Annotated in this window: 103 protein-coding genes and 4 tRNA genes (2 of these 107 running past the window's edge); 61 read left to right on the top strand and 46 right to left on the bottom strand. The window is 70.0% G+C overall.

From position 1 onward, the window contains the following. The 3 genes from D9599_RS06480 to D9599_RS31890 all read right to left on the bottom strand — a co-directional run. Positions 1-1,089 carry the 5' portion of a calcium-binding protein gene (locus D9599_RS06480; RefSeq protein ID WP_198380386.1) on the bottom strand. It extends 357 nt beyond the left edge of the window, so 1,089 of the gene's 1,446 nt are visible here — the first part of the coding sequence; it begins with the start codon at positions 1,087-1,089; its stop codon lies off the left edge, out of view. An 849-nt stretch (positions 1,090-1,938) separates the two neighbouring features. After that, the gene (locus D9599_RS06475; protein WP_198380385.1) at positions 1,939-2,448 is read right to left on the bottom strand and encodes a DUF305 domain-containing protein; all 510 of its coding nucleotides are present in this window, start codon (positions 2,446-2,448) and stop codon (positions 1,939-1,941) included. 124 nt (positions 2,449-2,572) lie between these two features. After that, positions 2,573-2,941: a DUF305 domain-containing protein gene (locus D9599_RS31890; protein WP_198380384.1), complete on the bottom strand. Its 369-nt coding sequence runs from the start codon at positions 2,939-2,941 to the stop codon at positions 2,573-2,575. Between the two features lie 467 nt (positions 2,942-3,408). Here D9599_RS31890 and D9599_RS06465 point away from each other — a divergent pair, with 467 nt between their 5' ends. Then, complete coding sequence (locus D9599_RS06465) at positions 3,409-3,666, top strand: DUF2933 domain-containing protein (protein WP_198380383.1); 258 nt, start codon at positions 3,409-3,411, stop codon at positions 3,664-3,666. A 13-nt stretch (positions 3,667-3,679) separates the two neighbouring features. On the opposite strand, the gene D9599_RS06460 is transcribed toward D9599_RS06465, so the two are convergent. Further along, positions 3,680-4,999, bottom strand: coding sequence for a type II restriction endonuclease (locus D9599_RS06460; RefSeq protein WP_198380382.1), 1,320 nt, complete (start codon positions 4,997-4,999; stop codon positions 3,680-3,682). A 462-nt stretch (positions 5,000-5,461) separates the two neighbouring features. On the opposite strand from D9599_RS06460, the gene D9599_RS06455 reads away from it, so the two are divergent. From D9599_RS06455 to D9599_RS06440, 4 genes are all read left to right on the top strand, one after another. After that, positions 5,462-6,541, top strand: coding sequence for an SAVED domain-containing protein (locus tag D9599_RS06455; protein WP_198380381.1), 1,080 nt, complete (start codon positions 5,462-5,464; stop codon positions 6,539-6,541). Between the two features lie 17 nt (positions 6,542-6,558). After that, positions 6,559-7,896, top strand: coding sequence for a nucleotide-binding domain-containing protein (locus tag D9599_RS06450; protein WP_198380380.1), 1,338 nt, complete (start codon positions 6,559-6,561; stop codon positions 7,894-7,896). Positions 7,897-8,481: 585 nt separating this feature from the next. Then, positions 8,482-9,546, top strand: coding sequence for a ribonucleotide-diphosphate reductase subunit beta (locus tag D9599_RS06445; RefSeq protein WP_198380379.1), 1,065 nt, complete (start codon positions 8,482-8,484; stop codon positions 9,544-9,546). A 173-nt stretch (positions 9,547-9,719) separates the two neighbouring features. Further along, positions 9,720-9,989, top strand: coding sequence for a hypothetical protein (locus D9599_RS06440; protein WP_198380378.1), 270 nt, complete (start codon positions 9,720-9,722; stop codon positions 9,987-9,989). Positions 9,990-10,008: 19 nt separating this feature from the next. Here the strand turns inward: D9599_RS06440 and D9599_RS06435 are convergent, their stop codons facing one another. Beyond that, a complete protein-coding gene (locus D9599_RS06435) occupies positions 10,009-10,761 on the bottom strand; it encodes a methyltransferase (protein ID WP_309228557.1) in 753 nt (250 codons plus the stop codon). Further along, a complete protein-coding gene (locus D9599_RS06430; protein WP_232480195.1) occupies positions 10,746-10,964 on the bottom strand; it encodes a putative signal transducing protein in 219 nt (72 codons plus the stop codon). Before D9599_RS06430 ends, D9599_RS06435 begins: the two co-directional genes overlap by 16 nt. A gap of 137 nt (positions 10,965-11,101) precedes the next feature. Here D9599_RS06430 and D9599_RS06425 point away from each other — a divergent pair, with 137 nt between their 5' ends. Continuing rightward, entirely contained in the window at positions 11,102-12,100 is a 999-nt protein-coding gene (locus tag D9599_RS06425; RefSeq protein ID WP_198380377.1) for a polyprenyl synthetase family protein, read from the top strand. A gap of 302 nt (positions 12,101-12,402) precedes the next feature. On the opposite strand, the gene D9599_RS06420 is transcribed toward D9599_RS06425, so the two are convergent. Then, positions 12,403-13,143 (bottom strand): SDR family oxidoreductase, encoded by a 741-nt coding sequence (locus D9599_RS06420; protein ID WP_198380376.1) that lies wholly within the window; start codon positions 13,141-13,143, stop codon positions 12,403-12,405. Positions 13,144-13,262: 119 nt separating this feature from the next. Here D9599_RS06420 and D9599_RS06415 point away from each other — a divergent pair, with 119 nt between their 5' ends. The 3 genes from D9599_RS06415 (at position 13,263) to D9599_RS06405 (ending at position 16,461) form a co-directional block, all read left to right on the top strand. After that, positions 13,263-13,538 carry a hypothetical protein gene (locus D9599_RS06415; protein ID WP_198380427.1) on the top strand — a complete coding sequence of 92 codons (276 nt, stop codon included), beginning with the start codon at positions 13,263-13,265 and terminating at the stop codon, positions 13,536-13,538. Positions 13,539-13,634: 96 nt separating this feature from the next. Continuing rightward, a complete protein-coding gene (locus D9599_RS06410) occupies positions 13,635-14,048 on the top strand; it encodes a DUF3775 domain-containing protein (protein ID WP_198380375.1) in 414 nt (137 codons plus the stop codon). A gap of 73 nt (positions 14,049-14,121) precedes the next feature. Next, entirely contained in the window at positions 14,122-16,461 is a 2,340-nt protein-coding gene (locus tag D9599_RS06405) for a xanthine dehydrogenase family protein molybdopterin-binding subunit (protein WP_198380374.1), read from the top strand. On the opposite strand, the gene D9599_RS06400 is transcribed toward D9599_RS06405, so the two are convergent. Beyond that, positions 16,427-17,860, bottom strand: a complete 1,434-nt coding sequence (locus D9599_RS06400) for a dihydroorotase family protein (RefSeq protein ID WP_232480194.1) — start codon at positions 17,858-17,860, stop codon at positions 16,427-16,429. The genes D9599_RS06405 and D9599_RS06400 overlap by 35 nt on opposite strands. A 96-nt stretch (positions 17,861-17,956) precedes the next feature. On the opposite strand from D9599_RS06400, the gene D9599_RS06395 reads away from it, so the two are divergent. Continuing rightward, complete coding sequence (locus tag D9599_RS06395) at positions 17,957-18,337, top strand: YkvA family protein (RefSeq protein ID WP_198380373.1); 381 nt, start codon at positions 17,957-17,959, stop codon at positions 18,335-18,337. Here D9599_RS06395 and D9599_RS06390 read toward each other — a convergent pair. Together D9599_RS06390 and D9599_RS06385 are read right to left on the bottom strand one after the other, a co-directional pair. Beyond that, on the bottom strand, positions 18,334-19,113 hold the full coding sequence (locus D9599_RS06390; protein ID WP_198380372.1) for an SDR family NAD(P)-dependent oxidoreductase: 780 nt from the start codon (positions 19,111-19,113) through the stop codon (positions 18,334-18,336). The genes D9599_RS06395 and D9599_RS06390 overlap by 4 nt on opposite strands. 14 nt (positions 19,114-19,127) lie before the next feature. Next, the gene (locus tag D9599_RS06385) at positions 19,128-20,609 is read right to left on the bottom strand and encodes an amidohydrolase family protein (protein WP_198380371.1); all 1,482 of its coding nucleotides are present in this window, start codon (positions 20,607-20,609) and stop codon (positions 19,128-19,130) included. Positions 20,610-20,801: 192 nt separating this feature from the next. On the opposite strand from D9599_RS06385, the gene D9599_RS06380 reads away from it, so the two are divergent. The 3 genes from D9599_RS06380 to D9599_RS06370 all read left to right on the top strand — a co-directional run bounded on the left by D9599_RS06380 (position 20,802) and on the right by D9599_RS06370 (position 24,523). Beyond that, positions 20,802-22,448, top strand: a complete 1,647-nt coding sequence (locus tag D9599_RS06380) for an AAA family ATPase (protein ID WP_198380370.1) — start codon at positions 20,802-20,804, stop codon at positions 22,446-22,448. Next, positions 22,445-22,960, top strand: coding sequence for a hypothetical protein (locus tag D9599_RS06375; RefSeq protein ID WP_198380369.1), 516 nt, complete (start codon positions 22,445-22,447; stop codon positions 22,958-22,960). Before D9599_RS06380 ends, D9599_RS06375 begins: the two co-directional genes overlap by 4 nt. Before the next feature lie 93 nt (positions 22,961-23,053). Beyond that, positions 23,054-24,523 (top strand): ATP-binding protein, encoded by a 1,470-nt coding sequence (locus D9599_RS06370; protein ID WP_198380368.1) that lies wholly within the window; start codon positions 23,054-23,056, stop codon positions 24,521-24,523. Between the two features lies 1 nt (position 24,524). Here D9599_RS06370 and D9599_RS06365 read toward each other — a convergent pair whose 3' ends face one another. Together D9599_RS06365 and D9599_RS06360 are read right to left on the bottom strand one after the other, a co-directional pair. After that, positions 24,525-26,036 carry a YifB family Mg chelatase-like AAA ATPase gene (locus D9599_RS06365; RefSeq protein ID WP_198380367.1) on the bottom strand — a complete coding sequence of 504 codons (1,512 nt, stop codon included), beginning with the start codon at positions 26,034-26,036 and terminating at the stop codon, positions 24,525-24,527. Continuing rightward, positions 26,033-27,064 carry a histone deacetylase family protein gene (locus tag D9599_RS06360; protein WP_198380366.1) on the bottom strand — a complete coding sequence of 344 codons (1,032 nt, stop codon included), beginning with the start codon at positions 27,062-27,064 and terminating at the stop codon, positions 26,033-26,035. The genes D9599_RS06365 and D9599_RS06360 overlap by 4 nt, the downstream gene beginning before the upstream one ends. A 118-nt stretch (positions 27,065-27,182) precedes the next feature. Here D9599_RS06360 and D9599_RS06355 point away from each other — a divergent pair, with 118 nt between their 5' ends. The 5 genes from D9599_RS06355 to D9599_RS06335 are packed head-to-tail and all read left to right on the top strand — an operon-like array spanning position 27,183 to position 32,043. Continuing rightward, positions 27,183-28,475, top strand: coding sequence for an ArgE/DapE family deacylase (locus D9599_RS06355; RefSeq protein ID WP_198380365.1), 1,293 nt, complete (start codon positions 27,183-27,185; stop codon positions 28,473-28,475). Continuing rightward, on the top strand, positions 28,472-29,713 hold the full coding sequence (locus D9599_RS06350) for a Zn-dependent hydrolase (protein WP_198380364.1): 1,242 nt from the start codon (positions 28,472-28,474) through the stop codon (positions 29,711-29,713). The genes D9599_RS06355 and D9599_RS06350 overlap by 4 nt, the downstream gene beginning before the upstream one ends. Before the next feature lie 2 nt (positions 29,714-29,715). Next, positions 29,716-31,209 (top strand): M81 family metallopeptidase, encoded by a 1,494-nt coding sequence (locus tag D9599_RS06345; protein WP_198380363.1) that lies wholly within the window; start codon positions 29,716-29,718, stop codon positions 31,207-31,209. Positions 31,210-31,213: 4 nt separating this feature from the next. Beyond that, a complete protein-coding gene (locus tag D9599_RS06340; protein WP_198380362.1) occupies positions 31,214-31,603 on the top strand; it encodes a VOC family protein in 390 nt (129 codons plus the stop codon). Between the two features lie 17 nt (positions 31,604-31,620). After that, a complete protein-coding gene (locus tag D9599_RS06335) occupies positions 31,621-32,043 on the top strand; it encodes a GNAT family N-acetyltransferase (RefSeq protein WP_198380361.1) in 423 nt (140 codons plus the stop codon). A gap of 16 nt (positions 32,044-32,059) precedes the next feature. Here D9599_RS06335 and D9599_RS06330 read toward each other — a convergent pair whose 3' ends face one another. After that, entirely contained in the window at positions 32,060-32,317 is a 258-nt protein-coding gene (locus tag D9599_RS06330; RefSeq protein ID WP_198380360.1) for a hypothetical protein, read from the bottom strand. A 155-nt stretch (positions 32,318-32,472) separates the two neighbouring features. After that, positions 32,473-35,301: a glycosyltransferase gene (locus D9599_RS06325; RefSeq protein WP_232480192.1), complete on the bottom strand. Its 2,829-nt coding sequence runs from the start codon at positions 35,299-35,301 to the stop codon at positions 32,473-32,475. A 285-nt stretch (positions 35,302-35,586) separates the two neighbouring features. Here D9599_RS06325 and D9599_RS06320 point away from each other — a divergent pair, with 285 nt between their 5' ends. Continuing rightward, entirely contained in the window at positions 35,587-36,891 is a 1,305-nt protein-coding gene (locus D9599_RS06320; protein ID WP_198380359.1) for a hemolysin family protein, read from the top strand. A gap of 6 nt (positions 36,892-36,897) precedes the next feature. On the opposite strand, the gene D9599_RS06315 is transcribed toward D9599_RS06320, so the two are convergent. From D9599_RS06315 to D9599_RS06305, 3 genes are read right to left on the bottom strand one after another with little or no spacing between them, the layout of a single operon-like run. Then, a complete protein-coding gene (locus D9599_RS06315; protein WP_198380358.1) occupies positions 36,898-37,734 on the bottom strand; it encodes a PhzF family phenazine biosynthesis protein in 837 nt (278 codons plus the stop codon). A gap of 8 nt (positions 37,735-37,742) precedes the next feature. Continuing rightward, positions 37,743-38,237 (bottom strand): xanthine phosphoribosyltransferase, encoded by a 495-nt coding sequence (gene gpt / locus D9599_RS06310; protein WP_043836469.1) that lies wholly within the window; start codon positions 38,235-38,237, stop codon positions 37,743-37,745. A 52-nt stretch (positions 38,238-38,289) separates the two neighbouring features. After that, positions 38,290-38,640 carry a tRNA-binding protein gene (locus D9599_RS06305; protein ID WP_198380357.1) on the bottom strand — a complete coding sequence of 117 codons (351 nt, stop codon included), beginning with the start codon at positions 38,638-38,640 and terminating at the stop codon, positions 38,290-38,292. 136 nt (positions 38,641-38,776) lie between these two features. Between D9599_RS06305 and D9599_RS06300 the strand changes: the two genes are divergently transcribed. The 5 genes from D9599_RS06300 (at position 38,777) to D9599_RS06280 (ending at position 46,581) form a co-directional block, all read left to right on the top strand. Further along, complete coding sequence (locus D9599_RS06300; RefSeq protein ID WP_198380356.1) at positions 38,777-40,684, top strand: bifunctional sugar phosphate isomerase/epimerase/4-hydroxyphenylpyruvate dioxygenase family protein; 1,908 nt, start codon at positions 38,777-38,779, stop codon at positions 40,682-40,684. Between the two features lie 161 nt (positions 40,685-40,845). Further along, entirely contained in the window at positions 40,846-42,456 is a 1,611-nt protein-coding gene (locus D9599_RS06295) for a gamma-glutamyltransferase family protein (RefSeq protein WP_198380420.1), read from the top strand. Positions 42,457-42,520: 64 nt separating this feature from the next. After that, a complete protein-coding gene (locus tag D9599_RS06290; protein ID WP_198380355.1) occupies positions 42,521-44,020 on the top strand; it encodes an amidase in 1,500 nt (499 codons plus the stop codon). Positions 44,021-44,032: 12 nt separating this feature from the next. Continuing rightward, positions 44,033-45,640, top strand: coding sequence for an ABC transporter substrate-binding protein (locus D9599_RS06285; protein WP_198380354.1), 1,608 nt, complete (start codon positions 44,033-44,035; stop codon positions 45,638-45,640). Between the two features lie 44 nt (positions 45,641-45,684). Then, complete coding sequence (locus D9599_RS06280; protein WP_198380353.1) at positions 45,685-46,581, top strand: alpha/beta hydrolase; 897 nt, start codon at positions 45,685-45,687, stop codon at positions 46,579-46,581. Positions 46,582-46,618: 37 nt separating this feature from the next. Here D9599_RS06280 and D9599_RS06275 read toward each other — a convergent pair whose 3' ends face one another. From D9599_RS06275 to D9599_RS06265, 3 genes are all read right to left on the bottom strand, one after another. Beyond that, entirely contained in the window at positions 46,619-46,855 is a 237-nt protein-coding gene (locus tag D9599_RS06275) for a hypothetical protein (RefSeq protein WP_052402320.1), read from the bottom strand. Continuing rightward, the gene (locus tag D9599_RS06270) at positions 46,855-47,124 is read right to left on the bottom strand and encodes a hypothetical protein (RefSeq protein WP_198380352.1); all 270 of its coding nucleotides are present in this window, start codon (positions 47,122-47,124) and stop codon (positions 46,855-46,857) included. Before D9599_RS06270 ends, D9599_RS06275 begins: the two co-directional genes overlap by 1 nt. Positions 47,125-47,242: 118 nt before the next feature. Beyond that, the gene (locus D9599_RS06265) at positions 47,243-47,497 is read right to left on the bottom strand and encodes an Lrp/AsnC family transcriptional regulator (protein ID WP_043836461.1); all 255 of its coding nucleotides are present in this window, start codon (positions 47,495-47,497) and stop codon (positions 47,243-47,245) included. Positions 47,498-47,770: 273 nt separating this feature from the next. Here D9599_RS06265 and D9599_RS06260 point away from each other — a divergent pair, with 273 nt between their 5' ends. From D9599_RS06260 to D9599_RS06245, 4 genes are all read left to right on the top strand, one after another. Then, a complete protein-coding gene (locus tag D9599_RS06260) occupies positions 47,771-48,814 on the top strand; it encodes an ABC transporter substrate-binding protein (RefSeq protein ID WP_198380351.1) in 1,044 nt (347 codons plus the stop codon). An 11-nt stretch (positions 48,815-48,825) separates the two neighbouring features. Continuing rightward, positions 48,826-49,299, top strand: coding sequence for a nucleoside deaminase (locus D9599_RS06255; RefSeq protein WP_198380350.1), 474 nt, complete (start codon positions 48,826-48,828; stop codon positions 49,297-49,299). Between the two features lie 81 nt (positions 49,300-49,380). Then, positions 49,381-51,075 carry a thiamine pyrophosphate-dependent enzyme gene (locus D9599_RS06250; protein WP_198380349.1) on the top strand — a complete coding sequence of 565 codons (1,695 nt, stop codon included), beginning with the start codon at positions 49,381-49,383 and terminating at the stop codon, positions 51,073-51,075. A 298-nt stretch (positions 51,076-51,373) separates the two neighbouring features. Further along, entirely contained in the window at positions 51,374-52,039 is a 666-nt protein-coding gene (locus D9599_RS06245; RefSeq protein ID WP_198380348.1) for a hypothetical protein, read from the top strand. Between the two features lie 76 nt (positions 52,040-52,115). Here the strand turns inward: D9599_RS06245 and D9599_RS06240 are convergent, their stop codons facing one another. The 7 genes from D9599_RS06240 to D9599_RS06210 all read right to left on the bottom strand — a co-directional run bounded on the left by D9599_RS06240 (position 52,116) and on the right by D9599_RS06210 (position 57,459). Further along, positions 52,116-52,904 (bottom strand): CoA ester lyase, encoded by a 789-nt coding sequence (locus D9599_RS06240; protein ID WP_198380347.1) that lies wholly within the window; start codon positions 52,902-52,904, stop codon positions 52,116-52,118. Then, entirely contained in the window at positions 52,901-54,031 is a 1,131-nt protein-coding gene (locus tag D9599_RS06235; RefSeq protein ID WP_198380346.1) for a CaiB/BaiF CoA-transferase family protein, read from the bottom strand. Before D9599_RS06235 ends, D9599_RS06240 begins: the two co-directional genes overlap by 4 nt. After that, positions 54,031-55,191 (bottom strand): acyl-CoA dehydrogenase family protein, encoded by a 1,161-nt coding sequence (locus D9599_RS06230; RefSeq protein WP_198380345.1) that lies wholly within the window; start codon positions 55,189-55,191, stop codon positions 54,031-54,033. Before D9599_RS06230 ends, D9599_RS06235 begins: the two co-directional genes overlap by 1 nt. 89 nt (positions 55,192-55,280) lie before the next feature. Continuing rightward, positions 55,281-55,973 carry a DUF1045 domain-containing protein gene (locus tag D9599_RS06225; RefSeq protein ID WP_232480191.1) on the bottom strand — a complete coding sequence of 231 codons (693 nt, stop codon included), beginning with the start codon at positions 55,971-55,973 and terminating at the stop codon, positions 55,281-55,283. Next, positions 55,970-57,109 carry an alpha-D-ribose 1-methylphosphonate 5-triphosphate diphosphatase gene (locus tag D9599_RS06220; protein WP_198380344.1) on the bottom strand — a complete coding sequence of 380 codons (1,140 nt, stop codon included), beginning with the start codon at positions 57,107-57,109 and terminating at the stop codon, positions 55,970-55,972. Before D9599_RS06220 ends, D9599_RS06225 begins: the two co-directional genes overlap by 4 nt. Before the next feature lie 123 nt (positions 57,110-57,232). Then, positions 57,233-57,308, bottom strand: a tRNA-Asn gene (locus D9599_RS06215). Positions 57,309-57,385: 77 nt separating this feature from the next. Further along, positions 57,386-57,459 (bottom strand) — tRNA-Cys (locus D9599_RS06210). 159 nt (positions 57,460-57,618) lie between these two features. On the opposite strand from D9599_RS06210, the gene D9599_RS06205 reads away from it, so the two are divergent. The 7 genes from D9599_RS06205 to D9599_RS06175 all read left to right on the top strand — a co-directional run bounded on the left by D9599_RS06205 (position 57,619) and on the right by D9599_RS06175 (position 65,560). Next, positions 57,619-58,281: a protein-L-isoaspartate O-methyltransferase gene (locus D9599_RS06205; RefSeq protein ID WP_198380343.1), complete on the top strand. Its 663-nt coding sequence runs from the start codon at positions 57,619-57,621 to the stop codon at positions 58,279-58,281. Positions 58,282-58,468: 187 nt separating this feature from the next. Further along, entirely contained in the window at positions 58,469-59,938 is a 1,470-nt protein-coding gene (locus D9599_RS06200; protein WP_232480190.1) for a TolC family outer membrane protein, read from the top strand. Positions 59,939-59,979: 41 nt separating this feature from the next. Then, entirely contained in the window at positions 59,980-60,585 is a 606-nt protein-coding gene (locus D9599_RS06195) for a DUF2497 domain-containing protein (RefSeq protein WP_232480189.1), read from the top strand. A gap of 83 nt (positions 60,586-60,668) precedes the next feature. Then, positions 60,669-63,365, top strand: a complete 2,697-nt coding sequence (locus D9599_RS06190; protein WP_198380342.1) for a valine--tRNA ligase — start codon at positions 60,669-60,671, stop codon at positions 63,363-63,365. 2 nt (positions 63,366-63,367) lie between these two features. Then, on the top strand, positions 63,368-63,553 hold the full coding sequence (locus tag D9599_RS06185) for a hypothetical protein (protein ID WP_198380341.1): 186 nt from the start codon (positions 63,368-63,370) through the stop codon (positions 63,551-63,553). 97 nt (positions 63,554-63,650) lie between these two features. Then, positions 63,651-64,994: an MFS family transporter gene (locus tag D9599_RS06180; protein ID WP_198380340.1), complete on the top strand. Its 1,344-nt coding sequence runs from the start codon at positions 63,651-63,653 to the stop codon at positions 64,992-64,994. After that, entirely contained in the window at positions 64,991-65,560 is a 570-nt protein-coding gene (locus D9599_RS06175; protein WP_198380339.1) for a transcriptional regulator, read from the top strand. Before D9599_RS06180 ends, D9599_RS06175 begins: the two co-directional genes overlap by 4 nt. Positions 65,561-65,633: 73 nt before the next feature. On the opposite strand, the gene D9599_RS06170 is transcribed toward D9599_RS06175, so the two are convergent. Further along, positions 65,634-66,278, bottom strand: coding sequence for a histidine phosphatase family protein (locus D9599_RS06170; protein ID WP_198380338.1), 645 nt, complete (start codon positions 66,276-66,278; stop codon positions 65,634-65,636). Positions 66,279-66,472: 194 nt separating this feature from the next. On the opposite strand from D9599_RS06170, the gene ilvD reads away from it, so the two are divergent. The 4 genes from ilvD to D9599_RS06150 all read left to right on the top strand — a co-directional run bounded on the left by ilvD (position 66,473) and on the right by D9599_RS06150 (position 70,719). Continuing rightward, positions 66,473-68,197, top strand: coding sequence for a dihydroxy-acid dehydratase (gene ilvD, locus D9599_RS06165; protein WP_198380337.1), 1,725 nt, complete (start codon positions 66,473-66,475; stop codon positions 68,195-68,197). Positions 68,198-68,264: 67 nt separating this feature from the next. After that, positions 68,265-69,281: a 4-hydroxythreonine-4-phosphate dehydrogenase PdxA gene (gene pdxA, locus D9599_RS06160; RefSeq protein WP_198380336.1), complete on the top strand. Its 1,017-nt coding sequence runs from the start codon at positions 68,265-68,267 to the stop codon at positions 69,279-69,281. Beyond that, entirely contained in the window at positions 69,278-70,012 is a 735-nt protein-coding gene (locus D9599_RS06155; protein WP_198380335.1) for a pyridoxine 5'-phosphate synthase, read from the top strand. Before pdxA ends, D9599_RS06155 begins: the two co-directional genes overlap by 4 nt. After that, entirely contained in the window at positions 70,009-70,719 is a 711-nt protein-coding gene (locus tag D9599_RS06150; RefSeq protein WP_198380334.1) for a 2OG-Fe dioxygenase family protein, read from the top strand. Before D9599_RS06155 ends, D9599_RS06150 begins: the two co-directional genes overlap by 4 nt. A 28-nt stretch (positions 70,720-70,747) precedes the next feature. On the opposite strand, the gene D9599_RS06145 is transcribed toward D9599_RS06150, so the two are convergent. Then, positions 70,748-71,518 (bottom strand): exodeoxyribonuclease III, encoded by a 771-nt coding sequence (locus D9599_RS06145; RefSeq protein ID WP_198380333.1) that lies wholly within the window; start codon positions 71,516-71,518, stop codon positions 70,748-70,750. A gap of 5 nt (positions 71,519-71,523) precedes the next feature. Beyond that, positions 71,524-71,868: an iron-sulfur cluster assembly accessory protein gene (locus D9599_RS06140; RefSeq protein WP_198380332.1), complete on the bottom strand. Its 345-nt coding sequence runs from the start codon at positions 71,866-71,868 to the stop codon at positions 71,524-71,526. Between the two features lie 138 nt (positions 71,869-72,006). Here D9599_RS06140 and D9599_RS06135 point away from each other — a divergent pair, with 138 nt between their 5' ends. The 13 genes from D9599_RS06135 (at position 72,007) to D9599_RS06075 (ending at position 82,501) form a co-directional block, all read left to right on the top strand. Beyond that, on the top strand, positions 72,007-73,221 hold the full coding sequence (locus D9599_RS06135; RefSeq protein WP_198380331.1) for a deoxyguanosinetriphosphate triphosphohydrolase: 1,215 nt from the start codon (positions 72,007-72,009) through the stop codon (positions 73,219-73,221). Positions 73,222-73,231: 10 nt separating this feature from the next. After that, positions 73,232-75,001: an arginine--tRNA ligase gene (gene argS, locus D9599_RS06130; protein WP_198380330.1), complete on the top strand. Its 1,770-nt coding sequence runs from the start codon at positions 73,232-73,234 to the stop codon at positions 74,999-75,001. After that, positions 74,998-75,930: an SPOR domain-containing protein gene (locus D9599_RS32220; protein ID WP_198380329.1), complete on the top strand. Its 933-nt coding sequence runs from the start codon at positions 74,998-75,000 to the stop codon at positions 75,928-75,930. Before argS ends, D9599_RS32220 begins: the two co-directional genes overlap by 4 nt. Further along, the gene (gene nagZ, locus D9599_RS06120) at positions 75,927-76,940 is read left to right on the top strand and encodes a beta-N-acetylhexosaminidase (protein WP_198380328.1); all 1,014 of its coding nucleotides are present in this window, start codon (positions 75,927-75,929) and stop codon (positions 76,938-76,940) included. The genes D9599_RS32220 and nagZ overlap by 4 nt, the downstream gene beginning before the upstream one ends. Positions 76,941-76,947: 7 nt before the next feature. Beyond that, positions 76,948-77,637: a site-2 protease family protein gene (locus D9599_RS06115; RefSeq protein ID WP_198380327.1), complete on the top strand. Its 690-nt coding sequence runs from the start codon at positions 76,948-76,950 to the stop codon at positions 77,635-77,637. After that, positions 77,634-78,413, top strand: coding sequence for a ScpA family protein (locus D9599_RS06110; protein ID WP_198380326.1), 780 nt, complete (start codon positions 77,634-77,636; stop codon positions 78,411-78,413). The genes D9599_RS06115 and D9599_RS06110 overlap by 4 nt, the downstream gene beginning before the upstream one ends. Further along, positions 78,397-79,107 carry an SMC-Scp complex subunit ScpB gene (gene scpB / locus D9599_RS06105; protein WP_375373037.1) on the top strand — a complete coding sequence of 237 codons (711 nt, stop codon included), beginning with the start codon at positions 78,397-78,399 and terminating at the stop codon, positions 79,105-79,107. The genes D9599_RS06110 and scpB overlap by 17 nt, the downstream gene beginning before the upstream one ends. 150 nt (positions 79,108-79,257) lie before the next feature. Further along, entirely contained in the window at positions 79,258-79,851 is a 594-nt protein-coding gene (tatB, locus tag D9599_RS06100) for a Sec-independent protein translocase protein TatB (RefSeq protein WP_198380325.1), read from the top strand. 19 nt (positions 79,852-79,870) lie between these two features. Then, positions 79,871-80,659: a twin-arginine translocase subunit TatC gene (tatC, locus tag D9599_RS06095; RefSeq protein ID WP_043836416.1), complete on the top strand. Its 789-nt coding sequence runs from the start codon at positions 79,871-79,873 to the stop codon at positions 80,657-80,659. A 9-nt stretch (positions 80,660-80,668) separates the two neighbouring features. Continuing rightward, positions 80,669-81,943 carry a serine--tRNA ligase gene (gene serS, locus D9599_RS06090; RefSeq protein WP_198380324.1) on the top strand — a complete coding sequence of 425 codons (1,275 nt, stop codon included), beginning with the start codon at positions 80,669-80,671 and terminating at the stop codon, positions 81,941-81,943. A 55-nt stretch (positions 81,944-81,998) separates the two neighbouring features. After that, a tRNA-Pro gene (locus D9599_RS06085) sits at positions 81,999-82,072 on the top strand. Between the two features lie 28 nt (positions 82,073-82,100). After that, a complete protein-coding gene (locus tag D9599_RS06080) occupies positions 82,101-82,412 on the top strand; it encodes an ETC complex I subunit (RefSeq protein WP_043836412.1) in 312 nt (103 codons plus the stop codon). Between the two features lie 12 nt (positions 82,413-82,424). Continuing rightward, positions 82,425-82,501: transfer RNA gene (locus D9599_RS06075), tRNA-Arg, on the top strand. A 61-nt stretch (positions 82,502-82,562) separates the two neighbouring features. On the opposite strand, the gene D9599_RS06070 is transcribed toward D9599_RS06075, so the two are convergent. Further along, a complete protein-coding gene (locus tag D9599_RS06070; protein ID WP_198380323.1) occupies positions 82,563-82,973 on the bottom strand; it encodes a PaaI family thioesterase in 411 nt (136 codons plus the stop codon). Between the two features lie 76 nt (positions 82,974-83,049). Here D9599_RS06070 and D9599_RS06065 point away from each other — a divergent pair, with 76 nt between their 5' ends. Continuing rightward, positions 83,050-84,168: an S-(hydroxymethyl)glutathione dehydrogenase/class III alcohol dehydrogenase gene (locus D9599_RS06065; protein ID WP_198380322.1), complete on the top strand. Its 1,119-nt coding sequence runs from the start codon at positions 83,050-83,052 to the stop codon at positions 84,166-84,168. Between the two features lie 4 nt (positions 84,169-84,172). On the opposite strand, the gene D9599_RS06060 is transcribed toward D9599_RS06065, so the two are convergent. Continuing rightward, the gene (locus tag D9599_RS06060; RefSeq protein WP_198380321.1) at positions 84,173-85,066 is read right to left on the bottom strand and encodes a polysaccharide deacetylase family protein; all 894 of its coding nucleotides are present in this window, start codon (positions 85,064-85,066) and stop codon (positions 84,173-84,175) included. 115 nt (positions 85,067-85,181) lie between these two features. On the opposite strand from D9599_RS06060, the gene cydD reads away from it, so the two are divergent. The 5 genes from cydD (at position 85,182) to bfr (ending at position 91,411) form a co-directional block, all read left to right on the top strand. Next, positions 85,182-86,852, top strand: coding sequence for a thiol reductant ABC exporter subunit CydD (cydD, locus tag D9599_RS06055; RefSeq protein WP_198380320.1), 1,671 nt, complete (start codon positions 85,182-85,184; stop codon positions 86,850-86,852). Then, the gene (cydC, locus tag D9599_RS06050) at positions 86,849-88,501 is read left to right on the top strand and encodes a thiol reductant ABC exporter subunit CydC (RefSeq protein ID WP_198380319.1); all 1,653 of its coding nucleotides are present in this window, start codon (positions 86,849-86,851) and stop codon (positions 88,499-88,501) included. Before cydD ends, cydC begins: the two co-directional genes overlap by 4 nt. A gap of 139 nt (positions 88,502-88,640) precedes the next feature. After that, positions 88,641-90,464, top strand: a complete 1,824-nt coding sequence (gene recQ / locus D9599_RS06045) for a DNA helicase RecQ (protein WP_198380318.1) — start codon at positions 88,641-88,643, stop codon at positions 90,462-90,464. 195 nt (positions 90,465-90,659) lie between these two features. Further along, positions 90,660-90,848, top strand: a complete 189-nt coding sequence (locus D9599_RS06040) for a bacterioferritin-associated ferredoxin (RefSeq protein WP_198380317.1) — start codon at positions 90,660-90,662, stop codon at positions 90,846-90,848. 74 nt (positions 90,849-90,922) lie between these two features. Further along, positions 90,923-91,411 (top strand): bacterioferritin, encoded by a 489-nt coding sequence (gene bfr, locus D9599_RS06035; protein WP_198380316.1) that lies wholly within the window; start codon positions 90,923-90,925, stop codon positions 91,409-91,411. Between the two features lie 243 nt (positions 91,412-91,654). Here the strand turns inward: bfr and D9599_RS06030 are convergent, their stop codons facing one another. The 6 genes from D9599_RS06030 to D9599_RS06005 form a co-directional block, all read right to left on the bottom strand. Beyond that, on the bottom strand, positions 91,655-93,388 hold the full coding sequence (locus tag D9599_RS06030) for an ABC transporter ATP-binding protein/permease (protein WP_198380315.1): 1,734 nt from the start codon (positions 93,386-93,388) through the stop codon (positions 91,655-91,657). A 79-nt stretch (positions 93,389-93,467) separates the two neighbouring features. After that, positions 93,468-93,749 carry a DUF3253 domain-containing protein gene (locus D9599_RS06025; protein ID WP_198380314.1) on the bottom strand — a complete coding sequence of 94 codons (282 nt, stop codon included), beginning with the start codon at positions 93,747-93,749 and terminating at the stop codon, positions 93,468-93,470. Positions 93,750-93,892: 143 nt separating this feature from the next. Beyond that, positions 93,893-95,017: an OmpA family protein gene (locus D9599_RS06020; protein ID WP_198380313.1), complete on the bottom strand. Its 1,125-nt coding sequence runs from the start codon at positions 95,015-95,017 to the stop codon at positions 93,893-93,895. A 223-nt stretch (positions 95,018-95,240) separates the two neighbouring features. After that, entirely contained in the window at positions 95,241-96,371 is a 1,131-nt protein-coding gene (locus D9599_RS06015) for an OmpA family protein (protein WP_198380312.1), read from the bottom strand. Between the two features lie 407 nt (positions 96,372-96,778). Further along, positions 96,779-99,700 (bottom strand): FAD-binding and (Fe-S)-binding domain-containing protein, encoded by a 2,922-nt coding sequence (locus tag D9599_RS06010; protein WP_198380311.1) that lies wholly within the window; start codon positions 99,698-99,700, stop codon positions 96,779-96,781. Positions 99,701-99,786: 86 nt separating this feature from the next. After that, entirely contained in the window at positions 99,787-100,941 is a 1,155-nt protein-coding gene (locus D9599_RS06005) for a ring-opening amidohydrolase (protein ID WP_198380310.1), read from the bottom strand. 83 nt (positions 100,942-101,024) lie between these two features. Here D9599_RS06005 and D9599_RS06000 point away from each other — a divergent pair, with 83 nt between their 5' ends. The 3 genes from D9599_RS06000 to D9599_RS05990 all read left to right on the top strand — a co-directional run bounded on the left by D9599_RS06000 (position 101,025) and on the right by D9599_RS05990 (position 104,533). After that, a complete protein-coding gene (locus D9599_RS06000) occupies positions 101,025-102,209 on the top strand; it encodes an alanine--glyoxylate aminotransferase family protein (protein ID WP_198380309.1) in 1,185 nt (394 codons plus the stop codon). Between the two features lie 14 nt (positions 102,210-102,223). Continuing rightward, complete coding sequence (locus tag D9599_RS05995) at positions 102,224-102,865, top strand: VOC family protein (protein WP_198380308.1); 642 nt, start codon at positions 102,224-102,226, stop codon at positions 102,863-102,865. Positions 102,866-103,162: 297 nt separating this feature from the next. Continuing rightward, on the top strand, positions 103,163-104,533 hold the full coding sequence (locus tag D9599_RS05990) for a PleD family two-component system response regulator (protein ID WP_198380307.1): 1,371 nt from the start codon (positions 103,163-103,165) through the stop codon (positions 104,531-104,533). A 196-nt stretch (positions 104,534-104,729) separates the two neighbouring features. Here D9599_RS05990 and D9599_RS05985 read toward each other — a convergent pair whose 3' ends face one another. The 8 genes from D9599_RS05985 to D9599_RS05950 all read right to left on the bottom strand — a co-directional run. Beyond that, positions 104,730-105,404: a CHAP domain-containing protein gene (locus D9599_RS05985; RefSeq protein ID WP_232480187.1), complete on the bottom strand. Its 675-nt coding sequence runs from the start codon at positions 105,402-105,404 to the stop codon at positions 104,730-104,732. A gap of 442 nt (positions 105,405-105,846) precedes the next feature. Further along, positions 105,847-106,197: a RidA family protein gene (locus D9599_RS05980; RefSeq protein WP_043835755.1), complete on the bottom strand. Its 351-nt coding sequence runs from the start codon at positions 106,195-106,197 to the stop codon at positions 105,847-105,849. A gap of 99 nt (positions 106,198-106,296) precedes the next feature. Continuing rightward, on the bottom strand, positions 106,297-107,274 hold the full coding sequence (locus D9599_RS05975; RefSeq protein ID WP_198380306.1) for a Gfo/Idh/MocA family protein: 978 nt from the start codon (positions 107,272-107,274) through the stop codon (positions 106,297-106,299). After that, entirely contained in the window at positions 107,274-108,539 is a 1,266-nt protein-coding gene (locus D9599_RS05970; RefSeq protein ID WP_232480186.1) for an MFS transporter, read from the bottom strand. The genes D9599_RS05975 and D9599_RS05970 overlap by 1 nt, the downstream gene beginning before the upstream one ends. Positions 108,540-108,545: 6 nt before the next feature. Beyond that, positions 108,546-108,902 carry a hypothetical protein gene (locus tag D9599_RS05965; RefSeq protein WP_198380305.1) on the bottom strand — a complete coding sequence of 119 codons (357 nt, stop codon included), beginning with the start codon at positions 108,900-108,902 and terminating at the stop codon, positions 108,546-108,548. After that, positions 108,899-109,504 carry a hypothetical protein gene (locus D9599_RS05960; protein WP_309228556.1) on the bottom strand — a complete coding sequence of 202 codons (606 nt, stop codon included), beginning with the start codon at positions 109,502-109,504 and terminating at the stop codon, positions 108,899-108,901. Before D9599_RS05960 ends, D9599_RS05965 begins: the two co-directional genes overlap by 4 nt. Positions 109,505-109,659: 155 nt before the next feature. After that, on the bottom strand, positions 109,660-111,282 hold the full coding sequence (locus tag D9599_RS05955; protein ID WP_198380304.1) for an NTP transferase domain-containing protein: 1,623 nt from the start codon (positions 111,280-111,282) through the stop codon (positions 109,660-109,662). Continuing rightward, on the bottom strand, positions 111,279-111,647 hold the 3' portion of the coding sequence (locus D9599_RS05950; RefSeq protein ID WP_198380303.1) for an XdhC family protein. Its footprint extends 315 nt past the window's final position; 369 of the gene's 684 nt are visible here — the last part of the coding sequence; the start codon falls outside the window, past its right edge; it ends in the stop codon at positions 111,279-111,281. The genes D9599_RS05955 and D9599_RS05950 overlap by 4 nt, the downstream gene beginning before the upstream one ends.

Below are 111,647 nucleotides of genomic sequence, written 5' to 3'. Positions count from 1 at the left end.
GGCGCCGTCACCACCGTTCAGGACATCATCGCCGCGCCCGCCCTCGATCATGTCGTGACCAACACCCGCATAGAGGGTGTCATTGCCGTCCTCACCCATGAGGCTATCGGCCTGATCCCCACCGAAGAGCTGGTCCGCCCCAGCCCCGCCGACGAGGTGATCCTGGCCAGTGCCGCCGTCCAGAGTGTCATTTCCGGCATCCCCGGTCAGGTTGTCGTCACCGCCTGCACCTGGAAAGCGGTCATCCCCTTCCAGGCCAAAATAGAAGTCACGGGCCCCCGTGCCGATGAAGGCATCCGCCTGGGCGGTGCCGACCTGGAGGTTGAATTCATCAAAGGAGACCGAAATGGCTTGCGTGGTGCTGCTGCCGATGTCTGGCGCAGAGAGGTTGAATCCCTCATCCACCGCAAAGCTGACCGCGGAGACATGGTCGGCGTCAAGGCTTGTCGGCTGAAGCAGCATCCGGTTGTCGGCAAACATGAAGTCGTCCTGGGCGAGATCCGCCTTGTGGACGCCAGCCAGCAGCACCGAAGCATTGCCGTCGTTCCAGCTGATCCTCACGCCAGCGACTGTCTCCTGGAAGGAGAGTTCCTCGGGCATGATGTCGCGAAAGGCGATGTGGTCGAGGATGCCTGGCCCTGCCTGGAAGTCGCCGACGATATCATGCCCACTGGTACGATCGACGATGAACGCATCGCCTCCGAGCCCACCGAAGAGCAGGTCGTTGCCCGTCCCACCCTCGAGATCACCGTGACCCGTGCCCTCGCTCAGGACATCACGCCCGCCTGATCCCCGAAGCTGGTCGGCGGAGTCGCCACCTACCAGGAGGTCGTTGCCCTCGCCCCCATCGAGGTGATTCATGCCCGCACCACCGGCGACGATGTCGTTCCCCACGCCTCCAAGGAGGTCGTCATTCTGGGCCTCTCCGATCAGAACATCCGAGTTCGCGCGGCCGAACTGGATGTCCATGACGCCTGCCCCGGCCAGAAAGTTCAGCCCTGAGTCGCCGATCTGCAGGTGGTAGTCGCCAAACGTCCGCTCCAAGCTAGCGCTATTGCCTAGGTCAGAATGCTGTGGGTTGTGCGCCATGACGGCTTCCTTCTGTGCGGCGGGTGCACCGACCTCCGAAGCGGAATTCAGGTCCGCACCAGGGCAGCAGGCCAATGAAAACGGCTCTGGAGGTGCAGGGATTGCTGTGTAATAAAACGATGTAATGTGAGGTTCCGTGCCAAGCAGACGCCATCTGCGATATGATATCTCTCACGGATCGTAGGTTAACTTATGGCAGTCCTTCGCACTGAACGGAACCGGTTTGCGTCAATATTGCGCAGGCCGAGCAAGGGTACTCATGGGACATCGCCTCGGTAGGGCAAGTGATGACAGCACCGTGTTGCAGTGGTCGTCCGGTTTCTTGGATTGACGCCACCCGGAAGCTGTTTGGATACCTCTGGCCCACCCTCGTTGGAGGCCAGAGCCAGAGGTCCCAGGCAGTCCGCCCAGGATGAGTTAGCGACCAACCGCTCAATCAGGGCGGCCCGCGTAGTCAGCCGTTGGCGGCTGAACGGCAGCCCGGGGGCTCCCACGGTCAGGCCAGGCGACGACAGCTGCCGGAGCGTGCTGCAGCCGCCGGACCTCAGGGCGCGGTCACCAAGCTGGGCCCCCGAGTTATGCGGCGTGGACGGCGCTGCGCCATGCAGCGGAGGCACCGGGAAGCAGGTCCGCCCTGTCACTGGAGCGGCTCCGGGCTCACTGGATGGCGTTCACAGCAGAGTGGAACGCGTCCCCCCATGAATGCCCAGCCTCACCCACAGCACGCCAACTAAGCCGCCAGTCGCCCGGCACGCGGGGTGAGGCACCAGTCGCGGTGGCATGGGGCTGCCCGCCAGACGCCTATCCCCGCGGTGCACCCGATGCTCCTTCGGTGCCCCGTCGGCGCACTCACCGTCCCTGGGCCTCGGCGCTCGCGATACGCGGCGCGAGATCCGGCGCATCGGGGGCTGGCGGGTTACGTTCGAGGTCCAAGATCAACTGCTTCATCTCGGCAATCTCTCTGACCTGGGCCTCGATGATCTGGTCGGCGAGCTTGCGCACGCGTGGGTCGCGGATGTGGGCCCGCTCGCTTGTCATGATCGCGATGGAGTGGTGCGGGATCATCGCCTTCATGTATGCGACATCGCCCACGGTTGCCTGACTGCGCACCAGGTAGAGGGAGGCCGCGAACACCACGATGCTCCCGGCAATGATTGCCAGGTTTCCGCGCATATTCTCATACATCTTCAGCATGAAGAGCATCATGATGACGGCCATGGTGGCGCCCATCATGAGGGCCATCCAGGTTCGTGTTTGACTGTAGAACACATGCTCAAAGGCGTAGGTGTTCAGGTACATCAAGCCGAACATGATGACCGTCGACACCAGGATCATCGCACCGAAACGGGCGTAGCTCATCGCGACTTCCTCAAACAAGTGGGCCAGGCCGCTGGCACCTTGTTGTCCCTGCCGGGTACGGCAGGGGCGCCGTCGGGATGCCTCAGAACGACTGGAGCTTGGTGATGCTGGTTACCGAGCGCAGCTACCGGGAGGGATGCCGGGACATCCAGGTCCTCAGCTCGGTGATCTCCTGTTGCTGCTTCTGGATCACTTCCTGGGCCATCCTCCGCATCTCCGGGTCACGTCCATGCTCGAGCTCGACCCTCGCCATGTCGATGGCCGCCTGATGGTGCTTCTCCATCATGCTAGCGAAGTCATGGTCTGCGTTGCCGGTGGTGGGTTCAGCCGCCATGTCGCGGTTCATCTTCTCCATGGCTGTGTGATACCCAGCCGCGGCCCCTTGATGCCCGGTCTGCTGACCGGCGGCCTGGGCCAAGGAGGGAACACCGTATAGGAGCGGGAGCGCGCACGTCGCGGCAGCGGCGGTTTGGATGATGCGGCCTCGTTTCATCACTGAATGCCTACCTCTTGTCATCAACCCGGGGGCCCTGTGCGGCAGGTCCGGCAGAGCCTCTCGCCGGGAACGGACCGCAGCAGGCGCTCAGACGCCCTTTCCAGACTGCCTGCCCGTAACGCTCTGAAGCGACGGCACGGCGAGCGTCGGATTACATCATTTTGTTTCGCTGACTAGCGACTGGGGCGATCTGGCGCGGCCGGAGAACCTCGCGGGCTAAGATCGTCCTCTGACCCGGCGAACTCTCGACTGGGGAGGGGCCCTTCAAATCTCGGCCGCTGATGTGCGCCGCTTGGGTGGCGAGCGCCCCGGGCCATGGGGCTGCCGGCGACTGATATTGGGCTCGGCACTGAGCGCCAGGGGCGAGCGGTGCCAACCCCGATGGTCGTTTCGGCCTGAGCTAGATCAAAGCGCTTCTGGCAGCCACCAGAGACTATGTGGGGAAGCAGATTGAAGGAACTGAGATGCGCGACCATTCTGCGGCATCCTGGTGGAGCAGCAGGGGCGACATTGTGTTGGCCGACTTCGGCTTGGTCGGCGCCTTCTATGTCCTGCGTGAGCATTACGCGCACGCTCTTGGCATTCTGCCGTACCTCCTTCTCCTCGCCTGTCCGTTCATGCACCTGTTCATGCACCACGGCCACGGCAGCCGTCACAGAGGCGATGGACGCCAAGACGGGGGCGCCGTGCAGGATGAGCCGCCGCCGCATGCAGGGCGCTAGCCTAGGTGTTCCCTCAGACGAGTTCCCGCGCGATGGCCCTGATCGGCTTCATGCCTTGACCAAAGCGGGCAATGGTCTCCCGGCTCGCCTTGAGTTCCCCGTAAGGCAGGTAGTGCACCTTGAGGTCGGCAACCCGGGAGAAGGCAGGACGGGCCAGTTGCGCCCGCACCTCCCCCTCACGGCCATCGGGAGCGACAAGGAACATGCCCTCCAGGGCGTGGGCCTCAGGGCCCAGTGCGAGGTCCAGCATCCGCACGATGCCGGAGTAGATCGAGGTCGTGTGCTCCACCTCGTAGGCGGCGACGATGCGCCCCGTCTCCTTCGACAGCCAGAGAACGTCGATAAGCCGGATGGCGTCCGCACCCGGTGCCTGCCCGATGGCAGCCGGAAGCCCGGCGAGGCAACCGTCGCCGAGCTTGCCTCCGTCCAGTGGACGGCTTCGGTCGTTTGCGGCGATCCAAACATCGTAACCCAGAGCCTTGCCGAGATCGCGCAGCCAGCCCTGGACGGCTGTGTGGGTCTCGTCCTCCTTCTGAGCCTCGGCCAGGGCCTTTGCCGCCCTCGCACCCTCCTCGCGGACGCTGGCAAGGTCCGCTTCCCAGGTGGCCCGGGCGCCGGCGTCGTCATCGAGCGGCGGGGCCGGGTAGCGGCCGCTTCCAAGGTCGAACAGGAGTCCGCCGACGGCACCCAGGTCATTCGACAGCAGCCCGCGGTGCTTGGCGTTCAGCGCGAGGACGCCTTGCCGCATGGCCAGGTACTCGTCCCACCGCCCAAGCTTCACCTTGGCGCCTGTGAGAGCGTTGTAGCCGTTGACGATGGCCGTGTTGAAGGGTGGCACAATGGTGGGATGCAGGAAGTAAAGGAGGTTTGCGACCGCTGGACCAAGGCCTTTGATTGCCTTGCTGTCGATCCCTCGGATGGCGGCAATGACCTGCTGCTCCGTGGTGCAGCAGACACAGGTATCGAGCAGGCGGCCAAAGGCACGCTGGTTCTCCGCGCTCTCGTAGATGTCCGGAATGCGGAGCTTCGGCTTCCAAAGGAAAGCGTGGTCCGCGCCCTTAAAGATCTGCCGCTGCTCCGCGATCGAATGGACCACTGTCTCCAGAGACGAACCACGGTAGGCAACCCCAAAGGTCCCGCCCTTGATCTCGGCGACGACCTGCTGGATGCCACGACGGATGGAGCGGAAGTTCTTGACCCTTTCCTCCCAAAGAAACCAGCTCCGGTAGGTGGAGCCCGGATCACCTCGCCAGCGGGTAAGCAGGGCGTTGAGGAGTTCGGGCGAAGTCGCCCCGGGGCCTCCGGGATGCTGGAGGGCTGCCGAGAATTGCATTGCGTGGTCCCAGGGCCGCCCAACCGGCAGCGTGCTTGCGGAGGACGATGAGGCAGAGCCGGAGTGTCTGCAAGAGGAGGAGGCAACCAGCTACTGGCCCAGGGGAGGACAGGCACCGCCTCCAGGGTACGACCGAGGCGCAGCTGTCAGCACGACCCATGTGCGGTCGGTAGCTAACTCTACTTTGAGCGGCATGCCGGGGGAGGGGGGTGCGCCCCGCCCAACATCGGCGTTCAAACGGCCTGCACCAGCACGCGCAGTGCGGCTGGTCTCTCGCGAGCAACTCTGACCGGTCCGGGTCTCAACCCATCCCGCCTGGTGGAGCGCCTGCTGCGGGTCCCTGACCAAGCCGGGGAGCATGGGGGCGCCGGGCGGCCCATTGCCGTAATCTATATGTAGACCTGTATTGAACGCGCGTCACTACATGTAGTAGTGCATTCCCATTGATCGTCGGGTGGCGTCGTGCTGAGCAGTTACAAACATTTCGCGGGGCGGCCGCTTACCTGGATCGGATCCCTCCTGGTTGTCAGCTCCCTCGGAAGCATCTTCGGCACCTATTCGGACCTTATACAGGGCGTCGTGCGGAAGGTGGCTGGCCTACCAGACCAGGAAACATCTCAAGCCCTGAGCGTCGGCATCCTCGTCGTCGGAGTCGTCCTCGTCATCATTGACCAGTGCTGGCTACGTACATGGAACCGAATCCGTAATCGTCTGCTTGCCGTGCGCCATGCCTCATTCAACTCGACCGCCGTTCCGCTTCTCAGGGAAGCGGATCTTCCAGAACACGGCGGGCCTTGGCATCTTGAGCTGCTGGACTGCGATCTGACACGACATCTGGCGGGCGGTAACCTTCAGGTCAGCCGGGCAGTCCTCGATCAGGAGCACGTCTGGAACAATCTGGAGGCACAACTCAGAGCGCCAAGCCCACCGCAGATTGCTTACTATGGCGTGGCACACATCCCGCTGCAGATCTGGGCGGGCCGCCAGATGGCTCACGCGACGCCGCTGCTGTTTGAACTGGAGCGGAAGGACAGCTCCTGGCGTGAACTTCGTCGTGGCGCTGCTCCCAATTTGCACATCAGAACTCAAAGGACGCCATCGGCGATGCGCCCGAGCTCGCTCGTGGTACGCGTGGCGGTGAGCTACCCGGTGGAACTACAGGATGTTTGTGAGATAGTCGCTGAGCCCTTTGACGATGTGCTGGTCACGGTCAGCAAGCCGGCGCCGGATCTGATCACCCACTATGCACATGCTGAGGCATTAGCTGCAGCTGTGAGACGGGCGATCGACACGGGTATGGCACGCATCCCTACCGGGGGAACGGTCCACCTATTCTTCGCCGGCCCCATGAGCGTTGGGTTCAGCATCGGGCGCCTCATCTCGCCGTCGGTGCACCCTGCTGTCATTGCGTACAATTATACGTCCCAAACGAGCCCCAAATATCTTTGGGGGCTTCGCGTAAACTCAAATCATGCCTCCGAGCTGGTGGTCGAGCCGGCGCCAATCGGCTCACTCGCGCCGCCTATGAAAGTGACCCGCTGATGTTCTGGATGTACGACATGTCCGCTGAGCTTCAGCAGTTCTATGATCAGCACGTCAGGCTCGGCGCTGAGTTGCGCAAGAACCTCGCGGCTAAGCGCGATCTCAACCTCAGCCGCCTTACCTTGGGGTTGGCCGATCTGGAGAAGCCAAACTTCAGGACAACGCAGAACCAGGGTGGCTACGCGATGCATACCCTGAACCAGGACCATCCTAATGGCGACACGGGGTACGATATCGACGTCGCGATACTGTTTGCCAAAGCTGATCTCCCGGAATCGCCATTGGCCGCACGCCACCGCGTTCGGGATGCTCTGCTGAAGCGGTGTGGTCTCTTTGCTGATGTTCCCGAGGCACGGACGAATGCCGTGACGATCTGGTACGCTGAGGGTTACCACATCGACTTCGCGGTTTACCGCACTTGGGTTAACCAATGGGGGCAGACCGTCATTGAGCACGCCAGCGCCGAATGGAAGGCGCGAGACCCGTCGGCCGTCACGAGCTGGTTCGAAGGTCGCGTCGACGCGCTGAGCCCGAAGCCGAATCCGGGCCTCGGCTACTACCCGAAGGTAAAGGTTGGGCAATTCCGCCGGATTGTGCGGTTCGTGAAGTGGTATTGCCGGTCCCGTTCAGGCTGGTCCCTACCTGGAGGGATGATCCTCTCCGCGCTACTGGCCGACGGCATATACCGACCCAATGCGGATCGTGATGATCGTGCTCTCTACGATACCCTAGTCGCTCTTCGAGATCGCCTTGCATTCAGTAGAAAAGTCCAGAACCCAATCGATGGGTCAGACCTTACCGGCAAATTGGAGATGCAGAACCAGGTTAAGCGCCTGCACGAGTACCTCACGCGCCACCTGCCGCGGCTTGACGTACTCTTCAGTCAGCGTGATTGCACTCGAGAGAAGGCGCGGTCTGCGTGGGACTGGATTTTTAACCACTCCTTCTGGGGCGAGAGCGAACAACTCAAGAGGGCAGTGGTCGAGGACAGGGCCCTGGCTAGCCCCTACCGTCTCGACATTCGCTGCGATCTTTCGAGGGGACCGGGCGAGAAGCCCTTTGGTCAGTACAAGAGCGGGTCAAGCCTTCTCAGGAAAGGCATGGGTTTGAAATTCACTGTCGTGAGCACTGATGTCCCGCCCCCGTATGAGACCGAGTGGATTATCAGAAACGAAGGTGACGAAGCGCTCGAGGCCGGTTGTGAGACCGTGACGGAGGTGGGCTCCGTAAAGGAGACCAGTACCGCTTACAAGGGACGCCACGAAATGATTTGCCGCTTGAAGAAAGGCGGCATGACCGTCGTGCAGACGGTCCACGTGGTTCGGGTAGCTGGCGGATGGTTCGGTCACCGATGAGCGATCCAAGGCACGCGCCGCTCTCAATTGGCAGCTTTGCTCGCTATTTCGCCGTAGTGCGGAGAAGTAGTGTAAAGCGGAGCAGCATTCATGGCTCGGCTGAAAACACAACCAGCGCGGCCCTCTCCTTTCCGCAGCAATCAAGGCGTCCTGTTCGAAAGGGCCTGCCCGCGACACCCACCTGTTCGAGGACGGCGGATGATCACTACAATGTTTGCGTGGCGCGGCTGCATCGGTTGAGACACTTGCGCCTTAGCCAGCCGACGATTGCTGGCTGGCGCTGGTCGCCAGTGCTACCTTCGGATGTGAGACTCGAAGATCCTGCTGGAGGGACGATGCGCTACCGCATGCCGCGAAAGACCGAAATTCGAGTCTCAGTTGCTCGCATGGGAGCTAGCCGCAAACTGCAGCGTTTCCACGAGTACATACATACTGAGACTGGCAACCCTGCCTATAAGGCGTGCCAGTGACGGCGCCCCGCCGCCACCGGCCCGTGTGACGGGGGAGCCAGTGGGCATGTCGCCTGCCGGCGCCCCTTTCACCCCGCACCATCACCCATCGGCCACTTGTCCGAGGAAGCATCCCATGCCCGACGGCGCCATCTCGCGAGACGAACTACCGGTCCACTTCGACCTGCTGACCGCCAACCCCGTCTACAAGCCCTTCCGCTACCCCTGGGCCTATGATGCGTGGCTGACGCAGCAGCGCGTCCATTGGCTGCCGGAAGAGGTTCCGATGGCCGACGACGTGAAGGACTGGCAGAAGAACCTCACCGCCGGCGAGAAGAATCTGCTGACGCAGATCTTCCGCTTCTTCACTCAGGCGGATGTCGAGGTGAACAACTGCTACATGAAGCACTATTCCCAGGTCTTCAAGCCGACGGAAGTGCTGATGATGCTGTCCGCCTTCAGCAACATCGAGACGATCCACATCGCCGCCTACAGCCACCTTCTCGACACCATCGGGATGCCGGAGCTGGAGTACTCAGCCTTCCTCAAGTACAAGGAGATGAAGGACAAGTACGACTACATGCAGAACTTCTCGGTCGAGAATAAGACCGAGATCGCGAAGACACTCGCTGCCTTCGGTGCCTTCACCGAGGGGCTGCAGCTTTTCGCCTCCTTCGCCATCCTCATGAACTTCCCGCGCCACAACAAGATGAAGGGGATGGGCCAGATCGTCTCCTGGTCCGTCCGCGACGAGACGCTGCACTGCCTCTCCGTCATCCGCCTCTTCCGCACCTTCGTGCAGGAGAACCCGGAGATCTGGACCGAGGAGCTACGGCGCGACCTCTACCTCATCTGCGCGACCATCGTGGACCACGAGGACGCCTTCATCGATCTCGCCTTCTCGATGGGCGGCGTGGAAGGCCTCGATGCGGCCCAGACGAAGGAGTACATCCGCTTCATCGCCGACCGCCGCCTGCAGCAGCTCGGCCTTGAACCGCTCTACCATATCGAGAAGAACCCGCTTCCCTGGCTCGACGAGATGCTGAACGCGGTGGAGCACACCAACTTCTTTGAGAACCGCTCGACGGAGTACTCCCGCGCCTCCACAGAGGGTACCTGGGAAGAGGCTTTCGCCGACCACACCTTCGGCTCGCCCCAGCCTGAGGGGGCGATCCTCGGCACCGAGGCTGCCCGGCACTAGCTGAGGGCGTCTCATAATTGCAACGGAACCCGTAATAATGACACGTGGGTGCCGTTCGCGGTCGGGGGCAGCGTTCACGCCCCCGTCTGGTGCCGTTATCCTGTCACCACAACCCAGGTTGGAGCAGGAGGTGCCTCCCGCGCTCCATGTGGGCGTGAGGGAAGGTCGCAGACATGATGTCTGAACAGTTTCTGGATGAAGAACGACCAGGTTCCGCGACGAATTTCGTCCCGCGCCAGACCCGACGCCTTACGGACAAGATCCTGCTCGCCTTTCACCAGGCCTGCGACCAGCGCGATCTTGAGGTGGCCGAAGAACTTCTCCGGGTGCTCGAGATGATGGTCAGCCGCCGGGAAGTTGCGCCCGGCCAGAACCGGCGCAAGTCCCTTGAAAGCCTTGTCGCCGCCCATGAGCGGCTCTGGTACCTCCGCCATCCGGACTAGGGCTACGGGCGCGTGGCCCTCAGCTCCCTATCCATTCCAGCGCCTGTCCCCGCAGCACCGCGTCCGCTGCCGCGGTCCAGCCATCCTCGTCGTGCAGCACGAGTCCGGGGAGCAGGGCATTACGCGCCCGTGGTGCGCGGCGGGCCCGCAGCAGCACCCGCTTGGCGGCCCGTCCGGCGCGCGGCCAAAGGGGCATAACCTCCGTGCCGCCCAGCCCGGCGGACCGCAACGCGCCCAGCCCTTCCTCAAGGCGCGCCGCCGGCAGCACCAGGGCAGCCCGGCCCCCGCGCCCCAGCGCACCCGCCAGCAGCCGCGCCCAGGCGTCGAGCCCCACCTCCGCGCCATGGGTGGCACCGGCGCGGATCGCCCGCGGCGGTGCGGAGCCATCGGACCAGAAGGGCGGGTTGCTGACCGTCATCTCGCAGGCAGGAAGCCGGGCGCGCAGTGCGGGGTCAGCCACGTCGCCCTCCACCACCTCGACGCGGTCGGCCCAGCCATTCAGCGCCGCGTTCTCCCGCGCCAGAGCCGCTAGCAGAGGGTCCCGCTCCACGGCCACAGCCCGCAACGCCGGCAGCCGGGCCAGGGCACAGAGGAAGACCGCGCCGGCCCCGCAGCCGGCATCCAGCATCAAACCGCCTGCCGGCGCGGCTACCGAGGCCGCCAGCATCACCGCGTCGAGTCCCGCGCCCAGCCCCTCCGCCGGCTGGCGGAGCCGCACACGCCCGCCGAGCAGCGACTGGACCGGCCCCGCCGCAGTCAGCGCGCTACCCACTCCCCGGCCTCGCGCAGCAGGGCCTCGGCGGCGGCAGCCTGCTCCTCGGGCACGGCCAAGCGCTGTGGAAAGGCGCCGATCCGGCCCTCCACCGCGCTCACATGGCTGTCCAGCAGCAGCGGCCTCAGCCCGCCGTCGCGCAGCAGGGCCTGGAGGAAACCCAGGCGGACTGGATCCCCCTCCGAGAGCAGCACGCGGATCATCCGGTTCCTCCTGGCGGGGGCCGGTTGCTGCCTGCCCACCCCGTGGCTATGGTGCCGGCCCCCATGGACAGGTCAATGCCCGCGTGAGCGCCACCACCGCGCCTGATCCAGCCGCGCCCCTCGTTCGAGCCCTAAGCATGCACCCCGCGCCCGATCCTGAACACGCGCTGGAGGTCCTCACCGATCTCGTCCGCACCGACCTCGAAGCCTGCAACCGCCTCATCGTGGAGCGGATGCAGAGCCCGGTCGCCCTTATTCCTCAGCTCGCCGCCCACCTTGTGGCGGCCGGGGGCAAGCGGATCCGTCCGCTGCTGACCCTCGCGGCCGCCCGCCTCTGCGGGCATCGCGGCCAGCGTCACGTCGCGCTCGCAGCCTGCGTGGAGTTCATCCACACCGCGACCCTCCTGCACGACGATGTCGTAGACGAGAGCGCGCTCCGCCGCGGCGCCCCCAGCGCCAATGCCGTCTTCGGCAACAAGCCGAGCGTGCTGGTGGGCGACTTCCTCTTCGCCCGCGCCTTCCAGGTGATGGTGGCGGACGGATCGCTCCGGGTTCTAGACATCCTCGCCACCGCGTCGGCCACCATCGCCGAGGGCGAGGTCCTCCAGCTCGTTACCCAGAACGATACCGCCACAACCGAGCAGCAATACCTCGAGGTGATCGAGGGCAAGACTGCCGCCCTTTTCGCCGCAGCGACGGAGATCGGCGCCGTCGTCGCGGACCGTCCTCAGAACGAGGCGGAAGCCCTACGCGAGTACGGCCACTGTCTCGGCGTCGCCTTCCAGCTCGTGGACGACGCGCTCGACTACTCCGCCAGCCAGGCGGCGCTCGGCAAGACGGTTGGCGACGACTTCCGCGAGGGCAAGATAACCCTCCCGGTCCTCCTCGCCTTTGGGGCCGCCGACGAGGCCGAGCGCGGCTTCTGGCGCCGCGTGCTTGAGGATCGCGACCAGGCCGAAGGCGATCTCGACCGCGCCATCGCCCTTATGCAGTCCCGCGGCACCCTGGCCGCCACCATCCAGCGCGCCCGCGACTACGGCGCCCGCGCCTTGGATTCCCTCTCGATCTTCCCAGACTGCCCGGAGCGCCGGGCCCTCGCGGGGATCGTCGAGTTCTGCATCGCGCGAGCCCGATAGAGGGAGCTCGCGGGTGAGTCCGGGAACCGGAAGAAGAAATTCTTCCTCTCCCCGGCCCTCTCACCATTACCTTTTTCTTGGATTTGAAGAACCTTCAGGGCCAGTGCGCCGCGGAACATGCGCCTGGGGCGACCGCACCCCCAGGTAGGCTACCGGTAAGAGCCGACCCCATCTATTGCCTCCGCGACAGCCGGATGCACGCTTGGGTTGGACCTACGGGTCCCGACCAAGCTCCTGGCGGTGTCCGAGGCACTGCCGCACGCGCCCGGAGAGGGAACCGCCCTCTCCGGGCCCAGAAGAGCTCACCCCCGCCCGAGGAAGGGCATCTTCGTCGCCATGATGGTCATGAAGGGGATGTTCGCTTCCAGCGGCAGGGAGGCCATATGAGCCACCGCCTTGCCCACGAGGGCCACGTCCATCCGCGGCTCAACCATCATCGAGCCGTCCGGCTGCAGCACGCCTTTCGTCATGCGCTCCGTCATTGGCGTCGCGGCGTTGCCGATATCGACCTGCCCGGCGGTGATGTCGTGCTTCCGGCCGTCGAGCGCGATCTGCTTTGTCAACCCGGTGACGGCGTGCTTCGTGGCGGTGTAGGCGGCGGCCCCGGGTCGCGGCGCATGGGCGCTGATCGAACCGTTGTTGATGATCCGCCCGCCCTTTGGCGCCTGGTTCTTCATGATGCGGTAGGCGGCCTGGGCACAGAAGAACGTGCCGTTTAGGTTGGCCGCGACCACCCCGTGCCAGTCCTCGGGCGACAGTTCATCAAAGTCCACCGCCGGCGCCCCGCGCCCGGCATTGTTGAACAGCAGGTCCAGTCGGCCGAAGCGGGACAGCACCTCCTTGAAGGCGGCCTCCACCTGAGTCCGGTCCCCCACGTCGGCGGCGATCGCGGCGCCATGCGCCTGCCCGGCCACCGTCTCCTCCAGCGTCGCCATGCGGCGGCCGAGCACGGCCACGTGCCATCCCTCGGCCATCAGCGCCTGAGCCGCCGCCCGCCCGATCCCCTGTCCCCCTCCGGTGACCACCGCGAACCGATCCGCCATGGACCTCTCCCACCTTGCTTTCGGCGCGGAGCCTGCGTGCGGCGGCGCGCCCTGGCAAGGCCGGCGGGGCAACCTCCCCGGAAGGGTCGCGTTCCAGGGCTGACTGAAGGAATGCAGCCATGAGCGACCGCCCCGACCGCAAGCGCGAGCCCGCCCCGGACACGAGCGTTACCCACGTCGACCCCATCCAGGACAATCCCCTGGCCCGACGCCAGGCCCATGGCCGCATGGCCGAGGAGCGGGGCGACGACCCCGCCGCCGGCACAGCGGCCGAGCCGGTGTCCCCCGGCGAATTCCAGGCGGGCGACCGTTCCGAGCTGGGCCAGGCGCTCGGTGGTCCCGTGGATATCTCTCCGATCCGTGGGCGCCGGATGATTGAACGCCCGGAAGAGTAGCCCCGAGCACAGGGCTGCAAACCCGGCCGCCGGGCACCCGCACCCAAACGCGGGTACCAGCGGGCAACGAAACCCTGATCAAGGGAAGCGCTAAAGATGAGCGATCGCCCAGACCCCGACCAAGAGGTCGATCTCGGCATCAGCCTCGAGACCATCGCTGGCATCATTGATGCCGCCCGCGCTGTGGGCGAACTCGAGGAGGAGGGTAACAACGAGGACGTCCAGGATGAGGAGAACGAAGACGATAACGACCCGGACGCCCTCGCCGACACCCTCAAGGGCCTCATCGACGAGTTGAACGAGGACGAGCAGGCTTCGCTGATCGCGCTCACCTGGATCGGTCGCGGCGACTACGACACGACCGAGTGGGCGGAGACACTGCGCCTTGCCAAGGAGCGCAATGAGGCCGGCACTGCCGCGGAGTACCTCACCGGCATGGAGCTGTTCGGCGATTACCTCTCCGAGGGCGTTGCCGCCTTCGGCTACCCTGTAGAGGACATCGCCCGCTGAACGCGGTGGCGCGGCGCCTACCGGCCCGCGCCTAGCGCCCTATACTCCCCCGTAGCAGGAAGGGAGAGCAGGGATGGAGCGGAACGGGATCGGGCAGCCCTTGCGCCGCCGAGAGGATACCCGCCTCCTCACCGGGCGCGGTCGCTATACAGACGACATCGACCCGCCCGGCTGCGCCCAGGCCGTGATCCTGCGTTCCCCACATGCTCACGCCCGGATCCTCGCGATCCGGATCGAGGTGGCGGCGGCTGCGCCCGGGGTATGCGTCGTGCTAACGGGCCACGACGCGGCGGCGGACGGCCTTGGCCGACTCGTCACCCTCTTCGATGTCCCCGGGCGCGACGCCCCGCTCTTCGATCCCGGCCGCGACATCCTCCAGACCGAATACGTCCGCTATGTCGGCGACCCCGTCGTTCTGATCGTGGCCGAGACACGGCAGGCTGCACAGGACGCGGCCGAGCTGGTCGAGATCGACTACGAGCCGCTCCCAGCCGTCACCGACACCGCCGCGGCCGCTGAGCCCGGCGCGCCCCTGGTCTGGCCGGGCCGGCCGGACAACACCGCCGTCCTCTGGGACAGCGGCAGAGCGGAGGAGGTGGAGGACGCCTTCCGCGCCGCCCACCGCACGGTCTCCGTCTCCCTCGTCAACAACCGCATGGTCGCGAACCCGATGGAGCCGCGCGTCGCCATCGGCGAGTGGGACGAGGCCGCCCGGCGTTACCTCTTCCACGGTCCGAGCCAGGGCACACACCGGGTGCGCGACAACCTAGCCAAGCACGCGCTGAAGGTGCCGCCCGCGCAGCTCCGCGTCGTCTCGCCCGATGTCGGCGGCGGCTTCGGCGCCCGTGGCAAGCTGATGCCGGAGAACGCCCTTGTCCTCTGGGCCGCCCGGCGCCTCAGCCGGCCCGTCAAATGGCTGGCGGGCCGCACCGAGACCTTCCAGTCCGACCCCCATGGCCGCGATCAGGTCACGCGCGCTGAGATGGCGCTGGACCGGGACGCGAAGTGCCTCGGCGTCCGCATCCGCACCGTCGCGGGTATGGGCGCCTATCTCCAGGACATGGGCCCCCGCGTGCCGACCACCGGCGGCGCCCGGATCATGGGCACCGTCTACGACTGCACGGCCATCAACAACCAAGTGCGCTGCGTCTTCACCAATACCGTGCCCACCGATGCTTTCCGCGGCGCCGGTCGCCCTGAGACGGCCTACATCATGGAACGCCTCTTTGACCGCGCGGCTGAGGCCTTCGGCATCGGCCGCGACGAGATCCGGCGACGCAACTACATCCGTCCGGACCAGCTGCCCTACCGCAACGCCGTCGGGAACCTCATCGATTCCGGCGACTTCGCGGGCACCCAGGCCATGGCCCTGGAACTGGCGGACTGGAACGGCTTTCCTGCCCGCCGCGCGGCCTCGCAGGCGCGGGGCCGGCCGCGCGGTATCGGCCTTGGCTATTTCATCGAGGCCTCGGGCGGGCTGACCAGCGAGACCGCCCGCCTGCGCGTCACGCCCGGGGGCCGCGTCGAGCTGCGCGTCGGCACCTTCAGCCACGGCCAGGGCCACGAGACCGCCTTTCTCCAGGTCGTCGCGGATCGGCTGGGCATCGATCCCTCCGCCATGGACTTCATCCAGGGCGACAGCGACGAGCTTCCCGCGGGCAACGGCACCGGCGGCTCACGCTCCTCCCAGATGGGTGGCGTCGCTGTGCTGCGCGCGAGCAACGCTGTGGTGGCCAAGGCCCGCCGCATCGCCGCCCACCTGCTGGAGGCCGCGCCCGAGGACGTGGAACTGGAAAGCGGCCGCTTCCGCGTCGCCGGCACCGATCTCGGCCTCGACTGGCCCCGCGTCATCGCGGCCGCCCACGACCCCGCGCAACTGCCCGAGGGCGAGGCGCCCGGCCTCGACGAGCTGCTCACCTATACCCGCGACACGGAGTGCAACTTCCCCAACGGCTGCCACGTCGCCGAGGTCGAGGTGGACCCGGAGACCGGGCAGGTGACCCTCGCCCGCTACGCCGCCGTGGACGACGTGGGCAACGTCATCAACCCGCTGCTCGTCCACGGCCAGATGCATGGCGGCATCATGACCGGCATCGGCCAGGCGCTGATGGAGGAAGCCCGCTACGACCCCGAGAGCGGCCAGTTCCTCACCAGCACCTTCCAGGACTACTGCATGCCCCGTGCGGGTGACGGCTGCGACTTCCAGCTTGGCCTGAACGTCGTGCCGACCCCCACCAACGATCTCGGCGTGAAGGGCGCGGGGGAGGGGGGTGCCTGCGGCGCCCCCCCCGCCATCGTCTCCGCCGTCTGCGACGCGCTGGGCCTGGACCACATCGACATGCCGCTGACGCCGGAGAAGGTGTGGCGCGCCCTGTCCCTCAGGGAATCGGCATCGCGCCTGGCCGCAGAATAGCCGCCGTCGTCGTCGCGAGGTTGCGGGGGGAGGGGGCGGGCATCACCGGCCGCTCCATCCTTCCCCAGCCGGGGGCATCGGCCACCACGCCGTCCCGCATCACCACCCGCCCGCGCACGATCGTGGCGACCGGGGCGCCCACCGTCCGCATCCCCTCGAAGGGCGTGAAGCGGCTGCGGACGGAGTGCAGTTCCGCCCCGCGGATCTCGCCCTCCGCGGAGGGATCGACGATGGCGAGATCGGCATCCGCACCCGGCTGCACCACGCCCTTGCGCGGGTAGAGTCCGAAGGCCCGCGCCGGCGCCGCGCCGGCCATCCGCACGTACTGCTCCAGCGTCAGCTTCCCCTGGTAAACGAGCGTCAGCATCAGCCGCATGGAGGTCTCGACCCCCGGGAAGCCGCAGGCATTCCCCCAGATCGAAGGATCCTGCTTCTCCGACACCGCGTGCGGCGCGTGGTCGGTGCCGAGGATGTCGATCGTGCCCTCCGCCAGCGCCTCCAGCAGCGCGTCCCGCTGCGCGCCCTCGCGGATCGGCGGGTTCAGCCGGCCAACCCGCGCGGCCTCGCCGGTCAGGTTCTCGGCGGCCAGCAGCACGTATTGCGGGCAGGTCTCCACCGTGATGGGCACGCCGCGCGCCTTCGCCGCCTTGATATGCGGCACCGAGCGCGCGCAGCTCTCATGCGCGATGTGGATGCGCGCGCCCGTCCACTCGCTCAGCACGATGCAGCGGTTGAGGCTTTCCAGCGCCACGATGTCGGCGCGGGCGCACCAGTGGGCGTAGTCGTCCGTGCGCCCGGCGGCCTTCATCCGGTTCTCGCGCCAGAAGAGCATGGGCGAGTTCTCGGCGTGGATCGTGCAGCGGTGCCCGCGCGCCGCCAGCACCTCGAAGGCCTCCAGCACCGCGCCGTCGTTCGGCGCCGGCAGGTTGCCCGTGGTGTTACCATAGAAGAGCTTGAACGCGATCACGCCCGCGTCCATCAGCGGCTCCAGGCTTTCAAGCTTCCGTTCGTCCACAAGGCCGTAGACTCCGAAATTGACGTGCGCCTGCCGCTCCGCCGCCTGGCGTTTGATCGCCAGCGCCTCTAGGTCCCAGGTCGGCGGGTCGGTGTTTGGCATGTCGAAGACGGTCGTGACGCCGCCCGCCGCCGCTGCGCGCGTGCCGGTGGTCCAGTCCTCCTTGTGCGTCATTCCGGGCTCGCGGATATGCACATGCACGTCGATCGCGCCGGGGATGACGTAGCGCCCGCGCGCGTCGATCACCTCCCGCGCTGGCGGGGCGAGGGAGGCATGGCCGATGAAGGCGATGACGCCATCCTTCACCGCCACGTCGGCCACGAAGCGCCCCGTCTCGTTCACCACCGTACCGCCGGTGATGAGAAGGTCGGCCATCGGCTGCATCGCGCTCTCCGCAGGTTTCACAGCCTCTTATCCCGCACGGGCGCTTCATGCGAATAGGGGGCCGAGTTCCACGACCGGCGTTGCGGGAGGAAGAGCATGCTGGATCGCCTTGTCGCCTGGGCACGGCGCATCCGGCGGGACGTCCACGCGCTGTACCTCGCGGCACGGGACCCGCGGACGCCCTGGTACGCCAAGGCATTGGCACTCGGCATCGCCGCCTACGCACTCTCACCCATCGACCTGATCCCGGATTTCATCCCCGTGCTCGGCCTGCTGGATGAGGCCCTGCTGCTTCCGCCGGCAATCCTCCTGGCCGTCCGCCTGATCCCTCCCGAGGTCATGGCCGAGCACCGCGAGGCGGCACGGCGCGCCGCCAGCCGTCCCGTCAGCTCGGCGGGCGCGGCCATGGTCGTCCTCCTTTGGCTCCTGGCCGCGCTGGTCCTCCTCGCATGGTTCTGGCCGGGGGAAGCGGATTAGATCACCCAGCCGCCATCCACCGCGAGGTCCTGCCCCGTCACCTGCCGCGACAGCTCCGAAGCGAGGAACAGCACCGCCCCCGCGACGTCCTGGTCCGTGCTGATCCGCCGCAGCGCGTAGTCCTTGGAATACTCCTGCCGCGCCTCCTCCATCGAGATCCCGAGGCGGGCGGACATCTCGCCCCGCACCTTCTCGAAGCGCGGCCCCTCGATCATGCCGGGGCAGACGCAGTTCACGTTGACGTTGTGCAGTCCGAGCTCCAGCGCGGCGGACTTGGTGATGCCGCGCAGCCCCCACTTGCTCGCGGAATAGGCGGCGCGCCCAGCCTTGCCGCGGAGCCCGAAGGTGCCGCCGACGTTGACGATCTTGCCCGCCTTCGCCGCAATCATCGCGGGCGCGAAGGCGCGCATGGTCAGGAAGCAACCCGTGACGTTCAGGTCGAGGATGTCGCGGAACTCCTCCGGCGTCGTCTCCCAGAAGGTCTTGCCGAGCGGGCCCGTGCCGCCCGCGATGTTCACCAGCACGTCCGCCCGCCCGAAGTCGCGCAGCACGGAGGCGGCCATGGCCTCAACGGCGGCGGCATCGGTGATGTCGCAGCCGTAGATCTCAGCCCGGCGTCCCTTGGCGCGCGCCTCCTCGGCAACGGGCCCTATCGCGGCGGTGTCGCGCCCGACGAGCGCAAGGTCCGCCCCCTGATCCGCCATCAACAGCGTGGCCGCCGCGCCCATCCCCTTGGCGGGGCCGGTCACGACGACCACCCGGTCCTTCAACAACATGGAACCCTATCCCTTCAATGCGCCGGCAGCAGGCGCTTGGCCGCCGTGAAGCGCGAACCCAGCGCACGGCAGTGGCAGGTGACATGCGGCGCCACCGCCTCGCACCACTCCCGCGTTCCGGCATTCGCCGCCGCCAGCCGGTCCGCGGCCTCTTGCGCCTGCCGTGCCAGAGCCGCCTCGTCTACCCCGAGCACCCGGCCATCCCGCAACTTCCACTCGCCGCCGATCATCACCTCGCGCAGCGCCAGCCCGTCCTCGGTCCAGACGAGCTGATTCGCCGCGTCGTTGAAGGGCAGCCAGTTCACATGGGAGAGGTCGAGGAAGAGCAGGTCCGCGAGCTTACCCGGCGCGACCGCCCCGGCCTCCAGCCCGAGCAGCTTTGCCGAACTATCGGTCGCAAGCCGGACGGTCTCCGCCGTGCCCAGCCAGTCCTTCTCCTCCGCCCCTTCCCAGAGGCGGGAGGCGAAGGCCGCCAGGCGCATCGCCTCGAACATGTTCTGGTTGTCCGAGGAGCCGGAACCGTCCGTGCCCAGCCCGACCGTTACCCCCGCCCGGATCGCCGCCCGCGCCGGCGCGATCCCGGAGGCGAGCCGCATGTTTGAGCCGGGGTTATGCGCGAGCCCCGCCCCGCGCTCGGCCATCAGGGCAAGATCGGCCTCCGTCAGCCACACCCCGTGCGCCACGCTGAAGCGCGGCCCCACCAGCCCCATCGCGTCCATGTGGGCGAGAAGGGTCGTTCCGTAGCGCACCTCTCCGCCACCCGCCTGGTAGCGCGCCTCCGCCACATGCGTCTGCACGCGCAACCCGTGCTCCTCAGCCAAGTCGCGGCATCCCGCCAGGAAGTCGTCGGAACAGTGCAGCGGGATGGTCGGCGCGCAGCCCAGCCGCACGTCGTCGCCGCGCCAGCCCTTCGCCGCCTCGTGGATGGTCGAGAGGATGTCGTCCGCCTTCGCCATCGACATCGCCGCCGCCCGCCCGCGGTACGGCTCGGGCAGAGCCTGGATCAGCCCGGGCGTCGCCTGGAAGAAGGTGAGGTCGGCCACCATCGGCGCCAGCACCGCCCGCAGCCCCACGGCCCGGTAGGCTTCCGCCATGGCCTGCAGCCCCTCGACCGTCGGCCCCGGGAACTCGAAGGCAAGGTCGTAGCCGGCGGTGCAGCCTTTCCGCAGCATCTCGACGGCCGTGAGCGTGGTCGCCAGACGCTTGTCCTCCAGCCCGCGCGAGCCGCCTATCCAGCCGGCATGCGTCAGCAGCAGTGCGAGGTCCCACTTGTCGCCCATGCCCTTGGAGAGGCCGCCATGCCCGTGGGTATGGGCGTTCACCAGCCCGGGCATCACCAGCCGCCCGGTCGCGTCATGCCGCGGCGCATCCTCCACCGCCGTGCCGGGCTCCAGCAGGGCGGCGATCCGCCCCTCCTCAATCAGCAGGTCGCGGAACGGGGCAGCCGTGGCGTTCGGGAGAAGGACACGGGCGCCGTGGATCAGGAGTCTCTTCATCGGCCGACCATAGCAGGCACAGTCCGCCATGCACGGGCCGCCGCCCGCGCCCGTCCCGGACACCGAACCTTGATGAACCGATACGGTTTGATCGCTTGCGGAACCATTGTGACGAAGTCGGACGCCGGGACATAAAGAGGCATGGTAGCGGGCCCGATCACGATTCCACGCGCAACCGGCGGATCCGTCCCCGTGTCCCATGCCGGCTGGGCCGCGGCACGGCGCGCGATCCTGCAGGCCTTCGCGACCGGCGAGCACCTCGTCGCGCTGCTCGGCCCGCCCGGCGTCGGCAAGACCTGCCTGCTGCGCGACATCGAGGCAGCGCTGCGCCCACAATCCATCCGCGTGCAGCGCCTCGAGAGTGGCGACGCTGCCGAGGGAGTGCTCGAGGCCCGACCCGACACCGAGGTCCTGCTGGTGGACGAGGCGGACAGGATGAGCGAGGCGACGCTGGAGGAGGTGGCCGAGCGCGAGGGCTGCTTCGCCGTCCTCGTCGGCCTGCCGGCGCTCGCGCGGCGCATCGCCCCGTGGCCGCACCGGGTCGTGCAGCTGGAGGCGATCCCGCAGGCCGAGATCCGCTCCTACCTCGCGGCCCGCATGATCATCGCCGAACTCGACTCCTCCCGCCTGACCGACGAGGCCGCCGCCGCGCTGGCCGAACTCTCCGCCGGCACACCGCGCCTGCTGAACCTGCTGCTTGCCATGGCCTTTCACGAGGCCGACATGACAGACCAGCGCGACGTGACCGCAAGCCATGTCCGGGAGGCGGCCGCGCTGCGGGCCGAAGCCGCGCCACACGTTCAGGTTGGGGAGGATGCCTCAGCCCTCGAACCGGCCGCGAGTAAGGCTGGTCCGCCCGAAACGGTGCCTCGCCGCGCCGATCTGTCGCTCGTGCCCGCCACGGTTCCGGAAGAGGAACCACCGCCGCGCTCTCGCTTCTCGGCGCTCGCGCTCCTGACCGGCGCAGCGCTCGTGCTGGGCGGCCTGGCCTGGGTGGCCCTGACCGAAGCGCCCCGCCCGGCGGCCCGTCCCGCCAGCGTGCCGCAACCCGCCGCTGGCGCCGCGACGGAGCTCGCCGGTCCTGCGAGCGCGGTCCTTGCTTCGTCGGCGCCTCCGCCTCCCACCACGGCTGCCGCTACCGGAATTGCCGGGCTGCCCACGGGTGCCATGGTCCGGGTCGTCGTCACCTATCCCCGCGGCGTCGCCGAGGCGGGGCGCCGCGCCAGTGCGATCGCTGCCGCGCTGGCTGGGGCCGGGATTTCCGTCGGCGCGCCTTTTCCGGTGGCCCGCCCGCCGGCCGGGCCGAGCCTCAGCTACTTCTTCCACGAGGATCGTGAGGCCGCCGGGCGGGTCGCGCGCCTCGTCGGGCTCGACGGCGTCGTGCCGCAGCTCGGCCCGGCCAGCGGCGCCGCTCCCCGTCCCGGCACGATCGAGATCGCGCTTGCCGCGCTCGGCACCCCCACGGAGGAACGCGAGGCGCTGCCTCAGGAAGAGGCGCCCGCTCCGCTCGCCGCTACGCCCGTCTATCCGCCGGAAGGGGCAATCCTACCCCCCGATGCCGGCTGGCGGGGCGTCGTGCTGGCCTGGAGCGCACCCCTGGATGCGCGGCCCAACCCCTTCTTCGTCGAGGTCGTATCCCTCGGTACCGGCCGTGCCGCCGAGCCCGCTCAGGGCTGGAGCGAGGCCTTCGCCGCCTATGCGGAGGCGCCCGACGCGCAGCTTTTGCAGCTTTCCGGCCCGGGACGCTATGCTTGGCGCGTGCTTACCGTCTCCCGCACCTCCCGGCGCTACGCGGCCGGCCCCTGGCACGGCTTCGCCGTGGGCGGGCCGCCCTCATGAGGCCACTCGCGCCTCTTCTCCTCTCGCTCCTCACCCTCGCCGCTTGCCAGACCCCCCCGCCGCCAGCGCCGGTCGTGACCCCGCGCGTGGCGCGCGCGCCGGTGCGGCCGCTGCCGAGCCGGGTGGACGGTGCCTGGTCCTTCGGCGTTGCCGGGGACCGCTGCACCGCCCAGGTCGCGCATAAGGAGGCGACGCTCGGCATCACCGCCGGTCCAGGCAAGAGCGTCACCTTCTCCGCCGCCGCGCCGAGCCGCCGGGCAAGCGGCCGCGCCCGCATTGTCTTCCGCGGCGAGGACGGCAACTGGGAGGCCCCCGCCCGCGGCACCGGCCGCTCGGCCCTGGCGACCCTTCCGCTGGACGAGCGGGGCGAGGCCTATGTGCGCGACCTTCTCGGCGGAGGAACCGCCACGGTGCAGGGACCGGGGGTCGAGATGCCTGCCCTTTCCGTGCCGGATGCAGGCGTCTCCGGTCGCGACTGGTACGGCTGCGTCTCCCGCCTTGCTCAGCAATAGGGCCCTCGCCAGGCCTGCACAGCCCCGCCCGATCGGCCTATAGGAGCCGGCCCGCGGAGGGGCGGCCCGGGGCGGGTAAGAGGGGCAGGGGGCATGACGGTCGGCATCGAGATCGGGCAGGCGGGAACAGGCCCGGCGCGGCTGGACCTTGAGGAGCTACTCGCAACGCGCCTGCTGGTGCAGGGCAATTCGGGCAGCGGCAAGTCGCACTTGCTTCGCCGGCTCCTGGAACAATCCGCCCCCTGGGTGCAGCAGGCGGTGATCGACCCCGAGGGCGACTTCACCTCGCTCGCAGACCGTTTCGGCCACCTCGTCATCGATGCCGCCGCCCATGCGGAGGAGGCGATGGCCGCCGCTGGCGACCGCGTGCGCCGCCACCGCGTGTCCGTCGTGCTGAACCTTGAGGGGCTGGAGACCGACCGCCAGCTTCGACACGCCAGCGCCTTCCTCGGCGGCCTCTTCGATGCCGAGCGCGACCATTGGACTCCCATGCTCGTCGTCGTCGACGAGGCCCAACTCTTCGCCCCCGCAGCCGGCGGCGACGTGTCGGACGACGCCCGCCGCGCCTCGCTCTCCGCCATGACAGACCTCATGTGCCGCGGCCGCAAGCGGGGCCTGGCCGGCATCATCGCGACTCAGCGCCTGGCGAAGCTCGCGAAGAACGTGGCGGCGGAGGCCTCCAATTTCCTCATGGGCCGCACCTTCCTCGACATCGACATGGCCCGCGCGGCCGACCTGCTGGGCATGGAGCGGCGCCAGGCGGAGGCCTTCCGCGACCTCCAGCGCGGTCACTTCATCGGCCTCGGCCCTGCGCTATCCCGCCGCCCGCTGCCCATCCGCATCGGCGCGGTCGAGACCGAGAGCCGCGGCGCCGGCCCCTCCCTGACCCCGCTGCCGCAGACGGCGCCGGAGGAGGCGCGGGAGCTGATCCTCGCCGCCCCCGACCCGGTCGCGCCGCGCGCCGTACGCCGTCCGCCGCCGATCCCTCCGCAGGACATGCTGGCGCAGCTCGCCCAGGCTCGCCCGGCCGTGCCCCGCGCTGCCGAGCCCGAACCGACGCCGGAGGAGGAGGCCGAGCGCGAGGCGCGTATCGCGGCCATCCTCCACACCATGCTCGAGGAGCCCGACGCCGCCTTCCGGCCGATCGGCGTGCTCTACCAGGACCTTCTCGTGCGACTGCGCATCCACGCGGTAGCCGGGCGCCCGCCCGAGCTGCCCGCCTTCCGCCGGATGCTCGCCGTCGCCCGCGCGGGCGTGCCACCAGAGGCCGCGAACGACCCCGGCTGGCCCGAGGCCGCGGCGCGCGCGGACACCTTGCCGGAGGACACGCAAGGCGTCTTCCTCCTCCTCGCCCATGCGGCGCGGCAGGGTCTGCCCTGTCCCTCCGACGCCGCCATCGCTCGCGCCTATGGCAGCCGATCCGCCGGCCGTGCGAGGCGGCTGCTCGGCTGGATCGAGGAGCAGGGACTGATCGTGACGCGACCGGCCGCCGGCGGGCGGCGCGTGGTGGCGCTGGTCGGCCTCGCCTGGGAAACAGCGCCCGGCGACCCCGCGGCCGCTTAAGCTACCCGGCGTTGGGCTTCCGCAGTCGGAAGCCCAGCGCCTCCGCCACCTGCGCACGCCCGACCACCGGCTCCAACGCGAGATCCGCGATGCTCCGGGCCACCCGCAGCGCCCGGGTGAAGCCCCGGTTGGAGAGGCCGAGCCGCTCCGCCGCCGTCTCGGCCAGCCCAAGCGCCTCGTCGGCGAAGCTCTCGCGGATCGCCTCCACGGGCGCCTCCGCGTTGGTCGAAAAACGCTGCCCCTCATAGCGCGCCAGCTGCACCTCGCGGGCCGCAGCCACACGCGCCGCAACCACCGTACTCGTCTCGCCCGAGGGCGCGCGGGCCAACTCCCGCGGCGCGATCGGCTGCACCTCGATCGTCAGGTCGATGCGGTCGAGCAGCGGGCCCGAGAGCTTTCCCTGGTAAGCCTCTCCGCAGCGCGGCGCCTGCCCGCACTCCCGCCCCGCAGTGCCGAGATAGCCGCAGCGGCACGGGTTCATGGCGGCCACCAATTGGACGCGCGCTGGGTAGGAAACATGTGCCGCCGCCCGGCTCACCGTCACCCGCCCGCTCTCCAGCGGCTGTCGCAGCGCTTCCAACGCGGGGCGGGGGAATTCAGGCAGCTCGTCGAGGAATAGCACGCCCCGGTGCGCCAGGCTCACCTCGCCGGGCCGGGCGCGCGGCCCACCCCCGGTCAATGCCGCCTGGGAGGCGGAGTGGTGCGGGTCTCGGAAGGGTGGCCGCGCACTGATCCGCCCCGCCTCCAGCCCGCCCGCGACGGAGCGCACGAGGCTGACCTCCAGCGCCTCAGCCGGGGAGAGGTCGGGCAACAATCCTGCCAGCCGGGCAGCCAGCATCGACTTGCCCGAGCCCGGCGGCCCGATCATCAGCAGGTTGTGCGCCCCGGCCGCCGCGATTTCGAGGGCGCGTTTGGCGCTCTCCTGCCCCCGCACTTCCGAAAGGCAGGGTCCGTCCGCCTCGCGCACGGCCGGGGGCGGGCTAGGTGGCGGCGAGAGCGCCTGGCGTCCCTGGAAATGAGCGATCAGCGTGCGGAGGTCCGGCGCCGCCAGAGCTTCCGTCGCCCCCGCCCAGCCCGCCTCCGCCCCCTGCTCGGCCGGGCAGACGAGCCCAAGGTCACGCGCTGCGCAGGCCAGCGCCGCGGGCAGTACGCCGGCCACGGGCCCGATCGTGCCGTCCAGCGCCAACTCCCCCATGGCCGCATAGCCCGCCAACTCATCGACGGGGATCACGCCCATCGCCGCGAGCAGCCCGAGCGCGATGGGAAGGTCAAAATGGCTTCCCTCCTTCACGAGGTCGGCCGGTGCCAGGTTCACGAGGATCCGCTTCGGCGGCAGCGAAAGCCCGAGCACGGAGAGCACCGCCCGCACCCGCTCGCGGCTCTCGCCGACGGCCTTGTTCGGCAGCCCCACCACGGTGAAAGCCGGCAGCCCCGCGGCCACCTGAACCTGAACTTCGACCGGAACCGCCTCGACGCCGTGGAAGGAGAAGGTCGTGACGCGCGCGAGGCTCAACCGCCCCAGGCCCCGAGGAAGCGCGCCAACAACCCGCCGATCACCTCGGTATTATAGCCCCCCTCCTGCACGATGGCGGCCGGCAGGCGAAGGCCGGCGATGGCGGCGCCCGCGCGCGCGAAGCCCTCCTCGGTCACCCGCAGCGCGGCCAGCGGCTCGTGCTCGGAGGCGTCAAAGCCGAGGGAGACGACCAGTGCCTCCGCCCCATAGGCGCGCACGCGCGCGATCCCGGCGGCCACGGCTTCCAGCCAGTGCTCGTCGCCCGTGCCCATGCGCTGCGGGAGGTTGAGGTTGAAGCCGGCGCCCTCGCCGCCGCCCGTTTCAGAGGCGTGGCCGACAAACCAGGGATAATAGGCGTCCGGGTCGGCGTGGACCGAAACGGTCAGCACGTCACCGCGCGACCAGAAGATCCCTTGCGTGCCGTTGCCGTGGTGGCTGTCGATGTCGAGCACCGCCACCCGGTCCGCGCCCGCGTCGCGCAAGGCCTGAGCGGCCAGCGCCGCGTTGTTGATGTAGCAGTGCCCACCAGCCCGCGCGGCGTAGGCGTGGTGCCCGGGCGGGCGGCAGAGCGCGTAAGCCATGCCGCCGCGCGCCGCGACCCCGGCCGCTGCCAGGGCGCAACCGGCCGCGGCGACCGCCGCCTCATAGGTGCGCAGCCCGACAGGGCAGGCGGTGTCCGCCGTGTACCACCCCGCCCGCCCGACCGCCTTGGATGACGACCGTGCCCCTTGCGCGAGCATTTCGGGGGAGGGATGGATGTTCGCCACCACCTCCTGCCCGGCGCCGGGGATGGCCGCCCATTCGGCGGCGGCGTCCCGCAGCCAGTCGAGGTAGTCCGGCGCGTGCACGCCTTCCAGCGCCGCGCGCATGGCCGGTTCGGACACCTCCGGTACGATGCCGAGCGACCGAAGCCCCTCCCGCAGCGCCGCCGCCCGGGCGGGCACCTCGAAATTCGGGCGAAGCACGCCCCGCATGAGGAAGAACTGCGGCGCGTGCGCCGATTCCAACGGGTTGTCGAAGGCCTGCATGGGCCAGGACCCTATGGACCGGGCGGTTGCTTGTCCACGCGGTCGTCCCGCATCCCCCGCCTCGACACCCGGCGCGAAGCGGTTAGCCTGCCGCGCTTCCAACCGGCCAGGACATCCCATGCCCGATCTCGACCCCGGCGCCCGCCGCGCCATCCTGGATGCCGTCACGGCCCTGGAGGGCGAGGCCACAGACCGCCTCGCCGCCCTGGTCCGTTGCGCCTCCACCCTCGGTCAGGAGGCGGGGGCGCTCGACCTCATGGCCGAAAATTACGAATCGCTCGGCCTCGCCCCGCGGCGGATCCCGACGCTGCCGGAGCAACTTCGCGATCATCCCGGCTTCTCGCCCCCCCTCATCTCTTATGAGGGCCGCGACAACGTGGCGGCCATCCACACCCCCCGCGAGGTTCGCGGCCGCAGCCTCGCGCTCCAGGGCCATGTGGACGTGGTGCCCGAGGGCGCGGCCGACCTCTGGATCACCCCGCCCTTCAAGCCATCCGTTCGCGATGGACGGATGTTCGGGCGCGGCGCCGGCGACATGAAGGCCGGCATCGTCTCATACCTCACGGCTTTCCAGGCGCTCCGCCTGGCCGGTTTGCAGCCCGCCGCCCCCGTGCAGATGCAGGCGGTGATCGAGGAGGAGTGCTCGGGCAACGGCGCGCTCGCCACCATGCTTGCCATGCCACGCACGGATGCCGTGGTTATCCCCGAACCCGGTCCCTCGATGGCTGCCATGTACTCGGCGGAGGTGGGCGTCGTCTGGGCCTGGGTCACCGTCACTGGCCGCCCCACGCATGTGCGCGACATGCACGCCGGCATCAATGCGATCGAGGCCGCCATGGCGATCGCCCGTCGCTTCAAGGACTACGAGAACGAGCGTAACCGGGCGGAGAATGTCCACGCGGCGTTCCGCGGCGTGAACCATCCGGTGAACGTCAATCTCGGCACGATCGAGGGCGGGGAGTGGAACAGCAGCGTGCCGACCCGCGCCCGCATCGGGCTCCGCGTCGGCGTCATGCTCGGCTACAGCGCCGCGCAGACCAAGGCGGACATCAAGCGCATCGTGGCAGAAGCTGCGGCGGACCCCACAATGCGGGGCACGAAGGTGGCGCTGGAGTTCAAGGGCTTCATGGCCGATGCCTGTGCCTTCGACATGGAGAGCGAGATCTGCCGCCTCGCCCGCCGCAGCTACGCCGAAGTCACGGGTAGCGAGCTGCGCGAGTATCCCGCGACGGGGCTGACGGACGGGCGCTTCTTCACCCTCTACCAGGACACTCCCGTCGCCTGCTTCGGCCCGGACGCCCAGGACATTCACGGCATCGACGAGAGTGTCTCGCTCGCCTCCATGCACGCCATCACGCGCAGCATCGCGCTGCTGATGGCCGAGTGGTGCGGGGTGGAGCGCGCGGCGTGAGCAACCTCCCGCTCTCCGGCACGCGCCTCTGGGAGGCGCTGATGGAGATGGCGCGGATTGGCGCCACGCCGAAGGGCGGCTGCAACCGCCAGGCGCTGACGGCACTCGACGGAGAGGGCAGGGCGCTGCTCGCCCGCTGGGGCGAGCAGGTCGGCCTGAGACTGACCACCGACCGGCTCGGCAACATGGCGCTGCTGCGTCCGGGCCACGACCCTTCCCGCCGACCCGTCGCCATCGGCAGCCATCTCGACACCCAGCCCACGGGCGGCAAGTTCGACGGCGTGCTCGGCGTGCTCGCCGGCCTCGAACTCATGCGCGCCCTGCACGAGGCCGGCACGGAGACCGAGGCGCCGATCGTCCTCATCAACTGGACGAACGAGGAGGGCGCGCGCTTCTCGCCGCCGATGATGGGAAGTGGCGCCGCCATGGGCGCCTTCACGGAGGCGGAGGTGCTCGACATCCGCGACCCCGAAGGTACGCGTTTCGGCGATGCGCTGGCAGCCATCGGCTGGCGCGGCGAGGCGGATCCCGCAGATCTGCGGGACCTTGAGGCCTATTTTGAGCTGCACATCGAGCAGGGCCCGATCCTTGAGAGGGAAGGCCTCGACGTCGGCATCGTCACCCACGCCCTCGCCCAGCAATGGTTCGACGTGATCGTCACGGGGGAGGAGTCCCATGCCGGCGGCGCCATGTCCCACCGCCGTGACGCGCTGGTCGCCGCCGCCATCCTTGTTCAGGGGATCGAGGCCATCGCCCACGAGTGCGGCGGCGACGCCCGCGGCACAGTTGGCCGCATCGCCATCGAGCCCTCCAGCCGTAACGTCGTCCCCTCCCGGGCTACCTTCAGCGTCGATTTCCGCAACGGCGACGAGGCCGCCCTCGACCGCATGGCCGAGGCCTTGCGCGAGCGCGCGCGTGCCGTTGCGGCCGAGCGCGGCGTGGAGGTTGAGGTCACCCCCTTCTGGTCCTTCCCGCAGACCGGCTTCGACCCCGCCTTGGCCCAGCGTCTCCGCGATGCTGCGATCGCCCGCAACCTCCGCTTCCGAGACATGCCCACGGGCATCGGCCACGACGCCGTCTACGTCGCCCGCCAGGTCCCGAGCGTCATGATCTTCACCCCCTGCCTCGGCGGCATCAGCCACAACGAGGCCGAGAGCATCACCCCGGCCCAGGCGGAGGCCGGGATGCTCGTCCTGGCTGATGCCGTCCTCGCCACGGCCGGTTTCGCGAAGGGCTGAGCATGCGCATCGCCATCGGCGGCTTCCTGCACGAGAGCCACTCCTTCGCCCCCGTCGCCACGGGCTGGCGCGACTTCGCCGAGCCCGGCGGCTGGCCCGCGCCGATGCGACCCGCGACGCTGCTCGACGGCCTCCGCAACACGGGCGTTCCCGCCGCAGGCGCCATCGCGGCCGCCGAGCACAGCGGCATCGGCATCGCCCCGCTCTCCTGGGCATTCGCCAACCCCGCCGGCCCCGTGACCGCCGAAGCCTTTGAGCGCGTCTCCGCCTGGATCGTCTCCGACCTCGTCGAGGCATTGGCACAGGGCCCCCTCGACGGCGTCTATCTCGACCTCCACGGCGCTATGGTGGCCGAAGCCTTTCCAGACGCGGAGGGCGAGTTGCTGCGCCGCGTGCGCGCCATCGTCGGGCCAGATCTGCCGGTCGTCTGCAGCCTCGATCCCCACTGCAACCTCACGGCCGAGATGGTGGAGCGCGCGGACGCCGTCTCCCCCTTCCGCACCTACCCGCATGTTGACATGAAGCAGGCCGGCGCCCGCGCGCTGCGCCTGCTGGTGGAGCGCGCGCGCCGCGGCCGTCCCTTCGCCCGCGCCTTCCGGCAGGTGGATTTCCTCCTGCCCATCACCAGCCAGTGCACGCTGGTCCCCCCGATGAGCGAGGTCTTCGCCGAGCGCGAGCGGATCGCAACCCGCCACGGCGTTGCGGAGCTCGCCTTCTGCTTCGGCTTTCCTTACGCCGACTTCCCGGGCTGCGGCATGGCCGTTGCCGCCTATGCCGCCGAGCAGGAGGCGGCGGATGCGGCGGCCGACGAGTTCCTCGCCCTGCTGAACCGCCGGGAGCGCGACTTCGCCGGCGAGATCCTCCCAGCCGACCGGGCGGTGGCGGAAGCGATGAAGGTGAAGGCACCGCGCCCCGTCATCCTCGCGGACACGCAGGACAACCCCGGCGGTGGCGGCCACGGCGACACCACGGGGCTGCTGGCGGAACTCGTGCGGCAGAAGGCGATGAAGGCCGTGCTCGGCTCCATCAACGACGCCGAGAGCGCGCTCGCCTGCCACAAGGCAGGAGAGGGGGCGACCGTCTCGCTCCGCCTGGGCGGCAAGAGCGACGGCGCGCCGCTCGACGTCAGCGCGCGGGTGCTGCGCCTCTCCAACGGCCGCTTCACCTGCACGGGCGCCATGGCCGGCGGCAACCCCGCCGATCTCGGCCCCTCCGCCCTCATCGCGATTGGCGGCGTGCGGGCGATCGTGACCAGCCGTAAGATGCAGGCCTATGACCTCGCCCTGTTCCGTCATCTCGGCGTAGAGCCCGCGCAGGAGGCGATCGTCGCGGTGAAGTCCAGCGTGCATTTCCGCGCCGATTTCGGTCCGATCGCGGAGCGCGTGCTGGTCGTTGCTGCGCCCGGTCCCGTGGTGGCCGACCCTGCAACGCTGCCCTTCCGAAACCTTCGCCGGGGTTTGCGCCTTCGTCCAGGAGCCAACGAGGCGACGAGGTAGGGTCATGTTCAGTCACGTGATGGTCGGCGCGCGGGACATCGCGGCGATGGCGCGCTTCTACGACGCCGTGTTGCTCCCGCTTGGCTTGGAGAGGGGCCCGGACTCGGCCGGGGGCCCGCGCGGCGTCTGCTGGCGGGCGCCCGGCCATCGCCATCCGACTTTCGACGTGCAGGAACCCTTCGATGGCCAGCCGCCCTCGGCCGGGAACGGCTGCATGGTCGCCTTTACCGCGCCGAGCCGGGCGGCGGTGGACGTAGCCCACGCCGCCGCCCTGGCCCATGGCGGCACCGATGAGGGCCCGCCGGGCCTGCGCCCTCGCTACGCCCCCGACTACTACGGTGCCTATATGCGCGACCCCGTAGGCAACAAGCTCCACGTCGTCCATCGCGGCTGATGAGGGGGCCCGCCGTCATGCGAGTAGATACCCTGCCGCCCGACTTCCCCTTGCTGCGCGACACCGCCTGGGCGGAAGGCTGGAAGATGCTGCAGGTGCTGGAGGAGGACTGGCGCGATGGCACGCTGCGCTTCGACGCGCCCGGAGAGGCATTGTTCGCTGCCTGGCGCGACGGCACCCTCGCGGGGATCGGGGGCCTGACCGTCGACCCCTATGCCGAGGAGGCCTCGACCGGCCGTGTCCGCCGCCTCTATGTCGCTCCCGCGCATCGGGGGAGTGGACTGGGGCGCGCCTTGGTGGAGGCGATCGTAGATGCGGCGCGGGAGCACGGGTTCCATTCGGTACGGGTCCGCGCTCCCGCAACAGCAGGGAAATTCTACGAGGCCTGCGGCTTCCTGCCGGCGGTCCTGCGCTCCGCCACCCACATCCGGCCGCTCTGACCACAGTCTGCGCAGGTCACATGGCGGCGGCGGTCTTCGCCAGCGTCTGCACCGCCTCGCGCGCGGTCTCCAGGTCCTTCCCGGTCGCGGCCACGGCGCGGTTCCAGCAGTGCACGCTGTCCTGCAGCTTCGCCGTCGTGTCGCGGAGTACGTAAAGGTTCTCACGAAGGGCGTTCACAGCCGCGCGCTGCTCCTCCTGTGCGGCGGCGAGAAGCCGGAGCGCGGCCTGAAGCCGGTCCTGCGGACTGCGGGTGAGGAGAAGGATCTCGGCCATTCGCTGCGGGCTCCTGAAGCGTTACCGCGGGCTTAACGCGTGTCCAGCCGGTTCCGCATCTTCAAACATCGTTAACCATTTTCACTTCTCGCCCAAAAAAGAAACGGGCCGCGAGGTTCCCCCCGCGGCCCGTTCTTTCACACTCGTGCCCGCGCCTAGTGCATCTCGGTCCGCGCGACCGCCTGGCCCGCGGAGGACTGGGCCGAAACCGCACCCAGCACCGCCGAGGTCTGCCGCGCCGGCATGGCCGCCACCAGCGCCACCGACACCGCCGCGAGGTAGGGCACCGACTGCACCAGCAGGATCACGGTCCAGAGCACCGCCTCCCAGGTGCCGCCGCGATGGGCGAGGGTGATGCCGGCCGCGGCCAGCCAGAGGAGCAGCATCACCATGCCCTCCTGCCGCGCCGTCATCAGCCCCTGCACCAAGGCGGGTGCATTCTCCATCTTCGGCGTGCGGGCGAAGTGCGCCCGCCGCTTAAAGAGGCCCTGCCAGACCGCCTTGCCGATCGTGTGCGTCAGCGCGAGGCCGCCCAGCGCGGCGCCGAGCCGGTCCCAGGGCCCGCAGGCGACCCGGGCACGGTAGAGCGTCCAGATCTGCGCGAGCTTGAAGGCGAAGATGCCAAGGCTCGGTATCATGAAGAGAGTGATCGGGAACTCGTCCGACAGCCCGGCGGCGACGAGCGCGGTCCGCAGCCCCTCGGTCTGCAGGTGCACGCCGAAGAGGTCGAAGGACGGGTAGAGCCGCGTCAGCGGGATCAGCACCAGGCCGACCGACCAGACAAGGCCGCCGAGCACGAAGGCCAAGCCCAGCGCATCGCCCAACCAGGGCATCCAGCCCATGACGAAGTGGAAGCGCTGGCCCTGCGTGAGGCTGCGGTTGAAGGGGTTGAGTAGCGCGCGCCAGTGGCCCTTCACGATTTGCACCGCGCCGAAAGCCCAACGGTGGCGCTGCTTGCGATAGGCCGAGAAGTCGTCCGGCATCACGCCGCGCCCCATCGAGTCCGGGCAGTAGACCGCCTCCCAGCCGGCGCGCATCAGGCGCAGGCCGAGCTCGCTGTCCTCGCAGATGCACCACTCTGCCCAGGCCTTGCCCTCCACCGCGGCGCCGACGAGCGCGGATTTGCGGATGAGGGTCATGGTGCCGTGCTGGATGATGGCATTGCGCTCGTTGCGCGTGACCATCCCCGCCTTGAAGAACCCGGCGTACTCCCAGAACATCAGCCGCTTGAAGAGGCCGCCATGCGCGTCGCGGTAGTCCTGCGGCGACTGGGTGAAGCCGACCTCGGGGCGGTTGAAGAACGGCACCATCCGGCGCAGCCAGTCCGGCCGCACGGTGTAGTCGCTGTCGAGCACGCCGATCACGGCAGCATCCGGCGCGGTCTCGCGGAGGGCGAAGTTCAGCGCCCCTGCCTTGAACCCGGGCCACTTGCCGAGATGGAAGAAGCGGAACCGGGCGCCGAGCCGCGCGCAGTGCTCCGCCACCGGCTCCCAGAGCGCGGGGTCGGTGGTGTTGTTGTCCACCACCAGCACCTCGAAATCGGGGTAGTCGAGGGCCGCGAGCGCGTCGAGCGTCTCCCGCACCATCGCGGGCGGCTCGTTGCAGATCGGCAGGTGGATCGAGACCTTGGGCAGCGGCGTACCCTCGGGCGCCGGCACCGGGCTCCACTGGCGCTTGCTCACGCGGCCCCAGACGGTCTCAGCCAGCTCGAAGCCGTCCGACAGCAGGATCGCCAGCAGCAGCACCTGCCCCGCGACCAGCAGGCTCCAGACCACGCCCGCGGTAGTGGACATGTAGGTCTCGCTCATCGCCAGCACGACGCAGGTGCCGAGCGCCACGAAGCCCTGCGACAGAGCCGCGAGCATCAGCTTGCCCTGCCAGCGGATGTCCGGCCGGCGGGAGAGGAAGAAGAAGGCCGAGAGGAAGGCCGCGAAGCTCGCGCCCAGCGCCCAGCCGAGCCAGGCTGGCGTCTCCTGCACGGGGCCCGTCAGCGGCCACTTCTGCGCGCGGTCGAGGTCGTACATGCCCCAGTGGCCGGCCGCGCGGCCCTCGAAAGAGGTCTTCCAGGGCTGGTCGAAGGCCTCCATCACGAAGTACTCGAGGCCGCGGGCCTCGGCGATGTTGAAGAAGCTGCGCATGAACAGCGCCTGGTTCACGCGGCTCGCGCGGGCGGCACCCTGCGCCACGCCGTCGGAGGGCCAGCCCACCTCGCCGATGACCACGCGCTTACCGGGGAAGCGCGCCCGCACGGCGTCGTACTTCTCCATAATGAAGCGCAGAGCGTCATCGACCGGCAGCCCCTCCCAGTAGGGCAGAAGGTGGATGGTGATGTAGTCCACCGCGTTGCCGAGCTCGGGATGGTCGATCCAGACGTGCCAGGGCTCGGCGGTAGAAACCGGCTGGCGCACCTGGCGCCGCACCTGCTCGATGTAGCCGACCATCTGCGCGGGCGTCACGTCGCCGCGCAGCACGGCCTCGTTGCCGACCAGCACGCGCTCGACGTTGCGGCTCTCGCGCGCCACCTGCACGAGGCGGCGGATCTCGGCGGCGTTGCGGTCCAGCCGACGATCGAGCCAGGAGCCGAGCGTCACCCGCATGTCGGGATAGGCGGCGCGCGCGATCTCCGGGATCCGCTCCATCCCGCCATGGACAGCATAGGTCCGGATGTGGCGCGTCATGCCCGAGACACGCCGAATGTCGCCCTCGATCTGGTCGGGCGTGGGCCAGTTCGTCCCCTCGGCGCTCTGGCCGCGCTGATAGGGGGCGAAGGCGAGGCCGTTCACCTGTCCACGGAAGTCGGGCATCGAGACCGGCCGGTTCATCGCCCACCAGGCGCCGAGATGCGCGACGGCGACGACCAGTAGGATCCCGAGGGTGACGCGGTGCCGCCCGAGGCGCCCCGCCACGGAGGACGGCGGCGGACGGGAATCGGACAGCATGGGCTCGGGGTTGCGGGAAGGGCGCGGGGCGGCGAGCGCGTTCATCGCGTGCAGGGCTCCGGCGCGGCGCCCCCGTCCACCACCCGGCCGATCCGGGCGACATGGAGCGGGAGGGACCTGCGCTCACCCTGATGAAGCGCGCGGGCTGAGGCGCGGGCCGGGCCCAATCGCGGCAATATTGCGGCGCAGCGTGATCATGTTGCGCCGTGTAAAACAAAGGCGGGGGACGACCAGTGGGGCGATTGGGTGTTATCTCCCCGATGCGCCCCCCGAATTGCATCGGGCACGTGGCCAGCCTCCCACGCTCAGCAAAGGAACCCAATCCTCATTATGTCGGCGCTCCTCGAAATCGGCATCATCATTCTCCTGGTGCTGCTGAACGGCGTCTTCTCCATGAGCGAGCTGGCGATCGTCTCGGCCCGCCGGGCCCGGCTGACGGCGCTTGAGCGCGCGGGCTCGCCCGGGGCCACGGTCGCGATGGAGCTTGCCGACGACCCGCAGCGCTTCCTGCCGACGGTTCAGGTGGGCATCACCCTCATCGGCGTCGTGGCCGGGACCTTCGGCGGCGCGCGGCTCTCGTCCACCCTCGGCCCGGTGCTGGATGCCATTCCTGGCGTCGCGCCCTATGGCACGGAAGCGGCGCTCGTCCTGGTCGTCGTGCTCATCACCTACCTGTCGCTCATCCTTGGGGAGCTGGTGCCGAAGCAGCTCGCCCTCCGCCACCCCGAGCGGATCGCGGCGCTGGTCGCGCGCCCCATGTCCAGGCTCTCCCGCGTTTCGGCGCCGGTGGTCTGGGTGCTCTCCTCCTCCTCGAACCTCGTCCTGCGCCTGCTGGGCGCGAACCAACCGGTCGAGCAGTCCGTGACGGAAGAGGAGGTGAAGGCCGTGGTGGCCGAGGGCGCCCAGGCCGGCGCTCTCGAGACGGAGGAGCGCCACATGATTGAGCGCGTCCTCCGCCTCGCCGACAAGCCCGTGCGCGCCTTGATGACGCCGCGCCCCGAGATCGTCTGGCTCGACCGCGCCGCCACCCCGGAGGAGGTCTCGGAGAAGCTGAAGGGCGAGACCGTGAACCGCTTCATCGTGGCGGACGGGAGGGTGGACAACGTGGTCGGCGTCGTCGCGGCCAAGGATCTGCTGGACCAGGTCCTCTCCGGCACCCACCTTTCGGTCGCGGCGGCCCTCCGCCGGCCCATGGTGCTGCCGGACAACCTCTCGGCGCTCGACGCGCTTGAGCGCATCCGCCAGGACCCGCTCGGCCTCGCGCTCGTCATGGACGAGTACGGTTCCTTCGAGGGCGTCGTCACCGCCTCCGACCTGCTCGAAGCCATCGTCGGCGAGCTCGGTGCGCCCGCCAGCCTGCCCTCCGCCGGTCCCGCGGTGGAGCGCCATGACGGAAGCCTGCTGCTGGATGGGATGATGCCGAGCGACGAGCTGAAGGCACGTCTCGACCTGCCGGTGCTGCCGCAGCCCGGCACCTACCACACGGTGGCGGGCCTCATGCTCGCGCTGCTCCGCCGCGTGCCGAAGGAGGGGGACCGTATCGTCTTCGGCGGCTGGCGCTTCGAGATCGTGGACATGGACGGGCGCCGCGTGGACAAGATCCTCGTCGCCAAGGACGAGCCCGTCTCCGCCTGAGGGTGTTCAGCCGATGAGGCGCGCGCTTCCGGAGACCCGGACGGAGGCGCCCCGCTCCACCGGGATTGCGGCGTGAAGCAGGCAGGGCACCCCCATATCCTCGCCCTGCCGGATCTCGATGCGCCCACCATGCGGCCAGCCGAGGTCCCGGAGCAGCCCGCCGAGCGCCGCGGCGGCAGCGCCGGTCGCCGGGTCCTCGGCCACGCCGCCGACCGCAAAGGCGTTGCGGGCGTGAAAGAGGGAAGGACCTTCGGCCTGCACCAGCGCGACCGTCGCCAGACCCGCGGCCGCCATCATCGCGGCGCCCCGGGCGAGGTCGTAGTGCATGGCCGCGAGCGCCGACCGCTCCCGCAGCGCCAGGACGAGGTGGCGGGCGCCGGCTTCGGCGAGCGAGGGCGGGATGCGCGGGTCCAGCGCCCCCGGCCCGATCCCGAAGAGCTCCAGCGCCTCGCCCAGCAGTGCCGTTGGCGCGGGCTCGCTGCGTGTCGGCGGCGACTGCAGGGCGGCGCGCAGGCCGCCCTCCCGCCATCCCTCCACCGTGATTGCCCCCTCGTTCAGACGCAGGGCGTAGCAGCCGTGGCCGTGCCGCAGCGCCAGCGCCGCGCCAAGCGCGATGGTTGCGTGGCCGCAGAAGGGCACCTCGATCGCGGGTGCGAAGTAGCGCACGCGCCACCCGTCGCCCTCGGGCGCGGCAAAGGCGGTCTCGGAATGGCCGACCTCTGCGGCCAGCGCCTGCATCGCCGCCCCCTCGGGCAGCGAGTCCGCGATCACCACCCCCGCCGGGTTGCCCCCCGTCTCGCCGACCGAGTAGGCGGCGATCCGCTGCACCCGGCTGAGGTCCATGACGCCCGCTACGCCCCGGCCGCGCCGGCCGTCTTGATGATGGGCGCGACGAACTGCGGCTCGGTGTCCCAGGGAAAGAGGATCCAGGTGTCCTGGCTCACCTCCGTGATGAAGCTGTCCACCAGCGGGCGCCCGGCGGGCTTGGCGTAGATGGTGGCGAAATGCGCCTCGGGCAGCATGGCGCGCACCACCTTGGCGGTGGTCCCGGTATCCACGAGGTCGTCCAGGACCAGCCAGCCGGCCCCGGTGCCCGCGGCCGCCGGCGGCTTCACGACGCGCGGCTTGCCCATCTCCTCCTCGTCATAGGTGACGACGGAGACGCTCTCGATCAGCCGGCAGTCCAGCTCCCGCGCGACGATGGCCGCGGGGATGAGGCCGCCGCGGGTGATGGCGACGATGCCCCTGAAGCCGCCCTCCACCGGGCCCTTGCCCACCAGGCGCCAGGCCAGCGCCTTGGCATCGCGGTGAAGCTGGTCCCATGTTACGGTGTAGTAGCGAGGCATGGTCGCGGTCCTCTCGGAGCGGCTTGTCGGGAAAAGGGGGCGGAGAGGGGGCTCAGAACATCCGCGCGCCGTTGGGAACGGCCTGGTCGGGACGCAGCAGCACCACCGCGCCCTCCTCGTCCGGGGCGCCCAGCACCAGCACCTCGCTCGAGAAGCCGGCAATGCGGCGGGGGGCGAAGTTTACCACCGCCATCACCTGCCGCCCCACCAGCGCCTCTGGCGTGTAGTGCACCGTGATCTGGGCCGAGGAGCGGCGGAGGCCGATCCCCTCGCCGAAATCGATCACGAGCTGGATCGCGGGCTTGCGCGCCTCCGGGAAGGGCCGCGCCTCCACCACCGTGCCGGCACGGATCTCGATGCGCTCGAACTCGGCAAAGGTGGCGGGGGTGGCGGGCGTCTCCATCCGCCGCGCATAGCGGAGGGCGCGGCGGGCTGGAAGAGGGGGCGGCGATCCGCTCTAAGCTGGGATGCGCCGGCCTCGCGGGCCCGGCCGGCGCACCCCGCCGCCCGCCCGCGCCAAGTACCGCACCAGGGATTGCATGCCCGAACCCACCCGTGAGCCGCCCGGCGCCGCCTTCCGCGCCCTGCCGAAATCCATCGCCACCGTCTGCCTCTCGGGCAGCCTGCCGGACAAGCTGGAGGCCGCGGCCTCCGCCGGCTTCGCGGGGGTGGAGATCTTCGAGCAGGACCTGCTGACCCATGACGGCCCGCCCGAAGGGGTCCGCGCCATGGCGGCCGACCTCGGGATCGGCATCACCATCTTCCAGCCCTTCCGCGACTTCGAGGCGATGCCCGAGCCGCAGAGGCGCCGGAACATGGACCGGGCCGAGCGCAAGTTCGATGTCATGCAGGCCCTCGGCACGGACCTCGTGCTCGTCTGCAGCAACACCCAGCCCGGTGCCCTCGACGACCCTGCCCGTGCCGCCGCCGACCTGCGGGAGATGGCGGAGCGGGCCGCCGCCCGGGGCCTTCGCGTCGGCTACGAGGCGCTTTCCTGGGGCCGGCACGTCAACCGATGGCGCCAGGCCTGGGAGGTGGTGCAACGCGCCGATCATCCGGCACTCGGCCTGATCCTCGACAGCTTCCACACACTGGCGCTGGGCGACACGCTGGACGGCCTGGCGGCGGAGGTGCCGGGGGAGCGCATCGCCTTCGTGCAGCTCGCCGACGCGCCGCGGCTGACGATGGACGTGCTCGGCTGGTCCCGCCATTTCCGCAATTTCCCCGGCCAGGGCGAACTGGCCGTCGCCGACTTCACCCGTGCCGTGCTGGAGGCGGGCTACGGCGGGCCTCTCTCGCTCGAGGTGTTCAATGACGAGTTCCGCGCCGCGCCAGCCCGGCGCATCGCGCGTGACGGCCACCGTTCCCTCATCTGGCTTGATTCCGTCATCGCCGGCCCCTCCGTGCCCGCAGCCCCCCTGCCGGCGCCGCCCGCCCTGGGCGGTGTCGAGTTCCTCGAATTTGCCGTGGATGAGCGGCGCGGGGCGGATCTCGCGGCCTTCCTGTCCACCCTCGGCTTCCGGAAGGCCGGCCAGCACCGCTCGAAGGCGGTGGAGCTTTGGCGACAGGGCGGCGTGAACCTCGTCCTGAACGCCGAGCCCGACAGCGCCGCCGCCGGCCATTTCGAACTCCACGGCGCCTCGGTCTGCGCGACGGCACTCCGCGTGGACAATGCCGCCCGCACTCTCTCCCGCGCCGAAGCCCTTCTCTGCTCCACATGGCGGGAGCGGGTGGGGGAGGGGGAGCGCGCCATCCCCGCCGTCCGCGCCCCGGACGGCACGCTCATCTACCTGGTGGAGCCCGGCGCGCGCAGTATCTGGGAGAGTGACTTTCACCTCCTCCCGAGCGAGTCCACCGGGCCCGCCCTGGGTGGGGTGGACCACGTCGCCCATGCGCTCAGCAGCGGCCAGATGGACGGCTTTGTCCTCTTCCACCGCGCCGTCTTCGGGCTGGAGCCGGGGGCGCCGCTCGACCTGCCGGACCCGCAGGGCCTCGTCCGCAGCCGCGCCATGGCCGACCCCGCCGGGCGCGTGAGGATGCCGCTGAACGTCTCGGAGAGCCGGCAGACGGCGACCGGGCGCTTCGTCTCGGCGATCGCGGGGGCGGGGGTGCACCACGTCGCCTTCTCCACCGCGGACGCCGCAGCCTTCGTCGCCGGCCGGGCCGCGCCCATGCTGGAGATCCCCGCCAACTACTACGAGGACCTCGGTGCCCGCTTCGGCCTCGGGGACGATGAACTGGAGGCGCTGGAAAGGGGCCACCTCCTCTACGACGGAGATGGTCAGGGCGGCGCCTTCGTCCACGCCTTCACCGTCTCCTTCGAGGACCGCTTCTTCTTCGAGGTGGTGGAGCGTCGTGGCGGCTACGACGGGTACGGCGCGGCCAATGCCGGCGTCCGCATGGCCGCCCAGGCCCGGGCACGTCCCTGGATGCCCCCGGGCAGTTGAAGGAGGCGGGCTTTCCTGCCCGCACAAGCCGGCGTATCCCGGTCGGGCGCGGCCGGATCGTCACGGGACGGGAGGGCCGCAGAACCAGCACGCCGTCCCCCCCGGCCCCGGGTCCTCGGGGGGCGGACCTGCCGACGACAATGGGGGGCACTGTCCAGCCGATGCGCGACCTTCATCTTCCCGGGCGCAGCCCGGCCATGGCCCTCAACGCGATGGCCGCCACCTCCATGCCCGTCGCGACCCTCGCGGCCCTGGATACGATGCGGGCTGGCGGCAACGCTCTCGACGCGGCGATCGCCGCCTGCGCCGTCCTCGGCGTGGTAGAGCCCCAGTCCACGGGCATCGGCGGCGACTGCTTCTGCCTCTATGCCCCGGCCTCCGGCGGCGTGATCGCCATCAACGGCTCTGGCCGGGCCCCTGCGGGCGCCACGCCTGAGCGCCTGCGTGCCGACGGGCTGACCTCCATGGTCAATACCTCCGCCCATTCGGTCACCGTGCCCGGCGCGGTCTCCGCCTGGGAGACGCTGAACAAGGCCCATGGCAAGCTCAGCATGGAGAGGATCCTCCAGCCCGCCATCGGCTTCGCGGAACAGGGCTTCGCCGTCTCCTCCCGCGTCTCCGCGGACTGGGAGGACTGCGTGGACAAGCTCTCGAAGAACCCGGCCTCCAGCCGGCGCTTCCTGAAGGACGGCCGTGCCTACGCCTTCGGCGACCGCTTCGTGCAGCCCGAACTGGGCAAGACGCTGCGCGCCATTGGCAAGGACGGCGCGCGGGCATTCTACACCGGCCCCATCGCCGCCGACATGGTCCGCACCCTGCGCGAGGCCGGCGGCAGCCACACCGAGGAGGACTTCGCCGAAGGGCTGACGAGCGCCAACTTCGTGGACCCGATCTCCCGCAAGTGGCGCGGGATGGAGGTGTTCCAGTGCCCGCCCAACGGCTCGGGCCTGCTGGTGCTCATGCTGCTGGGCATCCTCGACGGTTTCCCCGACCCGGGCGGGCCGCTGACCGCCACCCGCCTGCACCGCCACCTCGAGGCCGCGCGCCTCGTCTACCGCGATCGCGACGCTTTCCTTGCTGATCCCTCCCAGGTCGAGGTGCCGCTCGCGAAGCTCCTGTCCGACGAATACCTGGGCAAGCTCCGCGGCATGATCAGCGACGACAAGGCGATGGTGGAGCTGCCGCCGCCTGGCGACGTGGACTGGCAGAAGCACAAGGATACCGTCTACCTCACGGTCGTCGACAAGGACGGCAATGCCTGCTCCTTCATCAACTCCCTCTTCGAGGGCTTCGGCTCGGGCATCCTCGCCGAGGGCTGCGGCGTCATGCTGCAGAACCGCGGCTTCGGCTTCCGGCTTCAGGAAGGCCACCCGAACTGCATCGCGCCCCGCAAGCGCCCAATGCACACGATCATCCCGGGAATGGTGATGAAGGATGGCCAAGCGATCATGCCCTACGGCGTGATGGGCGGGCACTTCCAGCCGATGGGGCAGAGCTGGTTCCTGACGAACCACTTCCAGTTCGGCATGGACGTGCAGGAGGCACTGGACCTTACCCGCGTCTTCCCGAGCGTCGGCGCCAATCATCGCGACGTCGAGATCGAGACCGGTCTGCCGGAGGCGCTGAAGGGCCAGCTCGCCGCCCTCGGCCATCAGCCGAAGCTCATCAAGAAGCCGCATGGCGGCGGCCAGGCGATTCTAATCGACCGGGAGCGCGGCGTGCTGATCGGCGGCTCCGACCCGCGCAAGGACGGCTGCGCGATGGGCTACTAGCCCGATCCGGGCCGCGCCCCGGCGCGGCCCACCCTACTGATTGATCTGCCGACGGGATGTGCCGATGACCGAGCCCTGCGACCTCACCGCCCTCGAAGCCCGGAGGCTGATCGGGACGAAGCGCCTCTCCCCCGTGGAGCTGCTCGACTCCTGCCTCGCGCGCATCGCCGCGGTGAATCCAGCCATCAACGCGGTGGTTGCCATGGACGAGCCCCGCGCCCGGGCGGATGCCAAGGCGGCCGAGGCGGCGGTCATGCGCGGCGACAAGCTCGGCCTCCTCCACGGGCTGCCTATCGGTATCAAGGACCTCGAGGAAACCGAAGGGCTGGTCACCACCTTCGGCAGCCCGCTGTTCAAGGACCACGTGCCGAAGGCCGATCTCGGCTCCGTCGCACGCATCCGCGCGGCGGGGGCGGTCATCACGGCCAAGACCAACACACCCGAATTCGGTGCCGGCGCCAACACCCGCAACGCCGTTTATGGCGCGACCGGCAACCCGCATGATCCCACGCGCTCCGCCGCCGGCTCCTCGGGCGGCTCGGGCGCGGCACTGGCGGCGGGGATGTTCGCGATCTGCTCGGGCTCGGACACCGGCGGCTCGCTCCGCAACCCCGCGGCCTTCAACGGCATCGTCGGCTTCCGGCCCAGTGCCGGGCTCGTCTCCAGCGAGCGCCGCCTGCTTGGCTGGCAGAACCTGCCGGTGCTCGGCCCCATGGCGCGCAACGTGCCGGATGCCGCTCTGCTGCTCGCGGCCATGGCCGGCGACGACGCGCGCGACCCGCTCTCCTACACGCTGCCCGGCCAGCCTGTGCGCGGCGTGGCCGACATGTGGACGCCGCTGCGACCGATCGACCTCTCCTCGCTCCGCGTTGCCGCGACGGAGGATTTCGGTATCGCGCTCGTCGAGAACACGGTGCGCGAGGCCTTCCGCGCCCGCGTCGCCTCTCTCACGCCCCTCTTCGCGCGCATCGAGGAGGCCACCCCGGACTGCGCCGGCGCGGACGAGGCCTTTGAGATCCTGCGCGCGCTCAACTTCGTCGCGGCCCACGCGAAAAAAGTGGCCGAAACGCCCGAGCTGGTCGGGCCCAACGTGCGCGCGAACGTGGCGGAAGGCCTCGGCTACTCGGCGGCGGACGTCGCGCGCGGCGGCATCCTCCAGACACAGCTCTACCTCCGCTGGCAGGAGTTCTTCGCGGCCGGCAACGACCTGATCGTGACACCCGCCATCACCATCTCGCCCCGGCCCTGGTCGGAGCTCTTCCCGGCCGAAATCGACGGGCAGAAGACCCGCACCTACTTCCACTGGCTGGCGATGGCTTACATCGTGACCCTTACCGGCCATCCCGCCATCTCCATCCCCCTCGGCCGGGACGCCAAGGGCATGCCCTTCGGCCTGCAGATCGTCGGGCCGCGCGGCGGCGACGCGCTGGTGCTTCGCGTGGCCGCCGCGATCGAAGCGGCGGTGGCCGGCGACGCCGAACTCGCGCGGCCGGTGCCGGATATCGCGGCGCTGGCGAAGGCGCCGCCCATCTCCTCCATGCCCGGCTTCCTTGGCTTCGACTGAGGGGGGGCCGCCATGCGCCGGATTGCCGCCCTCGCTTTCGCCGCCGCGCTCGCCCTGCCCACCGGAGCGGCCTCGGCGCAGGGGCTCAGGATCGCCATGGCGGGGGAGACGACCTCCGCCGACCCGCACCAGTACGGGCTGACGCCCAACACCACCCTTCGCCAGCACGTCTTCAACGCGCTGACGGAGACGGCGCGGGACCTCTCCGTCATTCCTGGCCTTGCCGAGCGATGGGAGAGGGAGGACGACCGCAGCTGGCTCTTCCATCTCCGCCCGCACGTCATCTTCCACGACGGCAGCCCCTTTACCGCGGAGGACGTGCTCGCCTCCTTCTGCCGCATCCGCAACAACGAGGGGGAGGTGACGCAATCCTTCTCCCGCTACGTGCGCCTCTTCGAGCGGGTGGAGACACTGGACCCCAGAACGGTGCGGATCACCACCCGCGAACCCATGCCGCTGCTGCCCAGCGACCTGACGAACCTGGCCATCCTTCCGCGCCGCCTCGTGCCCGCTGGGCACCTGGACTTCTCCGCCAATCAGCAATGTGGTGTGGAGGGAAGCTGGCCGAACGCCCAGGCTTTCAACGACGGCGCCGCCGCAATCGGTACCGGCCCATACCGCCTTGTCTCCTACACCAGGGGCGGCCCGATCGAGCTGGCGCGCTACGACGGTTATTGGGGCGAGAAGCCGCGCTGGGCCACGGTGCGCCTGCTGCCCGTCACGGCCGCCGGCCCGCGGCTGGCCGGGCTGCTGGCCGGGGATCATGACCTGATCGAGGCGCCGAACACGGCCGACCTTGCCCGGCTTCGTCAGAACAGCTCCGTCCACGTCTCTGCTTCGCCAACCACGCGTCTGATCTTCCTGCAATTCGACGCCGCACGCAGCCCCAGCCCCTTCGTGCAGGGCGGCGCTGGCCCCAACCCGCTGCGCGATGCGCGGGTGCGGCAGGCCCTCTCGCTCGCCATTGACCGCCGTGCCCTGACCGCCCGTGTAATGGACGACGTGGCCGTGCCCGCCGCGCAATTCCTGCCCGACGGCATGGCCGGCACTACCCCTGGCCTGCCCGTGCTCCCCTATGATCCCGCCCGCGCCCGCGCGCTGCTGGCAGAGGCCGGGTTCCCCGAGGGGTTCGCGCTCACCTTCCACGCGACGAACAACCGCTACGTCAATGATTCGCGCGTCGCGCAGGCCGTCTCGCAGTACTGGCAGCGGATCGGGGTGAAGGTGGAACTGGACGCCATGCCGAGCGCCACTTTCTTCACGCGGCGGGCGCGGCGTGAGTTCTCGGTCGCTATGGGCGGCTGGTCGGCGGATGCGCCGGAGACGCTCCTCTTCCTCCAGCTCTGGCTCGCAACGAGCGACGCGGCGCGGGGCATGGGCAGCAGCAACTACGGCGGCTGGTCCGATCCCACCTTCGACGCGCCGGTACGCGAGGCCGCCACCACCATGGACCCGGCCGCCCGGGCGGGCCTGCTCCGCACCGCCGGACGCGTGGCGCTGGAGGCCATGCCCGTCGCGCCCCTCTATTTCGAGAGCGCGGCCTGGGCCAGCCGGCGCGGCTTCCGCTATCCCGGCCGGGTGGACCAGACGACGCTCGCCACCGAGGTCAGCGCCGAGTGAACCACCTGCACCGCCTCCCGCCCGCCGCCTGACCGGATCCCCACATGACCTTCGCCTCTCGGCTCGCCCTGGCCCTCGCCGCGCCGGGCCGCGCCTCGATCCTCTTCGAGGATCCGGCCGGGGACCCGGCCCGTCCGGTTATGCTGCACGCCTACCGCCCCGAAAACTGGAAACCCGAGGCGCGGGTGGTGCTGGTCATGCACGGCATGGGCCGCAACGGCGACGAGTACCGCGACTTCTGGATCGAGGCCGCAGAGCGGCACCGCCTGCTGATCGTGGCCCCGACCTTCCCGGCGGATCTCTTCCCGGGCGCCGAGACCTATAATAATGGGTTCGTCCTCTCTGAGGACGGCAGTCTGCGTTCCCCAGCTTGGCGCGGCTACCGCATTCCCGCCCGCGTCCTGGCCGCGTTGCGCGAGGCCGGCCTGACCGACGGGCGTCCCGCGCTGATCTTCGGGCACTCGGCCGGCGGACAGTTCCTGCACCGCATGCTCTCCACCGAACCCGCTGACAGCTTCGAGGCCGCCATCGCCGGCAACCCCGGCTGGTTCACCCTGCCGGACCTCGGGCGCCCGTTTCCGGCGGGCCTTGGCGGCATCGGCGCCACGGAGGCGGACCTTGAGCGGCTGCTTGCCTATCCCCTGACCATCCTCTCCGGCGAGGCGGATACCGAGACCAGCGGCCCCAGCCTTCCGTCCCAGCCCGAGGCGGTGGCGCAGGGTCCGCACCGCTTCGCGCGGGCCCTGTCCTACTTCGAGGCCGGGCGCGCCGAAGCGGCGCGGCGCGGGCTGCCCTTCGGCTGGAGGAGGGTGACGGTCCCCCATATCGGACACGACGGCGCCGCGATGTCCCGCGCCGCGGCGAGCCTCTGGTTCGAGGGCCGCCTGCCGCCGGAATCTCTGCTGGCCGAGTGGGGACGCGCCAAACAGGGCGCCCTCTGAGCCAGCCCTCGCCCGCGGCCGGACCTGCGCGCAGCCACTACCAGCGGCGGTAGCCGTAATGCGGGTAGTAGCCGTAGCCGTAATAGGGCCGCGGCGCATAATAGGGTGCGGGAGCGTAATAGGTCGGCCCCGAGGCGATGGCCGCCCCGGCGGCCGCGCCAACTCCGGCGCCGAGCAGCGCAGCCCCCGCGACGTTCGGCTCCCCATACGGCGCGTAGTAGCAGCCGCCGAGGAGGAGCCCGGCCAGGGCGAGCACCGCGAAGCGCGCCTTCATCACCAACCCCTTCCATATCCCTGGGCATAGGGGCGGCCGCCGTAGTAGCTGCGCCCATGCCCGCCATAGGAACCGTAGCCCCCACGGTCGGGTTGCCGGTAGTGCTTGCCGTGACTGCCGGAAGAGGCAGCGAGCAGCCCGGCCGCCAGGCCGACGCCTGCCCCGAGAGCGATCGTGCTGCCCCAATCCGTGGAACCGTCGGGGTTTTGGCACCCCGCCGTCGTCAGCGCGGCGGCGAGGGCAAAGGCGGGGAGAAAGCGGACCTTCATCTGGCGGGACCTCCGATGCCGCCAGATATCGGCTCCCTCCGTGTCACCCGCGCGGCGAAGCCGGGGCAGGTCGCGGCGGGATCGGGGTCATTTCATGGCAGAGCCCGCCGCTGGCGCGTCAGCCCTTGGGCCCCGAGAAGGCGTTGAAGGTCTGGAGCGTGTAGGTGTCCTTCACCCCCGCCACCCCCTGCACCCGTTCCACCACGAAAAGGCCGATGTCCTGCTCAGGCTCGAGGTAGAACTTGCCCAGCAGGTCGTACTGCCCACTGGTGGAGTGCATTTCGGAAAGTTCGGGAATCGTGTCCGCCATTTCCCGCGCCACGCGGTAGGCGGCCCCCATCTCGCACTTGATCATCACAAAGATCGCTTTCATCCGCCGTCCGCTCCCGTTCGGCCTGCACCATGCCCCTGCCGCGGCACCCTTCCAAGTCGGCAAGGGGAGGCACGGAACATGCATGTCGCTGCCCGCCGTCAGGCACGCAAGTGATCCGATTGCGGAAGACCACGGGTGCCCGCTGGGAAGGCCAGGGCGCCGAAGGTCCGGCGGGGGAAGGCCGCCGCAAGTCCGCATGACCATCGCCGCCCGCACCCCCACGCGGCATTCCGACGTCCCCGGCACCCCCGGGGCGCTGCAGAGGTGCACTTCATGCGTCACACCACCCGGCGGAGTCTTCTCGCCGCCTCGCTCGCAAGCCCGATGGTGCTCGGCGCGGCCTCGCTCCGCGCCCAGCCGCTGACCCCCATCCGCTTCATCCTCGACTGGAAGGCACAGGGCCCGCACGCCTGGTACTACCTCGCGCAATCCCGGGGCTACTTCCGGGAAGCGGGGCTCGATGTGACGATCGATCAGGGCGAGGGCTCCGCCGCCGCCGTCACCCGCGTCATGTCCGGCGCCTACGATGCCGGTTTCGGCGACATCAACGCGGTCATCCAAAACGCGGCGCAGCGGCCGGGCGAGCAGCCGGTGATGGTCTACCTCGTCTACAACCGCGCCCCTTATGCCATCATCTCCCGCGCGGACGGCCCGGTGCGCTCGCTGAAGGATCTTGAAGGCCGGCAAGTCGGTGCGCCCGCGGGCTCCGCGACCGCCCGCATGTTCCCGGCCCTAGCCGCGCGCAACGGGGTGGACCCCTCAAAGGTCGGGATCGCCGCCATCGCGCCGAACTTGGTGGAGCAGATGCTCGTGCAGGGGCAGGTGGACGCCATCGCTCAGTTCTCAGGCACCAGCTACATTAACTTCATTGGCATGGGCCGCGACCCCGAGCGCGACTTCCGTTGGTTCTTCTACAGCGATATGGGCCTTGACCAGTACTCGAACGGCGTGCTCGTGAGCCAGGCGCTGCTGCGGAACAAGCCGGAGGCGGTGCGGGGCCTCGTCACGGCCATCAACCGAGCGATAGGTGAGGTGGCGGCCAGGCCCGATGCCGGCATCGCCGAGCTGAAGCGGGTGGAGCCGCTGACCGAGCCGGGCATAGAGCGCCAGCGCCTGCTCTACATGCTGCGCGCGCAGATGACGACGCCCGAGACCGCCTCCCTCGGCCTTGGCGACCTCGACGACAAGCGCCTGGAGGGCGCCATCGGCACCGTCGTGCAAACGTATGCCCTGCCGCGCATCCCGGCCGTCCAGGAGGTCTTCGTTCGCGACTTCCTGCCGCCTCGCGAGGCCCGCATCCTGCCGGCGCTGGGCTGAGGGAGCACGCGATGAAAGAGCACGAGCGAATGATGGCACTGGCCATCGAGCAGGCGCGCCACGGCGCAAGCCTCGGCGAGCAGCCCTTCGGCGCGCTGGTCGCGCGCGAGGGGGAGGTAGTCGCCAAGACCTGGAGCAAGAAAGTCGGCCTCTGCGACGCCACCGCCCATTCCGAGACGCTGGCAGTCGGTCTGGCCTGCCGCGCCCTCGGCCGGCGAGAGCTGCCGGACTGCACCTTCTACGCCACCTGTGAGCCCTGTCCGATGTGCCTCGGCGCCATCCTCAACGGGGGCTTCAAGCGGCTCGTCTTGGGGGCCCGCAACGAGGACGTGAAGCGGCTGGCGAAGAAGGCTTTCAACTTCAAGGGCTACACCGTCGAGAGCTTCGCCGAGAATGTCGGCTGGGACCTTGAGGTGATCGACGGCGTTCTGACCGAGGAATGCGTCGGCCTCTACACATCATCCGCGGTCGAGCTGACGCGATAGGGCACCGGCTGGCGGCTCGTCCGCTCCGGACGTAGTCTCCGCCCCCCGGGCCGCAGGGCCCGGGAGAGGTGGAGACGGACAATGGACGACGGCGCGGCGGTACGGCAGGAGATCACGCGGGCAAGGACGGGAGGCCAACTCCTGGCCGATGCACTGGTCGCCCAGGGCGTGACCCACGCCTTCTCGGTGCCCGGCGAATCCTTTCTCGACCTCCTCGACGGCCTCTACGAGGTGCGGGACCGCGTGGAGCTGGTCACCTGCCGCTTCGAGGCGGGCGCGGTCCACATGGCCGAGGCTCATGGCAAGCTGACCGGCCGCCCCGGCGTCGCGATCGTCACCCGCGGCCCCGGCGCCTGCCACGCGAGCATCGGCGTGCATGTCGCGATGCAGGACAGCACGCCGCTTGTGCTCATCGTCGGCCAGATACCCTTCGCCGAGACGGACCGCGACACCTTCCAAGAGGTGGACTACCGCCGGATGTTCTCGCCGCTCGCGAAGTGGGTGACCCAGATAGACGATGCGGCCCGTATCCCCGAGCTGATGTCGCGTGCTTTCGACGTGGCCCGGAGCGGCCGCCCTGGCCCCGTGGTCGTCGCGATCTCGGAGGAAATGCAGAAGAGCGTGGTGGAGGTGCCCGATGTCGGCCCCGCGCCCACCCTGCCGGCCGCTCCGGCGCCGGGCGCCATCCCTCAGTTGCTCTCCCTGCTCGACGGCGCCCAGCGCCCGGTTCTCGTGCTCGGCGGCACCGGCTGGTCGGAGGAGGGCAAGGCCGCCATCCGCGACTTTGCCCTCGCTCATGACCTGCCGGTCGCCGTCGGTTTCCGCCGTCTCGGCCTCTTCGACGGCACCTCGCCGAACTTCGCGGGGGACCTCGGCGTCGGATCGGACGCTGGCCTTGTCGCTCGGGTGAAGGAGGCGGACCTTGTCATCGCCGTCGGCAGCCGCCTCGGCGAGGCGACCAGCCAGGGCTACACCCTGTTTCCGGCGGGGCAGACAAGCCCGATCGTGCAGGTCCACCCCGACCCCACCGAGATCGGCCGCGTCTTCCGTCCGCTGCTCGGCATCACCGCGGACCTCAATGCCTTCGCCCTCGCGCTGCGGGATGCTGCTCCGGGCAAGCCGCGCCCCTGGGGCGACTGGACCCGCCGCCTGCGCGCTGGCCGAGAGGCGAGCGTCGTGGCGCCCGACTACGAGGGCCCGCTGAACCTCGCCCGCGCCCTGCAGGCGCTGGAGGCGGAGTTGCCGCCGGACACGATCTTCACCACGGATGCCGGCAACTTCGCGACCTGGCCGCAGCGCTTCATGTCCGTGCGAGAGCGGCAGGACTTCCTTGGCCCCACCAACGGCGCGATGGGCTATTCCGTGCCCTCCGGCATTGGGGCTGCCATCACCTTCCGGGATCGGCAGGTGGTCAGCTTCGTCGGCGACGGCGGCTTCCTGATGACAGGCCAGGAGATCGCGACGGCCTTCCACGCGGGTGTCACGCCCATCGTCATTGTCGTGAACAACGGCCAGTACGGCACGATCCGCATGTATCAGGAGCGCGCCTATCCAGGCCGCGTTTCCGGTACGCAGCTCACTAACCCCGATTTCGCTAAGTTTATCGAGGCCTTCGGCGGCCATGGCGAGGTGGTGAGCGCGACGGATGAGCTGGTCCCCGCCTTCCGCCGCGCGCGGGGGAGCGGCAAGCCCGCCTTAATCGAGGTGCGGATGAGCCCGGAGCAGATCACCAACCGCCAGACGGTGGCGCAGATCCGGGCTGCCGCGAAGCGCTGAATGGGTTTACGACTTGCCCGGAGACTGGCCGATTGTCGCGGCTAAAGCCTCCGGGAACTCAGCTGTCGGGAGAATTAGGATAAACGAACAGGCTATAGCATTATACGAGAAATCATCTCAGCTCCGGATCTAAATGGAACTCGACGCTACGGCCTGTGATCGGACGTATATCGCCTGGCTGTGACTGGGTCCGCCATAAATGGGCGGGTAATGTGCCTTCCGTGGCGTGTCACCGGACGCCCGGCTCTAAGTTGGCGAACCTGTGGGATGGGCACGACCACTCCGGGGAGGGCTCAACATGCCGATCTACAATCTTGGCAATGGCTCCGACAAGTTCAACTCCGACACTGTTCCGGATTGGAACGGGTGGGAAGACCGCTCGGAGATCCACGGCGGCAATGGAAATGACGAAGTAATCGTGTCCGGCGTCGGCCTCGTTCTAACCGGCGACAACGGAAACGACGTCCTTATTGCCAGGGGATCAAACGAGCTATTCGGGGGGCGAGGTGCCGATCAGCTTGTTACCTTCGGAGGCGGAGGTAACGTCCTGTGGGGCGGTCCGGGAACGGACATCTTTTCCGTTAACAACCACACCCATTTTTACGTAACGAACGAACCAGAGCTTTATGAATCGACGTTGTCAGCGGGCGATAATCTCTTCGCAAGTTATGACGTGATAGCCGATTATCAGCCGGGAGAGTTACTCCGGTTGGATGCAACGGAAAATATTGGCACCATACCGCTGGATAGTTACCGGCCGGGGCACCAGCACCCAATCGTCCATGTCGGTGAATACGGTGCTGTGCGGGGCGACCTAGTCGATGCCCGGAACTTCGTGGTGAATGCAGAAGGCGGCGACATGCTATTCCTCTACAGTCCTCCAGACGGCAACGATGAGCAGTTTTACGGGGGTGCCGTAGTCCTTATTGGCATTACTAATCCTGATATGGTGCTGGTTGGCTGACGCGGCCTGCTCTTGAAGCAAATCCGCTTAGGGATTTCGTCTCGGCGGATCATAACTCGGCCGACGGGGCGCTGCGTTAGCCGCCTGCCCGCGCCAGGATGCGCTCCGCGCGCATCCTGACCGGCGCGTCGATCATCGCCCCGTCCATCTTAACCGCGCCGTCGCCCTCGCTCGCCAGCACGCGGCGGGCCCAGGCCACTTCCTCCTCGCCTGGGGCAAAGCCGCGGAGCGCGGGCCCCACCTGGCGCGGGTGGATGAGGAGCTTGCCGCCGAAGCCGAGTTCCGCTGCGTGGCGAGCGTCGGATTCGGTCAGCGCCTCGTCCCCGATCGCGGCCGTCACGCCGTCGAGTGGTGCGGGCAGACCCCCCAGGCGCGAGGCGAGCACGAGTTCCGCCCGCGCCGTCAGCAGCGCCTCCCGCGTATGGGCGCAGCCGAGATCGGCCGCGTAGTCCATGGAGCCAAAGGCGAGGCGCCCGGCCGCCCGCGCCAGCTCCCGCGCCCCGGCAAGGCCGCGGGCGGATTCCACCAGCGCGACCACGACGCCCTCATCCGGCAGCAGCGCGCGCAGTGTCGCCAGTGTTGCCGGATCCTCCGCTTTGGGCAGGATGATCCCGGCGAGCGCTGCGCCGGACAGCGCGGCCAGATCCTCCGCGTGCCAGGGCGTGCCCGCCGCGTTCACGCGCACGAAGACGGGCAGTGCGAGTGAGGCAGTAACGGCCGCCCGCCGCGCAGCCTCTTTCCGCTCCGGCGCAACCGCGTCCTCAAGGTCGATGATGACCGCATCCGCGCCCGAGGACGCAGCCTTCTCGAAGCGCTCCGGGCGGTCGCCGGGAACGAAGAGGGGGACGACAGGGGCGCCGTTCATGCCGCAAATTCCTCCTTGATGCGCGCCGTGTGCTCGCCGAGTGCGGGCACGGGCCCCAAAGCGCGCAGCCCGTCGCTGAACAGCGCCGGCGGCGCCGCCGCGCGCACAGGCCCGCTAGGCGTTTCCAAGGTCACGCGGCGCAGCGCCGGGTGTTGCGTGAGGGCTGCGAGGTCGTTGACGAAGCCGAAGGCGGTGCGCGCCGCGCGCAGCCGGGCCGCCGCCTCGTCACGCGTCAGGTGGGCGAAGGCGCGCGCGATGTGCGCGTCCACCACTGCACGGTTCGCGACGCGCTCCACGTTGCTGCGGAAGCCCTCGCAGCCCGGCAGGTCCGCCTCTCCGAGGAAGTCGGCGCAGAAAGCCGCCCACTCCCGCTCGTTTTGAATGGAGATGAGCACCTGCGCACCATCCGCCGTCACGAAGGCGCCGTAGGGACAGATCGAGGGATGGGCGAGGCCGACGCGCTCGGGCGCTCGTCCCGTGCCCTCGAAGTAGAGGAGCGGCACGTTCATCCAGTCGGCCATCCCATCGAAGAGCGAGACGGCAATGCCCTTGCCGCGCCCGGTAATCCCTCGCTCAATCAGCGCCTCCAGCACGGCCGCGTGGGCGTTCATCCCGCAGGCGATATCGCAGACAGAAACGCCCACGCGTCCTGGTCCTTCCGGCCGCCCCGTCACGCCGCAGAGCCCACTCTCAGCCTGCACCAGCAGGTCGTAGGCTTTCATGTCCGCGTATTCCCCGCTCTCGCCGTAGCCGGAGATATCGACGGTGATCAGGCGCGGATGTGCCTCGCGCAGCGCCACGCTGCCGAAGCCCGCGCGCGACGCGGCGCCGGGGGCGAGGTTCTGGATGAAGACATCCGCCCGCGCCAGGATGCGCCGCAGCAGCGCGAGGTCCGCCGCAGCCTTGATGTCGAGGACGACGCTTTCCTTCCCGCGGTTCAGCCATACGAAGTAGCTGGACAGGCCTGCTGCCGCGGCGTCGTAGCCGCGCGCGAAGTCGCCCTCCGAGCGCTCGATCTTGATCACCCGCGCGCCCGCATCCGCCAGCCGCACGGCACAGAGCGGCGCGGCGACGGCCTGCTCCATGGAGACCACCAGCAGTCCCGCGAGCGGTTTCGAGCCGGACATCAGAAGCTGCGCGGCATGCCGAGGATGTGCTCGGCGACGTAGGAGAGGATCAGGTTCGTGCTGATCGGCGCCACCTGATAGAGCCGCGTCTCACGGAACTTGCGCTCCACGTCGTACTCGTGCGCGAAGCCGAAGCCGCCATGGAACTGCAGGCAGGCATTCGCCGCCTCCCAGGACGCCTTGGCCGCGAGGTACTTCGCCATGTTCGCCTGCGCCCCGCAGGGCTGGTTCGCGTCGAAGAGGCGGCAGGCCTCGAAGCGCATGAGGTTGGCCGCCTCGACCTCGATGTAGCTCTCCGCGATCGGGAACTGCACGCCCTGGTTCTGGCCGATAGGGCGGCCAAAGACGGTCCGCTCCTTCACATAGGGCACGACCTTGTCGATGAACCAGTAGCCATCGCCGATGCACTCGGCCGCGATCAGTGTGCGCTCGGCGTTCAAACCGTCGAGGATGTATTTGAACCCGCGCCCCTCCTCACCGATGAGGTTCTCGGCCGGGATCTCCAGGTTGTCGAAGAAGATCTCGTTCGTTTCGTGGTTCACCATGTTGTCGATCGGGCGCACGGTCATGCCGCTCCCGATCGCATCGCGCAGGTCCATGAGGAAGATCGACATCCCCTCGGACTTCTTCTTCACCTCCGCCAGCGGCGTCGTCCGCGCGAGCAGGATCATCAGCTCCGAGTGCTGGACGCGCGAGATCCAAACCTTCTGTCCGTTCACCACGTAGCGATCGCCCTGGCGGACCGCGGTGGTCTTGATCTTCGTCGTGTCCGTGCCCGTGGTCGGTTCCGTCACGCCCATCGACTGCAGCCGCAGCTCGCCGCTCGCGATTCGCGGCAAGTAGCGGGACTTCTGCTCGGTCGAGCCGTGCCGCAGCAGCGTGCCCATGTTGTACATCTGCCCGTGGCAGGCGCCCGAATTGCCGCCGGAGCGGTTGATCTCCTCCATGATGATGGAGGCTTCCGTCAGCCCAAGGCCAGAGCCACCGTATTCCTCGGGGATCAGGGCCGCCAGCCAGCCCGCCTTGGTCAGCGCCTCGACAAAGGCGTCGGGATAGCCGCGCTCGGCATCGATCTTTCGATGGTACTCGGGCGGGAACTCGGCGCAGAGCGCGCGCACTGCCTCGCGAAGCTCGCCATGGACGTCGCTTGCTGCCTGCATGGGCGTTTCCCTTCCCTGGGCACCCGTCGCGCGGCGGGCACTTCCCCCTCATGCAGCCCTTCAAGCCAGCTTGGAAGGGGCGGGGCCGCTCAGCCCCCCAGCGGAAGCCGCTCGGCTATGAGGAAGGGCTCGCCGGGCGCCGCCTGGGTGAAGAGGCACAGTTCCGTGACCGGGCGCGGCCGGGCTGCCGCCTCACCGAGGATCGCCTCCGCCGCAGGTCGCACCAAGGCTGCCTGCTCGGGCGTCAGCCGGTGCGTCAATGTCACGTGGAAGCGCCAATCGGCGAAAACATGCGGGTAGCCCCAGCGCCGCAGGTTCTCCCGCGCCTCGGGCAGGAGCCGTTCCGGGCGTCGGCGAGCAATCTCGGCCTCATCGGGCGGGCGGCGGTGCCCGTCCAGTCGCTCCACGAGGGCATCGGCCAGCGCGTGCAGGGCGGGGCAGGGGGCGGCCTCGCGCAGGGCGATAAATCCGTCCAGCGAGGCGATCGTCAGCGGCGGCAGCTCGAAGGGTGGTGTTCCCGCCGCCAGGGCTGCCGCATCGGCCCGCAGCGCGGCGTAGCTGCCGGTCAGGTGGAAGGGCGGCTTCAACGTCGCGTGTAGCCCGTAGCGGCGGGGATCGGCCGTCAGCGCCGCGAAGTCGATGCCGGGGATTGTCGGCTGCGGCAGGCTGGCGCCCGTCTCCGCGTCCCGTCCCAGCCAGGCGCTGCCCAGCCGGTGCAGCGGGTCGTCCACGGCCGGCGCCCAGTAAAGGGCGACGCGGGCCAGCGCCTCGACGCCCATCATGCGATCCGCGCCCCCGCGCGCCAGACGGCCTCGACGATCGGTGTGTCCCCGAAGACGCGCAGGCGGACGAGGTCCGCCCGCAGCCCAGGCTCGATCCGCCCCCGGTCATCCAGCCCCAGTGCCCGCGCCGGGTTGGCCGAAACCGTCGCGACCGCTGCCGGCAGGTCCATCCCGGCCACGGACGCAAGCCGCCAGGCGGCTTCGATCATGGCAGGGGGCACGTAGTCCGAGGCGATGATGTCCACCAGCCCCTCCCGCGCCAGCTCGGCCGCCGAGACGTTGCCGGAATGGCTTCCCCCGCGCACGAGGTTCGGCGCCCCGGCAATAATCGCCATTCCCTGCTCCCGCGCCGCGCGCGCTGCCTCGAGATTTACCGGGAACTCGCTGATCGCGATCCCGTCGGCGGCGTTGCGGGCCACGAGGGCCGGATCCCAGTCGTCATGGGTGGCCAGCGGCACGTCGCCTCTGGCGAAAAAGCCGAGCAGGCGCTGCCGATTCGGCTCGGACCATTCTGCCCGCTGCGCCGTCAGCTCCGCGATCCGCCGCTCCACCGCGTCGGGTGAGGCGCCACCCTTCACCCGCATGGCACGGTAGCGGTCAGCATCCGCGTACTGGCCCACACCGGGGGTGTGATCCATCAGGCTCACCATCCGCAGAAGCGGGTGGGCGTGGTATTCCTCCAACATCGGCAACATGTCGGTAGCGGGCAGCTCGCAACGGAGGTGCAGCAGGTGCTCGGACTTCAGCACTCCGGCCGCCGTCAGCGCCGCAAGGTCGCGCACACCGTCCCTTGCGGTCTGCATCCGGCTCTCGTCGAAGCCGAGATCGCCGAGGCAGAGCGCGTCCAGCACCGTGGTCACCCCGGCCACGGCCACCTGCGAATCATGGGCCAGGAAGGCGGAGACCGAGGGCCAGCGCGCCATGCTCCGCGGCAGCACCTGGCGCTCGAGGTTGTCCGTGTGGACATCGACAACGCCGGGGATGAGGTAGTCGCCGCTCAGGTCCTCGGCGCCCGGCGCCGCGCTGCGCCCGGGCGAAACCTCGGCCACCAGCCCACCCCGCAGCACCACCGTGCCGTCCAGAACCTGGTCCGGCAGCACCAGCCGCGCGTTGGTCAGGATTGTTTCGTCTCTCATGCGCCCCTTCTGCCCGAGCGCGGCGCCGGGGCAAGTCCCCCTGGGCCGCTGCGGGGCACGGTTCACGAAACCGCAAAACGGAGAAAGGGGGATGCGCCGGCCGGCGCATCCCCCTTTCCGCAATGGCTCCCCGAGTTGGACTCGAACCAACGACCTAGCGATTAACAGTCGCGTGCTCTACCAGCTGAGCTATCGGGGATCAGGCCCGCGATCTCTTGCGGGGCGCGCCGGATACCGCGCCTTCTCTTCCTCCGCAAGGGGGGGGTGAGAAAGCGATGGAGGCCCGAGCGGGAATCGAACCCACATTCACGGATTTGCAGTCCGTTGCATCACCATTCTGCCATCGGGCCGGCACGCCCGGCCGATATCGCCCCCATCGGCCGCCGGGTCAACCCGGCTCTGCCGCGTCGCCGCGCCGCCCGCGTGCGTCGCCTGCCCACCCGTCCTTCCAACGGCGCCACGCCGCGCCTATAAACCGCCCGGTTCAATCTTGATGGGGCAGCGGCGGCATGGATTTCGCCGAGGCGCGCAAGCGCATGGTGGACGGGCAGGTCAGGCCCAACCGGGTAACAGATCCTCGGATTCTTCTGGCATTGCTGGAAGTTCCGCGGGAGCTCTTCGTCCCGCAGGCGCTCCGCGTCCGCGCCCTGGCAGACGAGGACCTGGCGCTCGGCAACGGCCGGGTCCTCCTTCAGCCGATGACGATCGCGCGGATGCTCCAGCTCGCTGCCCCCCGCCCGGGGGAGCGCGTGCTCGTGGTCTCCGCCGGGACGGGCTACGGTGCCGCGCTGCTGGCGCATATCGGCGCGCAGGTGGTGGCGCTTGAGGACGACCCGGTGCTGGCCGACCTCGGGAGCACGGCCATCGCGGCCTGCCACCTACCCCCCGGCTCGTTCCGCCGTGAGGCAGGGCTGGCGACGGCCGGCTTCCCGGCCGGGGCGCCCTTCGACCTCATCCTGGTGGAGGGTGCCATCCCCGCCGTGCCGCCCGCGTTGGTGGAGCAGCTCGCCGAGGGAGGCCGCCTGGTCACCATCCGCCAGCCGCCGGGCCGGGTCGGTGCTGCCATCCTGGGCCGCCGCGTGGGCGGCTCCTTCAGCGCGGTGGAGGCCTTCGACGTCCAGGGCACACCCCTTCCGGCCTTCACGCCGCGCCCCGGCTTCTTGCTCGCCTGAAGGAGGGGGGACCGGCGGGGCAGGGGGCCCGCGCCGGCTCCCGGCGCCGTCAACCATCCCCTAATCCCGGTAAGCCAATCCTGGCCGCGATGGACCAAGGCGGGCTAGCATCGCTGGGAATCACGACCATCCGGCCCGCTGGCGTCCCGCAAGGGTGCGCGGCGCTGCCGATCAGGGATAGCAGCCGATGACCCGCAGCCAAGCGAAGGGCCACCCGTTCCGGAAAAAGGGCAACGCCGCCCCGGCCGCAGGCGCCGGCATGCTCGGACTGGCCGTCCTGTTGGGTGCCGCAGCCATGGGCGCCGCCCCGGCCTCCGCCCAGACGCTGCAGGAGGCACTGGCCCAGACCTACGCCAACAACCCCACCCTCGCCACCGCCCGAGCGCAGCTCCGCGTGGTCGATGAGAACGTGCCCCAGGCCCTCGCCGGTTGGCGACCGAGCGTGAGCATCACGGGCAGCGTGGGCTATGCCGCAGCCAATGCGCGCCAGCGCCAGCAGGTGGCCGGCGTCGGCCGCATCGGCGTCACCAGCGATCAGGACCGAACCATCGGCAGCGTGGCCGCGACGGTCACCCAGCCGCTTTACCGCGGCGGCCGCACCGTCGCCTCCACCCGGCGCGCGGAGAATCAGGTCCTCGCCCAGCGTGCCCGGCTGCTAGCCACGGAGCAGCAGGTGCTGCAGGACACCGTGACCGCTTACGTGAACGTCATCCGCTTCCAGGAGGAGGTTCGCCTCAACCTGAACAACGCACAGGTCCTGCAGCGCCAGCTCGATGCCACCAACGAGCGCTTCCGCGTCGGCGAGATCACGCGCACGGACGTCGCGCAGGCCGAGTCGCGCCTCGCTGGCGCCCGGGCGTCCCGCGCGGATGCGGAGGGGCAGCTCCAGAACTCCCGCGCCACCTTCCTGCGCACCATCGGCATTTCGCCCGCCCGGCTGACGGCGCCGCAGCCGCTGACCCCCGCAGCCCGCAACAACCAGGATGCCGCCCAGGTGGCGGCCCTCAACAATCCCGCCGTCGTGGCCGCCCTCTTCGACGAGGCGGCGGCGCGCGACTTCATCGACGTCCAGCTCAGCACGCTGCTGCCCCAGGCCAGCCTCCAGGCCCAGGCCTTCCGCAACGATAACCAAACGCTCCTCGGCAGCCGTTCCGTCGGCGAGAGCGTGACGGCGACCGTCACCGTGCCCCTCTATCAGGGCGGCGCCGAGTACTCGCAGGTCCGTCAGGCCCGCCAGGATGCCACGCGCCTGCGCCAGGTGGTGGACGACCAGCGGCGCGCCGCTTCCTCCCAGGCCTCGACGGCATGGGAGACGCTGACCAGCGCCCGTGCGACGGTGGACAGCGTGCGCGCCCAGATCCGCGCTGCCGAGATCGCCCTCGACGGCGTGCAGCGCGAAGCCGTGGTCGGCAGCCGCACCACGCTCGACGTGCTCAACGCCGAGCAGGAACTGCTGAACGCCCGCGTCTCGCTCGTCCGTGCGCTCGCCAATGTCGTGACCGCCAGCCACTCCCTCGCTCAGGCCGTCGGCCGGCTAACGGCGCGAGACCTCGCCCTGCCGGTCGCGCTCTACGACCAGGAGGCTTATTACCGCGCAGTGCGCGAGCGCTGGGCGGGGTTGGGCGACTACGCCGTGCCGCAGCCCGTCCGCCAGTAGGCTTCCGCCTCTTCCACGCCGTCCCGAAAGAGCCAAGCACCATGTCCGCCGCCACAACCCCCGGGCAGGACCCGTCGATGGAGGATATCCTCGCCTCCATCCGCAAGATCCTGAACGAGGAGGAGGCGGCGGCCCCGCCCGCCGAGGTCCCCGCCGCTCCCGCCCCGGCGCCCGCTCTGGCCGAGGAACCATTGGTGCTGACGGAGGAAATGCTCGTGGCCCCGCCGCCCGCGCCCTCGGCCCCTGGCCCCGCCCGCCCGGCCCTGCTGGAGCCGGAGAGCCAGTCGTTCCCGCAGCCGCCGGCGCCCGCACCCCTGCCGGAGCCCGCCCCGGCCCCACCGCCTATGCCGCCCGTCCCCATGCCTCCGCCCGTCCAATCCGCGCCCGCCCCGCCTTCCGATCCCTCCGAGGGCCTCGTCGCTCCCGCGACGGCGGCCGCTGCCGCGGCGATCCTCGGCCAACTCGCGCGCACGGTTGCGGCCGAGCGCTCCGCCCCCGTGCACCGGGCCGGTCCCTCCATCGAGGATGTCGTGCGCGAGGAATTGCGGCCGATGCTGAAGGCCTGGATGGACGCTCACCTGCCTGCCCTGATGGAGCGGCTGGTGCGGGCCGAGATCGAGCGCGTCGTCAGCCGCTCCTTCGGCTAGGGCTCCCGGGGACCCCCGCGCGGGGCAGACCGGCCGCGCAGGGGCCTTGACGGCGGGCGGGCCCCCGCGCCAAGCCTCCGGCCATGCTCGACAAGACCCTCTCGCCCGCCGGCTACGAGCCGCGCCTCTATGAAGGCTGGGAGGCCTCCGGCGCCTTCACGGCGAACCCGGCCTCCGGCGCGCAGCCCTTCGCCATCATGATCCCGCCGCCGAACGTCACCGGCAGCCTCCATGTCGGCCACGCGCTCGACGTGACGATCCAGGACACGCTGATCCGCTTCCGGCGCATGCAGGGGCGCGACGCGCTTTGGCAGCCCGGCACGGACCACGCGGGCATCGCGACGCAGATGGTGGTGGAGCGCCTGCTGGCCGCCGAGGGGCTGGATCGCCGGCAGATGGGCCGCGAGGCCTTCCTCGAGCGCGTCTGGAAGTGGAAGGCCGAGAGCGGCGGCACCATCACCCGCCAGCTCCGCCGCATGGGCGCGAGCCTCGACTGGTCGCGCGAGCGCTTCACCATGGACGAGGGCCTGTCCATCGCCGTGCGGGAGGTCTTCGTCACCCTGCACCGCCAGGGCCTCATCTACCGCGACCGCCGTCTGGTGAACTGGGACGTGAAGTTCCAGACCGCCATCTCCGACCTCGAGGTGGAGAGCCGGGAGGTGAAGGGCAGCCTCTGGCATCTCCGCTACCCCGTGGAAGGCGAGCCCGGCCGCTTCCTCGTCGTTGCGACCACCCGGCCGGAGACGATGCTGGGCGACACTGCGGTGGCGGTGCACCCGGATGACGACCGCTTCCGCGACCTTGTCGGCAAGTTCCTCATCCTGCCGATCACCGGGCGCCGCATTCCGATCGTGGCGGATGTCTATTCGGACCCGGAGAAGGGCTCCGGCGCAGTGAAGATCACACCCGCGCACGACTTCAACGACTTCGAGGTGGCCCGCCGCCACAGCCTGCCCGCGCCGACGGTCCTGGACGCCGAGGGGCGCGTGAGCCTCGCCGAGATCGAAGCCGATCTGCGGGCTGTGCCCGGCGTGGCTGATCCCGCCTGGACCCGCGACCTCGCTGGCAAGGATCGCTTCGAGGCACGCAAGGCCCTCATTGCCGAACTGGAGCGCCTGGAACTGGTGGAGGCCATCGAGCCCCACACCCATGCCGTGCCGCACGGCGACCGCTCCGGCGTGCCGATCGAGCCGCGCCTGACCTGGCAGTGGTACGCGGATGCCGCGACCCTCGCGAAGCCCGCGATCGAGGCGGTGGAGACCGGCCGCACCCAGTTCGTGCCGAAGCAGTGGGAGAACACCTTCTTTGCCTGGATGCGTGACATCCAGCCCTGGTGCATCTCCCGCCAGCTCTGGTGGGGCCACCAGATCCCCGCCTGGTACGGGCCCGACGGCCACTTCTTCGTCGAGCGGACAGAGGAGGAGGCCGCGGCCGCCGCCCGCGCCCATTACGGGCAGGATATGGCGCTGACCCGCGACCCAGACGTGCTGGACACCTGGTTTTCCTCCGGCCTCTGGCCCTTCTCCACCCTCGGTTGGCCGGAAAAGACGCCGGAACTCGCGCGCTACTACCCCGGCGACGTTCTGGTGACGGGCTTCGACATCATCTTCTTCTGGGTTGCCCGGATGATGATGCTCGGCATCCACTTCATGGGCGACGTGCCCTTCCGGACCGTCAACATCCACGGCCTCGTCCGCGACGAGCGCGGGCAGAAGATGTCTAAGTCTAAGGGCAACGTCATGGACCCGCTGGAACTGGCGGACGCCTATGGCACCGACGCCCTGCGCTTCACGCTCGCCTCCTTCGCGGGGCCTGGGCGCGACGTGCGGCTCGGGCGGCAGAAGGTCGAGAGCAACCGCGCCTTCGTCACCAAGCTCTGGAACGCCGCGCGCTTCTGCGAGATGAACGGCATCGCGCCCGATGCGGGCTTCGATCCCTCGGCCGTGGCGACGCCGCTCGCGCGCTGGATCATCGATGGCGCCAACGCCGCCGTGGCCGAGGCGACGTCCGCGCTCGAATCCTATCGCCTCGACGACTATGCCGCCGCCCTCTACCGTTTCACCTGGGGTGGCTTCTGCGACTGGTTCCTCGAACTCGCCAAGCCCGCCCTGATGGGGCCTGACGGCGCCGAGAAGGACGAGGTGAAGGGTGCTGCCCAGCATGTGCTAGGCGCGATCCTGCGCCTCGCGCACCCCGTCATGCCCTATGTCACGGAGGAGCTCTGGGACCGCTTCGGCTACGGGCCGGAGGGCAGCCTCATCCGCACGCCCTGGCCCACGCCTGTCGCCGTGCCGGGCGCTGAGGAGGCGCGTGCGGAGCTGGACTGGCTGGTTTCCTTCATCACCGAGATCCGCGTTGTCCGCGCCGAGGTGAACGTGCCCCCCTCCGTCACCGTTCCCCTGCTGGTGCAGGGCGCGTCCGCCGAGACGCTGGCCCGCGCCGCCCGATGGATCGAACCCATCCGCCGGCTCGCCCGTGCGACCGAGGTTCGGCCGCTCGACGGCAAGGTGCCGGAAGGCGTAGCCCAGGCCGTGGTCGGCGAGGCGACGGTAATGTTGCCACTCGCCGGCGTCGTGGACCTGGCAGCCGAGCGCACCCGCCTCGCCAAGGACCACGCGAAGGCCGAGGCCGAGGCCCGCAAGATCGCGACGAAGCTCGCCAACCCCGACTTCACCACCCGCGCGAAGGAGGAGGTGGTCGAGGAGACTCGCGAGCGCCTGCGCAGCGCTGAGGCCGAGGCCGCGCGCCTCGCCGCGGCCATCGCCCGCATTGCGGCCTGAGCGTGCGCTTCTTCGACTTCTTCGCCCTGACGGTCCTGGCGGTGGTGCCCATCCTCTGGTGCCGCAGCCGCCTGCCGCGGATCGACCGAACCCCGCCGATCACCGAGCAGGCGGCGGTTCGGCTCGGCGCCCTGTTCAGCGCTGTGCTCTGCGCGATCTACATCCTGCGCTACGTCGTCTATCGCTGAGGGGTCGCGAGCGGGGCCACGGCTGAAACCGCGCTGCTTCCGAGGGCTTTCTTGGGACAGGCGCTCCGGCGCCGTCCCCGTCCGCGCGAGATCCCCCATGCCCGAGCAGCCTGCGGCCGTCCTGGCCAATACGTCCCCCGTGGAGGAGCGAGCGGATACCCGACGCCGGGTGATGGCGATCATCGGCGGTTCCTCCGGGAACCTCGTCGAGTGGTATGATTTCTACGTCTATGCCGCGACGGCGCTCTATTTCGCCCCCGCCTTCTTTCCGGCGGGCGACCGCACCACCCAGCTCCTGAACACCGCCGCCATTTTTGCGGTCGGCTTCCTCATGCGTCCGATCGGCGGCTGGCTCTTCGGCTCGGTCGCGGACCGCTACGGGCGGCGTGCCTCCATGATGGCCTCGGTGCTCATGATGTGCTTCGGCTCGCTCATGATCGCGGTGCTGCCGACCCATGAGAGCGTCGGCATCGCGGCGCCCATCCTGCTTGTGGTGGCGCGGCTGATCCAGGGCCTTTCGGTTGGCGGCGAGTACGGCACCAGCGCAACCTATATGAGCGAGGTCGCGACGCAGCGGCATCGCGGCTTCTTCGCCTCCTTCCAGTACGTCACGCTGATCGGCGGCCAGCTTCTCGCCCTGCTCGTACTCGTGGTGTTGCAGGCGCTGCTGACGCCGGACGAGATCCGCGCCTGGGGCTGGCGCATCCCCTTCCTCATCGGCGCCGCAGCGGCGATTGTCGCGCTGTTCCTCCGCCGCGCCCTGCACGAGACGACCACGGCGGCCGAGCGCTCGAAGAGCGGCGCCGGGACGATCTCGCTGCTGCTGCAGCACCCCAAACCGCTGATTCAGGTCATCCTTCTGACCGCCGGCGGCAGTCTCGCCTTCTATACCTACACGACCTACATGCAAAAATTCCTGGTCAATACTTCCGGCTTCTCAGCGGAGCGGGCGAGTGTCACCATGACCGTGGTGCTCTTCTGCTACATGCTCCTGCAACCGGTGATCGGCGCCCTGTCGGACCGGATCGGCCGGCGCATCTGCCTCATTATTTTCGGGCTGGGCGGCGCCATCATGACGGTGCCGCTCCTTTCCCTGCTGGCGGGGGTCCAGAGCAGCACGACCGCCTTCGCCATCATCTTCGGGGCGCTCGCGGTGGTCAGCTTCTACACCTCCATCTCCGGCGTGGTGAAGGCGGAGCTCTTCCCCGCCGAGATCCGGGCCCTTGGCGTCGGGCTCGGCTACGCGATCGCCAACAGCCTCTTCGGCGGCACGGCGGAGTACGTCGCGCTCTGGTTTAAATCGCAGGGTATGGAGAGCACCTTCTTCTGGTACGTGTCCGGCTTCTGCATCCTATCCCTTCTCTCGGCCCTCTCCATGCGCGAGCCGCGGGTGCACGGCCACTTGGCGCGGGAGCAGGGTGTGGCCCCGGCTGTCCGGTGATCGTCTTTCTCGACTTCGAGGCGAGCAGCCTCGGCAAGCGGAGCTTCCCCGTCGAGCTCGGCTGGGTACGGGAGGACGGCCGGGAGGAGAGTCACCTGATCCGCCCGGCCCCGGACTGGACCGAATGGAGCGCCGAGGCCGAGGCCATCCACCGCCTCACGCGCGAGCGGCTGGAGGAGGAGGGCGAGCCCCACGGCGAGGTGGCGCGACGGATGCTGGCGGAGCTTTCCGGCCATGCCCTCTACGCCTCCGCCCCGTCATGGGATGGGCAATGGCTCAGCCGTCTCCTGCGCGCCGCCGGCCAGCCGCGCCACGCCCTGCGCCTGCGCGACACCGAGGAGGCGAGGCGCGACGCCGCCCTTGCGGCCTTCACCGCCGCGGGGGTGGAGCCTTCCCGGTGCGATCAACTTCTTGCCGGGATCCTCGCTGACATCGTCCAGGAACAGCGGGAGGCCACACCAGCCCACCGCGCGCTTGAGGATGCAAAGAGTGAGTTGCGTCTCTGGCAGGAGGCACGACGCCGGGCTGAGGAAGCGGCGCGCGGCATCGGCCGACGCCACGCTTGAACGGTGGAGATAATCTCTCGTTCAAGTAGGACGCCGGTATGCGGACGCTCGGCCGAAGCGGCGGGAAGGCAGGCTAGCCTCCTGCGGCGGCGACAAGCGCCGGCCAGTCCGCGGCCCTGATCCTGGCCAGCGGCGCGAAGCCCGCTCCATCGGGCACCGCACGGAAAACCACGATTTCCGCCTCGCCCAGGTCCGCGAAATCCGCCCCGGCCGCGTCCACTATATTCGGCCGGTGCGCCACGATCAGCGCCACCTCACCGGGCCCTGGCCGGGTGCGCAGCATGGCCCGCAACGCCTCCGCTTGCGGGGAGGATGGGCCTTTCACCAGCATTCGCCCGCCGTCGTTCAGCGCGCCGTCCACCTCCGCCCCAGCCACGCCCATGAGCCGCGCCGTCTCCCGGGCACGGCAGTACTCGCTCGTCACGGCCCTGCCGACGCGGGCGCGGACGGCGCGCAGCGCAGCCCCGACCTCGGCCGCTACCTGCCGGCCGGCATCACTCAGGTTCCGCTGGGTCGCGCAGTCGGTGAAATCCACCTCCTCCGCATCCGTCCGGGCCTCAGTTGCTGGATGGCGCATGTAGAGAACGAGCCCTCCCTTGCGCAGCGCCTCCGCCAGCTCAACGGCAGGCGGCCCTCCCTGCCCCTGGGCGGGCGTCAGGAGGGCGCCGGCGAGCGTTGCGGCCAGGAAAGCGGGGAGAAGGGCGAAAGGAACGCGCATCGCAGCCTCACTCGAAGGTGCTGTGCGAAGGGACGGGAAGAGGACTATCGCGCCGGCAACCCCGCCGCATCGGTGACATCCCCGTGTGCAGGCTGCATCCCTTGGAGCGGCCGGCGGGAGCCTGCATTGCGGCCTGGCGCGTTGATCCGCCCGATTTGTTGCGCGATACACGGCCCTACAAGAAGGAAATGCCGATGCCGGACAACACCTGGGACAAGTCGCGCCTCCCCAGCCGCCATGTGACGGTCGGCCCCGAGCGCGCCCCGCACCGCAGCTACTACTACGCCATGGGCCTGACCGAGGAGGAGATTGCCCAGCCGCTGGTCGGCGTCGCCACCTGCTGGAACGAGGCCGCACCCTGCAACATCGCGCTTTCCCGCCAGGCGCAGAGCGTGAAAACCGGCGTGAAGCATGCCCTCGGCACACCCCGCGAGTTCACGACCATCACGGTGACCGACGGCATCGCCATGGGCCACCAGGGCATGAAGTCCTCGCTCGCCTCCCGCGACGCGATCGCTGATACGGTCGAGCTAACCATGCGCGGCCACTGCTACGACGCGATGGTCGGCCTCGCCGGCTGCGACAAGTCGCTGCCGGGCATGATGATGGCGATGCTGCGCCTGAACGTGCCGAGCGTCTTCATGTATGGCGGCTCCATCCTGCCCGGTAAGTTCCAGGGCCGCGACGTGACGGTGGTGGACGTGTTCGAGGCGGTCGGCCAGCACGCCGCCGGCAACATGTCCGACGAGGACCTGCACGCCCTCGAATGCGTCGCTTGTCCCTCCGCCGGTGCCTGCGGTGGCCAGTTCACCGCGAACACCATGGCGACGGTTTCCGAGGCGATCGGCCTCGCGCTCCCCGGCTCGGCCGGCGCCCCGGCGCCCTACGAGGACCGCGACAAGTGGGCGGTGGAATCCGGCAAGGCCGTGATGGACCTGCTGCGGAAGAACATCCGCCCGCGCGACATCGTCACGAAGGAGAGCCTCTACAACGCGGCGCTCATCGTCGGCGCGACCGGCGGCTCCACCAATGCCGGCTTGCACCTGCCGGCCATGGCGCACGAGGCCGGGATCAAGTTCACGCTGCATGACGTGGCGGAGATCATGCGCAAGGCCCCCTACATCGGCGACCTGAAGCCCGGCGGCCGCTACGTGGCCTTTGACGTCTACAAGATCGGCGGCATCCCCGTGATCGTGAAGGCACTTCTCGACGCCGGGCTGCTGCACGGCGATTGCATGACCGTGACTGGCAAGTCCCTCGCCGAGAACCACCGCGAGGTGATCTTCCCAAAGGACCAAGACGTGATTCGCCCCGTCTCCGACCCGATCTCGCCCACTGGCGGCGTGGTGGGGCTGAAGGGCAACCTGGCCCCGGACGGCGCGATCGTGAAGGTGGCGGGCATGAAGGAGCTGCGCTTCGAGGGCACCGCCCTTTGCTTCGACTGCGAGGAGGACGCCTTCGCCGCCGTGGAGGCCCGAGCCTACAAGCCCGGTGACGTCATCATCATCCGCTACGAGGGCCCGAAAGGCGGACCCGGCATGCGCGAGATGCTCTCCACCACCGCGGCCCTCTACGGCCAGGGCATGGGCGGCGAGGTCGCGCTCATCACCGATGGCCGCTTCTCGGGCGCCACGCGCGGCTTCTGCATCGGCCATGTCGGTCCCGAGGCGGCGGTCGGCGGGCCGATCGCGCTGCTGAGGGACGGCGACCGCATCGTCATCGACGCGGAGAAGGGCACGATCGACGTGGACCTGCCGGAGGAAGAGCTAGCCGCCCGCCGCGCCGCCTGGAAGCCGCGCGGCACCGACTACAACGCGGGCGCCCTGTGGAAGTACGCCCAGCTCGTCGGTCCTGCCCACCTCGGCGCGGTGACGCATCCGGGTGGGGCGGCGGAGACCCACGTCTACGCCGATATCTGATCCGGGCAGCCCAGCCATGATCCGCGCACGGGATGCGACGGATCATGGCCGTGCGAGTTTACCCCGGATGGAACCAATCCAGCCCCTTGCCTTGACCATGGGAGACCCTGCGGGGATTGGGGGCGAGATCACCCTCGCAGCCTGGTCGAGGCTGCGGCGGGAGGGTCCGGCCTTCGTCGCGCTGGACGACCCGCGCCGCCTCTCGACCCTCGCCGCCCGTCTCGGCTGGGAGGTACCGGTGGCCGAGGTCTCGGGGCCCGAGGAAGCCGCCGCGGTGTTCCCCGAGCGCCTGCCGGTGATGACCGTGCGCCTGCCGATTCCGTCGGAGCCCGGGCGGCCCGATCCCGCCAATGCCCCCGCCGTTCTTGGCTCCATCGAGCGAGCGGTGGCCCTCGCCCAGGGCGGGCGCGTGGGCGGCGTGGTGACGAACCCCATCAGCAAGGCGACTCTCTACCGCACCGGCTTCGCCTTCCCAGGCCATACCGAGTTCCTGGGCGCGCTGACCGGCACGGCGGAGCCGCCGGTGATGCTGCTCGCCTCGCCCATGCTGCGCGTCGTGCCCGTGACCATCCACGTCTCGCTCCGACGCGCGCTCGACACCCTCACGACGGCGGAGATCATCCGCACGGGGAAGGCACTTGCCGCCGGGCTGCGGCACGGCTTTGGCATCGCTGCCCCGCGCATTGCCGTGGCTGGCCTGAACCCCCATGCGGGGGAGGAGGGCGCCATGGGCGACGAGGAGGGCACGCTCGTTGTCCCTGCCATCGAGGCGCTGAAGGCCGCGGGCATCGACGCCTTCGGCCCCCTTCCGCCGGACACGATGTTCACCGCCCGCGCCCGCACCACCTACGACGCCGCGTTATGCCTCTATCACGACCAGGCGCTGATTCCGATCAAGACGCTCGACATGGATGGCGGGGTGAACGTCACCCTCGGCCTGCCGATCGTCCGCACCTCGCCTGACCACGGCACCGCCTTCGGCATCGCCGGTCAGGGCGTGGCCGATCCCGGCAGCCTGGTCGCGGCGCTTCGCCTCGCGGCCGAGATGGCCGCGCGGCGCAACAGGGAGGCCGTCGCGGCATGACCCCCATCCGGCTCGGCGTGAACGTCGATCACGTCGCCACCCTTCGAAACGCGCGCGGCGGGGCGCATCCCGACCCGTTGGCCGCCGCGCGGCTCGTCCTCCAGCACGGCGCCGACAGCATCACGATTCACCTGCGCGAAGACCGCCGCCATATCCGTGACGCCGACTGCCGCGCCATGCGGGAGGCGCTGACCGCCCCCATCAACCTCGAGATGGCAGCGACAGCCGAGATGCAGGCGATCGCCCTCTCGCTGCGCCCCCGTGCCTGCTGCATCGTGCCCGAGCGCCGCGCTGAGGTGACCACCGAGGGAGGGCTGGACGCCGCGGGCGGCGAGGCAGCGCTCGCCCCTCTGGTCGCGGCCCTGAACGGGGCGGGGATCCGTACCTCCCTCTTCCTCGACCCTGACCCGCACCAGGTGGAGGCTGCCGCCCGCCTCGGCGCCCGCGCGGTGGAACTGCATACTGGCAGGTTCTGCGACACGCCCCCTGGGCCCGCCCGCGACGCCGAGTTGGCGCGCCTGCGCGAAGCCGCCCGCCTCATCGCCGCCGCCGGTATGGAGTGCCACGCCGGCCACGGTCTCGACTACGAGACCGCCCCGCTCCTCGCTGCGATCGCGGAGGTAGTGGAGCTGAACATCGGCCACTTCCTCATGGGCCAAGCGCTGTTCGACGGGCTGCCCGTCGCCGTCTCCCGCATGCGGCAGGTGATGGAAGCGGCGCGGCAGGCATGACCGACCTCCCCGCCGCCATCGCCGCTACCGGCTACGTCTCCCTTCACGGCGAGGCGACCCGCGCGACCTTCGACCCGGCGGGGACGGCGCTTTCCGCCGCCGAATGGGCCCGCTTCGCGGATAGCTGGAACGACCTGCGGCCGGATAGCTTCATGGCCGATGGCGGTCGCTACCGCCTGCGCCGCCACGCCACTTACGTCGCCGCGCCCGGCCGCCCCATTGCCCGCGCCGCCCACCAGCCGCACTACCAGGCCGTGGTCCACAACCCCCTCAATGGCGGCATCCAGCGCTGGTTTGAGCCGGTAGAGCCGTCGATCGGGGAGGGGCCGGCCCTGACCGCCCTCCTGGCCGGTGCCCGCGCCGTCTTCGACCACCGCGCGCCGGGCGCGAGCTGGCACATCGAGGTCCATCAGTTCCGTATCGAGGCCCGCCCGGACGAGGCGGGCCAGCCGACGCCCGAGGGAATGCACAGCGACGGCGTGGATTATGTCATGGTTATGCTCGTGGGCCGCGAGAACGTCGAAGGCGGCGTGACCGGCATCGAGATCGACGGCCGGGAGGAGGCGAGCTTCACACTCTCCCATGCCGCCGACGCCGTGCTGCTGGACGACCGCCGCGTGAAGCACGGCGTCACGCCCATTCACCCGATCGATCCCTCCCTTCCAGGGCATCGCGACGTGCTGGTGCTGACTTTCCTCCGGCGTTGATCGCCTGCGGCTTCCGAGGGGCCGGCGCCTAATCCGCGAAGTCGAAAAGCACCGGCGCGTGGTCGGACGGGCTTTCCTCCGAGCGTGCCACCACATCCACGGAGGCTCCTGCCAGCCGTTCCGCCAGTTCCGCGCTCAGCAGGGCATGGTCGATGCGCAGGCCACGGTTCGACTCGAAGGCGGGGCCGTAATCCCAATAGGTCCAGGGCGCGTCCGCCGGGTGCAGCGCCCGCAACGCGTCGGTCATGCCGAGATGGGTGATGGCGCGGAAGGCCGCACGGGTCTCGGGGCGGACCAGGGCATCGGTGCGGGGCAGGGCGCCAGGGGCGAAGTCGTCGTCGGTCGGGCAGACGTTGAAGTCGCCAAGTACGGCGTAAGGGGTAAAGCTGTTCAGCCTCTCGGCAACGCGGGCGCGAAGGCGCTCCATCCAGCGGAGCTTGTAGGCATAGCCCTCCACGCCACCGGAATTGCCGTTGGGGAGGTAGATTCCGGCGAGGTGCGCGCCCGCGGCCCGCACCTCGACGAAGCGGGCATGGGTGTCGTCCGCGCCGTCGGGCAGGGCCTCGTCCACCACCTCGAAGGGGATGCGTGATACCACGGCCACTCCGTTCCGCCCGCCGGGCTGGCCGACGACGTGGCAGCGGTAGCCGAGATCGCCCAGCTCCATCGCCGGGAACTCCTCCGTCCGGCACTTCAGCTCCTGGAGGAAGACGATATCGGGCACGTGGCGCTCCAGCAGGCGCCGCAGGTGGGGCATCCGCTTGCGGCCGGAGTTCACGTTGAAGGTGCAGAGGCGCATGGGACTCAGCCGACGCTGAAGGACACCCCGCAGCCGCAGCCGGAGACCGCCACCGGGTTGCTTACCTTGAAATGCGCCCCGATCAGCTCATCCGCCCAGTCGAGCCGGGCGCCCTGAAGAAGATCAAGCGAGACGGGATCGACGAACACGCGCCCCTCCACCACCAGGTCATCGGCCTCCGGCACGTCAGCCAGGTCGAACTTGTATTGCAAGCCGGAGCAGCCGCCGGCCTCGACCGCTAGGCGCAACCCGGCGGAGGGCCTCCCCTGGGCTGCCGCGATCTCCGCCACCTGCGCCAGGGCCGCGGGGGTTACGGTGAAAGGGGCGGGAAGGGCGCTGCCATCGGGCATGGGAAACCTCGGCCAGGATGTGGCGCGCCGCGGTGGCGACCGCCGTTCGCCCTAAGATAGGGTCGCTCTGCCGGTTCTCCAAAGCGGGGCAACGGCCTTGCCGCTGCGGCGGGCCGGGTGCTACGGCCCGCCGAGCCCATGGACCAGCCCTCCAACCCCCTCGATTCCGCCGAAGCGGCGCGCTCCGCGGCGCGCCAGCCGAAGGGGCTGGCCCCCTGGGCGGTGCAGCCGGGGGCCTCCCGCGGGCGCCTCTACCCCGAAGACTCCGGCGGCGGCCGGTCCCCCTACCAGCGGGACCGTGACCGGATCATCCATTCCACCGCCTTCCGTCGCCTCCAGTACAAGACGCAGGTCTTCATCTTCCACGAGGGCGACGCCTTCCGGACAAGGCTGACCCACTCGATCGAGGTGGCGCAGATCGCCCGCTCCCTTGCCCGCCAACTCCACCTCGACGAGGACTTGGCGGAGGCGCTGGCGCTGGCGCACGACCTCGGCCACCCGCCCTTCGGCCATGCGGGAGAGGAGGCACTGAACGGCCTCATGCGGAACTGGGGCGGCTATGACCACAACGCCCAGTCCTTGAAGGCCGTGACGCTGCTCGAGCACCGCTACGCCGGCTTCGACGGACTGAATCTCACCTGGGAGACGCTGGAGGGGCTGGCGAAGCACAACGGCCCGCTCCGCCGCCCGCCGCACTACATCGCTGAATACTCGGTCCGGCACGACCTCGAGTTGCACTGCCACGCGAGCGCCGAGGCCCAGGCGGCGGCGATTGCCGACGACATCGCCTACAACAACCACGACCTCGACGACGGCCTCCGCGCCGGCCTCTTTACGCTCGACGAGGCCTGCGCCCTTCCGCTGGTGGGTGCCGCGCGGGACCTCGCGATGGCCTCCATTCCCGCGGACGCGCCGCCAGACCGCGTGGCGAGCGAGATCATCCGCCGCGTCATCAATCTCATGATCACCGACGTGGTGGACGAGGCGCGCCGCCGCATCGCCCTCCTCGCGCCGATCAGCGTGACGGATATCCGCAACGCCCCCCAGCCGGTCGTCTTCTTCTCCGAGCGGATGCACGCGCTCAACCAGGAGACGCGCACCTTCCTCTTCGACCGCATGTACCGCCACTGGCGCGTCAACCGCACCTCGCTGAAGTCCAAGCGCGCCCTGCAGGTGATGTTTTCCCTTCTGCACGGCCAGCCGGACATGCTGCCCCCCGCCTGGGCGAAGCGGGCAGGGGAGGCGGGCTCGGCCGAGGCCGCGCGCACCGTCTGCGACTGGCTGGCGGGCATGACCGACAAGTTCGCCCTCGAAGAGCACCGTCGCCTGACGGACCCCCACATTCCCGGCTGATCGTATCCCCATGACCGACGACATCTTCCGCACGATCCGCGACGCGGTCGTGACCGAGCTTCGCGCCCTCCTGCCCGACCTGCCGGAGGAGACCTTTGCCCGCGTTCTGGTGGAGCCGCCGCGCGACGCCTCGCACGGGGACATGGCGACCAACGCGGCCCTCGTCGTGGCGAAGCCGGCGCGCCAGGCACCGCAGGCGGTTGCGAAGTCGCTTGCGGAGCGGCTGGCTGCCCGGCCGGGCATTGCCGCCGCCGCCCCCGCCGGCCCCGGCTTCGTGAACCTGCGGCTGGAGGAGTCCACCCTCCGCGACCAGCTGCCGGTCATCCTCCGCGCCGGCGAAGCTTACGGTAATGGGACGGCGGGCACCGGGCGGAAGGTCGACGTCGAGTATGTCTCGGCCAACCCCACGGGCCCGATGCATGTAGGCCACTGCCGCGGCGCGGTGGTCGGGGACGCCCTGGCCAACCTGCTGACCAAGGCCGGCTGGGCTGTCACGAAGGAGTACTACATCAACGACGCCGGGGCGCAGGTGCAGGCCCTCGCCTGGGCTGCCTATTGGCGCTACCTCCAGGCGCTGGGCACGAGCCTGACCGAGGACGACTTCGCCGCATCCATTCCCGGCGGGCTGCAGTACCGCGGCGAGTACCTGATCCCCGTAGGCGAGGCGCTGCGCGAGAAGTATGGCGACAGCCTCGCCCCGGGTGCGGTGCCGGCCGATCCCGCCCTCTGGCTGGAGGCGGTCCGCGAGTTCACGGTGGACGCCATGATGGCCGAGATCCGCTCAGACCTCGCGGCACTCGGCGTGCGCCACGACGTCTTCATCAGCGAGGCGGCGCTCGTCCGCAGCGGTGCGGCGGACGCGGCCATCGCGGCGCTCTCCGCCCGCGGCCTCGTCTACGAGGGCGTGCTGGAGCCTCCGAAGGGCAAGCTGCCCGACGACTGGGAGCCGCGCGAGCAGACCCTCTTCCGCTCGACCGAGTTCGGCGACGACGTGGACCGCCCGCTCCGCAAGAGCGACGGCAGCAACACCTACTTCGCCAACGACATCGGCAACCATGCCGACAAGATCGCCCGCGGCTTCGACGAACTGGTGCAGGTCTGGGGCGCCGACCACGGCGGCTACGTGCCGCGCATGAAGGCGGCCGTGGCTGCCCTCTCGGCCGATCGCAAGGTCCCGCTCGACGTGGTGCTGACCCAGATCGTGAAGGTGGTGAAGGGCGGCCAGCCCGTCCGCATGTCCAAGCGCGCCGGCACCTACGTCACGCTCGCCGACCTGATCGAGGAGGTGGGCCGCGACGCCGTTCGCTTCACCATGCTGACGCGCAAGGCCGACGCGCAGATGGAGTTCGACCTCGACGCCGTCGTGCAGCAGTCGCGCGATAATCCGGTCTTCTACGTGCAGTACGCCCATGCCCGCGCCCGCAGCGTGCTGCGCGGGGCCGGCGACCCGCCACCGGCGGAGTTGGCGGATTCGCCGCTAGAGACGCTGGCTGATCCCGCAGAGATGGCCCTCATCCGCCGCCTCACCGCCTGGCCCCGCACGGTGGAAGCCGCCGCGCTCGCGCGCGAACCGCACCGAATCGCCTTCTTTCTCCATGACTTGGCCGCGGATTTTCATCTACTCTGGAACCGGGGACGAGAGGACGCCACGCTGCGCTTCATCCGGGAGGGGGAACCCGGGGCGACGCGCGCGAGGCTTGCACTTGTGGCGGCCACGGCCGCGGTGATTCGCTCGGGCCTCGCGGTGATGGGGGTGACACCCGTCGAGGAGATGCGGTGAGCGACTATACGGTTCCGAGCTATCGCGTCCGCCCGCAGCGGACGGGTTTCCAAATTCCCTGGCGCATGGTGGCCCTGGCGGGCGCCGCGCTGGGCGTGGCCGGGGTGGGCGGCGGTATCGTCTGGGGCATCTCCCGGGCCGTGAACCACACGGTGCCGGTGATCGAGGCGGATACCCGCCCGATTCGTGTGAAGCCGAGCGACCCCGGCGGCATGCGCGTCGCCAACCAGGACGAGCGGATCTTCGAGAGCCAGCGGCGCGGCGCGACGGGCACGGCTGCCCAGCCGCGCCTCTCGCCCGAGCCCGAGCGGCCGGACGTGGCGGCGCTGCGCCAAGCTGCGGCCCGCCCGCCGACCGTGGTGGTGCTTCCCGCCTCCGAGCCGGACGCCGCACCGAGCCGCCCGCCGCTCGTAAACCCCAGCCTCGGCCCGCAGGCGCCCGCGGCGCCCCAGGCGCTTGTCCCGCAGAACGGCACTTCTCAACCAGTGCCCGCTGCCGCACCCGCCACCGTGCCGTCGCCCGCCGCCGCGCCGCAGCCGTCCGCGACCCCGCTGGTGCCACCCCAGCCCGCGGCGGTGCAGGCGCCGACCCAGCCGCCCGCGCCCCAGGCAGCGGCGGCCGCGCAGGCGACCCCCGCCCTCACGCCGCCGCCTATGCCGGCGAACAGCCCCACGCCCCGTACCGGTCGCGTGGTGGTCCAGCTCGGCGCCCTAGGCTCCGAGGAGGCGGCGCGGAACGAGTGGCCGAAGCTCCAGGCACGGCTGCCGCAACTGGCGGGCCGTGAGCCGCAGATCACCCGCGTGGACCGGGGCGACCTGCCGCCGCTCTGGCGGATCAGGGCCACGAACATGCCGGACCTCGCGGCCGCGCGCGCCCTCTGCGAGAGCGCCAAGACGAAGAACCTTCCCTGCGCTGTGCTCGGCGGATGACCGCCCGCGCCGCCGTCACCGGCCTGTCCGGCACTGCTCTCACCTCCGCTGAAGCGCGGGTGCTGCGGGAGACGCCGCCCGCCGGCGTCATCCTCTTCCGCCGCAACGTGCAGGATCCCTCGCAGCTCCGCGCGCTTACCGCGGCGATCCGGGAGGAGCTGGGCCAGGACGCCCCGATCCTCGTGGACCAGGAGGGCGGTCGCGTTGCCCGGCTCCGCCCGCCCGAATGGCCGGCCTTCCCGCCGGCGAGCGTCTTTGAGGGGGCGAGCGCCGCCAGTACCGCCGCCAACGCCGCCCTGCTTGGGGGCGAATGCGCGGCCATGGGCCTCGATGTTGTTTGCGCGCCCGTCCTCGACCTTCGCCTACCCGGCGCCCATGAGGTGATCGGCGACCGCGCCTTCTCGGACGACCCCGCGGAAGTGGCTCGGCTTGGCGAGGCATGGATCGAGGGGCTGATGGCGGCCGGCTGCATTCCTGTCATCAAGCACATCCCCGGCCACGGCCGCGCCACGGCCGACAGCCATCTCTCCCTGCCGCGGGTCGGGGCCGATGCCGGTACGCTGGCCGCCGATATCGCGCCCTTCCGCACGGTCTGCGCGCGTGACGCCGGTCGGCACCTCTGGGCGATGACCGCGCACATCACCTACGACGCGCTGGACCCTGACCACCCCGCCACGCTCTCGCCGCGCCTCATCGAGCGCACCATCCGAGGCGAGATCGGCTTCGACGGCGTGCTCGTTTCAGACGACCTCACCATGGGCGCGCTCGCCGGGCTATCGAACACGCTCGCGGCCGACTCGCTCGCCGCTGGCTGCGACCTCGTCCTCCACTGCAACGGCGTACTCGAGGACACCACCGCGCTTCTTCGGGAGTGCCCGGTCCTCACCCCGCGTGCGGAGGAACGTATGGCAACGGCTCGCGCCCTGGTGCAGGCGGCCCGGCCCGCGGCCATGGCGGCGCGCAGCGCGCGCCACGTCGCCGCCCTGCCGCACGCGCTGACGGACGCCTGAGAAGCGGATGGACTGGCTTCCCGACTTCGCGGCCGCGGCGCTGGCCGCAATCTTCGCGATCACCCTGCACGAGGCCGCCCACGGCTACGCCGCCCGGGCACTTGGCGATGACACCGCGGCCCAGCTCGGCCGCCTCTCGCTCAACCCGCTCCGCCACGTCGATCCCGTGGGGACGCTGATGGTGCCGGGCCTGCTGCTCATCTCGCAGCTGCTCGTCTCCGGGCGGGTGGACGTGATGTTCGGCTGGGCCAAGCCGGTGCCGGTGGACGTGATGCGGCTGCGCAACCCGCGCTACGGCATGGTGCTGGTCGCGGCGGCCGGTCCGGCTATCAACTTCGCCCTCGCGGTGCTCGCGGCCATCCTGCTGCATCCGCTGGAGGGGCCGGGGCGCGACAACCTGCTCGACTGGCTCGAATCCTTCCTCGTGCTCTCGCTCATCGGCAACCTGGTCCTCGCCACCTTTAACCTGATGCCGATCCCGCCGCTCGACGGCGGGCGCATCCTGGGCGGGCTGCTGCCGCCGTCGATCGGCATCCCCTTCCTACGGCTGGAGCGCTTCGGGCTGTTCATCGTGCTCGGCCTTCTCTTTCTCCTTCCGATGCTCGTCCCGGGCCTGGACCCGCTGCGCGCCCTTGTGCGGGCGGTCGTGCTGCCGACAGCCCAGGCGGTCCTGAACATCACCGGCCACGGGGGATGAGCGAGACCGTCCCCGCCCTGCACGTCACGCTGGACGGGTTCGAGGGCCCTCTCGACCTCCTGCTGGACCTCGCCCGGGCGCAGAAGGTGGACATCGCGCGGATCTCCATCCTCTCCCTCGTGGACCAGTATATGACGGTGATCGAGGGCGCGCGGCGCGTGCGGCTCGAGATCGCGGCGGACTGGCTGGTCATGGCGGCCTGGCTCGCCTGGCTGAAGTCCCGCCTCCTCCTCCCGGACGACCCCGAGGCCGGGGAGGACGCGGAGGCGCTCGCCGAGGCGCTGGCGGACCGGCTGCGCGAACTGGAGCGCATGCGCGAGGCTGCCGCCTGGCTGGGTGCGCGACCCTTCCTCGGGCGCGACGTCATGGCGCGCGGCGTGCCGGAGAACCTCGTGCTGGAGGACCGCTCGGCGCTGGCCGCCGACCTGCCCGGCCTGCTCCGCGCCTATACCGATGTTCTCCGCCGCGCCGCTGCCCGCCGTCCCTACCGGCCGCGCCCGCGCCGAGTCTGGACTGTGCAGGACGCGCTCGCCCGACTGCGCGCCCTGGTTGGCAACGTCCCCGGCTGGGCGGAGCTGTCGGGCTTCCTGCCTGAGGCCGAGATGGACCCGGTGGAGCGCCGCGCCGCATTGGCGAGCACGCTCGTCGCCGGGCTGGAGATGGCCAAGACCGGCCTCGCGGAACTTCGCCAGGACGCCCCCTTCACCCCCATCCTGCTGCGCCCGCCGCGCGGCGGCGCTCAAATGAGGGCGGAGAGAGATGCCAATGCCGCCTGATGCCGTTACGCCCGGGGACCCGAACTTCGACGAGCCCGCCGCGCCCGAGTCGCCGGTCGCCGAAGCCGAGGACGCCGGCCCAGATGCGCCGGACACTGCGCCTGCCGAGGAGGCCACGGCCGGATCCGGCCTCGCGGTGGCACCCGTTCCCTCGATGGCGCTGCGGATCGCCGAGGCTTTTGTTTTCGCCTCCGCCACGCCGGTGACCCTTGCCCGCCTCCAGCCGCTGCTGCCAACGGGGGTGGAGGCCGCCGCGACGCTGGCGGCACTGGCGGAAGCCTATGAGGGCAGGGGGGTGAACCTCGTTTCCGTCGCGGGCGGGCACGCCTTCCGCACCGCGCCCGACCTCGCCCCCGCCCTCACCCGCGTGGTGGAGGTGCCCCGCCGCCTGCCGCGCGTGGCGATGGAGGCGCTGGCCATCATCGCGTGGCACCAGCCCGTGACCCGCGCCGAGATCGAGGAGATCCGCGGCACCGCGCTCTCCCAGAACACGCTCGAGACGCTGCTCGAGAACGGCCTCGTCGCGCCGCGCGGGAGGAAGGAGGCGCCGGGCCGCCCGACCCTCTGGGCCACCACCCCCCGCTTCCTGGAGCAGTTCGGCCTCGCCTCCTTGCGAGACCTGCCGAAGCGTGAGGAATTGTTGCCCGAGCCGGGGCTGCCCCTCCAGCCGCCGCCCGAGGCCGGACCCGCCTGAGCCCCCGGTGCTTCCATCGGGCCGGCGAAGGGCCCATCTTCCGGAGGCCCCATTTGTCGTGCGGGCGAGTTCTGCTAACGGAAGCGACCCCGCGAGGGACCGGCCGCCCGAGGCGATGGCCGGCCGCCCGGCCCGGGTGATCGGAGAGACATGTTCGACCTCGCCTGGTCCGAGATCGCCCTTATCGCCGTCGTCGCGGTGGTGGTGATCGGCCCCAAGGACCTTCCGGACGCCGTCCGCGGTGTCGCCCGCGGCATCCAGAAGCTGCGCCGCATGGCCGGCGAGTTCCAGGGCCACCTGGACGAGGTCGTGCGCGAGGCGAAGCTCGAGGACGTGCGCGATCAGATCCGCGACATCCGCAACTTCGATCTCAAGTCCACCATCGAAAAGGCGGTGGATGAGGACGGGACGCTGATGCGGACCATGCGCGACGACCCCTTCCGCGCCCCGCCCCCGCCTACCTCCGATGCCGCTCCGGCCGAGGGCACCGCCTCCACCCTGCCCGAGGGCGCGCCGCCCGTGGACGCGACCACGCCCGCCGCCGAGGTCGAGGTCGCGAGCGCCGCCGACCTGCCGGCCGCGCCCCCGCCGCCGGATATGGCGCCAGTTACCCCGGCTCCCGCCGCGACCACTGCCGGCGAGGCCCTGCCTCCCGTCGCCGGCTCCGCCGAGCCGGTCGCGCCGCCCGTCGCTCCTTCGGTCGTCGACACCGCCGCCCGCCCTGCGACTACCCACACCGCCTGACGAAGAAGCATCAGCCCCAGTGTCTCGCGACCCCGACGATACGATCGACGACAAGCCCATGCCGTTGATCGACCACCTGCTGGAGCTGCGCACGCGGCTCCTGTGGTCGATCGGCGCCTTCGGGATCGCCTTCGCGCTCTGCTACTACTTCTCCACCGCCATCTACGGCTTCCTGGCGCGGCCATTGGCCGACATCCTGATGCACCAGGGCGCTGGCGAGCGGCGGATGATCTTCACCGCGCTTTACGAGGCCTTCTTCACCTACCTGAAGGTGGCCTTCTTCGGGGCGGTGTTCTTCTCCTTCCCGATGTGGGCCACGCAGCTTTGGCTCTTCATCGCGCCCGGCCTCTATAAGTCTGAGAAGAAGGTCATCACGCCCTTCCTCGTTGCCTCGCCGGTCCTCTTCGTGATGGGTGCCGCGCTGGCCTATTATTTCATCTTCCCGCTTGCCTGGAAGTTCTTCATCTCCTTCGAGACGCCGACCGGCGGCGGCGGGTTGCCGGTGCAGCTCGAGGCGAAGGTCTCTGAATACCTATCGCTCGTCATGCACATGATCCTGGCCTTTGGTGTGGCCTTCCAGATGCCAGTGGCCATTACCCTCATGGCGCGTGTCGGCATCCTGAGCGTGGAGCAGCTGCGGCGCGGGCGGCGCTACGCGATCGTCGGCATGTTCGTCGTCGCCGCGGTGCTGACGCCGCCGGACATTATCAGCCAGGTCGGCCTCGCCGTGCCGCTGCTGGCCCTCTACGAGCTGTCGATCCTGGCCGCGGTCTGGATGACGCCCAAGCCCAAGCCCCCGACGACCTGAGGCCACCCCATGCATGACATCCGGGCCGTCCGCGCCGATCCGGCCGCGTTCGACGCTGCGCTCGCGCGGCGGGGGCTCGCCCCCGTCTCGTCCGAGCTGCTGACGCTCGACACCGCCCGGCGCTCCGCCCAAACGACGGCGCAGGAGGCCCAGGCCCGCCGCAACGCGCTGGCGCGCGAGATCGGCCAGGGGAAGAAGGCCGGCGCCGACACTTCGGCAATGGAGGCCGAGGCGACCGCCCTTCGCACCCGAATGGAGAGCCTCGACGCGGAGGCCGCCGCCGTCGAGGCCGCCCAAACCCGCATCCTGGAAGCCCTGCCCAACCTCCTTGACGACGACGTGCCGGAGGGCCGGGACGAGACCGCGAACATCGTCCTCCACCAGCACGGGGAGGTGCCCAACCTGCCCTTCGCCCCGAAGCAGCACTTCGAGCTGGGCGAGGCACTGGGCGGCATGGACTTCACGACGGCGGCTAAGCTCGCCGGCAGCCGCTTCACCGTGCTTCGCGGGCCGCTCGCGCGGCTGGAGCGCGCCATCGGCCAGTGGATGCTCAACCTGCAGGTGGACGAGCACGGCTATACCGAGACCGTCGTGCCCCTGCTGGTGAACGACGCGACCATGTACGGCACCGGCCAGCTCCCGAAATTCGCCGACGACCTCTTCCGCACCACCGACGACCGCTGGCTCATCCCCACGGCCGAGGTGCCGCTGACGAACAGCGTGCGCGGCGAGATCGTGCCCGAATCCGCGCTGCCCATGCGCCTTGCCGCCCTCTCCCCCTGCTTCCGCTCCGAGGCGGGCTCGGCGGGGCGGGACACGCGCGGGATGATCCGCCAGCACCAGTTCTCGAAGGTGGAGATGGTCTCCATCACCGCCCCCGACGCCTCCGCCGAGGAGCACGAGCGCATGACGCGCTGCGCGGAGCGGGTGCTCACCGATCTCGGCCTCGTCTGGCGTCGAATCCTTCTCTGCGCCGGGGACACAGGCTTCGGCGCGGCCAAGACCTACGACCTCGAGGTTTGGCTGCCGGGGCAGGGGGCCTGGCGTGAGATCTCCTCCTGCTCCAACTGCTGGGACTTCCAGGCTCGCCGCATGAACGCCCGGATGAAGCCGCGGGAGGGGAAGGGGAACGTCTTCCTCCACACGCTGAACGGCTCCGGCGTCGCGGTCGGCCGCGCCCTGGTCGCTGTCATGGAGACGCACCAGCGGGAGGACGGCTCTATCGCCATCCCTCCCGTGCTGCGCCCCTTCATGGGCGGCACGGAGGCGATAGGCCCGGCCTAATCGCGCGGCGCCCATTGCGCCGAGGCCGTCGGGCCCATAGTTTCGCCCGGTCTCACGGGGTGTGGCGCAGCCTGGTAGCGCGCCTGTTTTGGGTACAGGAGGCCGTGGGTTCGAATCCCGCCGCCCCGAATTAGAGACCAGTCGCCGGAGTTGCTGCATGAACATGGCCCGCATCCACTCGCCCGCCCGGAACGCGATGCAGTCCGGCCAGGGCCGCACCGACGAGTGGATCTTTGAGTGGGAGCCCTCCGAGCCGAAGCGGATCGACCCGCTGACGGGTTGGTACGGCTCGGGCGACACGAACCGCCAGGTCCGCCTCCGCTTCGACACGCTGGAGCAGGCTGAGGCCTATGCCAAGTCGAAGGGCATCCCTTACGAGGTCGAGCGCCGCCGGCAGATCCCGGCGCTGCGGCCGAAGTCCTATGCCGATAATTTCCGCACGGACCGCCTCGTCAACTGGACGCACTGAGGCGCCGTCGTTGCACCCTTAGCTCAACTGGATAGAGCAACCGGCTTCTACCCGGTTGGTTGGGGGTTCAAGTCCCTCAGGGTGCGCCAGCTTTCCACCCGTCGCGGCCGCGGGCTTTCACCGGCCCTAACGCCAGGCAAATCTCTGCCCTTAGGCGCCGGTGGCTCTCATCCAGGTCGCCGTCGCGTGCGCGCAGGGCTTCTCCTGCGCCTCTGCACGCATCCAGACCTCGGCATAGACGCTGGTGCGGCCCTGGCGGACGACGCGCACCTCCGCCAGCACGCCCGCTGCGCCCGCCGGCCGCAGGAAGGAGATGCCGAGTTGGGCGGTTCGCGTGCTGTCCGCCCCGCCCGTCGCGACCAGCAGGGGCACCCAGATCCCGACATCCGCCAGCGTCATCAGCGCCGGACCCGAGGCCGTTCCGCCGGGCCGCAGGGAGAGGGAGGAGGGCGGCATTCGCAGCAGGGCAGAGCCTGCGTCGGCCCGCAGCACCTCGATACCCAGCGCGCCCGCCAGCGGCACGCCCTCGCGCACCCGCGCCGTCAGCTCCTCCAGCGTCACGCCCGTGCCTCCCCTGGCCCGCCCCACCTGGGCCGGATAAGGTCACCGGACGAGTGAGAAGGGAAGCCGCCCTCAAATGAAGACCCGCGCTGCCGTCGCCTGGGAGGCGAATAAGCCGCTGAGCATCGAGACCGTGGACCTGGAGGGCCCGAAGCCCGGCGAGGTGCTGGTGGAGATCATGGCGACGGGGGTCTGCCACACCGACGCCTATACGCTCTCCGGCCTGGACAGCGAGGGCAAGTTCCCCTGCATCCTCGGTCATGAGGGCGCGGGCATCGTGCGCGAGGTGGGCGCGGGCGTCACGGCCGTGAAGCCGGGCGACCACGTAATCCCGCTCTACACGCCGGAATGCCGGCAGTGCAAAACCTGCCTTTCCCAGCGCAGCAATCTCTGCACCGCGATCCGCTCCACACAGGGCCAGGGGATCATGCCCGACGGCACCTCCCGCTTCTCGTGTGAGAACCCGGACAAGCCCCTCTGGCACTACATGGGCTGCAGCACCTTCTCGAACTTCACGGTACTGCCGGAGATCGCGGTGGCGAAGGTCCGGCCGGACGCGCCCTTCGACAAGATCTGCTACATCGGCTGCGGCGTCACCACGGGCATCGGTGCGGTCGTCTACACGGCCAAGGTCTGGGCGGGCGCCAATGTGGTGGTCTTCGGCCTCGGCGGGATCGGGCTGAACGTTATCCAAGGTGCGCGGATGGTGGGCGCGGACCGGATCGTCGGTGTGGACCTGAACCCGAGCAAGGTCGAGATGGCCCGGAAGTTCGGCATGACCCACTTCGTCAACCCGGACGAGGTCGGGCGGGACAAGGTGGTGCAGGCCATCCAGGACCTGACCGACGGCGGCGCCGACTTCTCCTTCGAGTGCGTCGGCAACGTGAACACCATGCGCCAGGCGCTGGAGTGCACCCATCGCGGCTGGGGCACTTCGATCATCATCGGCGTGGCGCCCAGCGGCCAGGAGATCTCGACCCGCCCCTTCCAGCTCGTCACCGGCCGCAACTGGCGCGGCTCGGCTTTCGGCGGCGCGCGCGGGCGCACGGACGTGCCGAAGATCGTGGACTGGTACATGGAGGGGAAGATCGACATCGACAGCCTGATCACCCACACCATGCCGCTGGATGGGATCAATCACGCCTTCGACCTCATGCACGAGGGCAAGAGCATCCGGTCCGTGGTGACCTTCTGAGGGCCTAGTCCCCGGGGATGTTCCCCGGGGGCAGGGCGCGCGCGTGGTCGAAGACGGCGCCCGCGGTGGTGAGCCAAACCTCCTCCCGCCGCGCCGCCACATGCGCCAGCGCGCGCCGCAGCGCCCGCATCCGGTAGGGTTGCCCGACGATGTAGGGGTGGAGCGCGATGCCCATCACCTGCGCCACGCCGTCCCGAACTTGGCGCAGCCGCTCCTCGAAATCCTCCACGATCATCTCGGCGAACTGCGCCGCGCCGTCCTTGCGGGCGATGATGGAGGGGATGTCGTTCACCTCCTGGGGGTAGGGGATGGCCATGATCCGGCCGTGGCGGGTCTGGTGCCAGACGGGCTGGTCGTCGCTGCACCAGTTAAAGGTGTAGCCGTAGCCCGCCTCCGCCAGCAGGTCGGGGGTGGCATGGCTCTCGGCGATCCAGGGGGAGAGCCAGCCCCGCGGCGGCGCGCCCTCATGCGTGGCGATCGCCGCCGTCGCCTCCGCGATCAGCGCCCGCTCCTCCGCCTCGGGCAGGGTCGACTGGCGCTCCGAGTTCGTGCGGCCGTGGCCTGCGATCTCGTCGCCCCGCGCCCGGTGCGCGGCCACCAGCGCGGGCGCATGGTGGTACATGGCGGAGTTGAGCAGCACGGTCGCAGGGAGCGAGAGTTCGTCCAACGTCTCGATCAGCCGCCAGGCGCCCACTCGGTTGCCGTAGTCCCGCCAGGCGTGGTTCAGCACGTCCGGCTGCGGCCCTCCCGGCGCCAGCTCCGCCCCCAGCCCCTCGCCGAAGGCGAAGTGCTCGAGGTTCACGCCGAAATAGACGGCCAGCCGCGCCTCACCCGGCCAACGCCAGGATGGGCGGCCGCGCCAAGGGTGGTAGCCATGTCTTCCGTGCACGGGCAGCATGCGGGACCTCGTTGGGGAGTGATTCGGCACAAGATAGACGGCCGTGGTGCTTCGCGGGTGCAGCACCCGTGCCGCATTCCGCCAGCCCCGCGAATGACGTAAGAAGCCGCCCATCATGTCCCGACGTGCCGGCCGAGATCCTGCCCGCGCCCTCCTCTCCGCCGCCGCGCGGGAGGGTCGCGCCGCCCTGATGCTGCCCATCCTGCTCGGCTTGGCGGCATCGGCCGCGGGCATTGCGCAGGCCTGGCTGGTGGCGACGCTGCTCGCGACGCTGCTCGGATACGGTGCGGCAGGAGCGGGCACCCTGGCCGCGGCTGCTGGGCTGGCGCTGTTGCAGGTCGGGTTGGTGGTGGCGCAGGAAGCCGCTTCCGCCCGCGCGGGGGAGGCATCGCGCGCCAATCTCCGCCGCCGCCTCTTCCGCCGGCTCCTGGCGGAAACCCCCTCCGCGCGCCCGGCTGGCGAGGGCGCGGCCCTGACCGTGGACCGCGTGGAGGCCGTGGACGGCTACTTCGCCCGCTGGATCCCCTCGGCGGCGCTTGCGATGATGGGGCCGCTGATGGTGGCGCTGGCCGCTTTCGCGGCCGACGCGCTCAGCGGCATGATCCTCGTCGCGGCCGGGCTGCTCGTCCCGGTCGGCATGGCCGTCTCCGGCATCGGCGCCTCGGTCGCCAGTCGGCGGCAATTCGACGCGTTGCAGCGCCTCTCGGGCCGCTTCCTCGACCGAATGCGCGGGCTGCCCACCCTCGTGCTCTTCCGCCGGCAAGACGACGAGGCCCGCGCGCTCGATGCCGCCGCGCAGGAGTTGCGCCTGCGCACCATGCGCGTGCTGCGCCTCGCCTTCCTCTCGACCGGCATGCTGGAGCTGGTGGCCGCCGCCGTCCTTGGTTGCCTCGCCTGGCGGCACGGCAACCTCGCGGCCGCCGGCCATCCGGACCCGGTGGCGGCGCTCTTCTGCCTTCTCCTCGTTCCCGCCTTCTTCGCGCCGCTCCGCGCCTTTTCCACCGCTTATCACGAGCGGATGTCCGCCCAGGGAGCGGCAGCGGCCATCGCGCCCATCCTCGACGCACCCGCCCCAGCCGGGCTCCTGCTGGAGGAGGTGCCGCCGAGCGTCACGCTCGTGGTGGACCACCTCTCCCATCGCCCGGATCCTGCCCGGCCCCTGGCGATCGAGGATGTGTCCTTCCGCGTGACGCCCGGCGAGGCCCTCGTGCTTTCGGGACCCAGCGGTTCCGGCAAGTCCACCATCCTGAAGCTGCTGATGGGCTTCTCCCGGCCGGACGAAGGCCGGATCGCTCTCAACGGCCGGGACGCGCTCGCCCTCGCCCCCGCCGAGCTGCGCCGGCTGATCGCCTATATGCCGCAGCGGTCGGTCCTGCTCCGCGCATCCATCCGCGAGAACATCCGCCTTGCCCGGCCCGAGGCGACCGACGCCGCGGTAGAGGCCGCCGCGCGCGCCGCCCAGGTCTCGGCTTTCGCGGACGAACTGCCGCAGGGCCTCGACACTCCGGTGGGGGAGGGTGGGCACGGGCTTTCCGGCGGCCAGCGCCTGCGCGTCGCGCTCGCCCGCGCCTTCCTGCGGGACGCGCCGCTCGTGTTGCTCGACGAGCCCACCGCCCATCTTGACCCTGCTACGGAGAGCCAGGTGCTCGACAGCCTCCGCCGCCTCTGCACTGGGCGCACCGTCGTCATCGCCAGCCACTCCGCCATGCTGCGCGCCCGCTTCCCGAAGGTGCTGGAACTGCGCGAGGGCCGCGTGGTCGCCCAGCGCCGGGCGGTGGCGACATGAGCGCCGCGCGGGACCTCGGCCGGATCCTCGGCCTCTGGCGGCCCCGTGGCGGCTGGCTCACCTTCGGTGCGGTGACGGCCGGGGCCTCGGCGCTCGCGGGCGTCGCGCTGCTGGCGCTGGCCGGCGGCGGCGTGGGGCAGGGGCTTGCGACCGGCACGCTCGCCGCCGGCGCGGGGCTGCTCGTCTTCCTCCGCCCGCTCATCCTCCTTCGTCCCTTCCTTCGCTGGGCGGAGCGGATGGCGACTCACGAGGCGACCTTCCGGGCGCTTGCGGACACCCGCACCTGGTTCTTCCGCCGCCTCTCGGAGCGCCTGACGGCGGGCCCCGGCATGACCCGCTCGGGCGACCTGCTCGGCCGGCTCGTCACGGACGTGGAGGCGCTTGACGGCCTCTACCTCCGCGCCCTCGTCCCTATGGCCGCCGCCGCCACGGTGGTGCTGGCGCTCGCGGTCATCCTCGGTGCCATCGCGCCCGTACTGGCGGCGATCGTCGCCCTGCCGCTCGCCCTTGCACTGCTGCTGCCGCTTGCCATCGCACCCTTCGCCGGCCGGGCCGCCACACGCACCGCCGAGGCCACGGGTGCCCTGCGCGCGGAGACGGTGGAGCCGCTGACGGCCATGGAGGACATCCTCGGCGCCAATGCCGAGGGCCGCGCCACCGCGCGCGTCGAGGCCGCGGCCCATACGATGGACCTTGAGCGGCGGCGCCTGACCCGCGCGGGTTCCCTCGGCGGCGCGGCCGGCACGGTGCTCACCCAGGGCGCGCTGCTTGGCGCCCTCGCCTGGGGAGTCTCGGGTGGGGAGGAGGCAGGCGCCGTCGTCGTTGCCCTCTTCCTCGTCCTCGCCGCCGCCGATGCACTGGGTGCGCTGCCCCGCGCGGGCGCTGCGCTGGCCCTTGCCGCCGCCGGCGCCCGGCGTTTGCTCGAAGCCGCCGACCACCCCGTGCCCGTGCCCGATCCACCGATTTCAGTGACGCCGGAGGGCCACGCCCTTTCGGTTCGCGGCCTTCGCTTCGCTTGGGCCGAGGACCGGACGCCGGTCTTCGAGGACCTCTCCCTCGACCTGCCAGAAGGCGCGCGCATCGCGCTGCTCGGCCCCTCTGGCATCGGCAAGTCCACGCTCGCGGCCCTGCTGCTGAAGCTGGCGGCGCCGCAGGCGGGGCACATCACCCTCGGCGGCGCCGATTACACCACGCTGTCGACCGACGCCGTGCGCGCGCGCATCGCCTGCCTGACGCAGGACGCAACCCTCTTCGACGACACGATCGCCGCCAACCTCCGCCTCGCGGCACCGGAGGCGCCGGATGCCGCTCTCTGGCATGCGCTGGAGCGCGCGCAGATCGCCGAGCTCGTCCGTGCCCTGCCGGAGGGGCTGGAGACGCGCTGCGGCGAGGCCGGTGCCCGTTTCTCCGGCGGGCAGGCGCGTCGTATCGCCCTCGCTCGCGCGCTGCTTTCGCCCGCCTCCATCGTCATCCTCGACGAGCCGACGGCTGGGCTCGACGCCGCGACGGAGCGCGCCTTCCTTGAGACGCTCGACACCGCGCTCGGCGGGCGCAGCTCCATCCTCATCACCCATCGCCTGATCGGGGTGGAGCGGCCGACGCGCATCCTCCGCCTCGCGGGCGGCCGCGCGCTGCCGGCGATGTCCTGACCCGCTCCTTTCCGCGCCCGACCCCTGTCTGCCGGGCGCGCGCTGCCCCATCTCATCCGGACCCCATGAAGCGCACCGAACACCATCCCGCCGCCGCGGCGCGGACCCGACTCACGGCTCCCCCTCAGGAGGCGCGGGCTTGAGCGGTGATCCCCGCACCGTCCTGCACGACGTCTTCGGCTTTCCCGATTTCCGTGGGCGGCAGGCCGAGATCGTGGAGCACGTCACCGCCGGCGGCTCCGGTCTCGTGCTGATGCCGACGGGCGGCGGCAAGTCGCTCTGCTACCAGGTGCCGGCCCTCTGCCGCCCCGGACTCGGCGTCGTCGTCTCGCCGCTGATCGCGCTGATGGAGGACCAGGTGGCGGCGCTGCGCCAGCAGGGCGTCGCCGCCGCCGCGCTCCATTCGGGGCTGGACGAGGAGGAGCGGCGCCGCGTCTCGCTCGACCTCTCGAACGGTCGGCTGAAGCTTCTCTACGTCTCGCCTGAGAGGCTGGCGCTGGAGGGCACCGCCGAGCGCCTCGCACGCCGCGACCTCTCCCTCTTCGCCGTGGACGAGGCGCACTGCATCTCCGCCTGGGGACACAACTTCCGCCCCGAATACCGCGCGTTGACGATGCTGGCGGAGCGCTTCCCCGAGGTGCCGCGGGTGGCGCTGACGGCCACGGCGGACGCCCGCACCGTGGACGACATCCGCGAGCGTCTATCGCTTACGGACGCTCCCGTCTTCCGCGGCAGCTTCGACCGTCCGAACATCCGCATCGAGGTCGCGCCGCGAGACAACCCGACCGCGCAGATTGCCGCCTTCATGGAGGAGGCCGACGACGGACGCGGCGCCGGTATCATCTATTGCCCGAGTCGCGCCGAGACCGAGCGCACCGCAGCCCGCCTGAAGCGGGAGGGCTACGACGCGTTGCATTACCATGCGGGCATGGAGCCCGCCGACCGCCGCGCGGCGGAACGCCGCTTCTCGTCCGGCGATCCCGTCGTCATGGCAGCGACCATCGCCTTCGGCATGGGCATCGACCGGCCGGATGTACGCTGGGTCGCCCATCTGGCGCTGCCCGGCGGCCCCGAGTCTTGGTATCAGGAGATTGGCCGCGGAGGCCGCGACGGCGCCCCCGCCCGCGCCCTTCTCCTCTACGGCGCCGAGGACATCGCGGTCGCCCGCCGCCGCATCGCCGAGAGCCCGGCCGCGGAGACGCAGAAGCGCCTTGACCACGAGCGGCTGGATCGCCTCGTCGCCATCGTGGAGAGTGCGACGTGCCGCCGCCGCCTGCTGCTGCGCTGCTTTGGCGACGACCTGCCCCAGGATTGCGGCAATTGCGACGCCTGCCTCCGCCCACCGCGGCTCGTGGACGCGACGGAGGCGGCGCGGAAGCTGCTCTCAGCCGTCCACCGCACGGGCGGTCGCTTCGGCCTCGGCCATGTCGTTGACGTGCTGCGCGGCAACCGCACGGAGAAGGTCGGCTCCTTCGGGCATGACAGCCTCTCAGTCTTCGGCATCGGGCGGGAGGTTGCGGAGGGCGCTTGGCGCAACATCGCGCGCCATCTCCTCGCCCATGGCGCGCTGGAGATGGCGAGCGAGACGAACCTGCCAATCTACCAGGCGACCGAGGCCGCGCGGCCGATCCTGAAGGGCAACCAGCCGGTCTTCCTCCAGGAATCCGCCCTGCGCGAGGCTGCCCGCGCCTCGCGGCGGCAGCGGGGGGAGCGCCGCGCCGCGCCTGCCTTCTCCGCTGCCGCGGGCAGCGAGACCTTCGAGGCGCTGCGTGCATGGCGGAAGGAGGAGGCGACCCGACAGGCCGTGCCCGCCTACGTCATCTTCCCAGACCGCACGCTGGAGGAGATTGCGGCGCGCCGGCCGGGGAGCATCGATGCCCTCGCCTCCGTCCACGGCGTCGGCGCCTCGAAGCTCGAGCGCTATGGACAGGACGTGCTCCGGGTGTTGCGCGAAGCGGGGTAACCTTCAGGCCCACCTTGCCGGTAGAGCGGCGGCCCCGTTGGCTACCAGTTCGGCGTCCTCCTCGTGGCGCAGGCCCCGAGGCGGGGAGGGTTCGAGGCTCTTTCCGCGTTTTCATGTTGCGAATGACTTGCAGGAACTTTCGCAACTGCTAGAACCCTCCCACCCCGGCCGGTCCGGGGAGGGGAGCCTCGCCGCATGTATGTTTGCATCTGCAACGGGCTGAGCGACACGCGTATCCAGGCTGCCATCTCGGCCGGTGCCAGTCGGACTCACGACGTCTATGCGGCCTGCCAGTGCCGCGCGCAGTGCGGTTCCTGCACCGGCACGATCCTCTGCATGCTGCGCGCCCGCAACGCGGAGGCGGAGACGAGCGCGGCGAACTAGGCGCGGCCAAGGTTCGAATTGACCGGGCCGCCTCCAGGCCCCATCACCGGCCCATCTAGGAAAGGGCGCACCCCATGGCCGGCGATCCGAAGGTCATCGAATACCTGAACACGCAGCTCAGCAACGAGCTGACGGCGATCAACCAGTACTTCCTCCACGCACGCACCCTGAACCACTGGGGCGTCACCCGGCTCGGCAAGCACGAGTACGAGGAATCGATCGAGGAGATGCGCCACGCCGACTGGCTCATCAAGCGCATCCTCTTCCTCGACGGGCTGCCCAACGTCCAGCGCCTCAATCAGGTGCTCATCGGGCAGACGGTGAAGGAGGTTCTCGAGTGCGACTCCCGCCTTGAGCAGAAGGCTATCCAGGACCTTAAGGACGGCATCGCCCATTGCGAGGCGGTGCGCGACTATGTCTCGCGCGACCTCCTCCTAAAGATCCTGGCGGACGAGGAAAAGCACGAGGACTTCCTCCACGCGCAGTTCACCCTTATCGAGCGCATCGGCGAGGAACGCTACACTCTCCTCAACTCGGACCCGGCGCCCGACCAAGACCATTGAGGTTCGCGCCCCGGCCGTGGAGAGGGCGCTGCCCGCTCTAGCCGTCCGAGGCAGCGTCGCGGATCGACCAGGGAGCTGAGGCCCTCGAAGCCTCAGCTCGCTGGCGCCAATGCGTTAGTCGCTAGCTGGTTCCATGCGTTGGCGCCGTTCCTGCGCGCGCAATCGCCGCGGGTCGACGGCCCGGGGGATCGGGAAAGGGGGAACTCCTGCTTCCTTTCCCCGGAGATACTTACGCCGCCGAAGTCAGGCCGGCACCAGCTTTCCCCTCTCCAGACGCAGCGCGCGGTCGTGGAAGGCCGCCAGCGCAGCCCGGTGGGCGATCGAGATGACCGCAGTCCCGGGGAGTCGCTCCCGCACAAGGGCGTAGAGTTCCGCTTCCGCCGCCGCATCGAGGCTGGCGGTCGCCTCATCGAGGAAGAGCCAGGCGGGGCGTTGCAGGAGGGCTCGGGCGAAGGCCAGCCGTTGCTGCTCGCCGCCGGAGAGGATGCGCTCCCAGTCCTCCGCAGTGTCGAGGCGCGGCACCAGCTGGCCGAGCCCGACATCAGTAAGTGCGGCCCGAACCGTGCTGTCGTCGAAGTCCGCCTCGCTGGCGGGGTAGCAAAGGGCCCGGCGCAGCGTGCCGAGCGGCAGGTAGGGCCTCTGCGGCAGGAAGAGCGCCGGCCGCCCGGCCGGCACGCCGACGCGGCCCTGGCCGAAGGGCCAGATTCCTGCCAGCGCGCGGAACAGGGTGGATTTGCCGCTGCCTGAAGGACCAGTGAGGAGCACGGCCTCTCCCGGCGAAACCGCCATATCGGCACCCTCCACGAGGAGCCGCCCGTCGGGGAGCCGGACGTTCAACCCGGAAACCCTGAGTTCTTCCTGCGCCCCGGCCTCGACGGATGGACCTTCGCCTGCACGCATCTCGGCTGCCCTGATTGCGATGTCAAAGCCCGACAGGCGCTGCACCGTCGCGCGCCAGGAGGCCACCTCGGAGTAGTTATTCACCAGCCAGGAGAGCGCCTCCTGCACGGAGCCAAAGGCCGAGGAGGTCTGGACCAGCGCGCCGAGCGGGATGCGCCCGGCAAAGTAGTTCGGCGCCACGACCACGAAGGGGAAGATCGTCGCGACCTGCCCAAAGCCGGCGGTGAAGAAGGTGAGGTGCTTCGTCGCCCGCATGATCGCCCACCAATTGGCGATCAGCGCACCGAAGCGGCCCTGCAGCCCGGCCCGCTCCTCCGCCTCGCCGCGTTGGAGGGCGATGCCCTCCACATGGTCGCGCACGCGGACGAGGGCGTAGCGGAAGTCGGCCTCGACCTTCTCCTGCAGGAAGTTCAGGCCGATCAGCTTCCGCCCGATCCGGTGGGTGATCCAGGTGCCCACCACGGAGTAGGCGAGGGCAACCCAGACGAGGTAGCCTGGGACAACCACGCCGAAGACCGTCACCTCCCCCGAGAGGCTCCAGAGCACCACGATAAAGGAGATGAGCGTGACCACCGCGCGCATCAGACCCAGGCCGAGGGTCAGCGTGCTGTCAACGAAGAGCCGCGTGTCCTCGGAGATGCGCTGGTCCGGATTGTCGGTGCCGCCGTCGCCGGACACAGCCAGGCGGTAATAGGCGCGGCCGCCCATCCAGCGGGCCGTGAGGTTCTCTGCCAGCCAGGTTCGCCAGCGGATCTGCAAGGCCTGCTTGAGGTAGAGCGCGTAGACCGCGACGACGATGTAAAGCGCCGCGATAAGGCTGAAGCCCGGCATGTAGCCGGCATCGTCCGTCGGCCCGCCGAGGAGCAGCAGGCTGATGAACGATTCCCAATTTTTCGTCTCCAGCGCGTTGTAGAAGCCGCGCTGCCAGTAGGTGAGGATCACGTTCATCGCGACGAGCGCGAGGTTCAGCACCACCACCACCGCCAGCAGACCTCGCGCCGCCCATCGCCCGTCCCCGGTCCAGAAGGGGCGGGAGAGCGCCCAAGCGTCGCGCAGCGCGGCAGGAATGGTTCGCATGGCGGAAGGTCCGGTCCGTTCGGGAGGATCAATGCTTCCCGCCCGGCACTCCGGTCAATCGGGCGCCTTCCGCGGCGCGCTATTCCGGTGCTGATTCGCCCGGCGGCAGCGGCGCACGGAGGCGGATCACGCCTCGCAACTCGTCCAGGTCGGCGGGACGTCCCTTGCGCAGCACCTCAAGCCGCCCCTCCCGCGCGAGGGCCACGGCGGCCCGGCGCACCGGACCCATCAGCGGCTGCCAGCCCTCGGGCAGGAAGGCACGCGCCACCTCGCTCGGGCAGATGCTGCGGCCGGCAGCGCGCGTGGCGACCTGGCGAAGGATCTCGTCCTGGATGAGTTTCTGGTCGGGAATGCTGATCATGGCGCCCAGCTATAGCACTATGGAGGAGACTTGGCCCGTGGAGCCAAAGAGGGCTTTGCCCTTGGCCAGGGGGCTACAATGAAGAAAGGGGCGGGACCCTGCGGTCCCGCCCCCTCCTGTTCTCCCGGTGAGGGATCGCCTGCTCAGCGCAGGACGATCTCCACGCGGCGGTTCTGCGGCTCGCGCACGCCGTCGGCGGTCGGGACCAGCGGGCGGCTCTCGCCGAAGGCCTGGACCGTGATCTGCGAGCGGCTGATCCCGCGCTGGGACAGCTCGGCCGCAACGGCCTCGGCGCGGCGCTGGGACAGGCGCTGGTTGTACTGCGGGGTGCCCGAGCGGTCGGCGTGGCCGGCCACCTCGATGCGGGTGGTGCCGGTCGTGTTCACGGCTTGGGCGGCCTCGGCGATGATCTGGCGGGCGCGGTCCGTCAGGTCGGCGCGGTCGAAGTCGAAGAACACGAGGTAGGTGCGGGCAGGCGCGGGCGCCGCGGCCGGCGCGGGGGCAACCATCGGGGCCGGCGCCACCGGGCGCGGCTGGTTGAAGGCGTAGCGAAGGCCGATGATGGCGGAGTGGTTGTAGTTCTCGGACTTCGTGCCGCCGCGCGAGCTGGAGAAGCCGCCGCCGCTGCTGGTGGTGTCGATCGAGTGCTCGAGCGTGCCGAGGAAGCGGTACTCGGCGGTGAGCGACAGGCCGGTAACGCCGAACTGCGTCAGCGGCACGGCGAGGCCGGCGATGCCCTGGTAGGCGAAGCGGCCATCGGTGTCGCTGCTGCGGAGCTGACCACCGAGGACGTTCACGCGCACGTCGTCGAAGTCGCGCCAGATGTAGCCGATACCACCGCCGATGTAGGGCTGGACGTAGGTCGGCACACCGAAGCGGGTGAAGTCGAGGTCATAGAAGACGTTGGCCATCACGCCGTAGGAGCGGGACTTGCCGTCCGCCTGGCTGGTGGTGCCGCGGAAGCCGCGGATCTTGTCCACGTCGTTCTGGCGGTAGCTGCCCTCGACCTCGGCGCGGAGGCCGTTGCCGAAGCCCCAGCCGAGGCTGGCCAGGCCGACGAAGCCGGTGTTGAAGGCGACTTCGCCGCGCGGGCTGATGCCGGAGCGGGCGAGGGAGTCGGCCAGGGGGCCCGTGGCGCCGAGCTTCGCATCCTGCAGCCAGTTCGCGCCGAAGCCACCGGCGATGTAGAGGCCGGAAACGGGCTGGGCCTGCGCGGCAAGGGGCAGCGCCAGCATCGTAGCGGCCAGAAGAGCCTTGCGAAGCGACATGGAGTGATCCTTAGAAAACGGAGGAACGGTAGCGGCCGACAGATAGGCACCGCTGGCCTCCACAACATTCAGCTAGGTTGCAGGTTCCTGCCGAAAAAAACGATGACCCGGCGCTGTGTCGTGAGGGACACAGTTCTCGTAACCTAAGTTGACAAACCATGAAGAAAGGGGCGGGACCCTGCGGTCCCGCCCCCTCCTGTTCTCCCGGTGAGGGATCGCCTGCTCAGCGCAGGACGATCTCCACGCGGCGGTTCTGCGGCTCGCGCACGCCGTCGGCGGTCGGGACCAGCGGGCGGCTCTCGCCAAAGGCCTGGATCGACATCTGGCTGCGGGCGATGCCACGGCGCGACAGCTCGGCCGCAACGGCCTCGGCGCGGCGCTGGGACAGGCGCTGGTTGTACTGCGGGGTGCCCGAGCGGTCGGCGTGGCCGGCCACCTCGATGCGGGTGGTGCCGGTCGTGTTCACGGCCTGGGCGGCCTCGGCGATGATCTGGCGGGCGCGGTCCGTCAGGTCGGCGCGGTCGAAGTCGAAGAACACGAGGTAGGTGCGGGCAGGCGCAGGCGCCGCGGCCGGCGCGGGGGCGACGGCCACCGGCACAGCGGCGCGCGGCTGGTTGAACACGTAGCGCAGGCCGAGCAGCGCGCTGTGGTTAAAGTTCTCCTGGCCCTGCCGGCTCAGGGTCACCGTGTTGCTGATCGTCTGGCGCTGGGCGACGTCGAAGGTCGGCTTGGTCGTACCGAAGAAGCGGTACTCGGCCGTCAGGCTGAGTCCGGTGTTGCCGAGCGGGAAGGACGCGCCGGCGATACCCTGGAAGGCGAAGACGTCATCGTCGCCGCTGCTGACGATGACCTGCGAGCGGACCGGACGGAAGTCGCTCCGCACGTCATCCTGCGTCACGTGCGACCAGCCGATGCCCACGCCGATATAGGGGGTGAAGATGGGCTGCGCCCAGCCGAAGCGACGGAGGTCGACGTCATAGAGGGCGTTCACCATGGCGCCGGCCTGCCAGAGGTTGCCGCCATTGCGCCGGCTCGCGAGGCCAGCGACCGTGGTGCCGTGATAGTCGTTGTTGCGGTAGAAGCCCTCGACTTCCGTGCGCAGGCCGTTCCCAAAGCCCCAGCCGAGCGAGCCGACCACCGCGTAGCCGTTCTCCCAGTTGACCTCGACGCCCGTGGAGATGCCGGCGGCCCGGGCCGCGGCGGCGGCGTTGCCAGTCAGGTTGCTCTCGGTTCCCTGGACATAGTTCAGGCCAGCCCCTGCACCGACATAAAGCCCCGTCACGGGCTGCGCCTGTGCCGCAAGAGGCAGGGCAAGCATCGTGCTGGCGAGGGCAAGGGCGCGCAGGCGACTCATCGGGCTGATCTTTCAATGGCGGCTTTGCCGTCCGGGAGGGGCGGCACTGAGCTATTCCCGGATCATACCCTCGTGAGCCGGGTGCAGAACCCCTGTCTGTTACGCAACGACAAGTTGTGCCCCAAGAGACACATAATTACGAGTATGTACCAAAAATCACCTTAGAACGAACTTCGCGTGGGGAGCCTGCGCCGCGCAAATACCTTCGGCCGTGGGGAGCATCGGACGGCCCTCGCCGTAGGCCCGTACCCTAATCTGCCGGCCCGTCGTGCCGCGGCCTCGGCGCTGCACAGGAACAGGCGCTGGTTCTCCCAAGAAGCAAGTTCCGCACGCAAGCGCGCTCGGGGAAGCGCCTCCTGCTGCTTGCCTTGCCAGCAGCGGGCGGCGCCTGGACGCGGCCCTGCGGTTCAACCCTGCCGTAGTAGTGCCTGGTCGAGAACGCGCGCGCTGTGCAGCGCCTCACGCCCCGTCAGTTCCTGTATCTGGTGACGGCAGGAGGTGCCGTCGGCCACGATCAGATCCTCGGCGGGTGCCGCGCGCACCGCCGGCGCGAGGGAGAGCTCTCCCATGGCCTTCGAGACCTCCACCCGCCGCGCGTCGTAGCCGAAGGCGCCGGCCATGCCGCAGCAGGAGGAGGTGATGGGCTTCACCTCCAGCCCCGGCACTGCGCGTAGGGCCTTCACCGCCTCTGGGAAGGCGCCGAAGGACTTCTGGTGGCAGTGGCCGTGGATATGCGCGGCCGGTGCCACTGCCTTCAGCGGCAGTTCGGCCTTCTCGCGCACGAGGAACTCAGAGAGAAGCACTGCGCGATCAGAGAGCCGGTCCGCTTCGGCGCCTGGGAGGAGCGACTTGAACTCGTCCCGCAGTGTGAGGAGGCAGGAGGGTTCCAGCCCTACCACCGGGAGGTCCGAGCTAGAGAGCGCATCTATCGTACGCCGCGCCTCCGCCCGCGCCTCGTCCACCATGCCCGCAGCAAGATAGGTGCGCCCGCAGCAGAGCGGCCGCGCGCTGTTGGCTGCGCGCGCCGAGACCGCGCGGTAGCCGGCCGCCCGCAGCACGCGCCGGGCGGCGTGCAGGTTCTCCGGCTCGAAATAGCGATTGAAGGTATCGGCCAGCAGCACGACGTCGCCGCGCGGGGCGGGTGCGTCGGCCTCAATGTCGCGGAAAGGCTTGCCGGAGAAGCGGGGCAGGGCGCGCTCCCGCGAGAAGCCCAGTGCACGCTCCCCTATTCCGCGCGCGCCGGGCACCCACTCGCGCGCGTTGGCCAGAGCTGGCAGGCGGGACGCCATCGGGGCCCACCGCGGCAGGCTGGCGATCAGTCGATCCTTCGCGGAGACGCCGTCGCGCTTTGCGCGCGCGTGCTGCGCCTCGATCTTCATCTTCGCCATGTCCACGCCGGTCGGGCACTCGCGCCGGCAGGCCTTGCAGGAGACACAGAGCGAGAGCGCTTCCGCCACCTCGTCGGAGGCAAGCGCGTCTGGGCCGAGCTGGCCGGTCAGCGCCAGGCGCAGCGTGTTGGCGCGCCCGCGTGTCAGGTCGCGCTCGTTGCGCGTGGCCCGGAAGCTCGGGCACATCACGCCCGCGTCGAACTTCCGGCAGGTGCCGTTGTTGTTGCACATCTCGACCGCGCCGAGGAAACCGCCCTGCGGCCCCGGCCAGGCCGACCAGTCCAGCACCGGCTTCAATGAGGGGTCTGCCGCGTAGTCCGGCGGGTAGCGGAACAGGCTGCGGTCATCCATCTTCGCCGGGCGCACCACCCGCCCGGGGTTCATCAGCCCCTCCGGGTCGAAGGCGTCCTTCACCGCCTCGAAGGCGCGCACGATGCGCGGCCCGAACATCTCCTCGTGGAACTCGGAGCGCACGATGCCGTCGCCGTGCTCGCCGGAATGGCTGCCCTTGTACTCGCGGACGAGGGCGAAGCACTCCTCGGCGATCTCGCGCATCCGCCGCACGTCCTCGCCGCTCTTCATGTTCAGCACGGGGCGGACATGCAGGCAGCCGACGCTCGCATGGGCGTACCAGGTGCCCTTGGTGCCATGGCGCTCGAAGACCTCGTTCAGCCGCTCCGTGTAATCGGCGAGGTCGTCGAGCTGCACGGCGGTGTCCTCGATGAAGGAGACCGGCTTCCCGTCGCCCTTCATGGACATCATAATGTTCAGCCCGGCCTCGCGCACCTCGGCGACCGCTGCCTGGAAGCCGGAATCGATGCACTCCACCACGGCGCCCGGATAGCCAAGGTCGGCCATCATCTCGTCCAGCCGGCGCAGCTCTCGCGCCAGCGCCGCGTCCTCATGACCGTGGAACTCGACGATCAGCAGGCTGTCCGGTTCGCCGATGACCATGCGGTCGATTGTCGGGCGATAGATGTCAATGGACCGGCCGAGATCAATCATCGTGCGATCCACCAGCTCCACGGCCTCCGGGTTCAGCGTGACGAGGTGCTTCGAGGCCTCCATCGCCGCGCGGAAGGTCGGGAACTGGCAGATGCCGAGCGCCTTGCGCGGCTTGATTGGCCAGAGCTTGAGGTCGATGCCGGCCGAGAAGGCGAGCGTGCCCTCGCTGCCGACGAGAATGCGCGCGAGGTTGCCGCGGCCATTCGCCCGCGCCTCTGGCGTCAGCGCCTCGAGATTGTAGCCGCCCACCCGGCGCAGCACCTTCGGGAAGCGCGCCGCGATCTCCGCGGCCTCGGCGGCACCGAGTGCGCGCAAGCGCGTTACCAACTCCGCGACCGAGCCCGGCACGCCCTCGCCGAGATTGTCCGGCAGCTCGCCGAAGGTGAACCGGTCGCCGTTCGGCAGGATGGCGTCGATGGAGAGCACATTGTCCGCCATCAGCCCGTAGCGGATGGACTTCGAGCCGCAGGAGTTGTTCGCGGCCATGCCCCCGATCGTGCAGCGCGCCCAGGTCGAGGGATCGACGGGGAAGAACAGCCCGTCCTTCTTCAGGGCATCATTTAGCGCACCCAGGGCAATGCCAGGCTGCACCGTCGCCTGCATTGCCGCCTTATCCACCGAGACGACGTTACGAAGGTGCCGCGTACAGTCGACCACGAGGGCGCGGTTCACCGTCTGCCCGCACTGGCTCGTCCCGCCGCCGCGTGGCAGCACGGGCACGCCCTCCTCGCGGCAGATCGCCATTGCCGTCGCCACGTCCTCGATGCTGCGCGGCACCAGAACGCCGACGGGCTCGACCTGATAGATGCTCGCATCCGTCGCGTAGCGACCGCGGTCGCCGGCGCCGAAGAGCACCTCCCCCGCGGTTTCCCGCTTCAGGCGGGCAGCAAGGCGGCTGTCGCCGGGGGCGCTACGCGCGCGAGTGATGGCGTTCATTCGGACGTCTCCTGCGCGACCAACCTAGCCGAGGCGGGTCAGGCCGTCGCATCCATAATCCTCATCAATGGGATGCGCCGAACTCATCAGCGCCGCGCGATCACCGCCACAGGCCCGCCGCCGTCCGGCCCCTGGTGCTCGGCGCCGCCGGAGACGAAGAGGTCCGTCCGCCCTATCGCGGCCGCGACCACCCCGCCCACGAGCGCCCGGGCGTGGCGGGTCGCGTTGATGTCGCTGTCGTCCCACATGATGTGGCGGCGGCCGCGGATCGTGCCAGTGGAAGAGGGCTCGGCTTTCACGAGCAGGGCGACCAGCCGTTCGGCCTGCGCCGCATCGAGTTGCCCCCCACCGGCATCCAGCCCGGCGCCCGCGAGCGCCCGTTGCACTGCCGGCAGGTCGATGCCGTCCCGCATCACGTCGTGGGCGATCGTCAGGTCCCCCGCCCAGTCGAAACTGACGCCGAAGACGATCACCTCGTTCCGCGTCAGCTCCACCCCGGCCGAGGCGCTGGCCCGGCGTGACCAGAGGGAGAAGTCCTGCCCGATCACCGCGTCCGACAGGGCGGCATGGGGCACCTCCTCCAGCGCCAGGGCGACGCCGAGGGCGGATGCGCCGCGGGACAGGCCCATGGATTCATAGGTGTCGGCCGTCGCGACATCCCCTCCGCGCGCAGCGGCCTCGGCCACGCGGGCGGTGGTGAGAAGCGGGCACTTCACCTGCACGAAGTGCACGTCCGAGGGGCAGGAGAGGCCGGCCGCGCGCATGGCGTCCCGCACAGCGGCGGCGGTGGCCTCCACCTGGGACATGCGGCCGATTTCCTCCGGCCGGAACTCGGGCGTGAAGGCGGTGCCGATCGCCAGTGCACCCACTGGCGGCTCGTCGGTGTCCGAGACCGTCAGCACGAGGAGATGCGGCGAGAGACCGCCCTCTGTGCCGCCCGACATTACCATGGCCACCCGTTCCAGCACCGACGTCCGCGTGGTGCCCAGGCGCCCTGCGAGCATCGTGCCGAGTTCGGCCACGGCATAGGCGCGGGTGAAGTCGTTCACGCAGCCATTGCCCTCGGTCTTGCCGAGGATGGCGACGATGGTCGCCGGGTCCAGCCCGCCACCGTCGATCAGGGCCTCGACGGCGGATGCATCCCCCGGATGGGCCATAGGAACACGGTGAAGGGCGGCGCGGCGGGTCATGGCGGGGAGGCTTACCGCAACCCCGGCGGAGGGAAAGGCCCCGGCATCCATAATCCTCATCAATCGCAGGTGCCGAACTCATTGGCAGCGCGCGGGGGAGGGGGCTAGACCGGCCCCAGAGCGGAGGACGCCCCATGGCCTATTTCACCACCCGACCCGAGAACGGGCGCCACTTCCTGCAGATCCCCGGGCCAACCAACGTGCCGGACCGCGTGCTTCGTGCCCTCGACAACCCGACCATGGACCATCGCGGGCCCGATTTCGGCATTCTCGGCAAGCGCGTGCTGGAGAAGGTGAAGCCGGTCTTCGGAACAGAGGGGCCGGTGGTGATCTATCCCGCCTCCGGAACCGGCGCCTGGGAGGCGGCGCTGGTGAACACCCTCTCTCCCGGCGACACCGTGCTGATGTGCGAGACGGGCTGGTTCGCCCATCTCTGGCAGGAGATGGCCGAGCGCCTGGCCCTCAAGCCGCGCCTTATCGAGACCGATTGGCGCCGCGCCGCCGATGTGCCGGCCATCGAGGAAGCCCTGCGCGCCGACAAGGGGCATGAGATCAAGGCCGTCTGCGTCGTCCACAACGAGACGAGCACCGGCTGCACCTCGCGCGTTGACGAGGTGCGCCGCGCGATGGACGCGGCTGGCCACCCGGCACTGCTGCTGGTGGACACCATCTCCTCCCTCGGCTCCGTCGAGTACAAGCACGACGAGTGGGGCGTGGATGTCACCGTCTCGGGCAGCCAGAAGGGGCTGATGCTGCCGCCCGGCCTCTCCTTCAACGCCGTGTCAAAGAAGGCGCTGAAGGCGAGCGACACTGCGAAGCTGCCGCGCAGCTTCTGGGATTGGAAGCCGATGATTGCCGCCAACGCGACGGGCTACTTTCCCTACACGCCCGCGACGAACATGCTCTACGCGCTGGATACCGCCATGGACATGCTGGCGGAGGAGGGCTTGCCGAACGTCTTTGCCCGGCATGAGCGCCACGCGGAGGCCACGCGCCGCGCCGTGCGCGCCTGGGGCCTTGAGGTGCAGTGCGCCGAGCCTCGGCACTTCTCCCCCGTGCTGACCGCCGTCCGCGTGCCCGAGGGGCACTCGGCCAACGCTTTGCGGGCAGCGATCCTGGAGCGCTTCGACATGTCGCTCGGCAACGGCCTCGGCCGGCTGAACGACCGGGTCTTCCGCATCGGCCATCTCGGCGCCTTCAACGACCTCTCGCTTCTCGGCACGCTCGGCGGGGTCGAAATGGGGCTGCGCGTCGCGGGCGTTCCGCACGAGGATGGCGGGGTGAAGGCAGCTATGGACTACCTGGCGGGCAACGCCTGAGGCGCGCGGCGCTGATGGCCAGCCTCGACCATATCGTCATCGGCGCCGCGACCCTTGGGGAGGGAGCTGACTTCGTCGAGGCGCTGCTCGGCCTTCGCCCCGGGCCAGGCGGTGCCCATGAGGGCGCGGGCACCCACAACCTCCTCCTCGGCCTGGGGGAGGGCGCCTATCTCGAGGTGATCGCCCCCGATCCCGGCCAGCCGGCCCCCGCTCGGCCGAGGCTCTTCGGATTGGACGATGCGGCCCTTCTCCGCCGCCTCGCCGCCCGGCCCGCGCTCATCGCTTGGGTGGCGCGGACGGAGGGGTTGGACGCCCTCGCCGCCCGACTCGGCCCTGGTGGCCTGGGCCCCGCGCGGCCGATGTCTCGCGGCGGGTTGAGTTGGCGCTTCGCCTCCCCGCCAACGGATGCGGATTTGGGCGGCCTGCTTCCCTCGACGATTGAGTGGGTGGATCCGGCGCGGCCGCCCTCCCTGCCCGAGAGCGGCTGCCGGCTACTCGGCCTGGAGGGCGGGCACCCGGAACCGAAGATCCTTGCCGCTGCGCTTGCCCAGCGCGGACTCTCGCAGGCCATGCGAGTCGGGCACGCGCCCGTACCCCGCCTTGCCGTCACCCTCACCGGACCCGACGGCCGTCCGTGCAGCCTTGCCTCGACGTGATCCCCCAGGACGATAACGAAACTATTTTTCCCCTGTTCACTCTATCGGGTTGCGTGAGATAGCGGTGGGGTCCGGGCGAGGTGGGCTGCCCGGATTCCCGCCAAGGGTCGCGCAGACATATGCCTTGCGCTCCCCGCAAGAGGCGGAGGCTGCACCAGCCCAGGTCGGGCTTGCCGGGATTCGCCATTCAGCCATGAGATGCCGCGCTACAAAGACCTGCAGGAAGGCCCGGCTTTCTTGGAACGCTCCATGGGCATGGTAAGCTGGCAGGGCACAGAGGCGACAGGATAGGCTGGCATGACAGCCCGTGTGCTGGTGGTGGACGACATCGCCGCCAACCTGAAGCTTCTCGAGGCGCGCCTCAACGCCGAGTATTATGAGGTCGCCCTGGCCAGCTCCGGCCCGGAGGCGCTGAGGCTCGCCCATTCCTGGTCGCCAGACGTCATCCTGCTCGACGTCATGATGCCTGGCATGGACGGTTACGAGGTCTGCCGCCACCTCAAGTCCTCGCCGCTCACCTCCTATATCCCCGTGGTGATGATCACGGCGCTGGTGGACCAGGCCGAACGCGTGCGCGGCCTGGAGGCTGGGGCTGACGACTTCCTCTCCAAGCCCGTGGATCACGCGACGCTCTTTGCTCGACTGCGCGCCCTGCTGCGCACGAAGCAGGTGCTGGACGCCTTCCGCCTGCGCGCCGAGACCGCCAAGGACCTCGGCTTCGAACCACTGCCTGATCCCTCGCGGAGCGTCGCCGGCGCCCACGCACTTCTCGCCACCGAGGACGAGGCAGAGGCGGTGACGCTCTCGAGCATCCTTGCCCAGGACGGCATCGTTGTGACGCGCGCCCCGGACGTGAACGCCGCCTGGGATCGCCTGCTGCAGGAAGAGTTCGACCTTGCGGTGCTCAGCCTTTGGCTGAACGACGGCGAGGGGCTGCGCCTCGCGTCGCGAATGCGCGCCCAGAGCTCGATGCGCGAGGTGCCTGTGCTGCTCATCGCCGATGCGGATCAGCGCAATCAGGTACTGCGCGGCTTCGACATCGGCGCGAACGACCACGTGCTGCGCCCGGTGGACGCGAACGAGCTGCGCGCCCGCGCCCGCAACCAGATCCGCCGCAAGCGCTACCAGGAACGCCTTCGCGGCGACCTCCAGCGCAGCCTGGAACTTGCGGTGACCGACAGCCTCACGGGCCTGCGCAACCGTCGCTACGTCACCCGCCACCTTGAAGGGCTGCTCCGTGCGGGCGGCGCCACGCTCCTGCTCATCGACGTGGACCGCTTTAAAGCCGTGAACGACACCTACGGTCACGTCGTGGGGGACGCGGTGCTGAAGGAGGTGGCCGATCGTCTGCGCCTGCACCTGCGCGCCGTGGACGTGGTGGCCCGCTTCGGCGGCGAGGAGTTCGTCGTCGCCATGGCGCACCAGCCTCCCGATGATGCCAGCCTCGTGGCGGAGCGCCTCCGCCTTTCGATCTGCGATGCACCAATCTCGGTGGGCGACCGCTCGCTCAACGTCAGCATCAGCATCGGCGTGGCGGTAGCCGTGCCGGAGTGCACGGTGGAAACCCTGGCCGGCACGGCAGATGTTGCCCTCTACCGGGCGAAGGCCAAGGGCAGGAACCGGGTGGAACTGGCTGGGCCGACGGATTGGGAGCGGCGCACGGCCTGACCGCGGGCGGCTGCGCGGAGGGCGGCGCCTTCCATCTGTTTGGATGATCCCTCAGCCGGCGCGTCTCGGCCCCGTGGCCTGAGACCACCACGCGCAGGAGGGTCACCAGTGGGAAGCTGACCCTTGTGGCCGCAGCCACCCAGCCCAGGCGCCAGGGCTGTGCTTGCCGCGCGGATACCGAGAACGCGGTGCCGGCTCAGCGAGCCCCTTCGATTCCCAAGCCACCAAGCGAGGTATTGATGAAGCGCAGGTGGGCGCTGGGCGCCGGCGCCTCCGCGACTTCCTGCATGTCCCGGCTGTTCCGCACCATGATCGGTCCGCGCGGCATCGCACCGGGCTCGGGCCGGTTGAAGATGAAGCCGTAGGTCGGATACTCGCGGCCGAAGGTGCCGGGCTCACGCCCGACCTGCACGCGCACTTCGGTCCAGTCGTTGGCGGGTGAGACGTCCATCACGGCGATGTTGCGCGTCACGGTGCCCTTGCGGATGCCTGGGCCTTCCCAGTTTGCGTGATGGATCGTGATCTCGCGCGCCGAGACCTGTCGCTCCACGACGGCCACGTGGCCGGAGCGCATCCCACCGGAGGCGCGGAAGACGAGGACCGCACCGGGTTCCGGCCGCTGCCCGCGCTGGTATAGACCAGCCGCGTTGTGCCACCAGGTTCCCCCGTTCCCCGTCACCTCAATGCCCGTCACCATCCGGGCATAGGGAACGCAGGAGAGGCTGCCTCGGAACTCGTAGGCCGGGGTCGCGTAGATGCCGGGCGCGTCGCGCTCGTCGCTGCGCCGGCCGGGTGCCTTGGTGCCGGCGCTACGTAGGGGGCTCGCGGCGGAAATATCACGGTTAGCGTCGGTGGCCTGGCGCGAGGCCAAGACCTGCTTCGTCCCACTCCGGCTTGGTGAGGCAGCGGCTGAGGAGCTGAGCTGCGGTGCGAGGACCAGTCCGCAAACCGCGATAATTGCTGCAGCATTCTTTGCCTGCATGGAAACCCCCAACGCGATGTCCTTCGCCCCCACCGGCTTCTCGCCGGCCACGCCTTCCGTGGCGCTGTCACGGGGGTGTTACTGGCATGCTGCAAAAGCCGGCAACGGCGGAGTTTATTGCACCGCGCAACAAGCCTTGATTTGCTTGATGAAGCGCCACGGCCGTTCAAAGATCGGGAATTAATTCTTGGCTTTCGACTCTCGATCAGGTGAGAGACACAGTGTTGCTGCAGCAATGCCACACATCGTCTGATATCGAGTCAGGCAGATTTACGGACGTACAGACGGCGTCGTGGACGAGGCAGGCTGAGCCCGCCCCGTCCGGTCATGGTCAGCGGCAGGCGGTGACCATGATCTCCACCAGGTGACGAGGGTCGGCCATGTTGGCCTCGACGCAGGCGCGCACCGGGGCGCCGCCCTGAGGCAGCCAAGCCGTCCAGAGCTTGTTCAGCGCGTCGCGGTCACGGATGTCCTTCAGCCAGACCTGGGCCTGCAGGAGGCGGGTCTTGTCCGTCCCGTGCTCCTCCAGGGCGGCATCGATCTTGTTGAGGATCTGCTGGGTCTGCCCGGACACATCCTGTGAAAGGTCGTCGGCGGTGATGCCGGCGAGATAGACGAAGCCGTGGTACTCGACCGAGGTCGAGAGAACCGGGCCGTTGCCCTTGCGAAGAATCGCGCTCATTTCGTGGAAACTCCGAGGCCGGAATGGCGCGGGGCTTCTAGGGCGCGGGACGGGGGCGCTGCAAGGCGCCGATCCCGCGCGAGTGCGGGAGCACCCTGTTCAGGGCACCAAGACGGGCCCGCCGGCGGCGTTCGCGTGGATCATGGTCTCGAAGACGCTCACGCCGTGAATGGCCTCCTCCACCGGTAGCGGGTAGGCGGGGCCGCCCTCCACGGCGGCGGCGAAGGCTTCCAACTCGGCGCGCTCGATGTCCGCGCTCTCGAAGCGCCGTTCCCAGCCTTCGCCGTCGCGCGGGTGGAAGACGAGCGTTTCCGGGTCGCGCTGCTCCAGCCGCCCCTGGCTGCCGAAGAGGCCGATGCGCCAGACGCGCGGCGCAGAGGCAAGGGTCGCGAAAAGGCCCGTCGGCCCCGCCCGGAAGCGGCAGAGCATGGCCGTCGTGTCGTCGAGGCCGTTGGTCAGCACCCTCGCCCGACTGATCACCGAGACCTGCTCGATCGGTCCAGCAAGGTTGATCAGCATGTCAATCATGTGGATCCCCATCGCGCCCATGCCGCCCAACGGGCTCTCGTGCGGGTCGGCGCGCCACATCCCCGGCTTCCAGCCCTCCGCCATCGCGCCGCTGAGCTGCCCCTCCACATGCATCAGCGTGCCGAGCGCGCCCTCGGCGAGCATCCGCTTCATCTCCGCGACCGCCGGCAGGAAGCGGCGGTTATGGCCAAGGGCGAGCACCACGCCAGCCTCCCGGCAGGCCGCGACCGCCGCCTCCGCGCTCGCCTTCGACAGCGTGAAGGGCTTCTCGATGAAGATGTGCCGGCCTGCCCGCGCGGCGGCGATCACGCCCTCAGCGTGCTGCTGGTGGGGCGTGGCCAGTACCACCGCCCTTACGCGCGGGTCGGCCAGCACGGCTTCGAGGTCGGGCAGGATTTCGATGCCCTTCTCCGCCGCCCAGGCCGCGGCCTTCCCTGGCGTACGCGTGGCGCCGGCCACGAAGCGGATCCCCGCGCCGTTGCGGCCCTGCACGCTGTTCACCAGGGTCTGTCCCCAGCGCCCCATCCCCACGATCGCGGCATCGAGCATCAGTTCGTCTCCTCCTTCGGTCGCTCCAGTTGTCGCGCGATCCGTGGCAGGCGGGACAGGCCCCAGGCGAAGATGGCGACGGCGCCGAGGGCGGCGGCGACGGTGGGAAGCCGGAGCCCCAGCGCCTCCCCCGCCGAGCCGAGGGCGAGCGCCCCGAGCGCGGGGCAGGCGCGGCTGACGAGCGCCCAGAGCGACATGATCCGCCCGCGCAGTGCCGGCGAGGCCGCCGTCTGCGCCAGTACCTGCACCGAAATGCCGTGTGCCGAGGCTGAGGCGCCGATCAGTGCCGCGCAGAGCATCGCGACGGGAAAGGAGCCCGTTGCGACGAAGCCCACCGTCGCCGCGGCCTGGGCCACGATGGCGAAGACGGCGATCCGCGTCGTGCCCCCCAGCCGCCCGCGCGAGGCGACCACCAGACCCGACACCAGCGCGCCGACAGCGAAACAGGCGGTGAGGGCCGCCAGCGACTCGGCACCCCGGCCGAAGAGCCGCTCGACATAGGGCGGCAGGATCTCCTGTACGCCGCGCAGAAGGACCGATGTCGCGGCGGAGAAGGCGATGATCGGCCCGAGTCCGGGATGGCGCGCGACGTAGCGGAACCCCTCCAGCGTCTCCGCCAGGAGGGAACTGGTGACCGGGTGGCCGCGCCGCTGCTCAGGGTCAATCCGCAGCCAGGGCATGGAGAGGCTGGCGAAGATCTGCCCGATCGCGTTGCAGAGGATGGCCGGCGCAACGCCCCAGGCAGCGATCACCGCGCCCGCTATTCCCGGGCCGATAAAGCGCGCCACGTTGAAGAGCAGGCTGTTCGCGGCGACGGCTGCCGGCAGGTCCTCGCGCGGGACCAGGGCGGGGATAAGTGTCTGCCGTGCCGGCTGCGCAAAGGAGGCGGCGCTGCCGCTGACCATCTCGAGCGCGAAGAGGAGGCCGACGGTGATGTGGCCTGTGGCCGTGAGGGAGGCGACCGTCAGCGCCTCGGCCGCGATCACTGCTTGCGACGCCATGGTGAGCCGTACCCGGTCCACCCGGTCCGCCAGTGCCCCAGCGACGGGGCTGACCAGCACCGCCGGCGCCAGGTCGGCGAAGGCGATCAGCCCGACCCAGGCGGCACTGCGGGAGAGCTCCCAGGCGAGCCAGGCGACGCCGATCCGGTGCATCCAGAGCCCGGTCCAGGCACCAAGGCTGGCCCCGAAGAAGATCCGCGAGTCGCGGTAGCCGAGGGCGCGGGCGAGGGGCCCCGCGACGATGCGGGCGAAGGGGGAGGCCAAGGCGCCTCAGCGCCCCGAAAGGCCCCCGCTCGGCGCAGCGCGCGGCGGTTCCGCGCTGCGCACGCAGTCAGCCGCGATCCGGTCCCGCTCATAAACCTGGGCGATCTGGTCGGTCATCACCTGCGGCCCGAGATAGGAGGTGGTGCCGATCCGCGCGTTGTAGTCGTCCGCCCGCATGGTCTGGCCGCGGTCGCGGTAGTTCACCACGCGCTCGGCCTGACTGCGGCAAGCCGAGGCCACCGCGCCGCGCTCCCCGGATCGGCTCGACGACGGCGCCGAAGAGGAGAGACCGGAGGGAAGAGGTCCGCTGCAGGCCGCCAGCAACGCGAGGGCCGGGAGCAGCGCGGGAAGGGGGCGTTTCATGGGGGCGAAGCTCCGGTGGCCGCTGTCGGCGGGCGTGGTCGCGGCAGGCTCGGCCGGGCAAGGCGGTGCCGCAACCCGTCTTCATCGAAGCGGGCCGCGCCGTCCAGGGGCTGCGTCGCCGCGGCACGCAGAAGGTCAGGATGAAGGACCGTTCCGTCGCGCCCGATGTCGAACAACCCGCGCATCCAGGGTGCGCGCCCCATCACCTCCAGCAGGGCCAGGAGACGCAGCAGGACGGCGATGCCCTGGACGTGGTCGAGCCCGATCCGGCGGTCCAGCGCCTCCGCCCAGCAGCAGGCGTCGCGATCCTCCAGCACCAGGTCCAGCGACGGATCGCCGGCGAAGCGGAAGGCGCGAGGCGGACCCTCCAAGGCGGCAGAGGCCGCGTCGCGGGCGGCGTCCCAGGCAGAGAGAAGCGAGCGCGGGGCAACGGCAGGCGTCGCCTCCGGCGCGAAGGGAATGGCATAGGCGGTCGGCATGGTCGCGACAGAGATGGGCACTCCCGCGCGGAAGGTCAGGGCTTGACGGGGTTCGGGCTGGCTCTTGGACCAAGTCTCGCTGGTGCGGATGCGATGATCGAGGGCTGGCTCTCTTCCGGGCACCTTTCGCGCAGGTGCCGTCGCATTGGGTCAGTGACCCGAGGCGCACCGGCAGCAAGGCATCCCCAACTCGAAGAAAAAGAAGATGGTTAGGCGGCCGGGGGGAGGAAGAATTCCTTCTTTCTCTCCCCCGGCGTCACCAGTGCCGCCGAAGGGGGCTAAAGATCCTTCAGCGTATCCTGCGTATCGAAGTCCCGGAGCACGCCGTCGTCTGCCATCTCGACGTTGAACAGGCGATCGCCGTGCCGCCCTGTCAGGAAGCGGGCGCCCACGTCGCCGGTGATGGCGAGAATTTCGGCGAAGAATTCTCGGCCCCAGAGGACCGGGTTGCCCTGCTTGCCGCGGAAGGTCGGCTGGATAATGGCGCGCCCCTCCTCAGGGTCGAAGGCGCCGAGGAGGCGATCGAGCATGGCTGGGGAGACGAGCGGCATGTCGCCGAGGAGGACGAGCACGCCTTCCACGTCGTCCGGCAGGGCAGCGATGCCGGCTTTCAGCGAGGCAGAGAGGCCTTCGGCGTATTCATCGGCGTGGGTCATCAGCACGGGGCGGCCGGCCAGGGCTTCCTCCACGCGCTGGCGCTCGTGGCCGGTCACGACCATGACGGGTCGTGCGCGGCTGGCTAGCGCGTTCTCGACGACGCGCGCGATCATGGCGCGTCCCTGCCGGTCCGGCACCATCAGCTTGTTCAACGGCGCCATGCGGCGAGAGCGGCCGGCGGCGAGGACAAGGGCGGCGACGCGGCGCGGGCGACGGGGCGCGAGGGTCCGGCTCTGGGCCGGCGCGTCGCCGCGGGGCAAGGGACGGGTCTCGATCTCCTTGAGCAGCCCGCCGACGCCCATGCGCATGATATCGCGTTGCGCGACGGGCACGCCGGCAAAGAGGCGTTCCAGCACCCAGTCGAAGCCGTTCACCTTCGGGCTGCGCGCGCAACCCGGCAGGACCATGGCCGGCGCCTCGCCGATGCGGCCGAGGCAGAGGAGGTTACCGGGGTCTACGGGCATGCCGAAGTGCTCGATCGTGCCGCCCGCCTGGATGATGGCCGCGGGCGCTACGTCGCGCCGGTCCACCACGGCGGAGGCGCCGAGCACGAGGAACATCTCGGCCCCCGCGGCGCGGAGCCGCGAAAGGGCTGCGGCGATGGCCCCCGTCTCGTGGGCACAGCGTTCAGCGGGGAGAAGACTGCCGGCAAGAGCTTCCACACGAGTGCGGGTGGCCTCGATGCCGTTCTCGATCACCTTCTCCTTCATCCCGGGCAACTCGCTCGCGACAAGGCCGACGCGGAGTGGGCGGAAGGGGTGAAGGGTCATGGCGGGCGCGCCGCGCAGCATGGCCTCGGCCACCTGGAGGGCGCCGGCGGGAACGGCGAAGGGAATGACCTTCAGCGTGGCCAGCATGTCCTTCGGCTGCACCACCGAATTGTCGGGCAGGGTGGCCAGCGTCAGGCTCTCGTCGAGCGCGTTGAGGCGGTCCACCATGGCGGCGTCCACGCGCAGCAGCCCCGCCGTTTCGGCGAGCAGGTTCACCCGCCCGGTCGCCGCACGGGTGCGGGCGATGAGGGGGCGCAGCACGGCCTCGGCCATGCGGTCGGCAGCCTCGTTCTCCGGCACGTCGCCCGGCTCCAGCCGTGCGGCCACCACCTCCGCATGACCGGCGGCGCGCAGGGCCTCGACGGCCTCCGCATCCAGCACCGTGCCCTTCTTCAGCACCCGGTCCGGAAGGCGGAGCGTATGGGCGAGGACGGCGCCGCGCGCCTCCTCCAGCAGGGTGGGGCCGAAGATCACGCCGCTTTGCCCCGGCGCGCTGCGACCACCTGGGCGATGACCGAGAGCGCGATCTCGGGCGCGGTGACCGCCCCGATGTCGAGCCCGACCGGCGCGCGGATGCGGGCGATGGCCTCCTCGCCATGGCCCAGCTCCGTCAGCCGCGCAATGCGCTTCGCGTGGGTGCGACGGCTGCCGAGGGCGCCAATGTAGAAGGCTTCCGACTTCAGGGCCACGTCGAGCGCGGGGTCATCCAGCTTGGGGTCGTGGGTGAGGGTCACGATGGCCGTGCGAAGGTCCGGCCGGAGCGCCAGCAGCGCGTCGTCGGGCCACTCGTCCACGAGCGTCACCTCGCCCGCGAAGCGCTCCTCAGTCGCGAAGGCGCG

Origin of the sequence: Roseomonas sp. KE2513, assembly GCF_016107305.1 — a bacterium.
GTDB lineage: Bacteria > Pseudomonadota > Alphaproteobacteria > Acetobacterales > Acetobacteraceae > Roseomonas.
This window is presented reverse-complemented; position numbering and strand designations above follow the sequence as displayed.

What these genes read in the sequence shown, in the direction of transcription:
- nagZ (WP_198380328.1), top strand. Translation starts at nt 75,927, where the DNA reads ATGACCGCCCGCGCCGCCGTCACCGGCCTGTCCGGCACTGCTCTCACC.
- cydD (WP_198380320.1), top strand. Translation starts at nt 85,182, where the DNA reads ATGTCCCGACGTGCCGGCCGAGATCCTGCCCGCGCCCTCCTCTCCGCC.
- D9599_RS06150 (WP_198380334.1), top strand. Translation starts at nt 70,009, where the DNA reads ATGACCGACCTCCCCGCCGCCATCGCCGCTACCGGCTACGTCTCCCTT.
- D9599_RS06260 (WP_198380351.1), top strand. Translation starts at nt 47,771, where the DNA reads ATGCGTCACACCACCCGGCGGAGTCTTCTCGCCGCCTCGCTCGCAAGC.
- D9599_RS06030 (WP_198380315.1), bottom strand. Translation starts at nt 93,388, where the DNA reads ATGCGAACCATTCCTGCCGCGCTGCGCGACGCTTGGGCGCTCTCCCGC.
- D9599_RS06015 (WP_198380312.1), bottom strand. Translation starts at nt 96,371, where the DNA reads ATGAGTCGCCTGCGCGCCCTTGCCCTCGCCAGCACGATGCTTGCCCTG.
- D9599_RS05980 (WP_043835755.1), bottom strand. Translation starts at nt 106,197, where the DNA reads ATGAGCGCGATTCTTCGCAAGGGCAACGGCCCGGTTCTCTCGACCTCG.
- D9599_RS06225 (WP_232480191.1), bottom strand. Translation starts at nt 55,973, where the DNA reads ATGATGGGCGTCGAGGCGCTGGCCCGCGTCGCCCTTTACTGGGCGCCG.
- D9599_RS06345 (WP_198380363.1), top strand. Translation starts at nt 29,716, where the DNA reads ATGCGCATCGCCATCGGCGGCTTCCTGCACGAGAGCCACTCCTTCGCC.
- D9599_RS05965 (WP_198380305.1), bottom strand. Translation starts at nt 108,902, where the DNA reads ATGAAACGCCCCCTTCCCGCGCTGCTCCCGGCCCTCGCGTTGCTGGCG.
- D9599_RS06410 (WP_198380375.1), top strand. Translation starts at nt 13,635, where the DNA reads ATGAGCGATCGCCCAGACCCCGACCAAGAGGTCGATCTCGGCATCAGC.
- pdxA (WP_198380336.1), top strand. Translation starts at nt 68,265, where the DNA reads ATGGAACCAATCCAGCCCCTTGCCTTGACCATGGGAGACCCTGCGGGG.
- D9599_RS06270 (WP_198380352.1), bottom strand. Translation starts at nt 47,124, where the DNA reads ATGAAGGTCCGCTTTCTCCCCGCCTTTGCCCTCGCCGCCGCGCTGACG.
- D9599_RS06295 (WP_198380420.1), top strand. Translation starts at nt 40,846, where the DNA reads ATGCGCGACCTTCATCTTCCCGGGCGCAGCCCGGCCATGGCCCTCAAC.
- D9599_RS06460 (WP_198380382.1), bottom strand. Translation starts at nt 4,999, where the DNA reads ATGCAATTCTCGGCAGCCCTCCAGCATCCCGGAGGCCCCGGGGCGACT.
- D9599_RS06285 (WP_198380354.1), top strand. Translation starts at nt 44,033, where the DNA reads ATGCGCCGGATTGCCGCCCTCGCTTTCGCCGCCGCGCTCGCCCTGCCC.
- bfr (WP_198380316.1), top strand. Translation starts at nt 90,923, where the DNA reads ATGGCCGGCGATCCGAAGGTCATCGAATACCTGAACACGCAGCTCAGC.
- D9599_RS06360 (WP_198380366.1), bottom strand. Translation starts at nt 27,064, where the DNA reads ATGCAGGCCTTCGACAACCCGTTGGAATCGGCGCACGCGCCGCAGTTC.
- D9599_RS06315 (WP_198380358.1), bottom strand. Translation starts at nt 37,734, where the DNA reads ATGGACCTCAGCCGGGTGCAGCGGATCGCCGCCTACTCGGTCGGCGAG.
- D9599_RS06475 (WP_198380385.1), bottom strand. Translation starts at nt 2,448, where the DNA reads ATGAGCTACGCCCGTTTCGGTGCGATGATCCTGGTGTCGACGGTCATC.
- serS (WP_198380324.1), top strand. Translation starts at nt 80,669, where the DNA reads ATGCATGACATCCGGGCCGTCCGCGCCGATCCGGCCGCGTTCGACGCT.
- D9599_RS06140 (WP_198380332.1), bottom strand. Translation starts at nt 71,868, where the DNA reads ATGCCCGATGGCAGCGCCCTTCCCGCCCCTTTCACCGTAACCCCCGCG.
- D9599_RS06145 (WP_198380333.1), bottom strand. Translation starts at nt 71,518, where the DNA reads ATGCGCCTCTGCACCTTCAACGTGAACTCCGGCCGCAAGCGGATGCCC.
- D9599_RS05975 (WP_198380306.1), bottom strand. Translation starts at nt 107,274, where the DNA reads ATGCTCGATGCCGCGATCGTGGGGATGGGGCGCTGGGGACAGACCCTG.
- D9599_RS06250 (WP_198380349.1), top strand. Translation starts at nt 49,381, where the DNA reads ATGGACGACGGCGCGGCGGTACGGCAGGAGATCACGCGGGCAAGGACG.
- D9599_RS06005 (WP_198380310.1), bottom strand. Translation starts at nt 100,941, where the DNA reads ATGGATGCCGGGGCCTTTCCCTCCGCCGGGGTTGCGGTAAGCCTCCCC.
- D9599_RS06305 (WP_198380357.1), bottom strand. Translation starts at nt 38,640, where the DNA reads ATGGAGACGCCCGCCACCCCCGCCACCTTTGCCGAGTTCGAGCGCATC.
- D9599_RS06335 (WP_198380361.1), top strand. Translation starts at nt 31,621, where the DNA reads ATGCGAGTAGATACCCTGCCGCCCGACTTCCCCTTGCTGCGCGACACC.
- D9599_RS06110 (WP_198380326.1), top strand. Translation starts at nt 77,634, where the DNA reads ATGAGCGAGACCGTCCCCGCCCTGCACGTCACGCTGGACGGGTTCGAG.
- D9599_RS06040 (WP_198380317.1), top strand. Translation starts at nt 90,660, where the DNA reads ATGTATGTTTGCATCTGCAACGGGCTGAGCGACACGCGTATCCAGGCT.
- D9599_RS06000 (WP_198380309.1), top strand. Translation starts at nt 101,025, where the DNA reads ATGGCCTATTTCACCACCCGACCCGAGAACGGGCGCCACTTCCTGCAG.
- D9599_RS06180 (WP_198380340.1), top strand. Translation starts at nt 63,651, where the DNA reads ATGCCCGAGCAGCCTGCGGCCGTCCTGGCCAATACGTCCCCCGTGGAG.
- D9599_RS06300 (WP_198380356.1), top strand. Translation starts at nt 38,777, where the DNA reads ATGCCCGAACCCACCCGTGAGCCGCCCGGCGCCGCCTTCCGCGCCCTG.
- D9599_RS06230 (WP_198380345.1), bottom strand. Translation starts at nt 55,191, where the DNA reads ATGCAGGCAGCAAGCGACGTCCATGGCGAGCTTCGCGAGGCAGTGCGC.
- argS (WP_198380330.1), top strand. Translation starts at nt 73,232, where the DNA reads ATGACCGACGACATCTTCCGCACGATCCGCGACGCGGTCGTGACCGAG.
- D9599_RS06450 (WP_198380380.1), top strand. Translation starts at nt 6,559, where the DNA reads ATGTCCGCTGAGCTTCAGCAGTTCTATGATCAGCACGTCAGGCTCGGC.
- D9599_RS06290 (WP_198380355.1), top strand. Translation starts at nt 42,521, where the DNA reads ATGACCGAGCCCTGCGACCTCACCGCCCTCGAAGCCCGGAGGCTGATC.
- D9599_RS06010 (WP_198380311.1), bottom strand. Translation starts at nt 99,700, where the DNA reads ATGAACGCCATCACTCGCGCGCGTAGCGCCCCCGGCGACAGCCGCCTT.
- D9599_RS06420 (WP_198380376.1), bottom strand. Translation starts at nt 13,143, where the DNA reads ATGGCGGATCGGTTCGCGGTGGTCACCGGAGGGGGACAGGGGATCGGG.
- D9599_RS06465 (WP_198380383.1), top strand. Translation starts at nt 3,409, where the DNA reads ATGCGCGACCATTCTGCGGCATCCTGGTGGAGCAGCAGGGGCGACATT.
- D9599_RS06255 (WP_198380350.1), top strand. Translation starts at nt 48,826, where the DNA reads ATGAAAGAGCACGAGCGAATGATGGCACTGGCCATCGAGCAGGCGCGC.
- D9599_RS06020 (WP_198380313.1), bottom strand. Translation starts at nt 95,017, where the DNA reads ATGTCGCTTCGCAAGGCTCTTCTGGCCGCTACGATGCTGGCGCTGCCC.
- D9599_RS31890 (WP_198380384.1), bottom strand. Translation starts at nt 2,941, where the DNA reads ATGAAACGAGGCCGCATCATCCAAACCGCCGCTGCCGCGACGTGCGCG.
- D9599_RS06445 (WP_198380379.1), top strand. Translation starts at nt 8,482, where the DNA reads ATGCCCGACGGCGCCATCTCGCGAGACGAACTACCGGTCCACTTCGAC.
- D9599_RS06340 (WP_198380362.1), top strand. Translation starts at nt 31,214, where the DNA reads ATGTTCAGTCACGTGATGGTCGGCGCGCGGGACATCGCGGCGATGGCG.
- D9599_RS06025 (WP_198380314.1), bottom strand. Translation starts at nt 93,749, where the DNA reads ATGATCAGCATTCCCGACCAGAAACTCATCCAGGACGAGATCCTTCGC.
- D9599_RS06385 (WP_198380371.1), bottom strand. Translation starts at nt 20,609, where the DNA reads ATGAAGAGACTCCTGATCCACGGCGCCCGTGTCCTTCTCCCGAACGCC.
- D9599_RS06200 (WP_232480190.1), top strand. Translation starts at nt 58,469, where the DNA reads ATGACCCGCAGCCAAGCGAAGGGCCACCCGTTCCGGAAAAAGGGCAAC.
- D9599_RS06395 (WP_198380373.1), top strand. Translation starts at nt 17,957, where the DNA reads ATGCTGGATCGCCTTGTCGCCTGGGCACGGCGCATCCGGCGGGACGTC.
- D9599_RS06155 (WP_198380335.1), top strand. Translation starts at nt 69,278, where the DNA reads ATGACCCCCATCCGGCTCGGCGTGAACGTCGATCACGTCGCCACCCTT.
- D9599_RS06275 (WP_052402320.1), bottom strand. Translation starts at nt 46,855, where the DNA reads ATGAAGGCGCGCTTCGCGGTGCTCGCCCTGGCCGGGCTCCTCCTCGGC.
- D9599_RS06220 (WP_198380344.1), bottom strand. Translation starts at nt 57,109, where the DNA reads ATGAGAGACGAAACAATCCTGACCAACGCGCGGCTGGTGCTGCCGGAC.
- scpB (WP_375373037.1), top strand. Translation starts at nt 78,397, where the DNA reads ATGCCAATGCCGCCTGATGCCGTTACGCCCGGGGACCCGAACTTCGAC.
- D9599_RS06355 (WP_198380365.1), top strand. Translation starts at nt 27,183, where the DNA reads ATGCCCGATCTCGACCCCGGCGCCCGCCGCGCCATCCTGGATGCCGTC.
- D9599_RS05995 (WP_198380308.1), top strand. Translation starts at nt 102,224, where the DNA reads ATGGCCAGCCTCGACCATATCGTCATCGGCGCCGCGACCCTTGGGGAG.
- D9599_RS06430 (WP_232480195.1), bottom strand. Translation starts at nt 10,964, where the DNA reads ATGATCCGCGTGCTGCTCTCGGAGGGGGATCCAGTCCGCCTGGGTTTC.
- D9599_RS06330 (WP_198380360.1), bottom strand. Translation starts at nt 32,317, where the DNA reads ATGGCCGAGATCCTTCTCCTCACCCGCAGTCCGCAGGACCGGCTTCAG.
- D9599_RS06375 (WP_198380369.1), top strand. Translation starts at nt 22,445, where the DNA reads ATGAGGCCACTCGCGCCTCTTCTCCTCTCGCTCCTCACCCTCGCCGCT.
- D9599_RS06405 (WP_198380374.1), top strand. Translation starts at nt 14,122, where the DNA reads ATGGAGCGGAACGGGATCGGGCAGCCCTTGCGCCGCCGAGAGGATACC.
- D9599_RS06205 (WP_198380343.1), top strand. Translation starts at nt 57,619, where the DNA reads ATGGATTTCGCCGAGGCGCGCAAGCGCATGGTGGACGGGCAGGTCAGG.
- D9599_RS06280 (WP_198380353.1), top strand. Translation starts at nt 45,685, where the DNA reads ATGACCTTCGCCTCTCGGCTCGCCCTGGCCCTCGCCGCGCCGGGCCGC.
- cydC (WP_198380319.1), top strand. Translation starts at nt 86,849, where the DNA reads ATGAGCGCCGCGCGGGACCTCGGCCGGATCCTCGGCCTCTGGCGGCCC.
- D9599_RS06060 (WP_198380321.1), bottom strand. Translation starts at nt 85,066, where the DNA reads ATGCTGCCCGTGCACGGAAGACATGGCTACCACCCTTGGCGCGGCCGC.
- ilvD (WP_198380337.1), top strand. Translation starts at nt 66,473, where the DNA reads ATGCCGGACAACACCTGGGACAAGTCGCGCCTCCCCAGCCGCCATGTG.
- D9599_RS06170 (WP_198380338.1), bottom strand. Translation starts at nt 66,278, where the DNA reads ATGCGCGTTCCTTTCGCCCTTCTCCCCGCTTTCCTGGCCGCAACGCTC.
- D9599_RS06440 (WP_198380378.1), top strand. Translation starts at nt 9,720, where the DNA reads ATGATGTCTGAACAGTTTCTGGATGAAGAACGACCAGGTTCCGCGACG.
- D9599_RS05990 (WP_198380307.1), top strand. Translation starts at nt 103,163, where the DNA reads ATGACAGCCCGTGTGCTGGTGGTGGACGACATCGCCGCCAACCTGAAG.
- tatB (WP_198380325.1), top strand. Translation starts at nt 79,258, where the DNA reads ATGTTCGACCTCGCCTGGTCCGAGATCGCCCTTATCGCCGTCGTCGCG.
- D9599_RS06115 (WP_198380327.1), top strand. Translation starts at nt 76,948, where the DNA reads ATGGACTGGCTTCCCGACTTCGCGGCCGCGGCGCTGGCCGCAATCTTC.
- gpt (WP_043836469.1), bottom strand. Translation starts at nt 38,237, where the DNA reads ATGCCTCGCTACTACACCGTAACATGGGACCAGCTTCACCGCGATGCC.
- D9599_RS06195 (WP_232480189.1), top strand. Translation starts at nt 59,980, where the DNA reads ATGTCCGCCGCCACAACCCCCGGGCAGGACCCGTCGATGGAGGATATC.
- D9599_RS06370 (WP_198380368.1), top strand. Translation starts at nt 23,054, where the DNA reads ATGACGGTCGGCATCGAGATCGGGCAGGCGGGAACAGGCCCGGCGCGG.
- D9599_RS06240 (WP_198380347.1), bottom strand. Translation starts at nt 52,904, where the DNA reads ATGAACGGCGCCCCTGTCGTCCCCCTCTTCGTTCCCGGCGACCGCCCG.
- D9599_RS06265 (WP_043836461.1), bottom strand. Translation starts at nt 47,497, where the DNA reads ATGAAAGCGATCTTTGTGATGATCAAGTGCGAGATGGGGGCCGCCTAC.
- D9599_RS06390 (WP_198380372.1), bottom strand. Translation starts at nt 19,113, where the DNA reads ATGTTGTTGAAGGACCGGGTGGTCGTCGTGACCGGCCCCGCCAAGGGG.
- D9599_RS06425 (WP_198380377.1), top strand. Translation starts at nt 11,102, where the DNA reads ATGCACCCCGCGCCCGATCCTGAACACGCGCTGGAGGTCCTCACCGAT.
- D9599_RS06325 (WP_232480192.1), bottom strand. Translation starts at nt 35,301, where the DNA reads ATGAACGCGCTCGCCGCCCCGCGCCCTTCCCGCAACCCCGAGCCCATG.
- D9599_RS06400 (WP_232480194.1), bottom strand. Translation starts at nt 17,860, where the DNA reads ATGCAGCCGATGGCCGACCTTCTCATCACCGGCGGTACGGTGGTGAAC.
- D9599_RS06415 (WP_198380427.1), top strand. Translation starts at nt 13,263, where the DNA reads ATGAGCGACCGCCCCGACCGCAAGCGCGAGCCCGCCCCGGACACGAGC.
- D9599_RS06320 (WP_198380359.1), top strand. Translation starts at nt 35,587, where the DNA reads ATGTCGGCGCTCCTCGAAATCGGCATCATCATTCTCCTGGTGCTGCTG.
- D9599_RS06245 (WP_198380348.1), top strand. Translation starts at nt 51,374, where the DNA reads ATGCCGATCTACAATCTTGGCAATGGCTCCGACAAGTTCAACTCCGAC.
- D9599_RS06080 (WP_043836412.1), top strand. Translation starts at nt 82,101, where the DNA reads ATGAACATGGCCCGCATCCACTCGCCCGCCCGGAACGCGATGCAGTCC.
- D9599_RS06135 (WP_198380331.1), top strand. Translation starts at nt 72,007, where the DNA reads ATGGACCAGCCCTCCAACCCCCTCGATTCCGCCGAAGCGGCGCGCTCC.
- D9599_RS06235 (WP_198380346.1), bottom strand. Translation starts at nt 54,031, where the DNA reads ATGTCCGGCTCGAAACCGCTCGCGGGACTGCTGGTGGTCTCCATGGAG.
- D9599_RS06065 (WP_198380322.1), top strand. Translation starts at nt 83,050, where the DNA reads ATGAAGACCCGCGCTGCCGTCGCCTGGGAGGCGAATAAGCCGCTGAGC.
- D9599_RS06190 (WP_198380342.1), top strand. Translation starts at nt 60,669, where the DNA reads ATGCTCGACAAGACCCTCTCGCCCGCCGGCTACGAGCCGCGCCTCTAT.